Source organism: Pseudomonas sp. GM80, assembly GCF_000282515.1.
GTDB lineage: Bacteria > Pseudomonadota > Gammaproteobacteria > Pseudomonadales > Pseudomonadaceae > Aquipseudomonas.
On record NZ_AKJD01000042.1, the window covers coordinates 1 to 113,574 of the forward strand.

The following is a 113,574-nucleotide window of genomic DNA, read 5'->3' on the forward strand; positions in this document are numbered from 1 at the left end:
TGTAGGAGCTGCCGAAGGCTGCGATCTTTTGATTTTGTTTTTTAAGATCAAAAGATCGCAACCTTCGGCAGCTCCTACAGAATGATGCCTTATCAGACGCCGAATTGGGCGCGGTACGCTTCCACGGCCGGCAAGTGCTGCTTGAGTTGCGGATCATCCGCGAGGAACTCCAGCACCTGATTCAGCGACACAATGCTGATCACCGGAATGCCGAAATCACGCTCGACTTCCTGAATCGCCGACAACTCACCGTTGCCACGCTCCTGACGGTTCAGGGCGATCAGCACGCCGGCAGCCTTGGCGCCGTCCTGCGAAGCAATGATTTGCATCACTTCACGGATCGCGGTGCCTGCGGTGATCACGTCGTCGATGATCAGCACGTCGCCGGTCAGCGGCGCGCCAACCAGGCTGCCGCCTTCGCCGTGGGCCTTGGCTTCCTTGCGGTTGAAGCACCATGGCAGATCACGGTCGTGATGCTCGGCCAGTGCCACGGCGGTGGTTGCCGCCAGCGGGATGCCTTTGTAGGCCGGGCCGAACAGAACGTCGAAGGGAATGCCGCTTTCGGCGATGGCTGCAGCGTAGAAACGCCCCAGTTGCGCCAGGGCCGAGCCCGAGTTGAACAGGCCGGCGTTGAAGAAGTAAGGACTGGTGCGCCCGGACTTCAGGGTGAACTCACCGAAGCGCAAAACGCCGCGATCGATGGCAAAACGAATGAAATCGCGCTGATACGCTTGCATGAAAAAAACCCCAAATACCACGGATTTAGCTAATTAGCTTGACGCCGTGTATCATACACGCACGCGATTTTTGGGGCCATTTATGCGGATCATCAGTGTGAACGTCAATGGTATTCAGGCGGCAGTCGAGCGCGGTTTGCTCAGTTGGCTGCAAGCACAGAATGCCGACGTCATCTGCCTGCAGGACACCCGTGCCTCCGCCTTTGAACTGGATGACCCAGCCTTCCAACTGGATGGCTACTTCCTTTATGCCTGCGATGCTGAAGTCCCTGCCCAAGGCGGCGTGGCTTTGTATTCGCGGTTGCAACCGAAGGCTGTCATCAGCGGTCTCGGTTTCGAGACGGCCGACCGCTACGGGCGCTACCTGCAAGCAGATTTCGACAAAGTCAGTATTGCCACCTTGCTGCTCCCTTCGGGGATGAACGGCGATGAGGACTTGAACCAGAAGTTCAAGCTCATGGACGACTTCGGCAAGTACCTGGACAAACAGCGACGCAAACGTCGCGAGTACATTTATTGTGGCTCGCTATACGTGGCGCAGCAGAAGCTCGACATCAAAAACTGGCGCGACAGCCAGCAATCCCCGGGCTTCCTGGCGCCAGAACGCGCCTGGATGGACGAGATTGTCGGCAACATGGGTTATGTCGATGCCCTGCGCGAAGTCAGCCGTGAAGGCGACCAGTACAGCTGGTGGCCGGACAACGAGCAGGCCGAGATGCTCAATCTGGGCTGGCGCTTCGACTACCAGATCCTGACCCCGGGCCTGCGCCGCTTTGTACGCAGCGCACGCCTGCCACGTCAGCCACGGTTTTCGCAGCACGCGCCGCTGATCGTCGACTACGACTGGACGCTGACCATCTAAGCGTCTTTTCGCCGTACAAAAAATGTCCGTATCGAGAGATGCGGGCATTTTTTTTCGATCAAAGGATTGTTTGGCTGGCAATGTCTCTCGGCGCGCGGGTCAGGATGTCTGGCTTGTCGCCAATCACCACCGTGTCGTCGATACGGAAGCCCCCCAAGCCCCACTGAAAAATCCCCGGTTCCGCCGAATACACTTCGCCGGCCATCAATGCACGCGTGTTGAACGCCATGTCGTGGGGAAATTCGTGGCCGATCAAGCCAAGACCATGCCCCGTACGATGAATGATCAGATCGGCAACCCCGTGCCGCTCGAAAACCCCTTGCGCCGCCGCATCAATGGCGCAGACCGGATTGCCCGTTACCGCCGCTTCACACGCGGCTTCATTGGCTTCCCGTGCCGCTTCGTACAACTGGGCCTGGCGTGGCGAAGGCTTGCCACAAAACCATGTCCGCTCGTTCTCGATGATCAGACCGTTGATGCGCGGAATAATGATGTTCACCAGACCATGACCCTTTTCGATCCGTGCACCGCACTGTCGGCCATCGCCGTGAGGCGCACAGCTCGCCGGGCCGGACAGGGTGAAAAACTCTATGCACTGCACATCCTCTCCGGGGAAACGATTGGCCGCTTCCTCGACAAACAGCGCCGCCATGCTCATGTCCAGCTCCTGAACCAGCCGTCCGGGGCGGATATTTTCCCGGTAGCGATCCTGCAACCAGTCGGTCAGCGCGCAGGCTTCGCGCATTAGTCGGATTTCCTCCGCATGTTTGACCATTCGCAATGTGCGGCACTCTTCGGTCGCGTTTTGCAGCACCAACGATGGCAGCAAAGTGCCGACGCGAGCCAACGGCGCCGTGATCGCGTCGACGCCAATGCGCGACCGATGCAGCCCGGCATCTCGCAAAGATTGTGCGACCAGCTCACTCCACTGACTGACCAAGGGCAGGCGATTTTGCACACGCGGATGCTCGGCATAGAAACGCGCATCCTCGATCCATAGACGCCCGGCCTCCTGGGTAAAACGCCAATGATGCGTCGATAGCTCATGAGCGATCACAAACGGCGCGCCGTTCCTCGGTACTACGCACAGAATCGGCCGTTCCCACGTCTCGACGTCGGTATTGAAGTTGGTCGCAAACTGGAAGAAGTCGCCCTGAGTGAACACCAGCGCATCAAAACCTTCGCGGTCCATCTGCGAGTACATGAGTTGCAGACGGTAGTCGCGCACAGCGTGTCCGAGGTGTGCCATTGGCTGGCTCCGTGTCGTAGAAGTGCGGACAGTGTTCAACGAGGGCAGAGTTGACGTCGCGCCGATCCTTGCTCAATTGCCGGTACTTTCTTGCTCAAGAGTTTTGCCGGGACTGACGAAAATCCGTCGGACTGATGCCATAGGCTTTACGAAAGACTCGGGCGAAATGGCTGGAATCGGCAAATCCACTTTCCAGGGCAACTTCCAAAACAGTCTTGCCGGAGATTTCCAAAGCGTTGCGTGCCCGTTGCAGGCGCACGGCAAGTACGTGAGCGTGAGGCGAAGTACCAAAGGCGCGTTTGAATTCGCGGGCGAAGTGGAATTCGCTCATCGCTGCGATCGCCGCCAACCGGGCGATGCAGAGTTTTTCGCAGGGGTGACGCTCAATGTAGCGCAGGGCATCCATCAGGCCTTGGCTGGCAACTCTTGGCTGGGTGCTCGAAAGCTCATAACTGTTCAACAAATGAGCAATCAACACCTGAACACTTAGATCCGCCTGCTCACGGGCGCCCCGACTGTTGTCACCGATGGACAGCGCCAACTGCCGGGCAAGCAAATGAGCCACTCTGTCGTTTTGATACAGCGGCTGATGCGTCCCGCGAAACCCGGCAAAGTTAATCCCTTGATCCTGCGCCGCAGCGGTCAACGCCGGCATTGGTAAATGCACATGGAGGATGTCGAAAGCGCTACGAGTATCCCAGCTCGCGGATTGGCTGGGCTGCAGCAATCGCACCTGACCGCGGTGAATCGGGCCGTCCCACACCTGCTGGCCGCCAACAGCGGCACGCGACTGCATAGGCGCAAGCATCACGCTGAGCAAAACATGCTCGCGCGGTTCCGTGCGTTCAAAACGATAACTGCCTGTGGAAAATCGCTGCCAACGGAACACCGCAGCACCGGTCGATTGCAGACCTGTGAGGGCAGCGGCGGGTTTCATCCGCCATTCCTCGGTTTGCTGCTCGATAGAAGACGCGACAGGCTGAGACATTGCGCACTCCGCCCGTCAGGCCCGCGAGCCTACTTGATCAACCGCCAGGTAAACGGATACCGGTATGGATACCCTTCGTTGGCCTTGACCCCGGCAATGATCGTCAACACCAGTGCGCCAATCGCCAAAATGCCAATCAGGAAGAAGCCGACGATCAGCACCATCAGCAGGAAGCAGATCAACGAGGCAATCGCCACGGTGATCTGAAAATTCAGCGCCTCTTTGCCCTGGGCATCGATAAACGGATCCTTTTCACGCTTCATCTGCCAGAGGATCAATGGCCCGATCAGGTTGCCGAACGGAATCCAGATCCCCAGCAAGGCGGACAAGTGACAAAACATCGCCCACTGACGAACCTCCTGGCTCGGCTTGGGCAGTAGCTCTTGCTGGTCACTCATCGCTTTCTCCTTGCGGTTATGAGCCTGTCAGTCGGCCAGTGCGGCGTTCTGCAGTTCGAAGATCTCGTTCATGCCTTTCTTGGCCAGTTCCAGCATGGCGTTGAGGTCTTCCGGCTGGAACGGCGCGCCTTCAGCGGTGCCCTGCACTTCGATGAAACCACCGGTGCTGGTCATCACGACGTTGAGGTCGGTCTCGGCAGCGGAGTCTTCCAGGTAATCCAGATCCAGTACCGCTTCGCCCTGATACATGCCGACCGATACCGCGCCGATCATTTGCTTGAGCGGGTCGCCGCCCTTCAGGCCGCCGCGCTTCTTGATCACTTTCAGTGCGTCAACCAGAGCGACCATGGCGCCGGTGATGGACGCAGTGCGGGTGCCACCGTCAGCCTGGATCACGTCGCAGTCGACGTACAGGGTGACGTCGCCCAGCTTGGACATGTCCAGCGCAGCGCGCAGGGAGCGGCCGATCAGACGCTGGATTTCCAGGGTGCGACCGCCTTGCTTGCCACGGCTCGCTTCACGCTGGTTACGCTCGCCAGTGGCGCGCGGCAGCATGCCGTACTCGGCGGTCAACCAGCCCTGGCCCTGACCCTTGAGGAAACGCGGCACACCGTTTTCGACGCTGACGGTGCAGATGACTTTGGTATCACCGAATTCGACCAGCACCGATCCTTCGGCGTGTTTGGTGTAGTTGCGGGTAATGCGGATCGAGCGGAGCTGATCGGCAGCGCGACCACTTGGACGTTTCATAGGAGATACCTGTACTGAGGACGGAAAACTGCCGAGCATTATAGAGCGCTGCACTGCGACTGGGCACTTGTTAAAAATTCGGGCCGACGATCGAAGGCCCTGAAACACGCATTACCGACGGGCTGCAGCCCTTTGTCACACCGTGTGTTTGGGCGCATTCGCCGCACTGCGCTACAATCCTGCGCCTTTGCTGCCAGTCGGCATAAATTCATTGATATCGCGCTTGCGGAACCCAGGTTTCGCGCCGATCTGCATTGCGAGGTTACCGCCATGGTGCACAGCATGACCGCCTTCGCCCGCGTCGAGAAAGCCGGCGTCCAGGGCACCCTGAGCTGGGAACTGCGCTCGGTCAACAGCCGCTATCTGGAACCGCACCTGCGCTTGCCGGAAACCTTTCGCGACCTCGAAGGCGCGGTGCGTGAAGCGCTGCGTCAGGGCCTGTCGCGGGGCAAACTGGAATGCACCCTGCGTTTCACCGAAGAAAGCACCGGCAAAGCGCTGCAAGTCGACCGCGAGCGCGCCGCGCAACTGGTCGCCGCCGCCGAAACCATCGCCGGCCTGATCAAAAACCCGGCGGCACTGAACCCGCTGGAGGTGCTGGCCTGGCCCGGCGTGCTGGTCGGCGATGCAACCGACCCACAGGCGCTGAACGCCGAGGCGCTGGCCCTGTTCAATCAAGGCCTCAAAGAGTTGAAGGCCGGCCGCGAGCGCGAAGGCGCGGAGCTGGCCCGGTTGATCAATGAGCGCCTGACCTCGATCGAAGAAGACGTCGTGACCCTGCGTGAACTGGTGCCGCAAATGCTCGCGACCCAACGCCAGAAAGTCCTCGACCGCTTCGCCGACATGAAGGCCGAGCTCGATCCGCAGCGTCTGGAACAGGAAATGGTCATCCTCGCGCAAAAAAGCGACGTGGCCGAAGAGCTGGATCGCCTGAGCACCCACATCATCGAAGTGCGCCGGGTGCTCAAGTCCGGCGGTGCAGCCGGGCGTCGCCTCGACTTCCTGATGCAGGAGCTCAACCGCGAAGCCAACACACTGGGCTCCAAGGCCTTTGATCCGCGCAGCACCCAGGCCGCCGTCAACCTCAAGGTGTTGATCGAGCAGATGCGCGAACAAGTGCAGAACATTGAGTAAGGCAACCCCGACATGACCCACAGCACCGGCACCCTGTACATCATTTCCGCCCCTTCGGGCGCGGGCAAAAGCAGCCTGGTCAAGGCGTTGACCGACGCCATACCGGAAATTCGCGTTTCGGTTTCGCACACCACGCGCGCCATGCGTCCGGGTGAAGTGGACGGCGTGAACTATCACTTCGTGACCCGCGAAGAGTTCGTGAAAATGGGCGAGCACGGCGACTTCCTCGAACGCGCCGAAGTCTTCGGCAACTTCTACGGCACCTCGCAAAGCCGCCTGCAGCAGACGCTGGATGAAGGTCACGACCTGATTCTGGAAATCGACTGGCAAGGCGCCGAGCAAGTACGCAAACTGATGCCGCAAGCTCGCTCGATCTTTATCCTGCCGCCGTCGCTTCAGGCCCTGCACCAGCGCTTGACCAACCGTGGCCAGGACAGCGACGAGATCATTGACGGCCGGATGCGCGAAGCGGTCAGCGAGATGAGTCACTATGTCGAGTACGACTACCTGATCATCAACGACGATTTTGCTCACGCACTTGACGATCTGAAGGCTATTTTCCGCGCCAATCAACTCCAACAGAAACGTCAGCAGGTACGTTTCGGCAAATTGCTGGCCGAATTGCTCGGTTAATCAGCACTTCCCAAAATGCCTGCAAGCGCTTTACATTGGTGCTTGCAGCGCGTTGAAGGGCTTGGTTAAAAAATCAGCGCTTCCCTAATCGCTGGTGATTTTTTAAACTGTTGAGTCCGCTCGCCCAACCGGGCAGCGCGCATATTGCATTCGCTCCGAGGAATACCATGGCCCGCGTAACCGTTGAAGACTGCCTGAACCACGTGGAAAACCGTTTTGAGCTGGTCATGCTCTCTACCAAACGTGCCCGTCAACTGGCCACCGGCGGCAAAGAGCCACTGGTTCAGTGGGAAAACGACAAGCCTACTGTTGTTGCCCTGCGTGAAATCGCTGAAGGCCTGATGAGCTACGAGTTCATCGCCAACGCTGAAATCGTCGAAGACGAACCGCTGTTCGCAGCGTTCGAGGACGAGTCCAACGAGGCCGTCTAAGCCTATGCCTGGTCGACGTAGCACGGCGCGGGGTCACAACCTACGGCAGGAATTATCATGCCGAGCATAGACGCCCTCGCCGATCGCTTATCGACCTACCTCGGCAACGACCAGGTCAACCTGGTCCGCCGAGCGTATTTCTACGCCGAACAAGCCCATGACGGTCAACGCCGGCGCAGCGGCGAGGCGTACGTCACGCATCCTCTTGCGGTGGCCAATATTCTTGCCGACATGCACATGGACCATCAGAGCCTGATGGCCGCGATGCTGCATGATGTGATCGAAGACACCGGTATCGCCAAAGAAGCGCTGCAAGCGCAGTTTGGTGAAACCGTGGCCGAACTGGTCGACGGGGTCAGCAAACTGACCCAGATGAATTTCGAGACCAAGGCCGAAGCCCAAGCCGAAAACTTCCAGAAAATGGCCATGGCCATGGCGCGCGACATTCGCGTGATCCTGGTCAAACTTGCCGACCGCCTGCACAACATGCGCACGCTGGAAGTGCTGTCCGGGGAAAAACGCCGGCGCATCGCCAAGGAAACCCTCGAAATCTACGCGCCTATCGCCAACCGGCTGGGCATGCATGCGATCCGCATCGAATTCGAAGACCTCGGCTTCAAGGCCATGCACCCGATGCGTTCTGCGCGGATCTACCAGGCGGTCAAGCGCGCCCGGGGCAATCGCAAGGAAATCGTCAACAAGATCGAAGAATCCCTCGGCCATTGCCTCGCAATCGACGGCATCCAGGGTGAAGTCAGCGGTCGCCAGAAACACCTCTACGGCATCTACAAGAAAATGCGCGGCAAGCGTCGGGCCTTCAACGAGATCATGGACGTCTATGCGTTCCGGATCATCGTCGACAAGGTCGATACCTGCTACCGCGTGCTGGGTGCTGTACATAATTTGTACAAACCGTTGCCGGGGCGCTTCAAGGATTACATCGCGATCCCCAAGGCCAACGGCTATCAGTCGCTGCACACCACGCTGTTCGGCATGCACGGTGTACCGATCGAGATTCAAATCCGCACCCGCGAAATGGAAGAGATGGCCAACAACGGCATCGCTGCCCATTGGCTGTACAAATCCAGCGGTGACGAACAGCCGAAAGGCACTCACGCCCGCGCCCGCCAGTGGGTCAAAGGCGTGCTGGAAATGCAGCAACGTGCCGGCAACTCGCTGGAATTCATCGAGAGCGTGAAGATCGACCTGTTCCCGGACGAGGTCTACGTGTTCACGCCGAAAGGCCGGATCATGGAGCTGCCGAAAGGCTCCACGGCGGTCGACTTTGCTTACGCGGTACACACCGACGTCGGCAACAGCTGCATCGCCTGCCGGATCAACCGTCGACTCGCACCGCTGTCCGAACCGCTGCAAAGTGGCTCCACGGTCGAGATCGTCAGCGCACCCGGCGCCCGGCCAAATCCGGCGTGGCTCAACTTTGTGGTCACCGGCAAGGCGCGTACGCACATCCGCCATGCGCTGAAACTGCAACGCCGCTCCGAATCCATCAGCCTCGGCGAACGCCTGCTGAACAAAGTCCTCAACGGTTTCGACAGTTCGCTGGAGAAGATCCCAGCCGAACGCGTCAAGGCGATGCTCACCGAGTACCGCCTCGAACTGATCGAAGATTTGCTTGAAGACATTGGCCTCGGCAATCGCATGGCCTACGTGGTCGCCCGCCGCCTGCTCGGCGAAGGCGAACAGTTGCCAAGCCCTGAAGGCCCGCTGGCAATTCGCGGTACCGAAGGTCTGGTGCTGAGCTACGCCAAGTGCTGCACACCGATCCCGGGCGACCCGATTGTCGGGCATCTGTCGGCGGGCAAAGGCATGGTCGTGCACCTGGACAACTGCCGCAACATCAGCGAAATCCGGCACAACCCGGAAAAATGCATCCAGCTCTCGTGGGCCAAGGATGTCACCGGCGAATTCAACGTCGAACTGCGCGTCGAGCTGGAACACCAGCGCGGCTTGATCGCCCTGCTGGCCAGCAGCGTCAACGCAGCCGACGGCAATATCGAGAAAATCAGCATGGACGAACGCGATGGTCGCATCAGCGTGGTCCAGTTGGTGGTCAGCGTCCACGACCGTGTGCACCTGGCCCGCGTGATCAAGAAGCTGCGCGCCTTGACCGGGGTGATCCGCATCACCCGGATGCGTGCATAACTCAACCATTACAAGGAGTCATACATGACCAAGACCGTTATCACCAGCGACAAGGCCCCGGCCGCCATCGGCACTTACTCCCAGGCGGTCAAGGCAGGCAACACCGTTTACATGTCGGGTCAGATTCCACTGGACCCAAAAACCATGGAGCTGGTTGAAGGCTTCGAAGCCCAGACCGTCCAGGTGTTCGAGAACCTCAAAGCCGTGGCCGAAGCTGCCGGCGGTTCGTTCAAGGACATCGTCAAACTGAACATCTTCCTCACCGACCTGAGCCACTTCGCCAAGGTCAACGAGATCATGGGCAAATACTTCGACCAGCCGTACCCGGCTCGCGCCGCCATCGGCGTGGCTGCCCTGCCAAAGGGTTCGCAGGTTGAAATGGATGCCATTCTGGTCATCGAGTGATGCGCACGGCGCGGCCTTCAACGCCGCGCCGACTGCTCTGCAAGAAAAGGTTTTGAAAGGATTCCACCATGCGCAAAGCGCTAGCTCTCCCGCTGCTCGCCATTTTCCTCGGCGGCTGCGCCAGCAACCCTGCCGATCGTGACATCAGCGGCACCTGGATCAATCAGGTAGCGATCGATGCCGCAGCCAAGGGCGGCCCCCTGCGCGAAGCGCTTCAGGCTTACGGCCCGAACCTGGAGTGGGACGTCAACACCAAGGCCAGTCAGGCCCGCTACACCAACGGTTTTGAGAACGTCGAAGGACGGCTGCTGGGCGAACAGTCCGGCGCCTGGAAAGTCGACTTCTATGGCAGCTCCGCCAGTGAGCTGAAACGTGATGGCAGCCAGCTGCAACAGGCGGCCAGCGACAACGAACCTGAACAGCTCTTCGACCGCGCACAGATTCCCGTACCGGAAGGCGCGCCGATCGGCGCCAGCTTCGAACGTGCGCTGTATTCCGCCTACATGGGCGGCAGCTGGAAAATCGCCAGCGGTCAGGGCGAAGGCGAAACCGTGCAGTTTCAGGCCGATGGCCAGGTGTCCGGTTTGCCGGGTGCCGACCGTTATGCCTTATGCCTGGCGGGCGATTGCGCGTCGATGAGCAACGGCAACGACAGCATGTGGCTGCAGCAGAACGGTCAAGGCAATAACTGGATCTTTGTGCGCAAGGGCAAAGAGCTGGAAATCCTCCAGGCGGTTAACTCGGCGCTGGCGGATGAACAGCCGCAGTTCACCCCGGGTGATCGCAAGTGGTTGCTGGAAAAACAGTAACCATCTTCTGGAATTACTGAATATCCAAGGTGGGAACCTCTGTGGCGAGGGGATTTATCCCCGATCGGCTGCGAAGCAGTCGCAAAACCTTTGTGCGCGGTTTATCTGATCAACCGCGATTGCAGGATTTGGGGCCGCTGCGCGCCCCATCGGGGATAAATCCCCTCGCCACAGGGGATCAATTCCCACAGTGGTTTGTGGTGTTAAGCAGTCAGCATTTACCCTCGAGGATAGCGGCGTAGCCTTCGCGGTAGCTTGGGTATGTTGGCGTCCAGCCCAGCGCTTTTGCCCGGGCATTGCTGCAGCGCTTGCTGCCGGTGCGCCGCACACTCGCCTCCGCCGCCCACTCGGTCACGCCCAGATACTCGCGCAACCAGTCGACCACTTCGGCCAACGGCGCCGGTGCATCGTCGACGCCGATATAGATGCTCTCCAGCGCAGTCCCCTGCCGATCCGCCTCCAGCAAAAACTTCAGCAAACCTGCTGCGTCATCGGCATGGATGCGATTGCCATACAACGGCGGCTCGACGGCCACGCGATAACCCTCGCGAACTTGCGTCAGCAGACGCTCGCGACCCGGGCCGTAGATGCCTGTCAGGCGCAGGATGCTTGCCGGGATGCCGCTCTTGAGCGCGACTTGTTCGGCCTCAAGCATCAATTGCCCGGAGAAGCCGCTGGCAACCGTCGCTGAAGTCTCGTCTACCCATTCACCCTCCATCTGCCCATAAACACTGCTGCTCGACACGAACAACAGTCGCTCCGGCACCTGCCCGTAGTCATCCAGCCAGCTCAGCACATTCTGCAAACCCTGCACGTAAGCCGCGCGATAGCCGGCCTCATCGTGATGGGTGGCCGCCGCGCAATACACCAGGTAATCCACTGCCCCTACCGGCCAGGTGTCCGGGCAGTCTTCGCTGAACAGGTCGCCGGCAACACCAATGACCCCGGCGGGCAGGCGCGACACATCCCGGCGCAAGCCATGGACTTCCCAGCCAGCGGCCAGCAATTGCGTGGCCAGACGACTACCAATATCGCCACAACCGGCAATCAGAACAGAAGGCGCAGACATCGGAAAACTCCCATCGGAAAGCGACAGACTAGGCTCGACGAGTGACGAGCGGCTAGCAATCAAGGAAAAAAAGATACTCTATTACTTTTGTTAACAAGAATTACTTGCAATAATGCACGCCACTTTTGTTCTCGGCCTCACGAGGCCTGGAAGAGCATTAAACGTTTTTCTATCTCAGGTCCGGCCAGCATGACACGTAATCAAATCCCCGCTTCGCCAACCAAACGACCTCGCGCCTGGAGCGCGGTGGCGGCTCTGTTGCTCAGCCTGATGCTGGCACCGACCGCCGCGTTCGCCGACGCTCAAGCACCCGCCGCACCGGCCGCGACCGAACAGCACGCACCGGCTGCCGACGCGCCTGCCGCTGCTCCCGCTGCAACTGATCCAGTGCAAGCGGTAGACGCTGCCGACGTTCCTGAAGTTCTGGAAGCCGACAACTCCTTGGGCATGGCCCACGACTTGTCGCCTTGGGGCATGTACCAGAACGCCGACATTATCGTGAAAATCGTGATGATCGGCCTGGCCATCGCTTCCATCATCACCTGGACCATCTGGATCGCCAAAGGCTTCGAGCTGATGGGCGCCAAGCGTCGTCTGCGGGGCGAAATCGCTGCCCTGAAAAAAGCCACCACCCTTAAAGAAGCCAGCGCCACCGCCGGCAAGGAAGGCACCCTCGCCAACCTGCTGGTACACGACGCGCTCGAAGAGATGCGCTTGTCGGTCAACAGCCGCGAAAAAGAAGGCATCAAGGAACGCGTCAGCTTCCGCCTTGAGCGTCTGGTTGCCGCCTGCGGTCGCAACATGAGCAGCGGCACCGGCGTGCTCGCCACCATCGGTTCCACCGCGCCGTTTGTCGGCCTGTTCGGTACCGTGTGGGGCATCATGAACTCCTTCATCGGCATCGCCAAAACCCAGACCACCAACCTTGCCGTTGTGGCGCCGGGTATTGCTGAAGCACTGCTGGCCACTGCACTGGGTCTGGTTGCTGCGATCCCGGCCGTTGTGATCTACAACGTGTTCGCCCGCTCCATCGCCGGTTACAAGGCGCAGGTTTCCGACGCCTCGGCAGAAGTGTTGTTGCTGGTCAGCCGCGACCTCGACCACCAGCCTGAGCGCAGCTCGCAGCCGCACATGGTCAAAGTGGGGTAATCGGCCATGGGCCTGCATTTGAAAGAAGGCGCAGACGACGATCTGGCCGAGAACCACGAAATCAACGTCACGCCGTTCATCGACGTGATGCTGGTACTGTTGATCATCTTCATGGTGGCCGCTCCGTTGGCCACCGTGGACATCAAAGTCGACCTGCCTGCCTCGACCGCCAAACCGGCACCGCGGCCAGAGAAACCGGTGTTCCTCAGCGTCAAGGCTGATCAACGCCTGTACATCGGCGAAGACGAAGTGTCGCCGGAAACCCTCGGTGCCTTCCTCGACGCCAAGACTCACGGCAAAAAAGACACCACCATCTTCTTCCAGGCCGATAAAGGCGTGGATTACGGCGACCTGATGAGCGTGATGGACAAGCTGCGCGGCGCCGGTTACCTGAAGGTCGGCCTGGTCGGACTTGAGACGGCAGCCAAAAAATGATCACGACGCGCCATAAGCTGACGCGTTACAGCGGTAGCCTGGCCGTGGTGCTGGGCGTTCATGCGCTGGCCATCGCGCTGGCGCTGAACTGGACCGCCCGCCCGCCCATCGAATTGCCGCCGCAGGCAATGATGGTCGAGCTGGCCCCGGTTCCAGCCCCGCCACCGCCTGCTCCGCCGAAAGTCGTCACACCGCCGCAGCCACCGGCTCCGGTCGAAGAGTTGCCGATCCCGAAACTGGCCGAAGCACCGAAAGCTGAAATCGCGGTGCCCAAACCTAAACCGAAGCCCAAGCCTAAACCGCCGAAGCCAGTCGAGAAGAAGCTGCCCGATCCGCCGAAGGAAAAACCTTCCGAGGAGAAACCGGCCGACACCCAACCGACTCAGGCACCGACGGAGAAATCCGCCCAGCCTGCACCAGGTCCGTCGCCGGCCCAGATGGCGGCCAAAGCCAGCTGGCAAGGCACGCTGCTCGCGCATTTGGCCAAGTACAAAAAGTACCCGGCCAGTGCTCAGGCACGCGGTAAGGAAGGCTTGAACCGTCTGCGCTTCGTGGTGGATGCCGAAGGTAACGTGCTGTCGTTCGAACTGGTGGGCCGCTCCGGCAACGCCGATCTGGACCGGGCTACCCTGGAAATGATCCGCCGCGCACAACCGCTGCCCAAGCCACCGGCTGACATGCTCAACAACGGCTCGATCGAAATTGTTGCGCCGTTTGTTTATTCCCTCGAACGCCGCCGTTAAGTAGCAAGATCAAAAGATCGCAGCCTTCGGCAGCTCCTACATTGGAATGCATTTCCCTGTAGGAGCTGCCGAAGGCTGCGATCTTTTGCTTTTTGCAGTAGTCGCATGCCGCCCTCAGTCTGATAACGTGCGTCTATCGATTGCAGCCGGTATGCTTGGCCCGCATCTTCATGGACGCTTGCTATGACCCTCACAGAATTACGCTACATCGTAACCCTCGCCCAAGAGCAGCATTTCGGCCACGCTGCCGAACGTTGCCACGTCAGCCAGCCGACCCTGTCGGTGGGCGTGAAAAAGCTTGAAGACGAACTCGGTGTGCTGATTTTCGAGCGCAGCAAAAGCGCCGTGCGCCTGACCCCGGTCGGCGAAGGCATCGTCGCCCAGGCGCAAAAAGTCCTTGAGCAAGCCCAAGGCATCCGCGAACTGGCCCAGGCCGGCAAAAACCAGCTGACCGCGCCACTGAAAGTCGGCGCGATCTACACCGTCGGCCCGTACCTGTTCCCGCACCTGATTCCGCAACTGCACCGGGTCGCCCCGCAGATGCCGTTGTACATCGAAGAAAACTTCACCCACGTGCTGCGCGACAAACTGCGCAATGGCGAGCTCGACGCGATCATCATCGCCCTGCCGTTCAACGAAGCCGACGTGCTGACCCTGCCGCTGTACGACGAGCCGTTCTACGTGCTCATGCCGGCCCAGCACCCGTGGACGCAAAAAGAAACCATCGACGCCGGCCTGCTCAACGACAAGAGCCTGCTGCTGCTCGGCGAAGGTCACTGCTTCCGCGATCAGGTTCTTGAAGCCTGCCCGACCCTGACCAAGGGCAACGACGGCGCCAAGCACACCACGGTCGAATCCAGCTCGCTGGAAACCATCCGGCACATGGTTGCGTCCGGTCTGGGCATTTCGATCCTGCCGTTGTCGGCGGTCGACAGTCACCACTACGCCCCCGGCGTGATCGAAGTGCGTCCGCTGTCGCCACCAGTGCCGTTCCGCACCGTGGCCATCGCCTGGCGCGCGAGCTTCCCACGGCCGAAAGCCATCGAGATCCTCGCCGACTCCATTCGCCTGTGCTCGGTGGCCAAGCCAGCGGCACCGGTTACGGCCGGTTAAGCGAGCGTCATGACTGAGCTGTCGCAAGTGTCGGTGACGGCACTCAAGGGTGTCGGTGAAGCCATGGCCGAGAAATTGGCCAAGGTCGGTCTGGAGAATCTCCAGGACGTGTTGTTTCACCTGCCGCTGCGTTATCAGGATCGCACCCGCGTGGTGCCGATCGGCCATTTGCGACCGGGTCAGGACGCCGTGGTCGAAGGCACCGTCAGCGGCGCCGACGTGGTCATGGGCCGCCGTCGCAGCCTCGTCGTGCGTTTGCAGGACGGCACCGGCGGGCTAAGTCTGCGCTTCTACCATTTCAGCAACGCGCAGAAAGAAGGCCTCAAGCGCGGCACGCGGATTCGCTGCTACGGCGAAGCCCGGCCCGGCGCCTCAGGGCTGGAAATCTACCACCCGGAATACCGCGCCATCACCGGCGACGAACCACCGCCAGTGGATGAAACACTGACCCCGGTTTACCCGCTCACCGAAGGTCTGACCCAGGCGCGTCTGCGTCAGTTGTGCATGCAGACGCTGACCATGCTCAAGCCAGACACCCTGCCCGACTGGCTGCCGACCGAGCTGGCGCGCGACTATCAACTGGCGCCACTGGCCGACGCGATCCGCTATCTGCACAACCCGCCCGCCGATGCCGACGTCGACGAACTCGCCCTCGGTCATCACTGGGCCCAGCATCGCCTCGCCTTTGAAGAACTGCTAACGCATCAACTGTCGCAACAACGTCTGCGCGAAAGCATGCGTTCTTTGCGCGCGCCGGCGATGCCGAAAGCGAAAAAGCTGCCGCCGAAGTACCTGGCCAACCTCGGCTTCAACCCGACTGGCGCCCAGCAGCGCGTTGGCAACGAAATCGCCTACGACCTCAGCCAGCACGAACCGATGCTGCGGCTGATTCAGGGTGACGTCGGCGCGGGCAAAACCGTGGTCGCCGCCCTCGCCGCCCTGCAAGCGCTGGAGGCTGGCTATCAGGTCGCGCTGATGGCGCCAACCGAGATCCTCGCCGAACAACACTTCATCACCTTCAAGCGCTGGCTCGAACCGCTGGGCATCGAAGTGGCGTGGCTGGCCGGCAAGCTCAAGGGCAAGAACCGCGTCGCCGCGCTGGAACAGATCGCCAGTGGTACGCCGATGGTGGTCGGCACCCACGCGCTGTTCCAGGACGAAGTGCAGTTCAAGAATCTGGCGCTGGTGATCATCGACGAACAGCATCGTTTCGGCGTGCAGCAACGTCTGGCGCTGCGGCAGAAAGGCGTCGGCGGGCGCATGTGCCCGCATCAACTGATCATGACCGCCACGCCGATTCCGCGCACCCTGGCGATGAGCGCCTACGCCGACCTCGACACCTCGATCCTCGACGAGCTGCCGCCCGGCCGAACCCCGGTCAATACCGTGCTGGTCACCGACACCCGCCGCGTCGAAGTCATCGAACGCGTGCGCGGTGCCTGCGCCGAGGGCCGTCAGGCCTATTGGGTGTGCACGCTGATTGAAGAGTCGGAAGAGCTGACCTGTCAGGCCGCCGAAACCACGTTCGAAGACCTCACCCTCGCCCTCGGCGAACTGAAAGTCGGGCTGATTCACGGGCGCATGAAGCCTGTCGAGAAGGCCGCCGTGATGGCCGAATTCAAGGCCGGCAATTTGCAATTGCTGGTGGCGACCACGGTGATCGAAGTCGGCGTCGACGTGCCCAACGCCAGCCTGATGATCATCGAAAACCCCGAGCGCCTTGGCCTCGCGCAACTGCACCAATTGCGTGGCCGTGTCGGTCGGGGCAGCGCCGCCAGCCATTGCGTGCTGCTCTACCATCCGCCGCTGTCGCAGATCGGTCGTCAGCGCCTGGGCATCATGCGCGAGACCAACGACGGTTTCGTCATCGCCGAAAAAGACCTCGAACTGCGCGGCCCCGGCGAAATGCTCGGCACCCGCCAGACGGGTCTGCTGCAATTCAAGGTCGCCGACCTGATGCGCGATGCCGACTTGTTGCCCGCCGTGCGCGATGCCGCGCAAGCACTGCTGGAACGCTGGCCGACCCACGTCAGCCCGTTGCTCGACCGCTGGCTGCGTCACGGGCAGCAATACGGCCAAGTGTGAGCACGGTCGCAGTTTCTGCCAGCTCGCTGCGACCAAGCTGGTTATACTCCTGCCATTGTTTCAAAAACGGATACACACCATGACTGACGCAGCTCTCGCCCCCGAACCTCCGCACGCACCGTCTGTGATTCGGCTGCTGCTCGGCAAGCTGGGGATCGCTTACGAAGAAGTGCTCGACCACCACGGCCTCAATGCCTCGCGCAAAGTCCAAGCCGTGCTGCTCGACGACGCCGTGGGCGCGCTGATGGTGCTGTTTCCGCAGAGCCAATTGCTTGACCTCAATCGCCTCGCCGAATTAACGGGCCGGCGCCTCACCGCCGTGTCCACCGAGCGCCTGGAAAAGATGCTCGGCAAACACAGCCTGAGCCTGCTGCCGGGCCTGCCGGCGCTGACCAGTTCGCCGTGCCTCTACGAAGAAAGTCTGCTGCGCGAACCGAAGCTGCTGATCAACTCCGGTGAGCCGGGCCTGCTGCTGGAAATCGCCAGCGAAGACTTCAAGACCATGCTGACCAAGGCCAGCGCCGCCAACTTCGGCGAAGCCCTGAGCAGCATCCGCCCGAACCTCGACCGCCCGGACGATGACCGCGAGGAAATCACCCAGGCCGTGCAAGCGTTCACCGCGCGGCGTATCCAGCAACGTCTGGAAGCGACCATCGAGATTCCGCCGCTGGCCGAAACCGCACAAAAAATCATCAAGCTGCGCGTCGACCCCAATGCCACCATCGACGACATCACCGGCGTCGTTGAAACCGACCCGGCGCTGGCCGCGCAGGTAGTGAGCTGGGCGGCATCGCCGTATTACGCCTCGCCGGGCAAGATTCGTTCGGTAGAGGACGCGATCGTTCGCGTGCTCGGTTTCGATCTGGTGATCAACCTCGCGCTGGGCCTGGCCCTCGGCAAGACCCTGAGCCTGCCCAAGGATCACCCGCAACACACCACGCCGTACTGGCAGCAGTCGATCTACACCGCCGCCGTCATCGAAGGCCTGACCCGCGCCATGCCGCGCGCCCAGCGCCCGGAAGCCGGCCTGACGTATCTGGCCGGTCTCCTGCACAACTTCGGTTATCTGCTGCTGGCCCATGTGTTCCCGCCGCACTTCTCGCTGATCTGCCGCCATCTGGAGGTCAACCCGCACCTGTGCCACAGCTACATCGAGCAACACCTGCTGGGTATCAGCCGCGAACAGATCGGCTCGTGGCTGATGCGCTACTGGGACATGCCGGACGAACTGGCCACCGCACTGCGCTTCCAGCACGACCCAAGCTACGACGGCGCCTACGCCGAATACCCGAACCTCGTCTGCCTGGCCGTGCGCCTGCTGCGCGGTCGCGGCATCGGTTCCGGCCCGGATGAAGACATCCCCGACGCCCTTCTCGAACGCGTCGGCCTGACCCGCGAAAAAGCCAACGACGTCGTCAGCAAAGTCCTCGAAGCCGAAGTCCTGCTGCGCGAACTGGCTTCGCAGTTCAGCCAGGCCTAAACGCATCGCGGGCAAGCCTTGCGCCTACGGGATCATTTCAATCCTGTAGGAGCAAGGCTTGCCCGCGAAGCCGTCAACGCGATCTGTGAAGTACTCGCCTCAAGCGGAATAACACAGCAGAACACCACCATTGATGTGAGGCCAAGGCTCGGCGTCCTTCCACAAATTACCGCAAACGAAGAAGCGATCCGTCCCTTGCATCGACATGTCGGTCATGCCCTCCATGGATAGCGCCTCATCGAACACGACATAACCTTGACCGTTAAACGCCGTTTCCAGAGAACCGTCGGATCGATAACACGCGGTCACAATACTCAACTCTTTTTTGACAAAACCGTCTCCGGTGCTCCCCGAGACGATGACCGAGCCATTGGTTTGTGTCACACAACGCCGCCAACTGAGCCCCTCCGCTACAAAATCGGCAAATAACGGCTTGCCTTTGTTGAAAGGCAGATTGTAGGAACCCGTGGAATTCAGAGCGACGATCAACCCCTTCCGAGGCTCGCTCCGCGTCATGAATGCATTGCCTACCGCAATAATCCGGCCGTCACTTTTTCGCACCGTCATAGCAACAAGGTTAATCAGGGAAGGACTGAAAACGGTGACTGCAAGCCCCCCGTTGAAACCGCGGTCGACCTCGCCTGCGGCGGTAAGACGCGTCACATAGGCAGTCTGGCCTTCATCCGCGTTGAAATGCCCGCACACCAGTATGTGGCCGTCCTCTTGTAACGCAATGCCTTCGCTACTGCTCCAGTCAAACGTAAAACCTTCAAGCTCGATGATTGCCGCACCTCGGCCCTTGAACGTCGTGTCAGGCGAACCGTCCTTGTTACGCCGCAAGACGATGCCTTTCATTTTGCCGAACTCATCCCCGACATTGCCGACCAGCAGGAGCTTGCCATCGGGCTGTACGATCACTGAAGGTGAACCGGCAGCAGAAGCCTGCTTGCCCCCCTCCGCCGAATTGTCCCCGCGTCGCGCCGCACTCACCATTACCCCGGTGTGCCCGGAGCTGCCGTAATCTTCGTAGGGAATATGGAGAATGCCGGTTCCGTTCAGGGACTCATCCAACCGGCCATCCTCGTGGTGACGGACGATCATCAGCCCATGAGAACCGGGTAACGATGCTTGCGCGAAAATCACCCAACCGCCGTTTTCTGCCGGGCTGACGCCAAAAATGTGACTGAACTCAAAGTTTTCCAGCGGTACCACGACCACGCCGTCCTGGTTGGCACCAAACGAATTATCCAGTGAGCTATCAGCATCCAGCCGCGTCACCGCACAACCTGCGTTTCGGCCGGAAAGAGACACAACCGCCAATACCTTGCCCCCTGGCAGGGCCAGCACGGCATCCGGCGCAGCTCCGGAGATGGCGGGGATTGGAAATTTAAGAATGCCTGTTTCATTGAAAGTCTTGTCGAGCGTTCCCGAACTTGCAATTCCTTGTTGTCCCATGATCTAGCTCCATCAAGTGATGAGAGTCCGGTGCGGACCCTCATCACCATTGAGCGCCCGAATGCGCTTGAAAACACCTGTCAGAGTTGACAGGCCAGCAGCCTTCTCAAGCCAATTCCCGGGCACCATTGCATGACAAGGCCCCCGCACCTCAAGCGGAATAACACAACAGGAAACCGCCCTCCACCTGCGGCCAAGGCTCCGCGTCCACCGACAGAGCCCCACAAACAAACACTCGTCGACCATGCAACACCATATCGGTCGTGTCTTCGATCAGCAGCGGTTCATCGTAACGGTTGAAACCTGTGCCATTGAATTTCGGGTCCAGAACCCCGTCAGGGCGAAAACGCGCTGTCACGCTAGACAATGTTTCAGTGACAAAACCGATGCCGGTATTACCGGCGACGATGATTGATCCGTCTTCCTCTATCGCACAGCGCAGCCAATACAGCCCCTCAGACACAAAGTCGGAATACAGCGGACGGCCGCTATTGAAGACGAGGTTAAAGGAGCCGCTGGCGTTCAGAACGACGGTCAACGCTTTTGGCGGCACTCCCCGTGCAGGGCGCGCCCTGCCAACCGCAACGATCCGGCCATCGTCTGGACTGACGGTGATGGCGTCCAGTCTGATTTCGCTGCTGTTGGAAAGGATGACGGCGCGGCCGTTGTTGAAATCAGCATCGACCTTACCGGCAGCATTGAATCGCACGACAAAGACGCCCTGATCCTCCAAACCGTTAAAAAGGCTCCCGCCGACCAAAATACGGCCATCCGCCTGAACCGCAACGCTGCTGGCGCTGTTCCATTGATGGGGAACGCCTTCAAGCTCGAGGATTGCAAACCCTTGACCATTGAAGGAGGTATCACGAGAACCATCCGAATTTCGCCGCAGGACGATACCTTTCAGCTTATCGAAACCCTGAGAAATATTACTGACCAGGACGATTTTGCCGTCAGCCTGCTCGGCGACCGAAATCGAGGCAGACGTCTGTTGAGCACCATCGGTGGCCACTCGACTGCCGGGGGATACTGCAAACGCGTTATGTCCTGACTTGCCAAAATCACCGTAAGGAATGAACAGAATGCCGGTTCCATTCAAGGACTTGTCCAACTGGCCATCCGGCAAATGGCGAATAATCAACAAGTAACCGGTTGGCCCGGTCATGCCCTGACCCACAATCAGCCACCCACCCTTCGCCGTCGCGCTGATACCGAAAATGTGCAATGCCTTAACGGTATCCAGCGGCACAAACACGAAACCGTGTTTATCAACGCCAAACTGCTCATCCAGCGCACCGTCCGCCTTGAGCCGCGCCACTGCATAGCCTGCGCTGTTTCCCGCCAGCGGCAGGGCAACCAGCAGCTTTTCTTCAGGCTGAGGCAGCACAGCACTCGGTACGAAACCGGAGATGGCGGGAATTGGAAATTTGAGGATGCCTGTTTTATTGAAAGTCGGGTCGAGAGCACCCGCACGAACGATTCCTTGTTGTTGCCCCATGATCCTGCTCCATCCAGTGATGAGGGTCCGTTGCGGACTCTGCATCCCGATTGAGCACCCATCTGCGCGGCAAAACACCTGTCAGACCTGACAGGTCTACCTCGCCGCAAACACTGCATGTAGGAGCTGCGGCACGCTGCGATCTTTTGATCTTGATTCTGGATTTCAAAATCAAAAGATCAAAAGATCAAAAGATCAAAAGATCAAAAGATCAAAAGATCGCAGCGTGCCGCAGCTCCTACAGGAATTGGTTGGGCGATTTGCTCCGGCTCGGCGTGACTGCCTTGAATCAAGCCTTGGGCTTTGGCTTGCGTGGTTTCAGGTACTTCATCAGTCCTTGAAACCACATCACCAGCGCCGGGTTGCCCTTGAGCTGAATCGACTTGTCCTGAATGCCCTGCATGAACGCCAACTGCTTGTTCTTCGCCTGCAGCGTGGCAAAACCATACGCCGCATCTTTGAAGGCAATCGCAAACGCTGGCTCCGCGACCACGCCGGCCTTGCTGGTGATTCGTTGGTTCTTCACCACGAAATGCCGCGCCACCTTGCCGTCCAGGGTCTGTAGCTGAAACACCAGATCCTTGTCGCCCAACTGCTGCTGGAACGCAGGATTTTTTCGACTGGCCTTACCCATCAACAGACCCAGCATCCACAGGAGAAAACGAAATTTCATGCGCACAGCCTCAAAAGGAAAATGAACGGCCGGGGCAGTGTAAGGGATTCGCACAATAACGCCACTATCTGCCACCGTTGCAAGAGGATGTAGACCATTTCCCGCACGATGACCACCAAGTCACGATCCAAAGCCCCGCCACTGATCGCTCCCACGCTCCGCGCAGAAATGCATCCCGAGCCACCCCGCCCCCCTTTCCTACACCTGTTGCAACACACCCCTGTAGGAGCTGCCGAAGGCTGCGATCTTTTGATCTTCCCCCCTGCAACTCCTTAGGAAATTTCCCGCAAAGCGCGGCGGCGTGCATGAACTAGGCGGCTTGAAGGTTCATCGATAGGCTGAGTACGTCACCACAAATCGGTGATACGGACGTGCAAGTCCGGTGGGAGTCCACATTGGTTATGGCAATTCGCCGAGCATTTTCCTATGCTCGCGGATCGTTATGGCTGCTGTGTATGGGAGACCTTCGGGTCTGCCGGGTGACTCCACCGGTCTTGCACACCTATGCACAGCTGCCACCACTTTCGAAGTGCGAGCGAAACGGTGTCGGCTCCTGAAACTGGAGTAAGACCGAATGATCAAACCAACACCCAATCCCCCCGAAACCCCGGACATATCGCCCTACGAATCGCTGGAATCAAAGAAATTCCACGAAGCCGCCGAGCGCGCCCTCGACCACCATTTCAAACCGCCCCTCGAACCGCAACCCAAACGCGAAACCGGCCTCTTCAGCCTCTCCCCCGGCACCGACGCCGAAGCCCTCATGGCCAACGCCTCCGAAGACCTCCTGTCCATCAGCGTCATCGCCTCCGACCTCGCCGACGACCTCCACGGCTCACGCCGCTCGGTAGCGCTGGCCCTGAGCAGAATGGCGGACGGGGTGAGATTGATGGTGGAAGGCACGCTCGACCACATCGAAGTACGGCGCGCGGCGGTCAAACCGTAGCGAGAGGTGTGCATGAAAAAAGGGGACGCCAAGTCCCCTTTCTGCGACCGCTTGTAAAAATCCAGACACAAAAAAGCTGCCAACAAGGGCAGCTTTTTAAGAAGCCGAAGCCTTCAACCGGCCAGTCGACCTACAGGCTCAAAATCACTGCCCTTGGACAACGCAACATCCAGAAAACGACTGCGCTTATCGGAGCGCTTGATCAAAACTTCACGAGCTTCAGCCTGGAACCGGGCAGCCATCATAGGCTTTGGTTCATGTTTGGACTTTTTCATGGAAACCTCTCGGGTCTCGAAATTTGACTGGATAGTATTACCGCTCAACCCCAATAACAAGCCGGCCCGTCGGATCAAAGCCAAACCCTAAACTCTCATACAACGGTATAGCAGCGGCTGCTGGTTCTTGAACTTCAATTTCCGTACAGCCGATCAGGATCGCGTAGTTTTCAATCGCGGTTAATGTCAAAGCGGCCACGGTGCCTCGCAACGGATGAGATCGGTCTGGCTTGCCCTCCAGAATCACAATCTTGATGCACAGCTTGCTCTTGCGAGGTGAGGCATAACACAACCCACATAATTCTTGGTCGAACCAAAGCGAGACATCAAAGCCACGGGTGTCAACCTGCTTCCATTGGTGAACGTCGTGCCACGGGTACAGCGTTGCCTCATCTCCCCAAAGATCGGCGGCGTCGATGGCAGCGGATGTAATCGGTTCATATCGAATTTGAGATATATCAATACCTCTGGTTATGAGGTTCTGGTTCCCGCGCGCCAGGTCTTCCGCTGCCTTGCGCGCTTCAGATCGCCAGATCTGGTAGCGATACCCGTTTCCTCGACTCTGGGACATGGACAACCACTGGCAATTTTCAAGGTCGAGAGAGTAGCGGCGTTTGAAAGCTTTTGAACATCAACAGAAATACCCAGACACTCATTATCGGATCTAAGCAAACTGGACATTAAGCCCCCTCTCCTCCTCAACAAAAGCGACTAGCGAAAGTCCTCCGCGCTTTTTGGGCGTGCTTCCAACCCGAAATCCGTCAATCGGTGGACGTAAGCGTTGCCACCGGCATTGCAAGATTGGCGGAACACAACTTTGTCCTCTTTGAGCACCTTCAGATAACTCACGAATGCCTGACTAACGAAGTAGGTGTAGGCACCGCTTTTGAACTTGATGATGTTCAGGTTCACGCTGCCTTCTGAAGCATCAACAACGAAGATTTTGCCCTTGGGCGGCAAAGCCGTCTTCGGATAGACCATCTCTATTTTTCCCGGAACACCATAACGGTACTGAACAGAACCGGCCGTGGGTTTGCTGTTTCCGCGCGCGCAAATGGAAACCGTCTTGCCACCCTGTAACGGGCAGCTGAAATAAATGTCTTCGCCCTCCGAGCACAACGTTCCATCCTGCCCGCCCTGCAATGGCGCTTTCTCTTGCGAAACGCGTTCTGGTGTTTGAGCGACATCGGCACAATTGGACAAACACACCAACTTGGAAAGATCCGGAACATCGCTTTCAGTAAACAGGTACGTCGCTGAGCCCTCACGATTGCGGGCGTGGTAAACGGGAACACTGACGGCGAGCCCCTTGGCAGACACCGGTACTTCGGCATCCCGGCCCGAGACAACCCGGCCTTCGGCCTCCCCGCACAACTCCTCCAAGGCGACTTCATTGAACGAATCTTTCGTTGGCACGGTGAACGGCTTGGCATCACCTCGGCAATCGTAGCCGTGCCAGTAAGGCCCGGTGTTCATATCAATGTCTATCGAGAAGATATAGGCGCCGTCGAGTACTACCTTGCCGCTGTCGTAGGTAAAAACCAGCCAACGACGCGATTTCGCCTGGGAGTAGTTTTCATTCGCCAGGATGTATCGCTCGCCATCTCGATACAGCCAGAAATCACTCATTGCTCCGGCCGACTCAGCCTCTTCGGATAGACGTTGCCCGGACTTGGCGTCCACCAAGAAATCGTCTTTCAGCGCCAGCGCACAGTCGCTGCCGACGTCCCTGCACGACTTGAGCGACGGAAACATCGGCCCCGCTGCCACAGAGAAAGAACACAGCAATAGCGCGACCAAACCTAATCTTTTCAACTTGCCTTCCTGTCATGATTTACGGGTCTGATTGAACAGAAGGCATTTCGCCTTTGAACCCTGTGTCCTGCGTTTTAAAGCGAGTAATCCATCACTTCTTTCAACTGCCAACACTGCCCACGCTCAAACCGATACTCGAAGACATAGTCGGTATCCGGTTTCTGCAGAATCGCGGTCGCTTTGTTGCCCCGCTCTTCCTTGACGGTCAACGTCAGGCCCTGGGCCTCTCGCTTTGCCAGATCAGGAATGATTGGAAACTTGAGTTCATCACCGCTGAGGCTGCGTTTTTGCATCTCAGGCTCAGGATCGCCGGCCACGGTAGTGACCATTCTCAGCGGTTGCAGGACGAAAGCCTTTTGCACGTCAGCGCGCTCGGAAAACGCAGCGAGGAACACTGAAAACTCGGGTGAGGGACAAGCTACACGGGGCACGTCGCCGGTGGTTTCGAGCGACTTCTGGCGCAGTTCCTGTTGAAGCTTTGAGTCAGCAATGATCTTTGCATCGAGGTCTGCCAGGCGTTTTTTGATACTCGCCGCATCCTTGTAGGCACACACAACATCGACGCCGTTTTCAAGGTCTCGGCCGTCTTGGCAATCCTGCAACTCGGGGTCTGGCGGATCACCGCGAAAAAACCGCAACGACAACTGTTCGCCCTGCTTGATGAGTGGCAATTCCAGCGTCCAATAGGTGTAGCCTTCGAAACCACCGTTTGACTCTTTTCGCCTCATGAGCACGTAAAGGGACTTCCCCGCTTGCTCAGGGAATTTACGTTCGAAAAAAAACACTGATGTGACTTCATCACCCACGAGCGGCGCCACAAACGAGAGTTCTGGCCTCGTGGCACTCATTGTCGTGTAGAAAACCTCCCCACCGGGAACGTAGGCACCTGTCGTCTGACCTTTGAGCGTGTTCTTCAAGAACAACACGGTGATCTTCTGCTCGCCCACCGATGCCACCACCGGCGGATGCATTTGCTTGATGGTTTGCAGGTCATCAGCCGTTGCCGTTTGCGCGGTAAGACTGATGATGGATATGAGCATGCACACACAACTGAAAAACCTGGTCACTTCCATTACTTCCTTGTTGATCGACGAATTGATCAATATTCAATAACTGGCGCGAGGGCATCACGATGACTCAGGTTCGCCGCATTTCAGCACTTTGATTTGCTCGTTCTTGATCGGAATCACACAGGCGCGACGCTTCTCACCGGGCGCGTAAAGCTCTGTAGTGCTTAACGTCAGGTGCAGGCCGTCATCTGCAAATACAGGTTCCTCAAATCTGGCATCGGTATAACCGGACCGGAATGACTTGCCATCAAAACTGCAGAACTGCGCAGATGAGAACACTCGCCATCCACCGTCAGGCGCGAGAATCTGAACCGTCAGGCACGGGTTGTCGAACGAGTAGAGATAGCGCGCGACTACGTCTTGATAACGCTTCGCGCCGGATCTGGAGACCTTGTTCATATCAACCACATCACCCGGACTGTCCGCCACGATCCTGTCCAGATACACCGCACGTTCCAGGCTCATTCTGGCGACGCAGCTATTTATTGATGTGGAATGCATCACCGCATCGGGGTCAATATCCGTGGCTTCGAGCGGGCATGTGGTATCGCGCAACTTGATCCATGCTCGCTGTGACTCTCTGGCGATGGCCATGAATGCCTTGCCCTGTTCGGGATCGCGTTTTTGCTGAGACTCAAACCTTGCCATCAGTTTTTTGTAGCTGGCATTGAGCTTTGCATCGGCTTTTTCGCGGTCGGCTTTCACGCAAACGTCTACTTGCCAGCTCACACTAATGACTTTGCAATCGTCCTCAGCGTGCGCAATTGACCCGCACAGCATCCCGAGGGGCAACGCAATAAAGCGGACAATCCTGTTCAATTTTTCATTCCCTGATGTGCAGTTCGTTCAGCGACGCGTTGCGGAATCTTCTGTGCCTTGCCGGCGGCAGCCATTGCCTCGCCGTATTCGCGGTAATAGCGCTGCGCTTCGTCTTGTTTGTTCAGTCGCCACAGCGAATCGGCCATGTTCAGCATCAACACCGTGCGTTTGCCGACCGCCTCAACACCGCGATAGAACTTCAGTGCCAGCTCATCTCTGCCGCCCTCGGCCAGGTAAAAACCCAGGCCGTTGTAGGCCTGAACGTTTTGCGCCGGGGGATGGCAGGCCATGTAGGATTCGGGACTTAAAAAGTTCAGGCTCGATTCGATGGACTCTGCGCGGGACTGCGCCGGTTCCATACTTGAAACATATTTCAGCAAGTCCTTTGGGGACACCGTTTCCAGGGTAGGAGTGAGCACATCACCGTCTGCGGAAACCCACTGATTGCCCTTCCACTCGCCGACACAAAAAGTGGCCCAACGATCAGCCAACACGCAACCGGTCTCCATGGAGATCACATCGCAATGCTGTTGCGACACCAGTTTTTCTTCTTGATTCTCATCCGACAACATGCCGAAGACGACCGGGTCGAGCAACAAGGTTTTCTTGTCAGGACTGAGCATATAAGAGTGTCCATCAGCGCCAATGTCAGCGCCGAAGAGCGGAAAGGTTTTGCCGTTTGCGGTGAACCATGCAGTCGCCGACTCAACGCCGGGCATGGTCCACTTTGTCGCTCGAAACGTAACCGTGTGCCCGCCGATACCAACAATTGGCGGATCTTCGTCTTCGGCAAAAGCGCAGGCGGCGGTTGCAAACAGACTGCCGATCAACACCCACTTAAGGCTGGCCATATTCAATCCTTTTCTCCGCCGGGCTTGGCGATTGCAGCTGCCTTTGGGTAACGCCATACGCCTCGATCAGCTGCTCCCATGACCCCTTCGAGCCAAACGAACGCCGGCGACGAGAGCAGCCATGCCAGGCTGCCGGCGAAAAAATACTGATTCATCGTGAATTCCCTGTCGCCGTTAACCGGGCTGTTTTTCCGTAAGGCATTTTGCGTAGCCATCGGCGAACCTGGCGTCAAAGGACAACGCCACCGGCTCGTCCAATTCGGCCGAGGTATTGAGCAATACGCGGGTAGCCGGGGTGTATTTGATCCAGCCGATGGTGCCGGTGCCGTCCGTGTCGAAAAACAATTGGGCGCGCACCACTTCGCCGTCGTCTTCGTCGATCAGCAGATTGACCTTGTCCTTGCCGACATACTGAAACGGGAAGTCGCTGCTCCTGACCAGTTCAGTGAGGTAGCCGTAGCAACTGCCTTCACTGGCACTCGCCGGCAGGGCAAAAGGCAAAAGCAGCAGCGCGCTCAGCATGCTCCGAATGAAAACCCGGTCCATCCCATCATCCTTATTCAAGCGGCGGTGATTCCGCGTCGGTCATCGTCAGCAGGCGGAATTCGTTGTTCACAAATTCGTAGTAACGGTCGCGGTTGACGCTTTCCAGCGAATTGCCCTGAGCGTCTACTTCACCATCGAGGGCAATCCCGGTAATGAGGATCAAGCGGCTGTCGGGTTGGTTGAGCATGGCGAACGTGCTGCCGTCGTAGGCATTCGGTAGCCCGCCGACAACTTCTCCGGTTTGTGCATCGAGCACTTCGGCGCAGATGGCTCCGCCGCCACAACCCAGTGGGTTGATGATGTAGTGGCCGGCGAAGTTGACCTTGCCTTTCAAGGCCTTCGCGCGCGCACTGTCCATTACCGGGTTGCTGTTTTCCTGCGGCACCAGCGCAGGGTGAGTCCCGGTGAAGACCGGGCTGACGGTGTAATCCTTGAAATCCGGGTCGGCGGCGAAGGCCATGGATGAGGCCACCCATATCAAGCTGCCGAGTAGAACCAAAAATCCTTTCACGCTGTAACTCCATCTGTGCGACGTATCGTCGGGATGTTCATTCGAAGGCAATGCTGCGCACCGCTGTCTTGATCTGTTCGAAGCCTGCGGCGCTGATCGCCAACGGGATGGCCGAACCTGATTCGGCGGCGCCGATCAGCACCTGCTCACCTTGCATCAGGCAGAAGGCAATACGGCTGAATTGAGGTTGATGCGGTGGGTGGTAGCCGATGATGAACCCCGACGACTTCGCGCCCTGCAGTGACTCAAAGGTATAGGTCTGCGAATCACCCGCCAGCGCTGTTGGCCGCCAGCCGTTTTCGGTCAAGGTCGCCGGGCACTTGCGGTCATTGGCCTCGCGCAGCAGTTGCAGTTCGATCGTGTCATCCGCTGGCGGCTGCGTCGTCAGGGAAGAAAAACTGCCGAGGTTTTCACACATCATCCCGAACCATGGCTGATTCCGATTGGCCGACGTTGCAAAATTCCATTCATAACCGCTGGATGTCGGCGCCTGCCACAAGTGCGGTGCGCTGGAGGGATCGGGCCGTTGTCGGGAGGCGATGAAGATCAGATCGGGGGCGTTGAATTGCAGCCATTGGTCTTGCAGGAGCGGCATGGAAAACCGGCACGCCCCCATGTCGACGCCAACATCCGCCGGCCCCTGAGCGACCCGCGACTGGCCTGTCGTATTGCCGACCATCACGGTCTCAGCGGCATGGCCCATTTGAGCAAGTATGAACAAACACGCCAGTAATCCATGCAAATATCGAGGCTTCACTGCGCATCCTTCGCATTGATCAATTGCAGCTCACCATCCCGATACAACACTTCACACCCCACCCACGCCGGATCAACCTGCGGCATCACCGCCGACGGCTTGCGCAATTCCCGCAACAACGTCGAGCCATGCGACAGCCGCCCACCCATTCGCGCAATCACCGCCCGCGCCGTCTGGTAATGCGCGTGCCGCCCCGGATCGAGGGTGTCTTCGAGCAAAATATCCTCGCCCAGAATGCCCTGCACCTGCCCCGGATAAATCATGAACCCGGTGGCCTGCTCAGCGCCTTCACGGCCGTCCTGCCAGAAGCTGCCATCGCGCGTGCGCACGTCCGGGTGCGGCGCGAACCAGTGTTCGCGGTCGGCCAGCGGCATGGCGTGGTGCAGCCGGAAGAAGATGCGCATCAGGTTGTCGCGGTACCACTCGCGCACTTGCAAGTAGTAGCCACGCAGGCCCGGCAGGCCGGTCGAATGCGCGATGCGGATCAGGCTCGGCCACTGTGGAAAGGCCTGCAACGGCAGCTCGCTCGACCCCGGTCGCGGGGTCGCCGGATCGGTTTCCCAGGGCAGTCGATGCGGGCTGTTTTCAAGGTTGTCGTAAGCGGTCGGCGGGCGCCCTAGCCAATCGCCGCCGCTGCTGGCCAGCGCCGTGGCGATGCACAGATTGCCTTGCACGACGAACACGTAAAACCGGGTGAACCAGTCCGCCAGTTGCTGACCATCGGCACCTTGGGCGACGAGTTCGGCCAGCTCTTGATCAAAGCGCTGCAAGCCGTGTTCAAGGCTGAGCAAATGGCCGCGAGCGATGCGTTGCATGCGCAGGAACAGCGGCAGCGAACGCAGCAGCTTCAGCGGTTGCCACGGCAAGTGCGGGGTCGCGCCGCCGACTTCACCGGCGTAATTGCTGGCGCTGATGCCCCAGTCGGCGAGCCGGGCGAGAAACAGGTCATTGTTGATGTAGGACGCGCCGCCGAACACCGCAGTGAACGGCTCGTTGTCCTGCAACACTCGCGCATCCCAGCGCGCCATGATCGCCGGGATACTCGCTGCCGCGCGGCGCTGGGCGTACTCCACCAGCACGCTCGGTTGCGGCGGCAGAATCTCGGCGATGTTGGCGGCAGTCAGGTGGCGACGCCAGCCGTAGTCGCTGATCGGCCGGTATTGCAGCAGCCACAGTTGCGCACCGTCCCAGGCCCATTCGACGTCGCCGGGCACGTAGTGAAAAACGCGCAGCACGTCTTGCAGAAACTGCCACAGCAGCGCTTCGGTCAGACCGTGCGTGGCGGTAAATGCACCGCTGCGCCAGGCCTCGCCGACCCGCGACAGAGTGGCGCGCGAAGGGCTGACGTGACCATCGGCCAACGACTCCAGATGACCTTCCACCCACTCCAGTTCAACCGACAGATGCCGGACAAACGCGATGCCGGAAACCTGCGGCGTGATAAAGCGCTGCACCACCACTTCCTCGACGCCTTCAGCGGTCAGTTCGGCGATGCGCGTCGGCACATTGGCGCGCGGCTCGCGCAGGTAAGTGGTGCTCAAACCGGCGTTTGCCGAATCAGCCTGATCCTCGCCATAGCTGGAGGAGCGCACGGCCCAGGTCACGTCAGGTTGCGCGGCGAGAAAGGCTGACAGGCGCGGATCATCGCAATCGTTGAGGTTCAGCGCTGCCGGCACCGGTTGCCGGGCCAACTCCGCCAGACGCAAACGGCCGCCCTTGGTGTGTGCGACAAAACCACGCTCGCCGGACTCCAGCCACGCGGCAAATTCAGCCGGCGCGTCGATCCAAGGGTAATGGCCCCAACCGGGTTTGAGGCTGATGGTCAGATCGGCGCGGGCGAGAATCGCCGACCATGCCGCCGCTTGCTCGATGCCCAGCACGGCGTCCTGATCACCCCAGACCAACTCGACCGGATCGGTAATCCACTCCAGCAGCGGCAAAGCCGTATCGGCGCGGATCAGGTCCCAATGCGGCACAAACGCCCGGCAACGCGCATAACCGGCGCCCATGCGCTGGTACTGCGCGGGCGTCCAGGTCTGATTGGAAAACTTGTGCGCGAACAGCCTCGGTTTGTTCGACAGCAGCCAGTGAATGGTCTTGCGAATCGGCAGCGGCGACATCAATGCCGGCAGCCGCCGTTGCCAGAGAAATGCCCCCACCGGCGCCAGCAGCACGCTGCGCGAAAAGTGCCCAGGTCGGCGTTGCAGCGCATGCAGCACCAGCAACGCATTGACCCCGACCGCCATGATCGCGCTGCCCTGCTGCGTCATCGCCAGCAAAGTCTGCGCGTAATCCGCCAGATCCTCGCAGGGTGGCTGCGGGTTAGCGCCGAAACCGGGCAATTCCAGCGGCACCACGTCGTAGCGCTGAAAGTGCGGCAGCGCGTCATCCCACCAGTCGGCGGCGCTGCCGTTGCCGGCCAGCAGGTACATCAAAGGCTTGCTCATCAACGATCCTCAGGCCAGATCGCGCAGCGCCGCGTCGAGCGTCGGATAGCGGAACGTATAGCCCGCCTCGCTCAGACGCTGAGGCACCACACGCTGCCCGTCGAAGAACAACTGCGCCATCTCCCCCGCCAGCGCGCGCACGGGCGCCGCGGGAACGTGGAACCACACCGGGCGCTTGAGGACCTTGCCGACGTTCTCGGCAAACGCCGCCTGACTGACCGTCTCCGGCGCCACCAGGTTGTACGTGCCGTGCAGAGTTTCATCGTGGAAGGATCGGGCGATCACCTGAATCACATCGTCGCGGTGCACCCAGCTCATGATCTGCTGACCATCGCCCATGCGCCCGCCGAACCCGAGGCGAAAAGGAATCAGCAACGGCAACAACGCGCCGCCCGGACCGAACACCACACCGAGGCGCAGCACCACCTGACGCACGCCAAATTCAGTTGCCGGTTGCGCGGCGGCTTCCCAGCGCGCGCAGAGTTCGGCCATGAAACCGTCGCCCTTGCTCGCCTGTTCATCAAGGCTTTCGCTGGCATCGCGCACGCCGTAAAAACCGATCGCCGAGGCCTGCACCCACAGCGCCGGTTTGTGCCGCGCATTCTTCAGCCAGGTCATCAGGCTGTCGGTGGTGTTGACGCGGCTGGCGATCAGTTGCGCCTGACGCTTGGGACTCCAGCGCGGCCCGGCCACTGGTGCGCCCGCCAGATTGATCACCACGTCGAAGGTTTCGTCATAACCCAGTTTGCTCAGCGACCGCACGCAGCGCGCGCGGCCGTCGAACAGGTACGCCGCCTTCAGCGGATCGCGCGCCAGCACGCTGACCGTGTGGCCGGCGTCGAGCAATTGATTGACCAGCGTTTCACCGATAAACCCGGTGCCGCCCGTGACCAGCACACGCTTGTAGGCGCCGCCCGCAAACGGGTTGGACGGCTTGCCTTCACGGTGCATGCGCAATGCCGCCAGACCGTCACGAATCCCCGACGCGGTTACGCCCACGGCAAACAGCGTCAGCACCCAACCCTTCCAGCCGAGATCGATAGCGCTCAGGCCGGTCGGCAAACTCGCCCACTGCGCCAGTTGCACCCCGTACAACGCAAAAAACGCCCCGCCATTCACCGCCAACACGGTGTGCATGATGCGTTCGACCGCCGGCAGTTTGCGGCTGCGATCCTCAACCACGAAGTCCCACAGCGTCAGGCCGATTTCCAGTGCGAACAACAGCGCAATCACAATCGCCCAGGCACCACCGAACTGCAGGTGCGCCATGCCGAGAAACAGAATCCCGTAGAAACACGAACGCATTGCGTGGATCGACAACTCCAGCCGCGCACTGTGCCGATACGGCAGCGCCACGGTCAGCTCGTGGTGATAAAGGGTATCCAGCGCGCCGAGGCACGCTTGCGCAATCAGCAACGTCAGCGCCCAATCCAGCAGCGAAAAATCAGGCATGGTTCGACTCACTCATGGCGTTATCAGAAAGGGAATTTCGCCGGTCGTGGCAATACAGCCAGGCCAGCGGCGGCAACAGCACAAGCAGCGCAAAGGCGTCGAACCAGAGGTGCGACCAGACCTGCTTTTGCAGCGAAACAAAAACGTCCTGCGGCGCCCACAGCACAATGCCGGCGAACAACCAGGCCCAGGCCATCGGCGCTTTCAAGCGATTGCCCAAATACACCAGCCCAAGCATGAACAACGAATAGCTTTGCAACGTCGCGCCGAACAGCGCGAGCCACCAGACCTGCTGCTCACGGGCAGCGGCCGGCACCGCGTCGGCGCCCCAGAAAATTTGTTCGAGTGTGTGCAGATAACCGTCGAGCAGCCCGGAGTGGCCGGCCCAGGTCAAAGTCAGACCGGCGAGCAAGTGCACCAGCGCGGCGGCGTATAACCACAGCACCAACGCGCGGCGAAGGGAGAAAGAGGGGACTGGCATTCCGTGTCCTGGGGGTATTCCTTTGAGGGTGGGGAGTTTAAAGGAAAATGGTGGGGGGCAGTCGCACGAAGGCGAAACCTTTACCCCACTGCTTCGCTGTTTTTATCCTCATGACTCGCCGTTGTTCGCATCAATCCACTCAAAGGCTGCCTTCAGGTCAGAAACCTTAGGATCCGTCTTGACTGAAGAACGAGGTAAACAGGCAGAAAGTTTTACCGTCCTCCCTCTGACACTCGTCAGCCCGTAAAAACAATCCATCCACAAGCCCGTTTTATTAATCGAATATCTGTCATTAGCTGCGGCGATATTCTCATCAGAACCCCAAAGCGAAAAAGGAGAGATCAGAACCCGAATCGATGCAGAGCCAAACGCCGATAATTTGGCAAAGTCCACCCTTCCCACCTCTGAATCCTGCAACAACATGTCTTCAACCGCGTAGCTATACGTATAGGTGCCCTGTTCATTGAAACGCCCGGATTCCGTCACGCTTTTGTGGAAGCCAACAGGTTCTATCCTGAAGGAATTTTCTTCCGTCAGCACACCCGGATTCAGATCCAAATTCGAAATCAAATCGCCATAGCAAATACCGTTTTCGGCTTTGACACTCAAGTTAAAACCAGGAACCTCAGGGAGATTGATCCCGCACGCTTCCAAAGGATCGCCACTTTGAGAAAAACATATTGGCGTGATTGATAGCGCGACAAAAGCAAAAAGCAGATCAGGCAAAACCTTCATGTTTACATTCACCGGCATCGGCTTGGAGTATCAGTAGCAATAACTGGCTTTGATTGGTGTGGCGGCGTTCTTTTTCAGCTCCCCCAAACTATATACGGATCCTTTGTGGCCTTTCGCTACACCCAGTTCATAACACGCCACCGCTCGAGACAGGTCCTTTGTCACCAGCTTACCGCGTTCGAAAGCGGAGCCTAATGCGCCCAGTGCCTGAACGCTGCCCATGGTCGCAGCTCGGATCAATGCCTTTTCAGCCAACTCTGGATGTTGGCATGTATCTGCGCCAGCGATTGTGTTGCCGTGACAGTAGTACAAGGAAAGCGTCAGAGCGCCGTCGGCCGAGATCTCCGCTGCTGCTTTGACCAGCGCCTCCACTTGGTCTGTGGGCAACTGCGGTGCCATGCCGGAAAGACTCAAGCTTACGGCACTCAAACTGGCTTCCGGATCTCCGGAGCGCGCTGCGCACAGATTGTTTTCCAATGCCGCCTCGAAAAGCTCTCCGGTGAGACGGTATTGCTCCAGACCACCCAGCCCGCTAAAAGCTCGGGCGCGCTGGCGACAAAAACTCTCCTCGACACTCAACCTGGGCTTACTTGCCACTAGCAGATCTTTGTCACTGATCGACCAATCCTCAACGCCTTCAAGCACCCAACATGCCTGACGAGAAAAGTTGAAAATCTTGATATTGCTGTTGCCCGCTCGCTTATCCACGACGTTGACGTGACTGGTGTCGATCTCTTCTATCTCAACTCCAGGCGTCTTACCGGGCACGATGGCCGCCATCAGCGGAAAGGTGAAAGAGGCACCACTGACACCCGAGGTCGAAGGCTCAAATGTATCGGGATCGTTTCCTGCTACCGGTTTTAGCACCAGCGATTTGACCGTCAGCGCTGTAAGACGGCGTTGCGATTCACTGTTGGCAGAAAATGCTGCCAAGAAAGGCGCGAACTCCTCCGAGGGACACGCATCGCCGGTCAGCGCCGTCGACACGCTTTTATCGGACGCAAGAGCAGGAACAATCTTGTCCAGATACGCCGAACGCTCGCGACTCATTCTGGTGATGCACAAGTTACTGACCGCCACGAAAGCAGGCTTACCCACCTCGATCTCGAACGCCTCCAACGGACAGTTCGCGTCGCGCAATTTCAGCCACGCACGTTGCGACTCTTTAACCTTCGCCGCGTACTCCGCACCTAAGGCTGGATCTGTTCGATAGTCAGACTCAAGCCGCGTCATCAGTTGCTTGTAGCTGACGTTCAACTGCGCATCGGCAGCCTTCTTCGCCTTCTCAGAGCAGGGCACCATTTCCAGACTTGAGGTGACGTTGCTGCAATCATCCTGCGCATACGCCGCCGAGACGGGCAGCAACAACGAGGCCAGCAGGGTAAAAACAAAACGGTTCACTGTGTTCATCCTTGAGTCATTCAGGTTTTGCGTTGGGTGAATCTGGTGATGCATTGCTTCGGCCTGTTCATTTCCCAGTAAGTGCTGAGCAACACTTTGCGTTTTTTGTCGACGCGCAGATTGACGAAGCCATCGCCGCAATCCGGCTGCAACTCTTTGAAGGTGCCGGTTTTGGCTTGGTAAACGAACACCCTGAAGTAGTCGTAAGTGCCCATGCCGTCGTCCAGCTGCCAAATCGCGAAATCTTTGGCACCGTCGAAATTGAAGTCCTCGATCTGTACCTTGAGTTCGTTTATGGCTTCAAAATCTAGGGTCCGGGGCTCGCTACGCGTTTCGCCCTTAACCGAGACATTCAGTGTGGAGCCCTCAATAACCAGCGTCGCTTCAACGCCTGTGACCGGGCTGAACTTAGTGGTTTCGGCCAGTGCCGGGATCGCCCACAGCAGGCCAAGCAGTGATACCGCTAGAGTTTTGAATTGCATGTGCTTGCCCTATTCCCACTTGCATCCGGACTCGAGGGAGGAGTCGATGTTGGGGTTATTCAAGAAGTGGTAAACCTTTCCGTTGGACTTTTTCGTGTACTTCATCGAGACGATCTGCGTCCCTTGAGTCACGAAATCGTAGGTCCCCGCGACCTTGCCATTGACGACTTCAGACCACGTTGTGGCGCTCTGCCAAGGGGTGTCAGAACCGAGCATCTCTTCCTCGGTATTCGTCAACACAATGGAGATGGGCTCACTGGACTTGGCGTACTTGACGAAGCCACCTGACCATTTGCTGGACGCGTCGTAAAAGGTACGGAACTCAAACTTTACCGGACTGGATTCGGAGAGTTCGAAGCAAAACGATTCGCTGGTGACTGCGCCGTGAGCCACTAGCGGGAAGAGGCTGGATAGTAGAAGAAGTACTTTTTTCATGTTCATTTCCTTATGAGAGATCGGGCGCACGTGCCTATTCCGATCCCGCTACACACTGCCCATCCTGAAGATCAGGAGCCAGCGCCCGATTTCCCGACAGATACCAACTCGCAAGCGACTGACTCTCGCAATAAGCGTTCTTCTCTGCATCGTAATAAAACGCCACTTTGTGATTGGCCATCCCGCCCCGGTTGGGGACGAACAACTCGACGGCGAACACGACATCGGGCATAGCAGTTTTTCTATCCGATATCAGCGAGGGTGGCCCCAGAAACCTACAGGGCACGCCGTCAAAAGGCAGATCCAACTGGCCTTCTTGATACCTGTAAATCGCGCAAATGCCATTCGGATCTTCGATCACCACGGCAGCCATCGTTCCACCGCTCCAGTTCACGGCGCCATCTGCAATGGAGTGGAAACTATCGGCAGGCATTTCGCTTTCCTTGACGATGGCAGCGATCATGTTGGTGGCATTGTACGGCTTGTACTTAAACCGACTGGCGCTGCGTTCGCGGACAATATCCATGTCAACGTCATAAACAATAGGTAAACAACCTTCATTGCCTCTCCTGTCCTGCAATCTTTCTCGCATACTCAACAAGATCTTTTGGATAAATCATCTGATTTATCTGGCTATCATCGATCCCATACAAAAATGCGATGGCACCCGCCTCAAACGCCCAATACCCGAAGTAACTACCGTCATCACCATTCATACTCAAGTGAGCATCATGCCAACTGGCTTGTAGTTCCCCGAAGGAAACGTACCATTGAGCGCAATATTCATTCAAAAGCGCAGACGCAGCTGACCGATCTGGCGCATATATCGCCCTGATCAATTGCGAATACACCGGATGAAACCATTCATCAATATCTGCCCTTCCCGGCAGATTTTTCCGCAGTAAATCTTCGTAGAGCGTATCTTCGCCTTTGAAGCCAGCCCTATCAGTCAGGAACACAAACCTGGCCAAAAGATCATTCCGATGCATGAGTATGCACAGGCTCGCAACCTGTACAAACTCCTCAAAGTCGCCGGGATAGTCTTCGATATTTAACGGCGATATATCGTATACGCCTTGATAATCAGCCAAGGCTTGTTGGTACAACTCAAAATTTCTCACTAGCCTTTCCAGTGGCTCCTGCAAGTTTGCAATAGGCTCACCTGCCGTATACCTGATGATCAAGGCATGAAGTGAATCCTGTTTAACCTCAAAGGCTTTTAAAGAAGCAGCCTGCCCCGGAAAGTCCTCTTCCAGATTATGAAAGCGCCAGTATGATTCCGAAGAGTCATAAAACTCGACAAGGCGCTTGTAATACGCCTCAGTCATAAAGGGCTGACGGCTATTCATGATTCGTCAATTCTCCAACCGTCATAGCGACCATTACAAGGATGTCCTTATCCATCGAACCTTCCATTAACTCGAACGCTTTAGTTCACTGTTTGTTCTTGTCCGGAGCCATGGCCAATTGACGCGCTCGCTCTATCGTCGCGCGGATCAAGCAGGAATTCGACCATTCCCCGAAAACCGATTTATACGATTTCGCCTCAGGCAGACACTCCGCATCGCGAAACTTCATCCAGGCTCTTTGGGTTTCTCTCAGGCCTTTCTGTGCATTTTCGTCCAACCGCTCCATGCGCTCTCGGTAAACCAGGTTTAGCAGTGCATCCGTATCCGTCACGACCAGATCAAACGTCCCACTCGGCACAGTTGGCCACACAACGTCCGCCAAAGCCTGCTTGGTTTCGTTGTTCCAATTGTAGAAACCGTTCTCTTCAATTTTCAGCCAGGCAGAACGCCCATAATGATTGGTCGGATCGCTCGCACTGACTTCAGACTGGTAAACAATTTCCAGATAGATCGGGTCGCTTGAGCGCTGAGGATCATTCAGCAGCGTTTGGCGAACGATGGCCCGTTGTTTTTTGCTCTCGGTGATTTCAATCGAAAAGCATGGGTCCGGTCCGGGACGGTCAGACGATTTCACCCGTGCCAGACACTCCTTACGAAGCGCCATAGAGGGCGAATCCGGCCCCGCTGCAATGTCTACCACCCTGACGAGTAGTCGTATTTCCGGATCTTTGGAAAAGTCCGCCTGAAGCACGGTCGCAATAAACGTGCCTTCCGCTTGGGCGAGGGACGATAGTAAGGACAGTATTAAAACGACGCCGAATCTGAAAATCTTCATTCCCTGGTTTCCTTGGAAAAACAATAAAAGCCTGCAATTCATCCGATCTGAATTTGACCCACTCAACCTTCAGAATCAGACGTAGATGCCCTGCTGTAAGACCCATCCACGTTCTGGCGTAGGCACCTAAACAGAACTCACGATCCTCTGCTAACCGGATGTCATGTTCGTCGGACATTTCCCGCAAGACGCCGAGCCATCCATGAACTATCCACCCCTTGCATTCACCGCTAACCTTGATTTGTCACCGCAAAAAACGATGACACGGACGTGCAAGTCCGGGTAAAAGACGACGCGCAACGTCATTGGTCGCTGATCGGGCATTTCCCTGCTCGCGCAACCGACTGTATGGCGGCTGTGCGCGGGAGATCCTTCTTTCGAGAATGATCTGCCGGGTCCGTCTGCCCGGTCTTGCACACCTGCGCACAGCTGCCACCTTATTTGCGTGCAAGCGAACGGTAGTGGCTCCTTACATACAGACGGAGATACACCCATGTTCAAAGTGACGCCCAACCCGCCAGACAACACCTGCACCCCAACCGAAGAACCCCTCGACACCGAAATGCTCGACAGAGAAGCCGCCGACCGCGCCTTCGCCCACTACTTTCCGCCTACCGTCGATAAACTGTTCAAACGCCGCAAAAGCGGACTCTTCACTATCTCAACAGGTATTGACCCGGAAGCCCTACTGGCCAACGCCTCCGAAGACATGCTGTCCATCAGCTCCATCGCCGCCAAATTAGCGGACGACGTAGAAGGCTCGAATCGCTCCGTAGCACTGGCCCTTAGCCGAATTGCCGATGGCGCGCAGCTCATGGTGGAGCGTGCGCTGGATCATCTGGAAGAGTTGATCGCGGCAAGGCAGGAAGCTAAAACGTAAGAGGCGCTCGTGGGACGGACTAAAAAATAAATCCGTCCCCTTGTCCTTCATAAATAAATCCGTCGTTTTTGTTCGTTTTTATCACCGTCCCCTTGACGCAATCTCACTTAAAATCTTCGGCACTTTTCGGGAGCGACTCAACACCCTTTAACGCCTTCCGATTTATGAATGAGTAGCCACCTCTGTCACAAGATTTTCTAGTGACAAGCTCGCCATCTTTTAGAACGGTTAGAAAACTTCTATACGCCTGAGAAACAAGATAAGTATATTTCCCATTATAAAATTTTATTATATTCAAACTCACACCACCCTCAGAGGCATTAACCACATAAAATCGCCCCTTTGGAGGAACTTTACTTTGCGGATATAGAAGCTCTGTTTTTTCAGGTACACCATACCTATACTGAACATAACCAGAGTTCGGACTATTATTACCCAATGCACATACCGAAACAATTTTCCCTCCCGGAAGCGGGCAGCTGAAATAAATATCCTCTTGCACACTACAGAGAGTGATGTCCTCCGCCTCCTCCTCAGAAAATGCTGCAGGCACAAAAATAACAAATATAAAAACCGTAAACAAGACCCTGAGAAACCTTGTTTCTAACATATAAAAAACAAAATGCTGAATCATTTAAAAAATACCTCTCCAATATTTTTTGAAGTTCGCCTTTCTTTCCAGACGACTATTGGTTTCAATATTAAAAATATGGAGACAGACCACGTATTTCGGGTCATTACTAAAATTTGGTCTGCCCCCATTTCACCGCTCCGAATTTGATTCACAATTTAATTAACATAACCACAAATACCATCACTCAACTTAGGGCGAACATTGATTTTTCCGTTAAATTTCCATGTAGACAACAATCTACTTTCACAAAAACTTTTCTTTGAGAAATCATAATAAAACGCAACCAAATCATTAACAGAAGCACCTAAACCTGGAGAAAAAACGTTAACTTTATAGTAAATATCCGGACCTTCCGGTCCGCCGGAAAAGTCTATTTCAGCCGCCCCTATAAATTCACACGGGGCTCCGCCATAAGCTCCATAGAGACCGCCATTAGAAAATATAAATATAGAGCAGTTTTTTATGCTTTCGTCAAAAATTATTGCACTTACATATGCGCCATTAAAACCAACCGTACCACTAGGCAAAAAAAGCATATCTTTGAGTTTTACTTCATTCTCCGTTGAAATTTTCAACTGCAAGGCCTCTGGAGGAACTACTACCTCAGGACCGGTATCGCCATAAGCGAAAATGCTGACCAAACCAAATAGAATAAATAGAGCAATATCTTTTTTCATGATGGGCAACTCATTGCAAACGGCACAACCACATGCTGTCTTGGAATATTAAAAAAATCATAGGCCTCGCGTAACAAATAAATTTTGCCCCCTTTTCGCAGTCCCCTCCGATTACTCATAAACGAGGGCACAACACGTTTTAAAGCATTCATAAGCGTGTGCTGCTCACATTTGACTCGACGCATTTGGTGATCATTACCATCTATTATTTAAAAAATTCTACTCATATCCGAGCACTCCTGCACATTAGCAAGAACTTTGCGACTACCGTAGTTAAAAACACATACTGGATTTTTAAAGCTGCCTCGCATTCTCTTACAAACACCGCCACTCTTTTCCTTATAGACACACTCTTCACCTGAAATAATCAACTCCTTGCCCGGTGTCAATGTTAATATCTCTCGCCCCTCTATACGATATACACTTTCGTATATTGAACCACCAGATTGCTGAATATCTTTGTAACTTCCGTCTTGCAGTTCGGATGCACCAGCAGGAACGGAGCCAATATACTTAGCTGAACCGTCTTTAATTGAAGCAACGAAGATCAGGATTTGAGAGTTAAGCCCCATGCCTTCGCTGGTGGGGTAAGAAAATATAAGGGGTGTGCTAGACTGATTCAATGATACTCTATAGATGTAATCAGACTTACACCCTCGGTCCGGATTTTCAATAGCGAAAGCCCCGCCTTCGAAAGAAAGAGTTAGTCCACCCTTAGAATCCACGCTCTGGTCAAAAACCTTGCACAGTAGTTGGTATTCAGTCGGACCAGCTACAACCAAACCAATATAAGGCACCAACAAAACTATAATCAGCCAAGTCATACCAACCTTTAAACATCGAGCGCGACAAATAAATCTACCCCCCTTTCCACCATCATTAAAAACGCATACTGCCCATCTACTCATTGAAAATCACGTTCAATAAATCAATAGCAAAAATTGATTTGGGCAGAAACCACGTGCCCGAACGCGCCTTACTTTGAATCGCCTTCGTATTTTTGCGATTCAGGATTGAATCGCCAGATGTGCTGCGTAGTTAACGATACCCCATTCTTCTGCTGAATACTGCCGTCTGAGTTTCGCTTATAAGAAAACGCCTTAATATCTCTAAAACCTTTATTTCGATCTTCGTCCTGCCCCATAACTTTAACATCGGCAAAATATGAAGCACCCAATGACTTAAGATAACCATGACACTGGAGTAAAAAACTAAAAACTTTATCGCCACTTGACCCGACACCTGTTGAAGCTTCAAAGATGAAATCGTCATTACCGTCCTGATTTAGATCAACGGTGTAGGCAATACGCCCGTGATCCACTAAAAAATCCTTACCTTCCTGCGTTGACAATACTTTCGTCTTACCGTACCCAAGATTCCAATCAGTAATAAAACTCTTCGAGTCTTGCTCTGGATTACATATCTCGCCCACAGAAGACCATGCGATAGCAGGACAAAAGACAATCAACAGAAAAAAATATTTCATAGATCATACATCCATAATGAAGGAGTTTCTGCGGTTTCTGCCAGCTCTAACCTCGCACTGTGGAGATTTGGACCATACTGGATCGCGATAGTAATGGAGTAGTTCAGAGTGGAAAGTGGGGACAGACCACGGTTTTGGATCATTAATAAAACGTGGTCTGCCCCCATTTTCACCACAAATAAATCTGCCACCTTTTCTCACTATCAACTTTTCTCATTGTGACCTTTTTTCATTTTTTTGCTATTTTGCGAAGATCTAAAAAATAGTAGGGTGACGGATTTAGCCAAGTCCATCTCCATCTCCTCGAAGTGATAACCGGAGTCACTGATCGACAAGATCTATTAAATTAAGCGCTTTTCCATCGAACTCATAGAAACGCAATCTGTTACCTTCTTCGAGGTCGTTACCATTTACATCTACCTCTGGGTCGGCTGCGACCCCCATAATCATGAGCAATTTGCTGTCCGATTGGTAGACGGCCGCATAGGGTGCTGTTCCGTCATTTCCAACTATGTAATATGCATTAGGAAATGATGTCACAACCTCTCCGGTTTTTACGTCAAGAACCTCCCCACATATCGCGCCGCCACCACAGCCGTTTGCGTAAACTACGTAATGACCAGCAAAATTTACGGGGCGCTTAATGGCACTCTTTCGCCCCTCATCCCAGATTTTATTTTCATCACTCACCACAACATCATGATGTTCGCCCTGAAATATTTCGTCGACTTTATAGTTTTCAAACCGCGGTGTATCAGCCTTAGCGAAACACGAAAACAGAAAAAGTGTGCCCAACCAAAATAAACGAAACCCCAAAAATTTAATTGCCATTATTTTTTGACTCCTCCAGAACACGAATCATGTCAACTGGTAATATGTGAGCGGCATTTGTACCAACGCCATCATAATACGACTGTCCTTCAAAGCTTGCGACCCTGGCTAACATTACCGGTTTTCCGTCTTTCATTTCCGTGACTCCGTTCTCGTCTTTTTTCGACACGGGGCTTATAGTTTTACCTTTTCTAACACCTGCCGAGGCGAATTCTAAAGCCCAGGCGTAAGCAGCTTTTTCGATATCGCCATCCCCTTCCAGATATTGGATGAACGCCTTGCGTTTAATTCTTATTAAGTATTCTTCGAAAATTTTGTCCTGCATCTTTTCATCAAACTTAAGACTGGTATCAAGCTCAAGTTTTTTCACAGCACCATTGATCGTGTCAGCAATCATCTGATAGCGACCCGCCGCAAGAACATCACGATCCATTTGTTTTTTCTGAAGTTCAGCGATTGTCCACGTCGTCAAATCAGTTTTATAAAAGGATTGGTGTCCACCCTTCGTTTTATTGTAAGCAGTGTAATCGTTATTCGACTCTACACTTGCAAGCAAATTAGCAAATGCGCTGTGCGCCCAGCCTTTTCCAGGCACGGCAAACTTCATGAAATTATTGACAAACGCGATAGGGTGAAAATGATAGACCTGTTTTGGTAGTGTCATCTGCAGCACACCCGCCAGTTCATCCCAAAAAACCAGTTTATCGATGCGTTCTTTTTCATGCTTCAATAACTTCGGAGAGTCTTCGAGTAATTTATCAAGACGACTCCACTTCGGTTCAGAGGATTTCGCCTGCCATTCGGTCGGATGGTAAGCAATCAACTTTGTCCACTTATCCCGAAATTCCACATTTTTTAATGCCGAGTTCAAGTCTGCGGAAGTTACTTCACCATCTGTGTTACCAAGAGCGTCGAGTTTCGCATGCAACTCTTTAAAAAAAGGCGGCATGGTGTCAGGATCAAGAAAACCATCCGAGTTTTCATCGCCCTCTTTGACAACTGTAAATCCTAATTTTGCCCAATCATGCTGGGATATCAGCTGAGCTCCTGATGATGTAAATGTCACATCCACCTTTTTTATCAAGCCCGTCAGTTTCTTATTTTTCTCTGTCACAGTCGGCTCATACCACTCGACTCCCTGTGAGTCTTTAAATGTGGTAACCGAGCCCATAGGAACTGTATGTTCGGACTCAAGGGTCGAAGACTGCCCGGCGGCTGCTTTACTGGCGAGTACCGTGCCGGCAGGCAGCTTCATGTAACTCATGCCAACTTTCAGGGCTGCTTCATTCTGCAAGAACTTATCGAGTCCCGTATCACTGGTGAATATCTCAATATGGGCATGATATTTACTGGTGGTCGAACCCTCAACTTTCCCAGGGTTCTCCTGCAAGCCTAAAAACCCAACCGGATGACCCGCTTTGATAGGTGCCTGGCACGCGATTACCTTATCGAATTCGGTTGGTGTGGTTTCGGCCCAAGCGACCATTCGACCTTTACCGATATCTTCCACGCAGGCCCAGAAAATCGGTGGGACAGCTCCTGCACCTCTCAAACCGCCGGACAGACAAATGCACTCAGCCATCCGAACAAGAGAACTGCCAACTTTCAAGTTGAATACTTTAGTACCGTCGAACTTAATTTCACTGTTCAAACAAAGGGCCATTTCCCCCATCGGTTCACCGGCACTCTCACCATTGGCAAGTGTACTCGGCACAGCGTACAACGGTAATCCGTTCGGGGCGGTGACACGTGCCTTTACTACCCCCTTCCAATAACCAGGCCGAGTTCGTTCCGGAGGTAATATTGCGCTCCAGATAGCAGTGTCTTTTTTGTTGGTTAATACCACACCGTCTTTCTTGTATGCGAACCATGCTTCTTGCCCGACCTTCCTGTTTGGAACCTTTCCGCTTAACAACTTTCCTTTGGCATAAGTAATGCCGTTACTGGCAAGCTTTTCGTCTAGAACCTCGAAAACGGTACCAACAGAAATCATTCCGTACTTTTCACACCCCGGCCCATCCTCGACATCACTGCGGGCTGTAAAATCCCCCACCTTGAACTTTATCTTCGGCTTGCCCAGCTCTTCCTCTGTCGGCAAATAGCCTTTGTATGGCATAAGGTGCATATAGAGGCTGAAAAATACTAAGCTATTTTGTTTCTTTTTATTTGCACCCTCTTCCGGATTAGCGAGCGACTTATAGTCATGTCGAACTAGGCAAAAAGAATTAGAGTATTTGAGCTTGGCCGGCTTATCGCCAGAATAATCCGACTGAAGATAATCTTCGTTGAGGCGATAGGCGACAACTACCCCATCGGCCATGCATCGAACGGGCTCATTCTTTACACAGTAAGGGGCACTGGCATCGCTAATATGAATACCACCGTGCCAAAAACCATGATTGCCTAATAAAAAATTCCCCGATCCTTCACTTTCGAGAGCTTTAAAGATCTCCTCGGAGTCCTTGAACTGTGTCCCGTCAGATTTTCTAAACGGGTACTGAAAGTTCATTAAAGGATAAGCGGTTGGCGCTGGCGGGGTTACGGGAGCAGGTTCTGGGGTAGAGGCAGGCTGGGATCCTGTCTTAAAAATCTCTTTAACTCGTAAAAACTTGATTGGCATCGGCCAAAAATTTGAGCCTGTTCCAAATTTAGCGGTAGCGGGACCAGTAGAATTTTGGGAGCCAAAAAAATTCCCACTTTTATTTTCCACATCGATATCTTCGACAAACCCTGTATGTGTTGGCCAAAGCGCAATGTCTCCAGGCAATACATCTTTCCATTCGATTACATCATAATTCGTGACATTTATCTTCAGAGCAGTAGTATTGCTGTATGGAACTTTATAACCGGCCGTTTTTAGCATTTCCCATACTAAGGTTGAGCAATCAATCTCTTTCTTGCCGTCGCCATCAGTGTCTTTGCCTTTGCCGTCGCCATATACATAGTCGCCTTTGTTATAGAGCGATTTCTGCTCAAGTACTCCGGTAGTCATTGGTTAGCTTCCTGCTTAAAGCAAAGTGAGGACTCAGTTTTTACATTTTCGGCGATAAGTCGCGCCGCATTTTTTTTGGATAATTCAAATCCTTTGTCGGCTGCCGCCTGGAAACATGCAAGCGCACGACTTGGGCTGGTTATACCCAGAGAGCCCCTCTCGTATGAGAGCCCTAATTGATTCATTGCTTCCATAGAGCCGAGCTTCGCTCCCCCTTCAAGAGCGTTAAGAGATTTCTCGGGGTCTGCGCAGGGGCGTGCCTGGTCATAGCGCCCCCCGTCACAGTAGAAGTTCGCGAGTGCAAGATTTGCTGCTCCAGAGGTACTAGCTGCATTGAACAACAGTTCAAGAATTCTCGAGTTCTCTAGGCGTGGTGCTTGACCTGACAAACTCAACAGGACTGCTTGATACCCAGCCTCTGTAGACCCCTTATCTGCGCCGTCCAAGTAGCTATCAAGTGCGGAAATATAAAGCTGAGTCGATGCTGGAAACGCTGCTTCCATTGCCAAATCGACCAAAATTTCCCCTCTTCTCAAGCTGCGCACTCCTGGGGGAAGACTCGATATATCAATCTGGGAGTTCAGCACAGCGCCTAGTGACCAGTTCTCAACCCTGCTCAAAGACCAGCAATCGGTTTTTTGGAATGTAAGAATCTTCAGCAAATCTCCTTTCTGATTACGAACGAAAAGCTTATTCGGTAGTTGAACCATCACAGCCAAACTCGACATTTGGACTGCCTCGGGAGAGAGCATGCTCAACTCATCAGCGCCCAAAGTTTCGACTTCTCGCTCAACCACTTTAGCTTCACGGCCCTCTGCAACAACCTCCATAAAGTGAATAGGTGAAGTGGTGAACGCGTGCTGCACCTCTGGCTCAGCAGAAAACACCTTCACAAATCCTTCAAAATTTTCGGCTGGGCATTGCACGGCGAATACGTCAGAACTGAGGCCCAATGCCAGCAACATGGTCCATTTCAAGCGGAATCTGCCGGGGTTCTTTTTGCTTGTCATCACAAAACTCATCACTCAGAAAACACAAAAAAAGCCTTCGGCTTAACCTTCTCAGGCACCGAATTCCCGAACGCCTGATCCATCAAACTCCCCGCCTTATCCTTATCCGCCGCCCCCGGCAGCACCGGCGGTTTAATCCCGATCCCGGTCCCATTCCCAGGCGCCCCACCGGCATTAATCTTCACCACCGGCCCAACCACCGTCACACCACCGCCATCGAGCTTGATAAAGCTGCCACCCCCAAGAATGGTCAGCTCCGTCCCGGCTTCAATAACGATCTTGTCCCCAGCCTTGAGGTGTATCTCTTTCCCGGCGCTGGTCAGTTGCGCAGTCCCCAGTTTGATGTGCTGGTTCTGCCCAACCGTCAGGTGATCATCGATTCGCGTTTCAACCTTGCGGTCGGACACCGTGGTGCGGTGTTCTTCGGCCTTGAGCTCGGTGTAGGTGTTCTTCTCGACGGTGTCGTGGCGTTCGTTGCCGACCCGAATCTTCTGGTCGCGCTCAACGTTTTCATCCCAATCGCGCTGGGCGTGGATGTAGATCTGCTCCGCGCCTTTCTTGTCTTCGATGCGCAGTTCGTTGTAGCCGCCGCCCCCCGGTGAGCTGAGGGTTTTGAACACGCTGCGCGTCTTGTTCGCCGGCAAGGCGTAGGACACCGGGTTTTCCTTGTGGTACAGGCAGCCGGTCACCAGTGGTTGGTCTGGGTCGCCTTCGAGGAAGGTGACGAGGACTTCCATGCCGACGCGCGGGATGCTGATGGCGCCGTAGCGGTCGCCGGCCCAGGCGCTGGAGACGCGCAGCCAGCAGCTGGTTTTGTCGTCGGCCTGGCCTTCGCGGTCCCAGTGGAATTGCACCTTGATGCGGCCGTACTGGTCGCAGTGGATTTCTTCACCGGCGGGGCCGGTGACGTGGGCGGTCTGGCTGCCGAGTACGCGCGGTTTCGGGTGTTCGAGGGCCGGGCGGTAGAACACGTCCCACGGGGTGCCGAGGAAGGTGTTGCGGTAGCCCTGGTGGAAGTCGTCCTTGTTGTCGGTGGTGTCGCTGGTCACGCCTTCTTCGAGGACTTGCGGTTGTTTGCCTTCGTGGAAGATCTCGGTGAGCAGCCAAAGGTCGTTCCACTCGCTGCGCGGGTGGTCAGACATTTCCATGAAGTGGCCGCTGACCAGACGGGTCTGATCGCCGCGACCTTCGGCCTGGCGGTAGTCGGCGCGGTGGCGTTCGAGGGCGCGTTGGCTGAGGAACTTGCCGCGCGCGCGGTCGATGAAGCGACCGGGGTAGTCGTAGTCTTCCAGATCCGGTTCGGCGCTTTGGCTATCGGGAGCGGCGTCCGGTTTGTACGCCGCTTCCATTTGCAGACGCGGTTTTTCAAAGTCGTAGTCGCGGCGGGTGACGCGGCTGGTGCGGGTTTCCAGGCGCAGGCGGAAGCCTTTGATCACCGGCTCGTCAGCCACCATACCGCTGCCCTGAATGTAGGCGGTTGGCTGGCCGAGTTTGGGGAACACGGTCTGGTCGTCGCCGAACACCAGCAGGTGCCCTTTCGGGGTGTGCTGGAAGTGGTAGTGGATGCCTTCCTCTTCGCACAGACGCTGGACGAAGTGCAGGTCGGTTTCGTCGTACTGCACGCAGTAGTCGCGATCCGGGCACGGCTGGCTCAACTGGAAGTTGTAGGCGTTGCCTTTGATGCCGTGTTCTTCGAGGATCAGCGCGATGATTTTAGGCGCCGACATCTGCTGGTAGATGCGCTGGTTGGTGCGGTGATGCAGGTACTGCAGTTGCGGCACCAGCGACACTTTGTAGCGGGTCAGGCGCTTGCCGGCATCGCCTTGGGCGACGCGATAGATCTGCCCGTGAATGCCGGAGCCCTGCGGATCGAAGGCGAGGAAGGCCTGTTTGTGCAGGAGCTTTTCCAGGTCCAGATCAGGGTTTTCGCTGACCAGTTCGAGGTCGAAGCGAAACGGCTGGCTAATGCCTTCGGTGCCGGTGAACGACAGCACTTGCAGGTCGCCGACATAGTCTTCGACCGTCAGGCTGAAGTGGGTCTCGTTAGCTGAGTTGAACATTGTGTGTTCCCTGTTCGAATGTCATCCGTTATGCCCGAAGTCGCAGACGTTGCAGCCAGGACGAGGTGGCGCCCATGGCGTCACGCAATTGAGTGGCAGTGATGGTGCGTTCCGCCGCGTGGAAGCTCAGCGCTGTTTGCAGCGCAGGCCAGCAGTGTTTCGGCAGGTTTGCCGGAGCTTGCAGCTCGCGTTCAAGGTGCTCGTCGCGGGCCTGGGTCGAGGGCAAGCGGCGGAACGGGTGTTTGCCGCCCGCCAGTTCATAGATCACACAGGCCACGCCGTAGACGTCTGCGCTGGCCGACAACGGTTGGCCTTCAAGCAGTTCGGGGGCGGCGTAGCCTGGCGTCCAGGCGTTGAAGCGCTCGCGGCTCAGGTGCGGCAGGCCGGGCAAGGTGCCCTCTTCTGCCTGGCCGAGACCGAAGTCGAACAGGCGCAAGCCGTCTTCGCTGAGCATGACGTTGCTCGGTTTCATGTCGCCGTGCAGCACGCCGCGACGGTGGGCGTAGGCCAGCGTGTCGAGCAGCGGCAGGACGATGTCACGCAGTTCTTTCCACGGCAGGCCGAGGGGCCGCTCGCAGAGCAATTTGTCCAGGGTCAGGCCACGCATGTATTCCATGGTGATGAAGGCCCGCTGGCAATCGGTGTCGACTTCAAAGGTGTGCGCGCGCACAACGTTGTCGTGGCGCAGGCGTCGGGTCAGGGCGAACTCGCTGTAGAGCAAGGCACTGGCGTCCGGCGATTCGGCAAATTCTTCGCTGAGGATTTTCAGCGCGATGTAAGGGTCGGGATCGCCGAACTGTTCGTGCAGCAGATCCCTCGCCCGGTATACAGCGCCCATGCCGCCAGCCCCGAGCAGGCGCTCGAGGCGATAACGGCCGGCCAGCACGTCCGGCAACGCGCCGATGCTGGCCTTGGTCGGGGCCAGCGCGGGTTCCGCGTTATGGGCTTTGGCGAAGGCGAAGTAGGTCAGGTTGTTGGCCTGTTCTTCGCTCATCAGCACATCATCGATGGGTGATTCGATTTCACTCATTGGCGGATTACCACGGCAGTCAAATTGTCCCGAGCGGCACCCCGCAGGGCACCGTCGAACAAACGTTCCAGCGCCACGTGCGGCGCGCTGAGGCTGAGGGCGTTGCCGAGGGCATCGCTGCTCAGGCCTTGATACAAACCATCGCTGCAGAGCAAAAACGCATCGCCCGGATAGACCTCGAGTTCGAGGACATCCAGGGTCAGTTGTTCGGCGGCGCCGACGGCTCGGGTCAACGCCTGAGCCGACGGGTGCGCTGCCGCCTGTTCGACGCTCATCTGTTGCTCGTCGATCAGTTGCTGTTGCAGCGAATGGTCTTTGGACAGTTGATACAGACGCTGGCCGCGCCACAGGTAGCAGCGGCTGTCGCCGGCCCAGATGCAGGCCGCGCGATTGCCTTCCACCAGCAGCGCCACGACGGTGCTGCCCATGATGCTGTCGTGACGGCCGGCAGTGACGGTCAACTCCTGCCCCAGGCGCCGGTTCAGCCAGTGCAGGCACTGGCGAATGGCTTTGAGGCGTTCGTCGAACTCGTCGTGTGCCGGCAGTTCAGCCAGGCTGGCGACGATCAACTGGCTGGCGACGTCGCCACCCTGATGACCGCCCATGCCGTCCGCGACCACCCACAGCCCCTGCTGCGGATGGTCGAGGAAGGCATCTTCGTTGCGCGCCCGCACCTTGCCCGGGTCGGTACGCGCCGCGCTGCGCCAGGGACTGGCCACCAGCATCAGAGCTGCACCGGCATACGGAAGGTGCGCAGCACGCCCATGTCGAACGGGTTCGGCGTGCGCTGGCTGGTCAGCAGGTAGTTGGCGCGCAGGCCGCCTACGTCAGCTTTCAGCACCAGCACGTCGCGACCAGTCAGGTACTCGGTCTGCATCAGGTCGAACAGACGGAACAGCGACCATGGGCCGGAGTTCTTCTCGATGCCGATCGGGCGGCCGGCCATTTTGTCCATGACCAGGCTGGTGCGACCGTCTTCAGCCTCGGTCGGCCACTTGAACGACATTGGCAGGATCGGGCCGTGACGGTATTCCATGGTCTTGTCGCCGAACTTGAACTCGGAACGGCTGACGGCCGGGTCGAGGGTGTACGGCTCCAGTTTGAACTGCACGGTCGGTTCGGCCGGGTTGATCGAGAAGAAGCTCTGACGAATCGTCAGCGCCGCCGCCATCTGATCAAGGTAGACCTTGGACACCGGCAGGCTGTGACCGTCAATGCTGCGCATGCGGTAGTTGCCCGGATCGCCGCTGACGAACGGACGCATGTAGCTGTCGAAGAAGCGGTCAACGGTGCCTTGCGCCTTGAAGAACTCGCGGAAGTCGCTGATCGCCACGTCGCTGGTGCTGCTGGCGCTGAACGGATAACGCTTGCTGATGGTCTTGCCATACACGCTGTACAGTTCGTTCTGATAACGACCGTTGAGGTATTGGTAAGCATCGTTGAGCACCAGACGCCAGGAGTCTTCGGCCAGCACGTTGAACCACACGCTCAGTGGACGCGGCAGGCGACCGGAAGCGGTGCGCAGGTTGGTCAGCGCATCACGCTGGCCGCTCATGCGGGTTTTCGCCAGTTCGAACGCGGCTTGTTCCGGCGTGCTGGAACGGGCCAGACCGGACAGTTGCAGTTGCAGGTCGTTGAGCGCGTTGAAGGCTGGCGTCAGGTCGGCGCCCGGACCGTTGTTGTCATCGAGCAAACGATGCAGCGGTTCGAAGCGACGTTGCAGCGACTTCTTCGCTGTGTCCGGCAGGCTCTTGGCAACGTTCAGGGCCGAAGCCTTGTCCGCCACGGCAGACGCCAGTTTGCCGACTTTACCCAGTTTGCCCTTCTGCCCCGCCAGTGCATCGGCGGCATCACCGGCTTCATCGACCGGATCGGCAGCGGCCGGGAAGCGGGTGTTTTCACGCACTTCGGTGAGCAATGCGAGCACCGGCGAGTTGGCCGAAGTCAGGCCCGCCAGTTGCTCGGCGCCTTCACCGGCGTCGCTGATCGGCGGCAACGCCACCTGGCCAACGGCTTCGCTCCAGTAGTTGGCGTAGTCGCGGAAATACAGCTGCTCCAGTTCGACCATCAGGCGACGCAGGTCCATGTCGCTGATGCCCGCACCTTCGCCCAGCACCCAGTTGTCACGCAGGATGTCGGTGACCAGCGCCGAACCCTGCACCGAGAAGTACTGTTGATAACCGGTCTGCGTGTAGAAGCCCGGGATCACGTATTCAGTGCCGATAAACAGCGAGCCTTGTGGGCCGAGGTGTTGGCTGAAACGGTATTCCGGCAAGTTGCGCGCCTGCTCGCGGAGCATGCGATAAACCACGGTGGCCAGCGATTCGCTGCGCAATACCTGACGCGCCTGCGTGACCAACTGGTCGTTGAGCGGGTAGATGAAAGGCAGCTTCAGCAGGCGTTCGAGGTGAGTGTTCAGACCGTTCTGCACCGCGGTGTTGCCGGTGTAGCGCGTCGACCAGTCAGTGGCGACCCAGTCCTTCAGCCAAGCGGCGTCGCGACGGTCTTTCATGTTCAGCATCAGGTACGCGCGCAGGCTGTTGAGCAGCTTTTCGCGGTCCTTCATGTTGGCGCGGATCTGCCCTTCAAGCATCGTCGCAACGCGTGGCAGCAGTTGCTTCTCAAGCTCGCGCTCGTAAGCTTCTTTGACCACCGGATTAACCGTTTCACCCTGATACAGACCGCCACGCTCAAGGTAGGAGACATCACCTTTTTTCGGGAAGGCCTGGGTCGCGGCATAGCTGGTGTCGAGGGTTTTCAGCGCGCCCATCGCATCATCGCGCGGCGACAAGGCCGAGCGCTGCTGCGTCCAGTTCTGCGCGAGGTTGCGCAGGTTTTCCAGACGCTCGTAGTTGGCCGAGAAACCACCGGCCCAGAGCATGCCGAACAACGCCAGTGCCGCCAGTGCGCCGACGTACAACGCACGTTGCCCCCAATGGATGCGGCTGCGCTCGCGCTTGTCGAGACCGGCCAGATCGGCTTCAGGGAAAATCACCCGGCTGAGCAGGTGATGAATGAACCGCGAACGGCCGCTGCGCAGGGTCGGCAACACGCCGGCACTGATGCCGAGGTTGGCGCCGATGCCGGCGGTGCTCGCATCCATTTCCTGGGTCAGGTGCGGTGCACTGGTCAGGTAGAAACCGCGCAGTTGCGTAGCACGCTGATAACGGTTGCCGGTGAACGCCATGTCGACGAACAGACACATGCGCTCGCCGATCTGCCCCAGCTGGTGCGGGAAGTCGAGGATGCGGCCACGGCGCTGCGTGTCACGCTCGGAGTGCATGCGCATGATCACTTGGCTGTTGAGGCGACGCAGCAGTTCTTCGAACTCGTTGCGCAGCACGGCCACGTCGGTGCCGACCTGATCCTTGCGGAAACTGGTACCGAGCACCTGATCGCTTTCTTCGCGGGTCAGTTGATCGAAGAACTCGTCGAAGCCCAGCAGCTTGTCAGCCTTGCTCAGCACCAGATACACCGGCACGTCGACGTGCAGTTTCTGATGCACGTCTTGCAGACGGGCACGCACCTGGCGCGCCAGGGTGTCGATGTCTTGTTCGCTGCCGCCGAGCAGGGTTTCCACCGGAATGGTCACCAGCACGCCGTTCAACGGACGGCCACGACGACGCTTGCGCAACAGTTCCAGCAAGGTGGTCCAGGCGCTGCCGTCGACTTCGGCGTCCGGCTGCGTCAGGTAACGGCCGGCGGTGTCGATCAGCACACCGTGATCGGCGAAGTACCAGTCGCAATGACGGGTGCCGAGGGTGTCGCGGGTCAGCTTGCGGTCGATCTTGTTGATCGGGAATTCCAGACCGGAAAAGTCCAGCAGGCTGGTCTTGCCCGAGGCCTGTGGGCCGATCAACAGGTACCACGGCAAGTCGCTGCGCCAGCGTTCGCTGCGGCCGCGATACAGGCTCGAAGTCTTCAGGGTTTTCAGCGCGTCTTTGAAGCGCGCCTTCAACTCTTTCTGTTCTTCGTCGATCTGCTCTTCGCGGCGGATGCGATCCTGACCGTCTTCGGATTCTTCATCGGCTTTCTTGCGGATGCCCGCGCGCCAGCTGACGAAGACCATGGTCAGGCCCCAGATCAGGAACAGCACGCTGATGGTCAACAGACGGGAGGTCGAACCTTCCCAGAACTTGTAGTCATCAACCGCCAACAACGGGCCGACGAACCACACCAGCAGCGCCACGAACAGCACCAGCAGCAGGGTCCAGACCCAGGTCTGGCGCAGGAAGGCGCCGACTTTCTTGAAAAACTTTTTCATCACACGTCCCTGTTTACGGCTGCGACTGCGGCTGAACCGCGGCCGGATCAAGCGGCTGATATGGTTGCAGAACGGTGTCGCGCTGCTCGCCCAAGACCCAGGCGAAGCCCGAATACATCACCACCAGGCAGACGAAGGTGAACAACACCACCATCCACGCCGGCACGATGCGCACCAGGTTGCGGCGCTGATCGTTCAAGCCTTCCCAATGCGGCGACAACTCGCGCGGCACGTCGCCACGCAACTGACGGATCTGCCGGTACAAGGCGTCGCGGATGCCTTCGAGTTCGAGCATGCCGCGTGCCTGCACGCGGTACTTGCCCTCGAAGCCGAGGGACAGGCACAGGTACATCAGCTCGAGCATCGGCAGGTGCTTGACCGGGTTCTTCGACAGCCGATCGAGCAACTGGAAGAACTTCTCGCCACCGAAGGTTTCATTGTGGAAGCTGCTCAAAAGGCTCATCTGCGACCATTCACTTTCGTTGCCCCACGGCGTGGTCACGACGGCTTCGTCGACCACGGTGCAGAGCACGTAACGCGCGGCCATCACCTGGCTGCTTTCGGCGCCGTTGTGCAGGGCGCGCACTTCAAACAGCTTGAGCCCGGCGGTCAGGCGCTCGTTGAGCGCGTACAAATCTTCGCGGGTTTCGCTGTGCTTGAGGCGCACCACTTCCGAGAGCAGTTCGGAGGACGCCGCCACCAGCGAATTGAGGCTGATGTTGAACGCTTCGGCCGGGCGCAGGCGCGCGGCGTAGATCATCCGTTCTTCCAGTTGCTCGAAACGCGGCGGCGCGGCGAAATCGGTCAGCGGACTCGACGCCGGGCCGTGGCCCTGACGGTCGAGCAGGACGGTTTTGTCGTCCTGGTTGTGTTCCATGTCCTTGATCATGTCGGTCAGTTCCTGATGGCCCAGAATTTCAGTTCAAGCTCGGCGAATTCGCCGGACACGTGGAACGCGAAGCCGCCGGAGCGCTCGAGTTGCGCCAGGTCTTCGGAACTGAGTTCGAGGATGAAATAGGTTTTGTTCGAGTGGAACGCGATCTGCCGTGGGGCCACGGGCAACGGTTTGACCTTGATCCCCGGCAGGTGCAGGTTGACCAGTTGGCGGATACGCTCCACCGGGCCGACCTTGAGGTGCGCCGGCAAGCGGTGGCGCAGTTCTTCGGAGTCGCAGTTGGCACTGGCCGCCAGCACGAACGAGGCCGAGCCGAGCAGTTTGTGGTCGTGCAACGGCGACACGATGATGCCGTACTGACGCGCTTGCAGGATCAGCTCGATGGCGTGTTGTTCCAGCACCATCGACAGCACCTGACGAATCGCGTCCATCAGTTTGCGGAAGCTCGCGCCCTGGTCGGCGTGCGAGTAGCGGCTGTCCAGACGCGGACGTTTGCTGTCGCCGGAGAAGGTCGCCAGGTCGCCGAGCATGGTCAGCAGCGTGCGGTACAACTCTTCCGGGTGAACCTGCTCCAGCCCCAGATAGTGGCGCAGCAGCAACTCGGTACGGTTGATCAGTTGCAGCATCATGAAGTCGCCGACTTCGGCACCGCCGACCTTGCCGTTGGAACGAATCCGCTCGGCAATCGTGTCACCACGGTGGTTGAGCATGCTGATGACTTCTTTCAGGCACGACAGCAGGTAGCTGGAGGCGTGGGCCTGAATGTAGGTCGGGACGAAATCCGGATCGAGGCTGATCACGCCGTCGGGCGTGGTGTCGAGCACGTCGCAGATCTTCAGTTTCACGTAGGCCTGATCGCTCTGCTGCTCGCCGAGCAACAGTTTGAAGTCCGGGCGACCACAGCTGACCTGGCTGGCGGAATCGTCGCCGGCGTTGGAGTCGGCCACTTCGGCGTCGTACGCGGTGTAGCGCGCGAGCACGTCGGACTGCTCCGGACGGCGCGACTCGATGTGGTTACCGGTGACCAGCGGCAGCGCCAGGTAGATCGGCGTGTTGCCGGTGTTCGGCGGCACGTCCAGCGCCAGCGGTTCGGTGTTGCCACCGAGTTCGAACAGGCTGCCGTCCGGCAGAATCCCCGAGGCGGCACTGATCACCAGTTTGCCCATGTTGAGGAACTGCAGGTCGATCTCCAGATTGAGGAAACCCCAGGTGTAACCGCCCAACAACTGAGTGCGGGTTTTCATCTGGTGATCGTAATAGCGATCGTTGTGCTGGAAGTGCTGCGGACGCAGCAGCATGCCTTCCTGCCAAATGACTTTATGGGTATTCATGGTCAGTCATCCGCCTTGGCGAGCACTTGATTAGTGTTACGGATGCCGGTCTGGTCCAGGGTCAGATCGACTTCGGTGACTTCCAGTGGCGTGATCTGCACCGTGTGGCGCCATTGGGTTTCCGGCAAATCGCGGTAAGCGGCGAGAACGCCGACATAACTGCTGCCCTCTTCCACCTTGAGTTTCAGTTCCACGGTTTCGCCCGGGCGCAGTTCGAGTTCTTCGCTGGCCACCAGATCCGGGTTGAGGGATTCCTTGGCGCGCTCGTAGAGGCTGAAGAAGTCAGCATTCTCGAAGGTCACCGGGTGCTTGAGTTCGAACAGGCGCACGACGATCGGCGACGGCCGCCCGTTGAGGTCCGGGTTCAACTGATCGCTGCCGGTCAGTTTCAGGTTGATCTTGGTCACTTTCGAGTACGGCGACAGCGACGAGCAACCGGCGAGCAACACCAGCACGGTGAGCGCAGTCAGCGTCTTGAAAAAAGCGGTCGAGCGGCGAGACATGCGCATCATCCTTGGTGGTCGGTGTGGAGGGTGGAGATCAGGCGGATCTGTTCTTCGTAGGCCTGGGCGAAGTCGCGGGCCAACAGGCGTTCGCTCCAGTCATCGTCCTGGCGCAGCGCCTGGTGGTAACGGCCGAACGCTCTCCAGCGCCCGCCCGACGTGGCAATCAACGGCTTGTTGTCGCGCTCGAAACGCAGGGTCAACTGCTCCGGCGAGAAGTGCTCAAGCGTGCCGCGCACGGCGGCGCGGCTGGCGGTCAGCAAGGCCACCTGGTGCGCCTGCAAATCGCGGAACGCGCGGGAGATGGCTTGCTCGGCCGGCAGATGGCCAGGCTTGCTTGGCTGCAACAGAATCTGCAGGGCTTCGCTCGGATCAACGGCGAATTTCAGCGGATTCTTGTTGGTGCCTTGCACGGTGGTCTGGGCCAGACGCAGTTCGTTTTTAAGCTCCGAACGGGTGCGCAGACTCTGCTGCAAACCGCCGACGCTCTGACGCAACAAGCGCGCAGCGTTCAGCGCCAGGGCTTCGCGCTCGTCGTGGCTGAGGCCTTTGACGTCGACCCCCAGTGCGGCACCGAAGTGCTCCCAGAAACCTTCGCTCTGGCGCTCAACGGCTTTCGGCGCGGGCGCAGGCTCAGGCTCGACGGGGGCGCTGATCAGCTCCGGCACCATCAGGCTTTCCATGTCGATGCGCGCATAGTCGGCGCGCTGACGGCTGTCCTCGGGCGCGGTGTTCGGCGCCAGCAATTCGTCGATTTCCGAGTAGACGCGTTCTTGCTGTTCGAGCGCATTGAGCGGGTCGAGGTCGAGGAAGGCGTCATCCGGGATGATGCTGCCGGCTGCGCGCGGACGCCCGGCTTCACCGTCGAACGCCGCCGGGTCACGCACCAGCCGTGCACGGATCTCGAAGTCGCCCAGCACGTAGGTGCTGCCGTGTTCGATGCGCACTGGCTCGCCCTTGCTCAGACGTGCGCCGCTCTCACCGTCCTGAACACCGTTGCTGCTGGTGTCCGTGAGGAAAAACACGCCTTCGCGAAAGCTGACAATCGCGTGGTGGTTGGACAGGTGACGCTTGCGGTCAGGAATGATCCAGTCGCAGTCCTCGCCCCGCCCGATCACGCCACCGGCCTGTTTGAAGGTCCGCTGGCACAGCTCGGTGGGCACGAACTGCTTGGTATTCAGCATTTCGAAAACCAATTCCATGTTTGATGCTCCTTGCGGTCACTTGCCGCGATTGACCGCTTGCGGATCACCCAACGGGCGATAGTCGGTGTCGTTGAATTTGTAATTGCCGCTACAGCCTGCAAGGCCGCATAGAACGACAAGGGTCAGCAGGACAGCGTGCCAGTGACGAACAGACATCAGAGGGTCTCCAGGGGTAGACAAAGCACAAAGCGCCGACCCTTGCGGGCGGCGCCGTTATTAGCGAATTTGTTGGTTTGGGAGGCTCTAAACCGAAGCTCAGAGCCAATCCAAGGAGGTGCCACGATCTCCTGTGGCGAGGGGACTTGGCGAAACGTCGCACCGCCCCGCTGGGGTGCGCAGCGCCCCCAAAACCTGTGACCCGGTTTCTGCAGGGAAACCGCGTTTGCCGGACTGCGACTGCTGCGCAGCCGATCGGGGATAAATCCCCTCGCCACAGGGGGTTCACTGATCACAGGGGTTTCACTGCCCACAGGGATATTGTTGGATGCAGCGATCACTTTCTGCTCAACCATCAAAGTCACCCAAATTGATATTCAGGCGACCGAGGCGATACAGCAGCGTGCGGCGTGGCAGGCCCAGTTCGCGGGCGGCGAGGGTCTGGTTGCCGTCGTTCTTGCGCAGGCAATCGAGCAGCAGGCTGCGTTCGACTTTCTCCAGGCGTTCACGCAGGTTCAGGCCACTGTTGTCGTCGGCCATCGCCTCCATGCGCAGGGAAAAATGCTCGTCCAGCAACTCGCCGCCCTCGCACAACAACACCGCGCGTTCGACCAGGCCTTTGAGTTCGCGGACGTTGCCGGGGAAGTTGTAGCCAGACAGATGCTCCAGCGCCGCATCCGACCAGCGCACCGGGTCGCGCTGCAAAAACGAACAGGCCTTTTCGGCGAAATGCCGCGCCAGTTCGAGAATGTCGCTTTCACGGTGACGCAGCGCCGGCAACTCGATCGGGAATTGCGCGAGGCGGTAGTACAAGTCCTCGCGGAATTTGCCCTCGCTGACCAGCACCGACAAATCACGGTGCGTGGCGGCGATGATGCGTACATCGATCTTGTGGGTGTCGTTGGAACCCAGCGGACGAATCTCGCCTTCTTGCAATACGCGCAGCAATTTCGCCTGCAACGACAACGGCATGTCGCCGATCTCATCGAGCAACAACGTGCCGCCATTGGCCGCGTCGAACAGCCCGGCACGGTCGCGATCGGCGCCGGTGAAGGCGCCTTTGCGGTAGCCGAACAGTTCGCTTTCCAGCAGGTTTTCCGGGAACGCCGCGCAGTTCTGCACGATGAACGCCTGGGATCGACGCGGGCCGCAATCGTGAATCGCCCGCGCCACAACTTCCTTGCCGGTGCCGGTTTCACCGCGCAGCAGCACGGTATACGGGCTGTGCAAGACCTTGCTGATCAGCGAGTAGGTCTGACGCATCGCCGCACTTTTACCGATCAGGCCATAACCGCTGACATTGGCCACACTGCGCGACGTCGGCGCGACCACATCCATTGGCTGACGCAGGCGTTGCAGCAAGTGCAACTGCCCCAGCACGAACGAGCCAAGTTGCCCGAGCGAATCGGCGAAACCCTGCAAATCGACGCGGCGATGGCTGGCGCATAGCAGCAGACCTTCGACAGCCTTGTGCTGATTGACCAGCGGCACGCACAGTAACGATTGCCAGGCGCGCGTGGCGGCCGGCAGGAAACTGGTTTCGTGCAGGCTGCCGCCGAGGTCGTCGAGGCACACCACGCGGTTCTGGCACAGGGCGAATTGCAGCAATTGCTCACCGTTGTAATCGGCAGGCAGGCTCGCCGCTTCGCGCGGTTGCAGGGCGCCATCGAGGTACTCGGCGTTCATCCCCAGGCAGGTGTGGGTAGCGTCGAGAAGATACAGCTGCGTCAATTCGCAGCCGCTCAACTCGGCCAGCCCACGCACGAAGTCACCCAAGAGCGCAGCGCCGTCTGCCGCACGCGACAGACTGGCGAACTGCGCCAGCAACGCTTCGGCATAGACCAGCGGCTGCGGCACTTGAGTGAACATCACACCCACCTCAGGCGAACTCGCACGTCACGCTGGCGTCGCCGTCGAGCGTGGCATGCACACGCTTGAGGCTCTCACCGGTGGCCATCGCGTCGAGCAGACGATCCGCTACCAGCGGCAGCACGTGCTGATCGAGCAAGTGATCGATCAGGCGCGCACCGCTTTCGCTTTGCGTGCAACGCTCGGACAAATGATCGACGAGGTTCTGGCACCAAGTGAAATCCAGCTGGCGACGGTTGAGGCGCTCGCCGAGACGGCCGAGTTTGATCTCGATCAGCTCGCGCAGCACCGGGCCGCCGACCGGGTAGTACGGCACCACTTTCATCCGCGCCAGCAGCGCCGGTTTGAAGTGTTTGCTGAGCACCGGGCGAATGGTTTCTTCGAGCACTTCGGCGGTTGGCCGCGCGCCGTTTTCGCAGAGCTCGCTGATGCGGTCGCTGCCGAGGTTCGAGGTCATCAGGATCAACGTGTTGCGGAAGTCGATCTCGCGACCTTCGCCGTCGTTGGCCACGCCTTTGTCGAAGATTTGGTAGAACAGGTTGAGCACGTCAGGGTCAGCCTTCTCGACTTCATCAAGCAGCACGACCGAGTACGGTTTCTGGCGCACGGCTTCGGTGAGCATGCCGCCCTCGCCGTACCCGACGTAGCCTGGCGGTGCACCGATCAGGCGGGAAACGGTGTGCTTCTCCTGGAACTCGGACATGTTGATGGTGGTGATGAAACGATCGCCGCCGTACAGCAGGTCTGCGAGGGCCAGCGCGGTTTCGGTTTTACCGACGCCGCTCGGGCCGACCAGCAGGAACACACCGACTGGCGCATCAGGTTTGTTCAGGCCGGCAGCAGTGGCGCGCATCGAGCGATCCAATGCGTGCACGGCTTGTTCCTGACCACGAATGCGCGTGCGCAGGTCGGTGGCGAAACTGGCGACTTTGGCGTTGTGTTCGCGGGCCAGTTGCGCCAGCGGCACACCGGTCCAGGCGCTGATCACTTCGGCAACCAGACGCGGGCACACTTCAAAGCTGACCAGACGCTCTTTGACCTGCGCGGCGGTCAGTGCGCTGTGGGTTTCGTTGAGCAGGGCTTCCAGCGCTTCGACGCTCTGGCCTTCTTCAACCTCAGCGGCAACGGTTTCGATCACGGTGCCTTCGGCGTCTTCTTCGACGGTGACCACCGGCTCCACGGCGGCCGCTTCGCGGGCCTTGGCCAGTTGCTGACGCAGTTCCAGCAGGCGCTCGGCCAAGGCTTTCTGTTCAGTCCACTGGGTTTCCAGTGCGACCATTTCGTCTTCGGCTTCATCGAGACGCGCTTCCAGCGCATCGAGTGCTTCGTGGTCGATCAGCAAGCCAGCTTCGGCATCGCGGCGCAGGGCCTGACGCTGACGGCCGCCTTCAGCCAGTTCGCCACGCAGGCGCTCAAGACTTTCCGGAGCAGCGGCGAGGCTGATGCGCACGCGGGCACAAGCGGTGTCGAGCACATCAACGGCTTTGTCCGGCAGCTGCCGACCGGCCAGATAACGCGCGGACAATTCGGCAGCGGAAACCACCGCGTCATCACGCAGGTAGATGCCGTGGCTCTTCTCGTACACCTGGGCCAGACCACGGAGGATGGTCACCGCTTCGCTGACGGTCGGTTCGTGCAGTTGCACCGGTTGGAAACGACGGGCCAGGGCCGGGTCTTTCTCGAAGTATTTCTTGTACTCGGCCCACGTGGTGGCGGCGATGGTGCGCAGCTCGCCCCGCGCCAGTGCCGGTTTCAGCAGGTTGGCCGCGTCGGAACCGCCGGCATTGCCGCCCGCGCCGATCAGGGTGTGGGCTTCGTCGATGAACAGAATGATCGGTTTCGGCGAGGCTTTGACTTCGTCGATCACGCCTTTGAGGCGACGCTCGAACTCACCTTTGACGCTCGCGCCGGCCTGCAACAGGCCCATGTCCAGCGACAGCAGCTCGACGCCTTTGAGCACTTGCGGCACTTCACCGGCAGCGATGCGCGACGCCAGGCCTTCAACGATCGCGGTCTTACCGACACCGGCTTCACCGACGACGATCGGGTTGTTCTTGCGGCGACGGGCGAGGATGTCGACCATCTGGCGGATCGCGCCGTCACGGCACAGCACCGGGTCGAGTTTGCCGTCGCGGGCCTGTTGGGTCAGGTTGTGGGTGAAGCGCTGCAATAGCGATTCGCCCTGCGCGGCCGGTTTGCCATTGGCCGCCGGTTGCTCTTTTTGCGACAGGGCAAATTCTTTCAGGCGATCGATGTTCAGCTTGGCGAGCAGCGGCTGATAACGGCTGCCGGCGTAGCGCATCGGGTTGCGCAGCAGCGCGAGGATCAGCGCGGCGTCTTCGACCTGGGTCTGGCCCAGTTCGAGGTTGGCCACCAGCAGCGCGTCTTGCAGCCACTGCACCAGTTCCGGGGCGAACACCGGGTTGCGCGAAGCGCTGTGCTCGACCCGCGATTGCAGCGCGGCGCTGAGTTCACCGGCGTCGACGTCGGCATCTTGCAACGCGCGCGTGAGCAAACCGTTCGGGCGCTCGAGCAGGCCGAGCATCAGGTCTTCGACGAGGATCTTGCTGCCGCCACGGGCGACGCAACGCTCGGCCGAACGTTCCAGATCACGACGGGTTTCGGCGTCCAGCGCCTGGATGAGTTGTTGCAGGTCTACGTTGATCATGGCTCACGTCCTTAATGAATTTTGCTGCCCAGGGTCACCACGCCGTCCGCCTTCTCGCGGCCCAGCCAACTGGTCCAGCCGAGGCGACAGGCGTTCTGCTCACCGATGCGCAGTTCGCGGATTTCTTCCTGGCGCAAGACCAGGCGGATGTCGTAATCAAGCGGGTCACGCAGGGTGAACCGCACCAGCGCGCAGAGCGGCTGGTAACCGAAACCGATCGGCAGGAATTCATGGAATCGCTGCCAGTCGAGCTGGGTGATGTGGATGCGGAATTTGCCGCTGCGGTCGCGCACGTGCTCACCGAGCACGAGGTCTTCTCCGAGCATGCTGTTGGCGCGGCCCAAACGATTGCGCTGCTCGTGGAGAATCTCCACGCGGCGCTCGATGCATTGCTCGATGACCAGGTCTTCGTGCTTGAAGTAGTAACGCAGCACGGCTTCGATCAGCGCCGCCGAGTGCGCCCGCAAGCTGAGCAGACCGAGGTACGGCAGCAGGCGTTTCCAGTTGAGTTCCTTGGCCTTGCGAATCTCGTCGCCGCCCAGGCCGATCAGCGCAAACAGTTGCGACGAGAACGGGTCGAGCGCGCCACTCTGGAAGCTCGCGCGATAGCGGTACTTGCGCCAGATCGGCAGCATCAGCCGTTGCAGGCGATGGTGGAACAGGTCGAGGAAGTTGCGCGTCGGGTTGCCGTCTTCGCTGTCGCCCAGGGCTTGTTCGCCGTAGAACGCCGGCAACGGCGAACCCGAGCCCACCAGGCCGATCAGGTTGAAACGCATGCGCGCGCGCATCTGCCCGTGCTCTTCGAAAAACTCCACGCGATCGACATCGCTGCGCGGAAAGCCCAGGCTCGGGTTGGCCTGGAACTCGACCTGATCGTACAGATCGTCTTCGCTCAGGTGCGGGTGTGCTTCGCGCAGCCGGTCGATCACCAGCAGCACGGCCTGAAACAGCGAGTACTCGCGTATTACCTTGGTCAGCCCGCTTAAAGCAGGGGCTGAAGGCCCATACGTGGTGTCCATTGGTACACCTCTCCCTGTGTGCTTTTTACGCGCAGTTCATGGAATGAATTGAGACTGGCGTAAAGCGCGAAAAACTCGTTAAGAACCGAAGCGAAGACGAACAGGTCGCCCTCGCCGATGTACCCTTCCGGGTCGATGGTCAGTTCGGTGCGCAAACCGCGTACCGGCAGGCCACGGTGCAACCGATCGACGTGGTGATGCTTGATGTGCTTGAGGCCACCGAGCAGGCGTTTGCTGACCTTCTCTGCGTGCTGGTCGTAGTAGCGCGGCAAGTCGTAGGTTTCGAGAATCACCTTCAACGCATTGACGTCGGCCAGCGACAGATAGTTAAGCGACATGTTGCTGATCAGCTTCCACAGGAAGTCACGGTTCAGCGGTGGCGCGAAACTGGACGTCGCCGGGGTGATGTTGCGGAAGCTCAAGAACTCCGGCGTCTCTTCGCAAGCCATGCAGATGTCGCCAAGCTTGAGCTTGCGCGGCAGGTTCTGGTTGGTGCACATCAGCTCGATCGACAGGGTTTCGTGGGCTTCGGTGTGGCGGATGCCGAAGCTCAGGTAAGTGTCGAGGCCGTCGTGCAACAGCGACGAACGCTGGCGAATGCTGTAGTGCGGACGGCTGTTGGGCACGTCGAAACTCGGGTCATGCTCGAACGATTCGAACGGCACGTATTCCTGATAACCGAGGCCGCCGGGCTTCCAGCCGGTCACGGTTTCCACGGAGAACACGCCGCAGTTTTCCAGATCGAATTCCGCCGGCAGCAGCAGGTATTCGTCCTGCTTGCCATCGAGGCGGATCGGCAGTGCGTCGTGCGCAAACAGGTTGGCAATTGGCGTGCAAAACAGCTTCACGTTATCCAGGGTCGGACGCATGCGCATGATGCCGCTCTTGCGAATGTCGAAGCGCAATTCGAGGCCGCGCATCTGCTTGAGCGTGTCTTCGGGCAGTGCCTTGAGGATGTCCAGGCCGTTGACGTCGACGAACAGGAACTTGTCCTGAAAGGCGAAGTATTCCTGCAGGTAGCGATAGCCACGGAAGGTGTTCAGCGGATACGGGATCAACGCTTCTTCTTCGGCAAAGCCCACCGGTTTGACCCGGTCACCGGGAATCTTGAACGCCATCGGCTTGCCGCTGACGCCATCGATCGGCTTGCCGGCGCCGTCGAGCGGGATCAATTCGATGCCTTCGAGGTTGCGCAGCAGGCTCAGGTAGAGCATCTGACTGATGTAACGCTCACCGGCAAAGTGCAGGCGCAATTTGCTCAGTTCCAGCTCACCGAGGTGGCCGTCGGCGCTCATTTCCAGGCGCAGGCTGAGCAGCGAGCCGTCGCCCTTCACCGAGTAGTTCAGCGCGGCCAGATCCAGCGGCAACACTTCGGTCGGGTAGCAGGTGCGGAAGCGGCAGCGCACGTCTTCGATCGGCACGCTTTCAATCGGCGTATCGCGCTCGACCCTCAACGCCGGCCCCGAACGCTTCAACGGATCGAACTGCAGAATGCTGAACGCCGGCAGCGGCCGCATGTAGTTCGGCCACAGCAGTTGCATCAGCGAATGGCTGAGCTCAGGCAGTTCGTCATCGAGCTTCTGGCGCAGCCGCCCGGTGAGGAAGGCAAAGCCTTCGAGCAAGCGCTCGACGTCCGGATCGCGCCCGGCCTGCCCCAGATACGGCGCCAACGCAGGACTACGCTCGGCGAAACGGCGACCGAGTTGGCGCAGAGCGGTGAGTTCGCTTTGGTAGTAATGGTTAAACGACACGGGTTACCTGCCTGGTAATGGAACTCATCAAAAAAATATCCTGTAGAGCGCGACCGTTACGCCGGCGCAGAAATAACCGGCGATTAGCACGTACGGTATGAGCATGATCCAGGCGAAGGACATGTAAGCATCCGAAAACGGCCCGGCGATCAGACTGCACAGGCCATAAATCACCCATGGCACGCCGTAAAAAAGCACGAATTTCAAAGGTGCCATCCAAACCATCCGCACTGCTTGTTGCTCGGTTCGACGCTTGGCGCCACGCGACATCCACAGCGAAAACCCCAACAGCCCGGGAATGCCCCACCACAACGGGTACTGCCAATAGGTCTGGGCTGAGTCGTGCGTCGAATAAGCGCCAGTCCACAGGTCATAGGAAGAAATCGCCAGCACTGCCAACGTTGGCCACCACAAGGCCCCCATGAAAAAACCCAGTTGCGCGCGACTGAGCACGTTCTGTGGCGCCGTCATGCTGGAGGCAACGAGGCGTAGTAACCGCCGCTAATTTCGATGGCAACCAGCGAAATCAGGACCATGAACATCAACGCCCGATGCAGCCATGACTGACGCAGGCGCTTGCTGATCGCCGTGACAATCAGCAGAAAACTCAAGATCGCGATGCCGCCGAACAGATCGCTGTCGGCGATGAAGGCCAGGTACATGCGCATCTCGTCAGACACGGCAATCATGGGCAAAACACTCCGTCCTTGAGAGTCCATCTGCGCTGCAAGCCATCGCTCTCACGTTTGACGGAGTGCAAGGCCTGGCGCATTTCATCGGCAGTGACCAGACGCGTGCGTTCAGGCCCTTTGATGCTGAGCGAATAGCGGCAGCTGACTTGCCCATCGACGTCTTCACCGTACGACCGGTAGCTGGCCACGCTGACGCGCTCGCCCGGTGCAACCATTTGCGGCTCGATCGGCGGCAGCCAGTTAGTCGAATTCTGTGATTGCACTTGCAGCGGTACGCCGCAGCTGTTGACCAGATAAATGTCGTTCATATAAACCAGCTGCGTCGTGCAGCCCGTCAACAACAGGCCGGCCAGGGCCGCCAGCGACATCATGCAAGCGAGAAACTTCATTGGACGAGCCCTCCTTTGCTCGGGGTAATCGGCACGTACGAATCGATGAAGAGGTATTCGCTGTCCGCACCGCCGACACGATTCATCGTCAACGGCTTGCCGTCAGGGGTAGCGAAGCGCGTCCAGCCTTCGGTGACCAGACTGCCGCCCTCTGCACGCACCTGGACGAAATAGTCCGGCGGTGTCGAGCGGGTGATCTCGATGAAGTAGCCACCGTCCTCCGCACCGCGCCATACCGCATCGGGGTAAGCGGGCAACACCGGCTTCGCATTATCACGACTCGACCCGACCCAGAACATCACGGCGGCGATGACGGCCAACGCACCGATCAGGCTCAGCAGATGATTGAGCCATTTCCATACCCGCAACCACGCGATCATGGTGTGCACCATGTGCGCACGTCGCGCTTGTCGAAGCCCGCACACTGATTGTTTTTGGCGATCAGGCGGTAAGCGGTTTCAGGGGTGTAGGTGAAGGAGTAGTAATTTACCCGATCCTCACCGTAGAGCCAGTAAGACGAGGAACCTTGATTGATTTCGTAAGGTTCAAAGGTCCAGATCGACGACTGCGCCGGGATGAAGTTGCTCCGCTCCATCAGCAACATCACGGCGTTGGAAACCAACGGAGTGGCAAACATCGCCAGCGCCAATAGCAGCGCCGTCAGCCCGAGAAAAAGCCGGCGCCTGGCGAAGGCGAGCAACGTGTTCAAACGGGTCATCAGGCGCATTGCTGTACCCCGCCGTCGTCGTGACCTTGAGTGTCGCGATACGACACGGCCGAATCATTGGCCTTTGTGGCATCCGCGTAAATCCCCAGCGCCAGCAAAACGGTGCATACGCACACGCCGATCAACGCCGTGATCAGCAGCAGAAGCGGCGTTGCCCGACGGCTGTGGATCGCTGGCGATTTCACCTGCGCCTGCCCGCGCAAGCGCGCGTAGGCCTTGTCGATGGCACCGGTCAGCAAAATGGCGGCAATCGTCAGGCCACCGGTGAGTGCGCAATACGCCAGGCCGCGGACCGGATACTGCGGCAGCAGGTAAAACAAAATCGCCAGCATCATGAAAATCACCAGGCCAAACTGGAGGGCCTGGCGCCGGATGAAGACCAGAATCAAATTCACGGCAACGAAAAAGTAGAAAATCAGGTACATCGCCATGCCGATGGCGACGCCACGCGAAGTCAACCCGCCGACCAGCTGTTTGTAGGCAGCCACGGCATAGCCGTTCATGAGGATATAAATCACGCAGGCCAACGCATGCACGGCCAGACCGATGACTCGACGGCTATTCATGCGCAACCCCGGCCATGGCTTTATCGGCACGCAGAATCTGCGTTTGCTGAAGGTGTGCGAGGCGACCGGATCGGGTCATGCCACCCCCTCCTGCACAGGACCGGCAGGCAACGTGCGCCGCGTCAGCAAGCGTTTTTGCCAACGCAGTTCAATGACCTGCGTGAGCAGAATCGCCAGCAACGTGACGCCACCTTGGGCCACGGTGTAGAACAGCGCACGCAACGGGTTGTGGGGCACCATCATGAACAAAATCCAGGCAACCATCAGCGCGAGCAAACCGAGCTTGGCCCACAGGCCGGGGAGAACGGCGGCCAATACATTCACCCCGAAAAAAATATAAATGAACGTGTAATGCGCGATACCGATGCCCACGCCACGGGTGGTGAAGCCGCCATTGAAGGCTTTATAGGCATCGACCACAGCGTCGTTCAGGAACGTGTATGCAACACATCCTGCGACGTGGAAAACCAGGCACATGGCAACGCGGACGTAGGTGTTCATTCCGAGTTCATGTTCCCAGAGAAAATCAGAGACAAAAGCACCATTAGTTAGGTATCACTTCATAGGCTGTGTTACTGACGAAAAAATTCGCCCAACTTTCTTTCCAGTTTGGAAGGGACAATACGAAAACTCGGCGAGACTTATCGAAGTCAACCCAGGTAATCCCCACGACTTTTTCATCCTCATAAGGCCGCATGTCCAATGAGGTTTTTGACATCAGGGGTGTACGGTATATATGCCCGGGCTGCTTAAGATCGATAAATCGGAGATAGATCAGATTGGACGACACCAGTATCGGACCCGCTCTGACCACGTCGACTTTATAGCTACCAGACTTGCTGACATTCGATACATATGCTTCACGATCAAACACATCGGCGACCAGAACAAAAAAGCCGATAGCCACGCTTACTACGAGCGCAAGAAAAACCCGCGACAGCTTCGCCGCCGAACGACCCGCCACCGACGCCAAGGTCACACCCCTGAACTCATCATGTAATACACCCCGACGGCAAACATCAGCGGGATAGCCATCACACACAGAAAATTCAGCACTTGATGAATTCTATTGTTGCGAAACTTCGGAAACAGTCCCAGTGGGTGCCGTGGCCGGGGAGCGGGCAAGCAGTGGGGTCGGATACGCGTGCGGCGGGTTTTCCTGACATTGAGCTCTCCTTAATGGGCCTTGGCGTGATGACTGTTCATTGATTAACCACACGCTGGAATATTCCAGCCCTCGTAACCTGACACCGTCGGATAGATCGCGTGAGACCCTGCCCACTGCGAGCGTTCATCGGTGGTGAATTCGTTCTGCCACAGCAGCCATTCCGACGACTTCAACAAGGTGCCGTCTTTGGCATACACCCGGAAAAACGCTTCGCTGGTGAACATCTTCGCAATGCTTCCCGCGACGCCAAGCGCCGAATACTGCGGAATGTAGGACTGGATGTAGCAAGTACCGGCGTCGTTCCAGTCCGTGGAGTACACGTGTGCAAGCCGAGACGCCGCCGTTTTCACGTAACAGGCAGCTGCAACCAAGGCAACGAAAGCCAGGGCAAGCAGCAGCAACGCGCTACGCCCCCACTTCACCCACGAGGAGGAACTCACGGCGCTTCCTGCCAACGTCGCGAAATCTGCTGTTCGACCATCCAGCGAACGCTCAAGGCCAACAGACTCATGACACTGGTCAGGGCGCTGTAAGCCATGGCTCTTACCGGGTTGTCCGGCAGGAAATAAAGCAGGATCACGCTCACCATCAACGCGATCGACACAAGTTTTGCCGAAAGCCCGGGAATAAAAAAAACAGCCGCATTGACCACAATAAAAAAATAAAACGTCAGCTCAGCCGTGACGCCAATCCCGACACCTCGATCCGTAAAACCACCCATGTGCGCTTTATAAAAAACAACAGCAAAATCATGGACGACCACGTACAGCGCACCGACCAGCAGGTAGACCGACAGACCTGCAATGACTTTTCTCAACGGCATTCTGGAATGATCCAGCTTTCCCAGCCCTCAGAGCCCGGATATAGAATCATCTCGCCGTGAAACTCCGGGGCAACACCTGGATTGCCTTCCCTCATCCACAGATACCACTCAGACGTTTTCAACAGTTGTCCATCTGTTGCGTAAACACGGTAGAAAGACCGACTGCTGAACAGCTCGAAAATACTGCCCACCACACCCAGGAATGCGTAATCAGCTGCGTATCGGGAGATATGGCATTTAGCCGATTCACTGTCATAGATTTTCAGTGGCTTGGCCGTCAGCGAACTGAACACTTTCAACACGATGAACGTCAGCAGACACAACGGCACTGCCATCAGGAGAACGCGCGCGGATGTTCTGGTGGAGCGTGCAGCAGGCTTGCCAGACATCGGGGTTCTCCTTAGTTGACTTTCACTTGACCGCTGCCATCCAGGCGCGCGGAAAAACTGACCTGACGCTTGAATCCTTCAACTTCCAGCAGGCCTTCAATGCTGAAGGCCAGGCGCAGTTGGTCGTGATCACGCGGCAGGGAAATGACACGCACGTTGCTCAGGCGCGGCTCGTAGGCTTCGATGAAGCTTTCGATGGCCAGGCGGGCCTGACTCAAGGAGTCGTGCAGGCTCAGGCGCATGTCATTGAGATCGGGCAACCCGTAGTCGGCCAGCGTTTGCACGCTGCCGGCCCGGGTGCTGAGCATTTTGGCCAGATGGGCAGCCACTGACGCCATGGCACAAGCCTCAAGGCTGTTGCCCTTGCGTAGTTGCGCGTCGCCGTTGAGGCGTTCGAACAGGCTGCCGTATCCGTCCATGAGTCGCTCTTACTCTTTGTCCAGCTTGCCAACCAGCGACAGGGTGAAATCGGCACCCATGTACTTGAAGTGCGGACGCACGTTCAAGCTCACGCGGTACCAGCCTGGCTCGCCTTCAACGTCGCTGACGATGATTTGCGCAGCGCGCAGCGGACGACGGCCACGTACTTCGGCGCTTGGGTTTTCCTGGTCGGCGACGTACTGACGGATCCACTTGTTGAGTTCCAGCTCGAGGTCGGTACGTTCTTTCCACGAACCGAGTTGCTCGCGCTGCAGCACTTTCAAGTAGTGAGCCAGGCGGTTGACGATCATCATGTACGGCAGTTGGGTGCCGAGCTTGTAGTTCAGCTCTGCCGCCTTGCCTTCTGCGCTGATGCCGAAGAACTTCGGCTTCTGCACCGAGCTGGCGGAGAAGAACGCCGCGTTGTCGGAGCCTTTACGCATGGTCAGGGAGATGAAGCCTTCCTCGGCCAGTTCGTATTCACGACGGTCGGAAACCAGAACCTCAGTAGGGATCTTGGTTTCGATTTCGCCCATGCTTTCGAAATGGTGCAACGGCAGGTCTTCAACCGCGCCACCGCTCTGCGGGCCGATGATGTTCGGGCACCAGCGGAATTTGGCGAAGCTGTCGGTCAGCTTGGTGCCGAACGCGTAAGCGGTGTTGCCCCACAGGTAGTGCTCGTGGCTGTTGGCAACGGTTTCCTTGTACACGAACGATTTGACCGGGTTTTCTTCCGGATCGTACGGGTTACGCAGCAGGAAACGCGGCACGGTCAGGCCAACATAACGGGAGTCTTCCGAGGTACGGAAGCTCTGCCATTTGGCGAATTGCGGGCCTTCGAAGTGGTCTTTCAGATCTTTCAGATCCGGCAGGCCGGTGAAGCTTTCCAGACCGAAGAATTTCGGGCCGGCAGCCGCGATGAACGGTGCGTGGGACATGCACGAAACGCTGGCCACGTACTGCATCAACTTGACGTCTGGCGAGCTCGGCGACATGTAGTAGTTGGCGATGATCGCGCCTACCGGCTGACCACCGAACTGGCCGTATTCAGCGGTGTAGATGTGCTTGTACAGGCCCGACTGCATGACTTCCGGCGAATCTTCGAAATCGTCCAGCAGATCTTCTTTCGAGACGTTGAGGATTTCGATTTTGATGTTTTCGCGGAAGTTGGTGCGGTCGACCAGCAACTGCAGACCACGCCACGAGGATTCCAGGGCCTGGAAATCCGGGTGGTGCAGGATCTCGTCCATCTGACGGCTGAGCTTGGCATCGATCTCGGCGATCATGCGGTCAACCATGGCTTTCTTGACCGGCTCACCGTTGTTCTGCGGCTTGAGCAGTTCTTCGATGAACGCCGACACACCGCGCTTGGCGATGTCGTAGGCTTCGTCGTCCGGAGTCAGACGGGTTTCGGCGATGATGCTGTCGAGAATGCTGTACTCGCCGCTGGCGGCGCTCTTCTCTTGTGCTGCGCTAGTGCTCATTGTGTTGGCTTCCTTGGCTGGAGTCTCAGGCGTCCGGGGCTGCGGCGTTCAGGCCCAGCTCACCGAGTACGCGACCGCGGGATTCGTCGTCGGCGAGCACGCCTTCGATCGCTTTACGGAACGCAGGTGCGTTACCCAGCGGGCCTTTGAGGGCCACCAGCGCATCGCGCAGTTCCATCAGTTTTTTCAGCTCAGGCACTTGCTCGACCAGGCTGGCCGGGTTGAAGTCCTTCATCGAATTGACGCGCAGTTGCACAGCCAGCTCGTCGGCCTCGCCATCTTCCTGCAGACGGTTCGGCACGCTCAGCGTCAGACCCAGTTCTTGCTTGGCCAACACTTCGTCGAAGGTCATCTTGTCGATGCTGATCGGCTTGCGATCTTCGATTTTGCGATCGTCCTTGCGGTGGGTGTAGTCACCGATTGCCAGCAGCTTCAGCGGCAGTTCAATCTCTTCCTGAGCACCGCCGGTGGCGGGTTTGAAGGTGACGTTGATGCGTTCCTTGGGGGCTACCGAGCCTTCTTTGGCCATGGCTTTTCTCCTTGCGGTTGTGGCCCTGGGGCCTATTCGAGTACCACTTCGAGATCGAGGTGGCACAGCCTGCGATAAATCTCTTCCTTGCGTTCACGTACGGCATGGTTCTGCGGCAACAACTCGCAGCAACTGTGCAGCAGGTGCAGCACTTCCAATGCAAGATCGGGCTCCCAGGCATGCAGGCCTGAGTCCAGTAATGTCTGATCGAGGGTTTCCAGTTGGTTCTTGGCCAGTTCGTATTTCTTGGCCATGAAGCACAGGCGCGCGAGGGCGAACTGCCAGAAGAAGCGTTCGCGGCCGCCATGGGCCGACTGCAAGCCTTGCTTGAGCGTCTGCACGGCAGGCTTCAGGCCTTCCTTGCGAAGCAGCGGCAGAACTTCTTCGAGGGCCTTTTCCCAGGCCGGCTGGGTTTCGACGTTTTCGCTTTCGACCTTGCGCGGCGCGCTGGCGCTTTGCAGGTGCGGCATGACGTTGGCGGCGATCCACGCCCGGGTGGACGGATCGGCAAACGGCGCGCCGTCATGGAAGCGCAACTCGACAATGCCGGGCAGGCGCTGAATCAAAAGCGCGAAGTGGATTTCCACTTCGCGCATGGCCAGCTCGGCGTTGAGGTTCTGGAGACATTCCCAGACCATCCTCTGGCCATCGAACCAGAACGGCGCCTTCGCCAGGCTCGCCTCCAGTTCCACCAGCAGGTCGGCGTATTTGCCCTGATCGAAACGGTCCTGGTAGAGCTTGAGCTTTTCCAGCGGCAGGCCGCGCAACACGGTGATTTGCTCGGCGTTGCGCTCAGGCACGGCGTCGATGGTCATCCACAGCAGCGTGCGGTTCAGGCGCAGGGCGCGCAGGTCGGTGGCTTTCTGTTTGAGCCACCAGGCGCACAGCGGACGGGCGCTGTCCTGCTGGGCGCGCAGGGCTTTGTGCGCCTCGCGCTCGTTGTCGATCGGTGCGCCGGGCGCGAGCAACTGGCTGGCGGCCTGCTTGACCTGCGCCACCGCAGCGCCCACGACGCCGGGGGCCGGCTGGTTGTCGGCCGCGCGCTGGATCATGGTTTTCAGGCGACGGGAGATCGGCAGCAGCAGCGGCGAATCATCGCCCAAGTGCTCGGCACACGCGGCTTCGAGGCCGGACAGGTGCTCGGAGAGCTGCCGGAACATCGGCAACTGCTCTTTGATCGCGATGTTTTCAGTGATGACCTGCTCGAGACGCGGCACCAGCCAGCCAATGGCGGCGGCACGGGTGCGGGCTTTGAGCGGATGAACGTCGGCCCAGTTGTTTTCCGACAGATGGTGCAGCAGACCGAGACCGGCCAGCAGCCCGGGGAAGGATTCGCGCTGGTACAGCGACCACGTCAGCCAGGCGCCGACACGCAGATCCTTGGATTGGGTACGCAGCAGGTTTTCGCTGTTTTCGCGGATTTTCAGCCAGTCGATCTGCCCGCTTTCGTGCATCGACGAGGCTTTGGCCAGCTCACTTTCCAGGGCCTCGAATTCGCTCGAAAAGCGTACGTCTTCGCCCGCAAAATTCTCTTTGGAAACAGAGACTTTGGCGAGTTCGAGGTAATGGGCGGAAAGTTTGCTTGAGTAGGACATCCATGGCCTTTAATTGGATTACAGTCGTGCGCCTATTGGAGTTTCAGCGGCGCGGGACAGTATCGAAGAGCAGTGACGCGACTCATCCAATTGAGTGTGTGCTCTATCAAGTGCGCGCATCGTAATCACTATGATGGCCACTAGCAAGCATCTGGTTAAACAACAAGACGAAGTGTTCATTGCTGCTTGTAGGAGATCGCCCTATATGTGACAGGGGAATCCCTGATATCGATTTATATTTGCCCTGATCGCTACGCTCGGCCGTAACCATTGAGCTAGAGCGGCCCAATGAGGGAGGTCGGGGCACTTCGAACATCCGTACCAAAACATGTGTGAAAGCATGCCTGCACTTGCGGGAAATAGAAGTAGGAATTTTCCTAGAAATGCTGGTCATCTATCAACCCGTTGCCGGTGACAACAGGCAAAAGCAAAAGTGCCATCAATTTGATAGCATTTTTGTATTTCGCTAAACTTTTGTTTCCACCCGGTAATAAACGGCGAACTGTTGCGATTATCCGTAAAACTTCTTTGAAAGTTTTCTCTGACAGCTGTCGGGGAATGTTCTTACTTCAATTTGTTTCCACGCCAATAGCGTCGCCGTCAGGGAAAGTCATTATATTGTCACCCGCCATCATCAACTGATGGCACTCATCATTGATATGGACATTGCACATGGACGACAACAGAAGGCCCATCAAGACGCGGTCGGCGGGCTGGGCGAAGTACATCACTCAACGATTGGTCAACAGCGACATCTCCCCCAACCAGATCTCCGTGGTCAGCATCGTTTTTGCCTTGTTCGGCGCCATAGCGCTCAACATCGACAATGGCGCGGCGGGTGCGATCTGTTGCGCGGTGGCGATTCAATTGCGCCTGTTGTGCAATCTGTTCGACGGCATGGTGGCCATTGAAGGTGGCAAGCAATCCGCCATCGGCAGTCTCTACAACGAGTTCCCGGATCGGCTCGCGGACAGCCTGCTGATCGTCGGGCTCGGTTACGCCATCGGCCAGTCCGATCTCGGCTGGTTTGCCGCGCTGGCCGCTGCGCTGACCGCTTATGTCCGGGTGTTCGGCGGTTCGCTGGGGCTGGCGCAGAGTTTCATCGGGCCGATGGCCAAACAGCATCGAATGGCAGTGATGACCCTGAGTTTGCTGTTGAACGCCGTCGAAGCCAGCCTTTATGCCACGCATTACATCCTGCTGATCGCGCTGATCATTATCGCCATCGGTTCCGTCGCCACGTGCGTTACGCGCACGCTGGCCATCGCCAGGCAATTGAAGGGGAATCACCATGTGGATCAGTAATGCGCTGATTTCGCTGCTGCGCTTCTTGATCGGCGTGACCGCGCGCTGGGAGAGTCCACCGGATCTGTCGCGCCAGCGCATCTACTTCGCCAACCACACCAGCCATATGGACACGCTGGCGATCATTGCCGCATTGCCACCGGAGGCGCGAATCGACGTAAAACCGGTGGCCGCCGCCGATTACTGGGGCAAGAACCGCTTTCTCCGGTACATCTCGCAAAAAGGCCTGAATGCCGTGTTGATCGAGCGTAACCCGGCCCCGGGCGTCAACGTGCTGGAACCGATTTTCGACGTGGTCCGCGCGGGCCATTCGATCATTATTTTCCCCGAGGGCACCCGCTCTACCCAAGCGCTGCCCGCTGAATTCAAATCCGGCCTGTTTCGTTTGGCCGAGTCATTCCCTGACGTCGATCTGGTGCCGATCTACCTGGAAAACCTGCACCGCTCGATGCCTAAAGGCAAACACGTACCGCTGCCGATCATTTGTACGATCCGCATCGGCGACCCGCTGCCAAGAATTGCCGGAGAAGAAAAACAAGTGTTTCTGGAACGGGCGCGTGACGCCATCGTGAGGTTGTCTAAATGAGTCTGGAAACCAAATTCCTCTGGTTCTTCGCCGCCATCGCCGGGTTGCTGGCGATCGCTTCGTCGATCGGTTACGTGCTGGCCCGACGGGCAAAAAGCGAGAGTTCGATAGCGACCATCGAGAACCTCAACCAACGGGTGAATGCCTGGTGGGGGATGGTCATCATCTTCTTCGTCTCGTGGCTGCTGGGACCTAACGCAACGGTAGTGCTGTTTGCGTTTATCTCGCTGTTCGCGCTGCGTGAGTTCATTACCCTGGCGCCCACCGCACGCGGTGACCACAACGCGCTGTTTTCGGCGTTCTTCATCCTGATCCCGCTGCAATACCTGCTGATCGGTATGCACTGGTACTCGATGTTCACCCTGCTGGTGCCGGTGTATGCCTTCCTGTTGCTGCCGGCGATTGCCGTGCTGAGCCAGGACACCGAGAGTTTCCTTGAGCGTACGGCGAAGATTCAGTGGGGCGTGATGATCTGCCTCTACTGCATCAGCCACGCCCCGGCGCTGTTGCTGCTGGACCTGCGAGGGTTCCAGGGCCAGAACGCCTTGCTGCTGTTCTATCTGGTGTTTGTGGTGCAGATGAGCGACGTGCTGCAGTACGTGTTCGGCAAGCTGTTCGGCAAACACAAAGTTGCGCCGCTGGTGAGCCCGTCGAAAACCGTCGAGGGTCTGGTCGGCGGTGGCTTGAGCGCTACGCTGATCGGCGGCTGCATGTTCTGGATGACGCCGTTCAACTTCTGGCAGTCATTGCTGATGTCGCTGGTGATCGTGGTGATGGGCTTCCTCGGCGGCCTGGTGATGTCGGCCATCAAGCGCAGCCTGAGCGCGAAAGACTGGGGCACGATGATCAAGGGCCACGGCGGCATGCTGGATCGGATGGACTCGATCTGCTTCGCCGCACCGATCTTCTTCCACCTGACCCGGTACTTCTTCTCGGCCTGACCCGAGCAAGATCATCAGGCATAAAAAATGGGCATCCGACCGCAATCGGTATGCCCATTTTTTTATGCCGCGCGCCCCGCTACTCGGGGGCGATCGCCGCCCTTATGGATTGACGCTGTCTTTCAACGATTTGCCTGGCTTGAACGCAACGGTGTTGCTGGCCTTGATTTTCACCGGCTCGCCGGTTTGCGGGTTTTTGCCGGTACGGGCGCCGCGGTGGCGTTGCAGGAAGGTGCCGAAGCCTACCAGCGTCACGCTGTCCTTGCGGTGCAGAGCGCCGGTGATTTCTTCGAGAACGGCGTTGAGCACGCGGTTGGCCTGCTCTTTGGTCAGATCTGCTTTTTCAGCGATTGCAGCGGCGAGTTCTGGTTTACGCATTAGTGAAGCCCCTTTGACGGTTTTTTGTTGTTATGTCCGTGCTGTTCTCGTTGGAACAGCGCCCAAGGCGCCGCAGGCTCTACTCTGCGGCAGACGGGAGTGAGAATGGCACGCGGACAAGGCCTGCGCCAGTCTCACTACGACCTTTGTGGGGGCAAAAGCGGGGTGATTCCGACAGAACGACCGGTATTTACGCCAGCAAGGCCGGAAGCTGTTTGTTCAGGGCAAGTTTTTCCATCACCGCCGCCCCGGTCAGCGCGTAACCGAGCAACTGGCCGTCGGCGCCGTGGCACAGCGCCTTGATGTCGGCGCCCTGCCCTTCAACGCTCCAGACGCCTTCGCTACCGCGTGGCGGCGGCGAAACCACCAGTGGGCACACCGGGGTTTTCACGGTGATCGGCATCGGGCCGTAGTTCACCGCAGTCGGGTTGCCTGCCAGGGTTTGTGCCAGCGCTCGCGCACAGCTCATGAGGGGCATCACGTACAGAAGATTCAGCCCATCGACCTCGGCGCAATCGCCCAGGGCGTAGATATTGGCGTGGGAAGTCTTCAAATGACGATCAACCACGACGCCGCGATTGACCTGTACACCGGCCGCGGCCGCCAGATCGATGCGCGGACGCAGGCCGATCGCCGAGACCACCACATCGCAGGCAATGACCTGGCCATCGGAGAGGTGTGCTTCGAGACCATCGGCGACTTTCTGCAGACGGGTCAGCACCGGACCGAGGTGGAATTTCGCCCCGAGGCTTTCCAGCCCGGCCTGTACCGCTGCCGCCGCAGCCGGGTGCAGCAAGGTCGGCATGACCTGCTCGCAGGGTGCGACCAATTGCACTTCGTAGCCGCCGAGGATCAGGTCGTTGGCAAACTCGCAGCCAATCAAACCGGCACCGAGCAGCAACACCCGGCGCTTGCCGGCCGCGGCGGTGCGGAAGCGTGCGTAGTCTTCGAGATCGTTGATCGGGAACACCAGATCGCTGGCGTCGCCCTCGATCGGTACGCGCACGGTTTCCGCGCCCCAGGCAAGAATCAGGTCGCGATAGGGCACGGCTTCTTCGCCAATCCACAGGCGCTTGTGGCCGGCGTCGATGCCGCTGATGCGCGTGTGGGTACGCACTTCGGCCTTCAACTGCTCGGCCATGGCGCCGGGTTCAGCCATGCTCAGGCCGTCGGCATCCTTGTTCTTGCCGAAGCCGGTGGAGAGCATCGGCTTGGAGTAAGAGCGACCGTCATCGGCAGTGATCAACAGCAGCGGGGTTTCGCTGTCGAGTTTGCGAAACTCGCGGGCCAGGTTATAGCCCGCCAGGCCGGTGCCGATGATGACGACAGGTGCGCTCATGCCTTACTCCTTTGGATTTACTTAGTTGATTTCGATCATTTCGAAGTCCATCTTGCCGACGCCGCAGTCCGGGCACAGCCAGTCTTCCGGCACGTCCTGCCACAGGGTGCCCGGCGCAATGCCGTCATCCGGCCAGCCGTCGGCTTCGTTGTAGATCAGGCCGCAGACCACACATTGCCACTTTTTCATTCAGGTACTTCCTCAGGGTTCAGGCTTATTGCCGGCGCGGACGGTCGATGGGTAGTGCGCTGCCATCCGGCTCAGGGCGTTTTGTACTGATGGAGCCGGGCAGATGCAAGCCTGTTCGGCGCAACGGCGCCCCGGATCGCTCAATATCGCAGCCTGCCATGGTAAGCTCGCCGCCTCATTTGCGGCCAATAATGACTCATTGTGCAACAGACTAATCCCGCCCCGGCCCCGCTCTGGCTGACTCAAAGCCGACTGACGCCCCTCCCCGATTCGTTGACCCTCGACTGGCTGTTCGACGAAGGCTCGCTGACCCGCCGACTCACACGTTTGTCCAACGATGGCTTCAGCGTGACGCCATTGTTCGAAGGCTGGGACACCCTGCGCGCCGATGAATGTACGGCGCTGGATCTGGCCGAAGGCAGCGAAGGCTGGGTGCGCGAGGTGTATTTGCGTGGCCACGGCGAGGCTTGGGTGTTTGCCCGCAGCGTCGCCTCGCGCGCCGCGTTGCAGGGCGACGGTTTGCACATGGACGAACTGGGCAGTCGCTCGCTGGGCGAATTGCTGTTCAGTGATCAGGCCTTCCAGCGCCGCGCCCTCGAAGTCTGCCACTACCCTGAAGCATGGCTGCCGCCCGCCGCCAAGGCGCCCGCACTGTGGGGCCGTCGTTCGCGTTTCGACCGTGGCGCGCTGAGCGTGCTGGTCGCGGAAATCTTCCTGCCGAGCCTGTGGCGCACCGCCCGCGCCCATCCGGAGAATTGCTGATGTATCAGAGCCTGCTCAAGTCCCTGAACCGTTTGAACCCGCGCGCCTGGGATTTCATTCAGCTGACCCGGATGGACAAGCCGATCGGTATTTACCTGCTGCTGTGGCCAACGCTGTGGGCGCTATGGATTGCCGGTAAAGGTTCGCCGTCGCTGGCCAACGTGGTGATTTTCGTCCTCGGCGTGGTGCTGACCCGCGCCGGCGGCTGCGTGATCAACGACTGGGCCGATCGCAAGGTCGACGGCCACGTCAAACGCACCGCGCAACGGCCATTGGCTGCGGGCAGAATCAGTTCGAAAGAAGCGCTGGTGTTCTTTGCGCTGTTGATGGGCGTGAGTTTTCTGCTGGTGCTGTGTACCAATGCGCCGACCATTTGGTTGTCGCTGGGTGGTCTGGCGCTGGCCTTCACCTATCCGTTCATGAAGCGCTACACCTATTACCCACAGGTGGTGCTGGGCGCGGCGTTCTCGTGGGGCATGCCGATGGCGTTCACCGCCGAAACCGGCGAACTGCCGGCGGCGGCGTGGTTGCTGTGGATCGCCAACCTGCTGTGGACGGTGGGTTATGACACCTATTACGCGATGACCGACCGCGATGACGATTTGAAGATCGGCGTGAAGTCGACGGCGATTCTGTTTGGTGAAGCGGATCGGGTGATCATCCTCAGTTTGCAGGCGCTGTCGCTGGGCTGCCTGTTGCTGGCCGGATCGAAGTTCGAGCTGGGCGTCTGGTTCCATCTCGGCTTGCTGGTGGCTGCCGGGTGTTATGCGTGGGAGTTCTGGTACACCCGGGATCGCGACCGGATGCGCTGCTTCAAAGCGTTTTTGCACAACCACTGGGCCGGGTTGGCGATTTTCGTCGGGATCGTGCTGGATTACGCACTGCGCTGACTGAAAAGATCGCAGCCTGCGGCAGCTCCTACAGGGCGTACACATTCCAATGTAGGAGCTGCCGAAGGCTGCGATCTTTTGCGTTACTTGGCTTTGGCGACTTTCCAGGCGCCGTCCATTTTGCCGTCACCGGTCATGTCACCGGCCTTCTTGTCCATCACGAAGGTGTACAGCGGCATGCCTTGGTAGGCCCATTGCATCTTGCCGTCGTCGCGTTTGATGACAGTCCAGTCACCCATCGACTTGTCACCCGCCGTCGCCATCAACGGCGGCCAGTTGGTTGCGCACTTGTCGTTGCACATCGACTTGCCGCCCGAGTCCTTGGCGAAGGTGTACAGGGTCATGCCTTTGTGGTCGGTGTACATGCCGTCCTTCTCCATCGCAGGATCTGCAGCCATGGCAAATCCAGGCAGCGTCAGAGCGGCAGCCATCAGCAGGGCTTTGAAAGAAACAGTCATTTGAGTCATGGAAACCTTCTTTTGTGGTTGTCAGGATTCGGACTTAGAGCTTAGTTCAGGATCACGCGAAACGCCGGGCGACGAAAATACTGTCACACGACTGCAATAATTCCGTTATCTAATGCGGCGCAAGACAGTTAAATGACAAGAGGATTAAGGCATGGTTGGCAGGAGCATTCTGATCGTCGACGACGAAGCGCCCATTCGCGAAATGATCGCCGTTGCGTTGGAAATGGCCGGCTATGACTGCCTCGAGGCAGAGAACTCGCAGCAGGCGCACGCCATCATCGTTGACCGCAAGCCGGACCTGATCCTGCTCGACTGGATGCTGCCCGGCACCTCCGGTATCGAACTGGCCCGCCGCCTCAAGCGTGATGAGCTGACCGGGGACATCCCGATCATCATGCTCACCGCCAAGGGCGAAGAGGACAACAAGATCCAGGGCCTGGAAGTCGGCGCCGACGACTACATCACCAAACCGTTTTCCCCGCGCGAACTGGTTGCACGCCTGAAAGCCGTGCTGCGTCGCGCCGGCCCGACCGATGGCGAGGCGCCGATCGAAGTTGGTGGCCTGCTGCTCGACCCGATCAGCCACCGCGTGACCATCGACGGCAAACCAGCCGAGATGGGCCCGACCGAATACCGTCTGCTGCAATTCTTCATGACCCACCAGGAACGCGCCTACACCCGTGGCCAGTTGCTGGATCAGGTCTGGGGCGGCAACGTCTACGTTGAAGAACGCACCGTCGACGTGCACATCCGCCGCCTGCGCAAGGCCCTCGGCGACGCCTACGAAAATCTGGTACAAACCGTGCGCGGCACCGGCTACCGGTTTTCCACAAAAGCATAAAAAAGCAGCTGCAAGCTTCTAGCTACAAGCGGCAAGTTGAAGCCGATCCGCTTTAGCTTGAAGCTTGTGGCTTGAAACTTGAAGCTGCGGCTAAGGACGCCCCCGTGAATCAAAACTGGCATGGCACCCTGATTCGCCACATGCTGTTGCTGGTCACCGCCTGCCTGGTGATCGGCCTGATCACCGGCTATTACGGCTGGAGCCTCGCGGCAGGTCTGGGCATTTATCTGGGCTGGACGCTCAAGCAATTGCTGCGGCTGCACGAGTGGCTGCGCCAGCATCAACCGGACGAAGCGCCGCCCGATGGCTATGGTCTGTGGGGCGAAGTGTTCGACAGCATCTATCACCTGCAACGCCGCGACCAACGCGTGCGCGGGCGTCTGCAAGCGGTGATCGACCGGGTGCAGGAGTCCACCGCCGCGCTGAAAGACGCGGTGATCATGCTCGACAGCGACGGCAACCTGGAATGGTGGAACCGCGCCGCCGAAACCCTGCTCGGTCTGAAGACCCCGCAGGACAGTGGCCAGCCGGTGACCAACCTGGTGCGGCATCCGCGCTTCAAGGAATACTTCGAGCAGGACAGCTACGCCGAGCCGCTGGAAATCCCTTCGCCGACCAACGATCGCGTACGCATTCAGCTGTACCTGACCCGCTACGGCAACAACGAACACCTGATGCTGGTGCGCGACGTCACGCGCATCCATCAGCTGGAACAGATGCGCAAAGACTTCATCGCCAACGTCTCCCACGAATTGCGCACGCCGCTGACGGTGATCTGCGGCTATCTGGAAACCCTGCTCGACAACGTCGAGGAAGTGAACCCGCGCTGGAGCCGCGCCCTGCAGCAGATGCAGCAACAGGGCGGACGCATGCAGACGCTGCTCAACGATTTGTTGCTGCTGGCGAAACTGGAAGCCACTGATTACCCGTCGGACAACCAGCCGGTGCAGGTCGACGCCCTGCTGCAATCGATCAAGGGTGATGCGCAGCAGTTGTCCGGTTCAAAGAATCAGCGCATCAGCCTCGAAGCCGACGCCGGCCTGCTGCTCAAGGGCAGCGAAGCGGAGTTGCGCAGTGCGTTCTCCAATCTGGTGTTCAACGCCGTGAAGTACACCCCGGCCGAGGGCAACATCCGCATTCGCTGGTGGGGCGACGATCAGGGCGCACACCTCAGCGTGCAGGATTCCGGGATCGGCATCGACAGCAAACACCTGCCGCGCCTGACCGAACGTTTCTACCGCGTCGACTCCAGCCGCAACTCCAACACCGGCGGCACCGGGCTGGGTCTGGCCATCGTCAAACACGTATTGCTGCGCCACCGCGCACGCATGGAGATCAGCAGCGTGCCCGGTCATGGCAGCACCTTCACCTGCCATTTCGCCCCGGCGCAAGTGGCCAGCGCACGGGCGATCAGCGCCGCTGAGTAATGTCGCACTAGGCAATCGCCAGGTCAGCCGCTACATTGGCTGACTTGTGCCTGCCTTTCAGGCGCGACTTTTACCTCTCTTGAATCACACGGAACCCGCAAAACTCCATCATGGACCCTTCCCCTGGCTTGTCCCTCGCAACAATATTCGCCGATTTCGGCATGATCCTTTTTGCTCTGATCCTGGTTTTGCTCAACGGTTTTTTCGTTGCGGCGGAATTCGCCATGGTCAAACTGCGCTCGACCCGGGTCGAGGCCATCGCCGACAAAAACGGCTGGCGCGGGCACATCCTGCGCACCGTACACAGTCAGCTCGATGCGTACCTCTCGGCGTGTCAGCTCGGTATTACCCTCGCCTCCCTTGGCCTGGGCTGGGTCGGTGAGCCGGCCTTTGCGCACATTCTCGAGCCGCTGCTGAGCGCGGTCGGTGTGCAGTCGCCGGAAATCGTCAAAGGCGTGTCGTTCTTCACCGCGTTCTTCATCATTTCGTACCTGCACATCGTGGTCGGCGAGCTGGCCCCGAAATCGTGGGCGATCCGCAAACCCGAGCTGCTGTCGCTGTGGACGGCGGTGCCGCTGTACCTGTTCTACTGGGCGATGTACCCGGCGATCTACCTGCTCAACGCCAGCGCCAACGCGATTCTGCGCATCGCCGGTCAAGGTGAGCCAGGCCCGCACCATGAACACCATTACAGCCGCGAAGAACTGAAATTGATCCTGCACTCCAGCCGTGGCCAGGACCCGAGCGATCAAGGCATGCGTGTTCTGGCGTCGGCGGTGGAAATGGGCGAGCTGGAAGTGGTCGACTGGGCCAACTCCCGCGAAGACCTGATCACGCTGGAATTCAACGCGCCGCTGAAAGAAATCCTCGCGATGTTCCGTCGCCACAAGTTCAGCCGTTATCCGGTGTACGACAGTGAGCGCCAAGAGTTCGTCGGCCTGCTGCACATCAAGGATCTGCTGCTGGAACTGGCGGCGCTGGACCATATTCCCGAGTCGTTCAACCTGGCCGAACTGACCCGTCCGCTGGAACGCGTGTCGCGGCATATGCCGCTGTCGCAGTTGCTGGAGCAGTTCCGCAAGGGCGGCTCGCACTTCGCCGTGGTCGAGGAAGCTGATGGCAACATCATCGGCTACCTGACCATGGAAGACGTGCTGGAAGTACTGGTCGGCGACATTCAGGACGAACACCGCAAGGCTGAGCGCGGGATCCTCGCGTATCAGCCGGGCAAGTTGCTGGTGCGTGGCGACACGCCGCTGTTCAAGGTGGAACGCCTGCTGGGCATCGACCTCGACCACATCGAAGCGGAAACCCTCGCCGGGCTGGTCTACGAAACCCTGAAACGGGTGCCGGAAGAGGAAGAAGTGCTGGAAGTCGAAGGCCTGCGGATCATCATCAAGAAGATGAAAGGGCCGAAGATTGTGCTGGCCAAGGTGTTGATGCTGGATTGAGTGAAATGCGGGTGACCGCATTGCCTGTTAAAAGATCGCAGCCTTCGGCAGCTCCTACAGGGATCGCATTTCCATGTAGGAGCTGCCGAAGGCTGCGATCTTTTGCTTTTTACTGTTTGCCCAACGCAAAGTTGGGCAACGCCCCCAGCGGCTGATTGAACTGGTAGGGAATCGACACCAGCCCCGCCCCGCTGTTGCGCTGCACCACAAAGTGCAGGTGTGGGCCGCTGCTGTTGCCGGTGTTGCCCGACAGCGCCAACGGACTGCCCACCGTCACCCTCTGCCCTTCGCGCACGCTCACCGAACCTTGCTTGAGGTGCAGGTACACGCCCATCGTGCCGTCGTCGTGCAGCACCCGCACAAAATTGCCGGACGCATCATTGCCGCGCCCGCTCTGCGAATTTTCGGTTTTCACCACCACCCCTGCCCGTGCGGCAATGATCGGCGTGCCGACCGGCATGGCGATGTCCATCGCGTATTTGTTCTTCGGCCCATAGTGGCTGTATTGGCCGTTGGCGCCCTGGCTCAGGCGGAACGGCCCACCGCGCCATGGCAGCGGATAGCGATAGCCCTGCGCGGTGCCGGCAGGGTCACCGAGGGAATAGTGGAATTGCGGCGTGTACACCAGCGGCTGTTTGCCGGACACCGCCGTCAGCAACGCCAACCGCGTGTTGCTGCGCGCCGGCAGCACCCGGCGGATGGTTTGCGCCGGTGCACCACGCACGTTGCTCATCCCGGTAAACGCCAGCGCCACCTCGACCGGCGCGTACAGATCGTTGCGCACGAAGACTACGTCGGCGCCCTTCTGCTTTTTGATGTCGAGGTATACCTGACGTTCCAGGCGCTCGACCATCCGGTCCTGAAAGACGAACACCTGCGCGCCTTTGCTCGGCCGGTCACTGTAGGAGACCACGCCGTTGGCATCGGTGGATTTGTAAATGGTCATGGCCACAGCCGAGGTGGAGGCCATGAAGAGACCACAGAGAAACAGCAGGCGCGCGAGCATGGGCAAGAGTCTGTCGAAGTATGGCCTGGGAGTGAGCCTAGCAGTTGTGACAGACCAGGCTAGTCGACAGATGTTTCAATTTGCCCAGCGCACAAAGCAAAAGATCGCAGCCTGCGGCAGCACCTACAGGGAAATGCATTCCCATGTAGGAGCTGCCGCAGGCTGCGATCTTTTCACAGACGCCGATTACGCGCCGGGAACGAAGTGCTTCTGCGCCGTGCCGCGAGCGATCAGGCGGGAGATGTAGTCGAGCTTCTGCGCATCCTGGTCGACAAAACGGAAGGTCAGTTGCAGCCAGTCGCTGTCGGCTTTCTGCTCATGCGCGACGATGGCGTGCAGGTAACCGTTGAGGCGGGCGATTTCAGCGTTGTCGCCCTGCTCCAGGTCGAGCACGGCGCTGTCGAGGATCTGCGGCAGGGTGTCGGTGCGTTTGATCACCAGCAGCGCTTCCTTGATGCTCAACGCCTTGATGACGCATTGCTGGGTGCCGCTCGGCAGACGCAATTGACCCTGACCACGACCACCGGCCGGCGCTTTCGACGCTGCGGGGGCCTGCACCGGTGGGCTGTTGAGCAAACCACGCGACGGCGCTGCAGCTGCTGGCGCAGCGGCAGCCGGTTTGGCGAACGGGTTGACCGCCGCTGCCGGTGCGCCGCCGACCACAGCAGGCTTGCCACCGGTCAACGCGCTCAGCGAATCGTTGCCGAACGCCGAGTTCATCTTGGTCGGCGCGCTGTTCATCAGGGTGTCGAGCTTGCCGACCTTGTTCAGCGCCTGTTTGACCTTGGTCAGCAGTTGCTCGTTGGTGAACGGCTTGCTGACGTAGCCGGAAACGCCGGCCTGAATCGCCTGCACGACGTTTTCCTTGTCGCCACGGCTGGTGACCATGACGAACGGCATAGTCTTGAGATTGTCTTGCTCGCGGCACCAGGTCAGCAGTTCAAGACCGGACATTTCCGGCATTTCCCAGTCGCACAGGACCAGGTCGAACGCCTCTTTGGCCAGCATGGCCTGAGCCTTTTTACCGTTGACGGCGTCCTCGGTGCGGATCCCCGGGAAGTAATTACGCAGGCACTTTTTCACCAGGTCACGAATGAACGAAGCATCGTCCACGACCAACACACTGATCTTGCTCATCCAACACCCCTATTAAAATCCCGGCAAGCATAACGCTGGCTGATGGCACATTGCCAAAACTCTTCAGTCACGCCGGGACTTTTCGTTCGCGGGTGCTGCTTTTTAATTCGATCTGCCTTGTGAAAAGCAGAAACAAAAACGCCCGGCCAAAGGGCCGGGCGCTTTTCTCAGGCAATCTTACTTATCGTCAGCATCGCCCGGAACATTAGCGGTTTCGCCGCTTGTGCCCTCAACTTCTTCCTTCATGCGCTTGAGGCCCATGTGGCGCACGTCAGTGCCGCGCACCAGGTAGATGACCAATTCGGAGATGTTGCGTGCGTGGTCGCCGATGCGTTCCAGCGAACGCAGCACCCAGATGATGCTCAAGACCCGCGAGATAGAGCGCGGATCTTCCATCATGTAGGTGGCCAGCTCACGCAGGGCGGTTTTGTATTCGCGGTCGATGATCTTGTCGTACTGCGCCACCGACAACGCCAGATCGGCGTCGAAACGGGCAAACGCGTCCAGCGCATCACGGACCATATTGCGCACCTGGTCGCCAATGTGACGAACCTCGACGTAACCGCGCGGCGCTTCGCCTTCTTCGCACAACTGAATGGCGCGACGGGCGATCTTGGTCGCTTCGTCACCGATGCGCTCCAGGTCGATCACCGACTTGGAGATGCTGATGATCAGACGCAAGTCGGACGCCGCCGGCTGACGACGGGCGAGAATGCGCAGGCATTCTTCGTCGATGTTGCGTTCCATCTGGTTGATCTGGTCATCGATCTCGCGCACCTGCTGAGCCAGACCGGAGTCGGCCTCGATCAGCGCGGTCACCGCGTCGTTGACCTGCTTCTCGACCAGCCCGCCCATGGCCAGGAGGTGGCTGCGCACTTCCTCAAGCTCAGCGTTGAACTGCGCGGAGATGTGATGGGTAAGGCCTTCTTTACTAATCATGTTGGCGTCCTTGGAGCGTCCGGTAAGGTGCGGTGGGCCGCAGCGTCAATTCTGTGAATAACCCGCAACTGTCAGCCATAACGACCGGTGATGTAGTCTTCGGTCTGCTTCTTCGCCGGATTGGTGAACAGGGTGTCGGTGTCGCCGAATTCCACCAGTTTGCCCATGTACATGAACGCCGTGTAGTCCGAAACCCGCGCAGCCTGTTGCATGTTGTGCGTAACGATGACGATGGTGAACTTGGATTTCAGCTCGTAGATCAGCTCTTCGACTTTCAGCGTCGAGATTGGGTCGAGGGCCGAGCACGGTTCGTCGAGCAACAGCACTTCCGGCTCAACCGCGATGGTACGGGCGATCACCAGACGTTGTTGCTGACCACCGGACAGGCCGAGTGCCGATTCGTGCAGACGGTCTTTGACTTCGTCCCACAGTGCCGCGCCTTTCAATGCCCACTCGACCGCTTCGTCGAGGATGCGCTTCTTGTTGATGCCCTGAATGCGCAGGCCGTACACGACGTTTTCGTAGATGGTTTTCGGGAACGGGTTGGGCTTCTGGAACACCATGCCGACGCGGCGACGCAGTTCGGCAACGTCTTCGCCCTTGCGATAGATGTTGTTGCCGTACAGGTTGATCGCGCCTTCTACGCGGCAGCCGTCAACCAGATCATTCATGCGGTTGAAAGTGCGCAGCAGCGTCGATTTACCGCAGCCGGACGGGCCGATGAACGCGGTCACGCGCTGTTTCGGAATGTTCATGCTGACGTCGAACAGCGCTTGTTTGTCGCCGTAGTACAGGCTCAGGCCGGGTACTTCGATGGCCACGGTTTCCTGTTCGAGGTTCAGGCTCTGCTTGTCGCGACCCAGGGCGGACATGTTGATGCCGTGGGTATGTGCTTCGTGCTGCATGGGAGGCTCCCTGTGCTAACAAATTCGGTTCGTTGAACCACTGGCCTTGCCAATGGGTTACAGAAAATCTGTGGCTTGCGCCAATCCTTGTGGGAGCTGGCTTGCCAGCGATGGCATCACCGCGGTGTTACTGGCTGACCGAGTCGCCTGCATCGCTGGCAAGCCAGCTCCCACAGGATTTGTGTTAACTGTCCAAAGCTTTGTATTTTTCGCGCAGGTGGTTGCGGATATACACCGCCGACAGGTTCAACGTGGCGATCACCAGTACCAGCAACAGCGCCGTGGCGTACACCAGCGGGCGGGCCGCTTCGACGTTCGGGCTCTGGAAGCCGACGTCATAAATGTGGAAGCCCAGGTGCATAATCTTCTGATCGAGGTGCAGGTACGGGTAGTTGCCGTCCACCGGCAGCGACGGCGCCAGTTTCACCACACCCACCAGCATCAGCGGCGCCACTTCACCGGCGGCGCGAGCCACGGCGAGGATCATGCCGGTCATCATCGCCGGGCTGGCCATCGGGATGACGATCTTCCACAAGGTCTCAGCCTTGGTCGCGCCGAGGGCCAACGAGCCTTCACGCACGGTACGCGGAATACGCGCCAGACCTTCTTCCGTCGCCACGATCACCACCGGCACCGCCAGCAGCGCCAGGGTCAACGAGGCCCAGAGCAAACCCGGTGTACCGAAGGTCGGTGCCGGCAGTGCTTCCGGGAAGAACAAACGGTCGACCGAACCACCGAGCACGTAAACGAAGAAGCCCAGACCGAACACGCCGTAAACGATCGCCGGAACGCCGGCGAGGTTGTTCACCGCGATACGGATGATCCGCGTCAGGGTGTTCTGTTTGGCGTATTCACGCAGGTACACCGCTGCCAGCACGCCGAACGGGGTGACGATCATCGCCATGATCAACGTCATCATCACGGTGCCGAAGATCGCCGGGAAAATCCCGCCTTCGGTGTTCGCTTCACGCGGGTCATCCGAAAGGAATTCCCAGATCTTGCTGAAGTAGAAACCAACCTTGGTGAAGGTGCTCATAGCGTTCGGCTGGTAGGCGTGAACCACTTTGCCCAGACCGATTTCGATCTCTTTGCCGTTGGCATCGCGAGCGGTCAGGGCATCGCGGTTGAACTGCGCATGCAGATCGGCCAGACGTGCTTCGATGTCCTGATAACGCGCGTTCAGCTCGGCGCGCTCGGATTCCATGTCCGCTTGCGCGGTGGCGTCGAGCTTGCCTTCCAGTTCCAGTTTGCGACTGTGCAGACGGATGCGTTCCAGCCCTGCGTTGATCGCACCGATGTCGGTTTTTTCCAACGACTTCAGCTGTGCCGCCAGACCGTTCACACGGTTGATCCGCGCTTGCAGCTCAGGCCAGGCAGCTTCGCCCTCGGCGATGACCTTGCCGTCCTGTTTGACGTTGACCAGGTAGCCGTAGAAATTGCCCCACTCGCGACGTTCGATCGCCATCAACTCCGGCGGCGTGGTCTGGTTGGTCAGCCACTCGCCGACGATCCAGGTGAAGTCGTTGCCGTTCAAATCACGGTTGCCGACCTTGATCAGCTCGCGGGTCATGAATTCCGGGCCGACGTCAGGCACCGGCAAACCGGCGCTCTTCAGACGTGCGCGGGGCACTTCTTCTTTCTGTACCACTTCACCGACGACCAGGTGATTGGCCTGGCCCGGGACGTCGTAGTTGGCGTGGATCAAATCCGCCGGCCAGAAGTGACCCAGACCGCGTACTGCGATCACTGCCAGCAGGCCAATGGTCATGATGACCGCGATGGACACCGCGCCACCGCTGATCCAGACGCCCGGGGCGCCGCTCTTGAACCATCCTTTCAGGGAGTTCTGTTTCACAGACTTCTACCTTTGCTTAAAGCGACGAGTATTTCTTGCGCAGACGCTGACGAATCAGTTCTGCCAGGGTGTTCATGACGAAGGTGAACAACAGCAGCACCAGCGCCGAGAGGAACAGCACGCGGTAGTGGCTGCCGCCGACTTCCGACTCGGGCATTTCCACCGCAACGTTGGCGGCCAGGGTGCGCAGGCCTTCGAACAGGTTCATTTCCATGACCGGGGTGTTGCCGGTGGCCATCAACACGATCATGGTTTCGCCGACCGCGCGACCCATGCCGATCATCAGCGCCGAGAAGATGCCCGGGCTGGCAGTCAGGATCACCACGCGGGTCATGGTCTGCCACGGCGTGGCACCGAGGGCCAGCGAGCCGAGGGTCAGGCCGCGCGGCACGCTGAACACGGCGTCTTCAGCAATCGAGTAGATGTTCGGGATCACCGCGAAACCCATGGCCAGACCGACCACCAGAGCGTTGCGCTGGTCGTAGGTGATGCCGAGGTCGTGGGAGATCCACATGCGCATGTCACCGCCGAAGAACCAGTTCTCCATGAACGGGCTCATGTACAGCGACAGCCAACCCACAAACAGAATCACTGGAATCAGCAGCGCACTTTCCCAGCCATCCGGGACTTTCAGGCGGATCGATTCAGGCAAGCGGCTGAAGGTGAAACCGGCGACCAGAATGCCGATCGGCAACAGCATCAGCAGGCTGAAGATGCCGGGGAGGTGCCCTTCGACGTACGGCGCGAGGAACAGGCCGGCGAAGAAACCGAGGATCACCGTCGGCATCGCTTCCATCAGCTCGATCACCGGTTTGACCTTGCGGCGCATGCCCGGGGCCATGAAGTACGCGGTGTAGATTGCAGCGGCAACCGCCAGCGGCGCGGCCAGCAGCATCGCGTAGAACGCGGCTTTCAGCGTGCCGAAGGTCAGTGGCGACAGGCTCAGTTTCGGTTCGAAATCGGTGTTGGCCGCGGTCGATTGCCAGACGTATTTAGGCTCGTCGTAGTTCTCGTACCAGACCTTGCTCCACAACGCGCTCCACGACACTTCCGGGTGCGGGTTGTCGAGCAGCAACGGTTGCAGCTTGCCGCCGGCTTCGACGATCACGCGGTTGGCGCGCGGCGACAGACCGAATACACCTTGGCCATCGACCACTTGATCAACCAGCAGCGTGCGGTGCGCGGTGCTGTGGAACACGCCGAGCTTGCCGCTGGCATCCAGCGCGAGGAAGCCTTTGCGACGTTCTTCAGCGGTGATTTCAACGATCGGCGTGGTGCCCATCTGGAAGGTGCGGATCTGCTTCAGGCGCAGCTCGCCGTCGGTGTCGCGGGCCATGAACCACTGGGCCAGACCGCCCTTGGAATCACCGACGATCAGCGAGATGCCACCGACCAGTTGCGTGGTTGCGGTGACTTCGGCGTCAGCGTTTTCCAGCAGTTTGTAGCGACCGTTGAGGCTCTTGTCGCGCAGGCTGAAGACATCGGCCTGGGCACGACCGTTGACCACGTACAGCCATTGCTGGCGCGGGTCGACGAAGATGTTTTTCACCGGCTCGGTCATCTGCGGCAGATCGATACGCTTCTGCTCGTTGGTGACTTCGCCGGTCATCATGTTTTCTTCGCTGGACAGCGACAGGACGTTGAGTTGCGAACCGGTCGAGCCGACCAATATCAGGGTGGTGTCGGTGGCATTCAGGCTGACATGCTCAAGCGCACCGCCGGCTTCGTTCAGCGCTATCGGCGTCTCGCCGTACGGGTATTCAATCGCCGGGGTGATGGTTTTCTTGCCATCGGGGTAGCTGACTTTGTAGGTGTGACGGAACACCAGTGCCTGACCGTTGGACAGGCCCACGGCCACCAGCGGTTGCCCCGGCTGGTCTTCACCAATGGAGGTCACGGTGGCACCGGCCGGCACCGGCAGATCGACGCGCTTCAGTTCAGCGCCACTGTCGATATCGAAGAACAGCGCCTGGCCTTTGTCCGACACGCGCATGGCCACCTGATTCTGCTCTTCGAGCGAAATCATCAGCGGCTTGCCAGCGTCCTGCATCCAGGCTGGGGTGATCGAGTCTTTCGCGGTCAGGTCGGCACCCTGGAACAGCGGCGCAACCACGTAGGCGAGAAAGAAGAAGATCAGGGTGATGGCTGCCAGCACCGCCAGGCCGCCAACGAGGACGTACCAGCGGGTGAAGCGATCCTTGAGCGCGCGAATGCGGCGCTTGCGTTGCAGCTCAGGCGTATTGAAATCAATGCGCTTGGGAGGGGAAGTCGTAGTCATTGGGGAATTGGCCAGATCATTCATGCGCACACCCTAGCGATCCTGTATGACAGAAAGATGACAATGCAGTGACGCACCAAATCCACCGCCAGCGGGTACTGGAGGAGGATCAAAGAATTCGAAGGTTCGCGGTGTCCGTGGAACCTGTACGGAACCGTTTGAAACCTGTGTAGGCGCTGACGAGGGAACCGAGGCTGCGATCTTTTGATCTTGCAGTCAGAGGCCAGATCAAAAGATCGCAGCCTCGTTTCCCTCGACAGCTCCTACAGGGGTTCCGGCAGATCCGGGGGTTAGCCCGGATCTACGGGGTTACTTCTTTGCGACTTCAGCGCCGCCTTCTTGCAGACCGAGGTCAGCCAGTGCTTTCGCAGCAACCTTGGCTGGCAGCGGGATGTAGCCGTCTTTCACCACAACTTCCTGGCCCTGTTTCGACAGCACCAGTTTCACGAACTCGGCTTCCAGCGGTGCCAGAGGCTTGTTCGGGGCTTTGTTGACGTACACGTAGAGGAAACGCGACAGCGGGTATTTGCCGTTCAGGGCGTTTTCTTCGGTGTCTTCGATGAAGTCAGTACCGCCCTTCTTGGCCAGAGCCACGGTTTTCACGCTAGCGGTCTTGTAACCGATGCCCGAGTAACCGATGCCGTTCAGCGAGGAGCTGATCGACTGCACTACCGACGCCGAACCTGGTTGTTCGTTGACGTTTGGTTTGTAGTCGCCTTTGCATAGGGCTTCTTCTTTGAAGTAGCCGTAAGTGCCCGATACCGAGTTACGACCGAACAGTTGCACTGGCTTGTTGGCCAGGTCGCCGGTCACACCCAGGTCGCCCCAGGTTTTCACGTCGGCTTTGGCGCCGCACAGACGGGTCGACGAGAAGATTGCGTCAACCTGTTCCATGGTCAGGTGCTGGATCGGGTTGTCCTTGTGTACGAAGACAGCCAGGGCATCCACAGCCACCGGGATAGCGGTTGGCTTGTAACCGTACTTCTGCTCGAAGGCAGCCAGTTCGGTGTCCTTCATCTTGCGGCTCATCGGGCCCAGGTTGGAGGTGCCTTCAGTCAGCGCAGGTGGCGCAGTGGCGGAGCCAGCGGCCTGAATCTGGATGTTTACGTTCGGGTATTCTTTTTTGTAGTTCTCAGCCCAGAGGGTCATGAGGTTGGCCAGGGTATCGGAGCCGACGCTGGACAGGTTGCCCGACACACCAGTGGTCTTGGTGTAGCTCGGGATAGCAGGGTCAACAGCGGCGAACGCGTTGGCAGTCGCAACGCCAGCAGCGACAAAAGTCATTGCCGCCATCAAACGCTTCAGTTTCATGCCTTACTCCTAGCAGATAGGGTGTGTTAAGTCGGGGCCAAGTATCAGCAGGCCGTGTGAACACTCTATGGCTGAAATATGACAATTGGATGAAAGGCCAGCATGTCGCGACAGATCGTTCCCACGCTCTGCGTGGTAACGCCGCCATGGACGCTCTGCGTCCGCATTTGAGAGGTGACGCGGAGCGTCACGGGATGCATTCCCACGCGGAGCGTGGGAACGATCAGTGCAAAGTCTGGATCAGCGGCCCTTCTTCCAGAGCCACGCCCCCACCAGCATCCCCATCGCGCACAGCACCGCCACATAATAAGCAGGCCCCATCGCGCTTTCTTTCAGCAGCAGACTCACCACCATCGGCGTCAACCCACCAAAGATCGCGTAAGCCACGTTGTACGAGAACGACAACCCGCTGAAGCGCACCACCGGTGGAAACGCTTTGACCATCACATACGGCACCGCCCCAATGGTGCCGACCAGAAACCCGGTCAGCGCATACAGCGGGAACAGCCAGTTCGGGTGCGCGGCGAGGCTGTGATAGAAGGTCCACGAGCTGATCAGCAAGCCCAGGCAACCGAACACAAACACCCGACCGGCACCAAAGCGGTCCGCCAGCGCACCGGAAATGATGCAGCCGATGCTCAGGAACACGATCGCCAGACTGTTCGATTGCAACGATTGCGTCGGCGTGAAGTGATAGACCGTTTGCAGCACGGTCGGGGTCATCAGGATCACCACAACAATCCCGGCCGACAGCAACCAGGTCAGCAGCATCGAGATCGCAATCGCGCCGCGATGATCACGCAGCACCGCCCGCAGCGGCACTTCCTCAGCCAAGGCTTTACGTTGTTGCAGTTCGGCGAACACTGGCGTCTCATGCAGCCAGCGGCGCAGGTAGACCGAGAACAGGCCGAACACACCGCCGAGCAGGAAAGGGATCCGCCACGCGTAATCGGACACTTCTGCAGGCGTATAGATGCTGTTGATCGCGGTGGCGACCAGTGAGCCGAGCAAGATGCCGGCGGTCAGGCCGCTGGTGAGTGTGCCGCAGGCGTAACCCATGTGCTTTTGCGGAACGTGTTCGGAAACGAAGACCCACGCGCCCGGCACTTCACCGCCAATCGCCGCGCCCTGAATCACGCGCATCACCAGCAGCAGGATCGGCGCCCACATGCCGATCTGTGCGTAAGTCGGCAGCAGCCCCATGATCAGGGTCGGCACGGCCATCATGAAAATGCTCAGGGTGAACATCTTCTTGCGCCCCAGCAGGTCGCCGAAGTGCGCCATGACGATGCCGCCCAGCGGCCGCGCGAGGTAGCCGGCGGCGAAGATGCCGAAGGTCTGCATCAGGCGCAGCCACTCGGGCATGTCGGCGGGGAAGAACAGCTTGCCGACCACGGTGGCGAAAAAAACGAAGATGATGAAATCGTAGAATTCCAGCGCACCGCCGAGGGCGGACAGCGACAGAGTCTTGTAGTCATTGCGGGTCAACGGTCGTGCGGGTTGCTCGGGCTGCGCGAGGCTCGAAGGCGCTGTGGTCATGGCAAGGGCTTCTCTTATAGTCGGATCTGCCGCCACAACAACGCTGGCGGTGGCTTGGGCAGGTTCGGCACCATAGCAAATTGTTCGAAAAAGCACATAGAGGCGCGTATTTGACGGTCAAAATCAGAACCGGATGGTCGTCGTGGAGTCTACCGACCGATATACTCGCAACCTGCTCCGGTTTGTAGGGGGTTGCTGTGCGAAAACGTCGTTGGCCCGGCCTTTGCTCGGGATTAGCCGGTTTCGCAGAGTTTCTCCTTCAGGCGGCTTATGGAAAACGTGACGAACGTAGTATGTTCGGTGCTGAATCGTTTTTCCTGAAGACGGCTACCACCCGCAATACCAACAAGAGTCACGGGTCAGAGGCACCCCCGGCATGATAGAGCTCGAACAAGAAGATCCGATCCCGCAAGGCGACCTGGCCCTGCAAATCACCGCACTCCCGCGCGAAACCAACGGCTTTGGCGATATTTTCGGCGGCTGGCTGGTGGCGCAGATGGATTTGGCCGGCACCGCAATGGCCAGCCGTGTCGCTGGCGGTCGCGTCGCCACGGTTGCCATCGATCGCATGGCGTTCCTCGTGCCGGTCGCTGTCGGCGCGCAATTGTCCTTTTATACCCAGACCCTGGAAATCGGCCGCAGCTCGATCCAGATGATGGTCGAAGTGTGGAGCGACGATCCGCTGTCCAGCGAGTGGCGTAAAGTGACCGAAGCGGTCTTCGTCTTCGTCGCCATCGACGGCAGCGGTCGCACACGCTCGGTTCCACCGCGCGCGCGTTAAACCTCGCGGCCGTTTGACGGTCGATTGTTGTCCTTGTTACTGATCGAGAGCTGTCCCATGAACACGCCCAACGTTGAAGCCGTGAAACTGGATGAACTGAACTGCTGGCGCATCCGCCACGGTCAGGCCGAAGTGCTGGTGGCCCAGCAAGGCGCGCACATCCTCAGTTATCAGATCGATGGCCAGCCGCCGATCATCTGGCTCAACGACAAGGCCGACTTCAAGACAGGCAAAAGCATCCGCGCCGGTGTTCCGGTGTGCTGGCCGTGGTTTGGCAAGTTCGAGCGCAACCCGCAGAGCGTGCAGGCCATGTACACCGGTGAGCAACCGGCGTCCGCGCACGGTCTGGTGCGGGCGATGGATTGGGAGTTGGGTGGCATCGAATCAGAGGCTGACGGCGTCAAGGTCGAGTTCAAACTGGCCTACCCCGAAGGCGGCCTGCCGGGCTGGCCGCATCAGGTCGATCTGACCCTGACCCTGCATTTGTCCGAGCAACTGAGTTTCAGCCTGACCAGCCATAACCGTGGCAGTGACACCGTCAGCCTGAGCCAGGCGCTGCACACCTATTTCGCGGTCAGCGATGTGCGCAACGTGCACGTCGATGGCGTCGATGGCTTGAATTACATCGAGACGCTGGATGACTGGAAAACCAACCGTCAGCAAGGTGACCTGCAGTTTGCCGGTGAGACCGACCGCATCTATCTCGACGCTCCGCCGCAGCTGAGCATCGTCGACGCGGCCTGGGAACGACGCATTGTGCTGACCTGCACCGGCTCGCGCACGGCGGTGATCTGGAATCCGTGGATTGACCGCGCGGCCGCGCTGGCGGATATGGATAACGATGGCTGGCAGCGCATGTTGTGCATCGAGACGGCGAATGTAATGGATGACATCGTCACGCTGGCACCGAGTGCGAGCCATACCATGGGTGTCAGTGTCGCCAGCACACCGCTCTAACCAACACCGCCAAACCCAATGTGGATGTGAGCCTTTGTGGCGAGGGGATTTATCCCCGATGGACTGCGCAGCAGGCCCTGCTCTTTTAAAAGCGGGGTCGCTTCGCAACCCATCGGGGATAAATCCCCTCGCCACATGGGCTAATCCCTACATGTGTTATGTGCAGGTTTTAAAGATCAGATTCCTGCACCACCCGCACCTTGTCCGCGTCCAGCGCATACGCCGCGTCAGCCAGGTCATTGCTGACCTTCTCGACTTTCAGCGTGCCGGTCACCCACAGCGGCGTATAGATATCGTCCAGCTTCAAACCCTTCGGATAACGCACCAGCACCAGTTGATTCGGCGGCGGTGGCGGCACGTGAATGCAAGCGCCCGGATAAGGCACGAGGAAGAACAGCGTGCTGCGGCCCTTGGCGTCAGACTCCAGCGGCACCGGATAACCACCGATGCGGATGTGTTTGTCGTTCATCGACGCCACGGTTTTGGTCGAATACATCACCGCCGGCAGACCTTTGGCCTGCTTCATCCCGCCCTTCTCGGTGAAGGTGCCGGTGGCTTCCGGGGAGTTGTGGTCGATTTCAGGCATGGCCTCGAGGGCCTTTTGGTCCGACTTGGGCATCAGTTCGAGCCAGTCGGTTTCCGGCAGTTCGCCGGCGTGGGCCAAACCGCTGCCCAGGAACAGGAGAGTCAACAGAAGACGGCGCATGAAGGTGCTCGGTATAGAAAGGAATGAACGCTGAATCGCCGAGCATTCTAGCCCTCCCGGCCACTTTGGCAGAGAGGGCTTTGTCGCTTTGGATCAGTTCTTTTTGATCAGGCCGTAGATCACCAGCAACACGATTGCGCCAACCAGTGCGCCGATGAAACCTGCGCCCTCGCCCGCGTGATAGATGCCCAGAGCCTGGCCGCCGTAAGTGGCCGCCAGCGAACCGCCGATACCGAGCAGGATGGTCATGATCCAGCCCATGCTGTCATCGCCCGGTTTCAGGAACCGAGCCAGCAGGCCGACGATCAAGCCGATAAAGATGGTTCCGATAATTCCCATGGCAATTCCCTCTCAGTAGTAGATATGCGAAGCCTAGTCAGACTTTGGCATCCTGCCATGAGAGAACGGCGGCCCCTGAATGGTTCCGCCGCTGCCACATGAAACTGTTTTACTCGGCGATCAGCGCTTCGACCTTGATGATCTGCGCCTGCAGCGTGGCCATGTCCGCGCAGCGCAGGTTGGCGTGACCGACCTTGCGCCCGGCCTTGAACGCTTTGCCGTAGTGATGCAGGTGGCAATCGTCGATGGCGATGACCTTCTCAACCGGCGGTACCACGCCGATGAAGTTGAGCATCGCGCTCTCGCCAACCTTGGCCGTCGAACCCAGCGGCAGGCCGGCAACGGCGCGCAGATGGTTTTCGAACTGGCTGCACTCGGCGCCTTCGGTGGTCCAGTGCCCGGAGTTGTGCACGCGCGGGGCGATTTCGTTGGCCTTGAGGCCACCGTCAACTTCAAAGAACTCGAACGCCATCACGCCGACGTAGTTCAACTGCTTGAGCACACGGCTCGAGTAGTCTTCGGCCAATGCCTGCAACGGGTGATCAGTGCTGGCAACGGACAGCTTGAGAATGCCGCTGTCGTGGGTGTTGTGTACCAGCGGATAGAACTTGGTTTCGCCATCGCGGGCGCGCACCGCGATCAGCGAGACTTCACCGGTGAACGGCACGAAGCCTTCCAGCAGGCAGGCAACGCTGCCCAGTTCGGCGAAGGTGCCGACCACATCTTCCGGCTTGCGCAGGACTTTCTGGCCCTTGCCGTCGTAACCCAGGGTGCGGGTTTTCAGCACGGCCGGCAGACCGATCGCAGCGACCGCAGCGTCCAGATCGGCCTGCGACTGAATGTCGGCGAAGGCCGGGGTCGGGATGCCCAGATCCTTGAACATGCTCTTTTCAAACCAGCGATCGCGAGCGATGCGCAGGGCTTCGGCGCTCGGGTAGACCGGGACGAATTGCGAAAGAAATGCCACGGTTTCGGCCGGGACGCTTTCGAACTCGAAGGTCACCAGATCGACTTCATCGGCCAATTGGCGCAGATGATCCTGATCGCCGTAATCGGCCCGCAGGTGTTCGCCCAGCGCAGCGGCGCAAGCGTCCGGCGCAGGGTCGAGGAAAGCGAAGTTCATGCCCAGCGGAGTGCCCGCCAGGGCCAACATGCGACCCAACTGGCCGCCACCGATTACACCGATCTTCATCTCAACAACCTCAGGCAATACGTGGGTCTGGATTGTCCAGGACGCTGTCTGTCTGCTCGGCACGGAAGGTTTTCAGTACCGCGTGGAACTGCGGATGCTTGGCGCCGAGGATGCTCGCCGAGAGCAGCGCGGCGTTGATCGCGCCGGCCTTGCCGATGGCCAGGGTGGCGACCGGAATGCCGGCTGGCATCTGCACGATCGACAGCAGCGAGTCGACGCCCGAGAGCATGGCCGACTGCACTGGCACGCCCAGCACCGGCAGATGGGTCTTGGCCGCACACATGCCTGGCAAGTGGGCTGCGCCACCGGCACCGGCGATAATCACCTCGATGCCGCGGCCTTCGGCCTCTTCGGCGTACTGGAACAGCAGATCCGGGGTACGGTGGGCAGAGACCACTTTGACCTCGTACGGGATGCCGAGCTTTTCCAGCATATCGGCGGTGTGGCTAAGGGTGGACCAATCGGACTTGGAGCCCATGATCACGCCAACCAGTGCACTCATCGTCGCGCCTCTTCTCTCTGGAGCGCCCGCAGGCGCGTCATAAAACAACAAGCCACGCAGGTTGCGTGGCTTGATTGTACGAAAAATGGCCGGACGTGCCGGCCGAAGGCCGCGCAGTATACCGCAAAGAAAGCAATAAACAGCCCCTGAAACGACCATCTGTCAAATGAGCGAAAGCCCCGGTTTTATTGACCTGAAGGTCAGCGAAAAGACATCCCCCGATCCCTGTGGGAGCTGGCTTGCCAGCGATGGCGTCGCATCAGTAAAAAGCGCGGGTGACTGACCCACCGCAATCGCTGGCAAGCCAGCTCCCACAGGGTTTTTCATCAACCTCAGGCTCCGGTTGTACCTTGTGCAGCACCGCCTTCGAGCTTGCGCCACAGCAATCGCACGTTGGCTTTGCGCACCAAGGCGCAGCGATACAGACGAATCTCCAGCGGCACGTGCCATTGCGGGCCGCCGCAGACCACCAGCTCGCCGCGAGCCAGTTCCGCGCGAACGCTCAACTGCGGCACCCACGCAATGCCGAGACCTTCCAGCGCCATGCTTTTAAGGCTGTCAGCCATTGCGGTTTCATAGATGGTGGTGAAGCGCAGCTGACGCTGACGCAGCAAGCCATTCACCGAGCGCCCGAGAAACGCCCCGGCGCTGTACGCCAGCAACGGCACGCTCGCCTCTCCCTCCAGATCGAACAACGGCTTGCCGTCAGCATCCGCCGCGCACACCGGCAGCATCTCGGTCTGGCCCAAATGCAGCGACGGGAAAATTTCCGGGTCCATCTGCATCGCCGCGTCCGGGTCGTAGAACGCCAGCATCAGATCGCAGCCCCCTTCACGCAAGGCATGCACCGCATCGCCGACGTTGGTCGCGACCAGCCGCGTGGCGATGTTCAGCCCTTCATTGCGCAACTGCGCGATCCAGCGCGGGAAGAAACCCAGCGCCAAGGAGTGAGCGGCAGCGACTTGCATCACTTCGCCCTGCCCGCCTTCCAGATGATGCAAATGGCGCAGCACTTCGCCGAGCTGTTCAACCACGGTGCGCGCGGTCACCAGAAACAATTGCCCCGCCGCCGTCAGCTCGATCGGCGTGCGCGAGCGGTTGACCAACGTCAGCCCCAGCGCCGCTTCGAGACTGCGGATCCGCCGGCTGAAGGCCGGCTGGGTCACGAAGCGTCGTTCAGCGGCCTGCGAGAAGCTGCGGGTGGCGGCCAGGGCACTGAAGTCCTCGAGCCATTTGCTTTCCAGATTCATCACGTCCTCCCGGACACGCACCAAAACAGGTCACACGTCTGCCGCGCACGCGGCGTCACACGGGCATTATGCCGAATGTGCATAGGCCAGTGCTTAACAGCATTGGCCCAAAAATTCGCACAAGCCTAGCATTCGCAGCGTTCCGGCACAGACCGGGTCCATATCGAGATGATTTCTATCATGTCCTCCGCTGCATCTTTCCGCACAGAAAACGACCTGCTTGGCGCCCTCGAAGTACCGGCTCAAGCGTATTACGGCATCCAGACCCTGCGAGCGGTGAACAACTTCCGTCTCTCCGGCGTTCCGATTTCGCATTACCCAAAACTCGTTGTCGGTCTGGCAATGGTCAAACAGGCCGCTGCTGACGCCAACCGCGAGTTGGGTCACCTGAGCGAAGCCAAGCACGCTGCCATCAGCGAAGCCTGTGCCCGATTGATCCGCGGTGATTACCACGAAGAGTTCGTGGTCGACATGATTCAAGGTGGCGCCGGTACTTCCACCAACATGAACGCCAACGAAGTGATCGCCAACATTGCCCTCGAAGCAATGGGTCACGAGAAAGGCGAGTACCAGTACCTGCACCCGAACGACGACGTCAACATGGCGCAGTCGACCAACGACGCTTACCCGACGGCGATCCGCCTGGGTCTGCTGCTCGGTCACGACACCCTGCTGGCCAGCCTCGACAGCCTGATTCAAGCGTTTGCGGCCAAGGGTAAAGAATTCGATCACGTCCTGAAAATGGGCCGTACCCAGCTGCAAGACGCCGTGCCGATGACCCTCGGCCAGGAATTCCGTGCTTTCGCCACCACCATGGGCGAAGACCTGGCCCGTCTGAAGACGCTGGCCCCGGAACTGCTGACTGAAGTGAACCTGGGCGGCACCGCGATCGGTACCGGCATCAACGCCGACCCGCGTTATCAAGCGCTGGCTGTTCAGCGTCTGGCCCTGATCAGCGGTCAACCGCTGGTTCCAGCCGCCGACCTGATCGAAGCGACTTCCGACATGGGCGCCTTCGTGCTGTTCTCCGGCATGCTCAAGCGCACCGCGGTCAAGCTGTCGAAGATCTGCAACGACCTGCGCCTGCTGTCCAGCGGCCCACGCACCGGCATCAACGAAATCAACCTGCCAGCGCGTCAGCCAGGCAGCTCGATCATGCCTGGCAAGGTCAACCCGGTCATCCCGGAAGCTGTGAACCAGGTTGCGTTCCAGGTCATCGGTAACGACCTGGCGCTGACCATGGCAGCCGAAGGCGGCCAACTGCAGCTGAACGTGATGGAGCCACTGATCGCTTTCAAGATCTTCGACTCGATCCGCCTGCTGCAACGCGCCATGGACATGCTGCGCGAGCACTGCATCGTCGGCATCACCGCCAACGAAGCGCGCTGCCGTGAACTGGTCGAGCACTCGATCGGTCTGGTCACCGCACTGAACCCGTACATCGGCTACAAAAACGCCACCCGCATCGCCGGTCTCGCCCTTGAAAGCGGCCGCGGCGTGCTGGAACTGGTGCGCGAAGAAGGTCTGCTCGACGAAGCCATGCTCGCCGACATCCTGCGCCCGGAAAACATGATTGCTCCGCGTCTGGTTCCGCTGAAAGGCTGAACCGATGCGTAATTTGTAGCACCGCTCACCAGGTCGAGGGACTAGACACCTCTCACCTTTTGAGGGCTTGGGGATTTAGTCCCCAGGCCCTTTTTTTTAACTATTTGATCCTGAGACCCGTATGTCAGGGGACTGCTTTATGTCGAGGTAAGCCCTTGTGGCGAGGGGATTTATCCCCGTTGGGTCGCGAAGCGGCCCCAAAACCTGCAATCGCGATGTATCAGGTACACCGCGTGCGATGGTTTTGCGACTGCTTCGCAGCCGAACGGGGATAAATCCCCTCGCCACAGGGTTTGCTTCAGCAGAGGAGCAGTTCCTGTACAAGCCCGGCGCCGGTAACGCCGGGTGTTTCAAAGCCTCGTTTCGTCGCTTGCACCACTACCGTGCAGACGGGCGCGTCACTGATCGGTATAGTGCCGCCCCTCTTCGCGTGAGCGGTCGTCGGTAACGAGGCCACAACCCATGCGAAACCCGAACTAATAACAAACCCGCGAAATGGATCCGGGACGAAACCTTCGCCTCACCTGTCGTGCCGTGCGCACACCGGTGTAACACGATATTTCTTCCATCCAGCATTTGCTTACACAATAAACAGCGAGGAAAAATCCATGCTCGAAGTCATTAACGACTTCCTCTCAGGGAAAGTACTGATCGTGCTCATTGTCGGGCTCGGTAGCTACTTCACGATTCGCTCGCGTTTCGTTCAATTGCGTCACTTCTTCCACATGTTCGCGGTGTTCCGCGACAGCCTCAAGGGCAGCGCCGGGCAACTCAGCTCGTTTCAGGCCCTGATGCTCAGCCTTGCCGGCCGAGTGGGTGCAGGCAACATCGCCGGTGTCGGCATCGCCGTGACCCTCGGTGGTCCAGGTGCAGTGTTCTGGATGTGGGTCACCGCGCTGGTCGGCATGTCCAGCAGCTTCTTCGAATGTACTTTGGCCCAAGTCTACAAACGCGCCGATGGCGATGGCTTGTACCGTGGCGGCCCGGCCTACTACATTCAGCACGGCCTGAAGCTCAAAGGCATGGCAGTGGTGTTCTCCGTTCTGCTGCTGGTCACCTACGGCTTCGCCTTCATCGGCCTGCAGTCCTACACCGTGACCCACTCGCTGCAGAACGCCTTTGCCTTCGACCCGCGCCACACCGGTATCGTCCTGGCGGTGCTGCTGGCCATTACCTTCCTCGGTGGCATCAAGCGCATCGCTTCGGTGTCCGACCTGCTGGTTCCGATCAAGACCCTGGCCTACATCGGCGTGACCCTGTACGTGATCGGCACCCAGATCGAGCACGTGCCAGCCATGCTGGAAACCATCTTCAAGAGCGCTTTCGGCCTTGACCCGGCCTTTGGCGGCCTGCTCGGCAGCGCTATCGTCATGGGCGTGAAGCGTGGCGTGTTCGCCAACGAAGCGGGCCTGGGCAGTGCGCCGAACGTCGCCGCCGTGGCCGCTGTGAAGCACCCGGGTGCGCAAGGCGTGGTTCAGGCTTTCAGCGTGTTCCTCGACACCTTCGTGATCTGCACCTGCACCGCGCTGCTGATCCTGCTGTCGGGCTTCTACACCCCGGGCTTCGAAGGTGACGGCATTGTCCTGACCCAGAACTCGCTGGCCGCCGTGGTCGGTGACTGGGGTCGCATGTTCGTCAGCGTCGCGCTGTCGCTGTTCGTCTTCACCTGCATCCTCTACAACTACTACCTGGGCGAAAACAGCCTGCAGTTCCTCACCCGCAACCGCGCCGCGCTGATGGTTTTCCGCGGCCTGGTGCTGGCGCTGGTGGTCTGGGGTTCGATGCAGGATCTGACGACCGTGTTCGCCTTCGCCGACATCACCATGACTTGCCTGGCCTTCGTCAACCTGGTGGCCCTGGCCATGCTGTTCAAGGTCGGCATGCGTGTGATGCGCGACTACGACGGCCAGCGCCGTGCCGGGGTCAAACAGCCCGTGTTCGATTCGAGCAAATTTGCCGATCTGGACCTCGACCTGAACGCCTGGCCAGCCAACCCGTCTGCTGCTGTCGGCAAGACTGAAGCCGAGCCGCAAGGCGTGCCTGCAGCGCAACGCTGACAGGTGAATGACGGGCGCATCCCCTGCGCCCGTCAGTTATTGTGATGCAATAACTTGTAGGAGCGAGCCTGCTCGCGATAGCTGTCTTTCAGCCAACATCAATGTTGAATGATGAAACGCCATCGCGAGCAGGCTCGCTCCTACAGGGACCTCATCGTTTCGGAGAATCCTATGAACCCTTCGACTTATCCCGCCGCTCAAAACGTCATGGTGCTCTACACCGGTGGCACCATCGGCATGCAGGCCAGTGCCAACGGCCTGGCCCCGGCGTCCGGTTTTGAGGCGCGGATGCGCGACTACCTGCACAGCCAGCCTGAACTCGTCGTGCCGCAGTGGCGCTTTCGCGAGATGTCGCCGCTGATCGACAGCGCCAACATGACCCCGACCTATTGGCAGCAACTGCGTGAAGCGGTAGTCGATGCGGTGGATGTGCAAGGTTGCGACAGCGTGTTGATCCTGCACGGCACTGACACCCTGGCCTACAGCGCCGCGGCGATGAGCTTCCAGTTGCTCGGCCTGCACGCACGAGTGTGCTTCACCGGCTCGATGCTGCCGGCGGGCGTGACCGACAGCGATGCCTGGGAAAACCTCGGTGGCGCGCTGGTTGCCCTCGGCCAAGGCCTGGCGCCGGGCGTGCATTTGTACTTCCACGGCGAACTCCTGGCGCCGACCCGTTGCGCGAAAGTGCGCAGCTTTGGCCGTCATCCGTTCAAGCGTCTGGAGCGTCAGGGTGGCGGTGTGAAAGCCTCTTCGATTCCAGCGTCATTGAACTACAACCAGCCAAAACAACTGGCCAAGATTGCGGTATTGCCACTGTTCCCAGGCATTAGCGCCGAAGTCCTCAATGGTTTGCTCGACAGCGGCATTCAGGGTCTGGTGCTGGAATGCTACGGCAGCGGCACCGGGCCGAGCGATAACCCGGAGTTTCTGGCGAGCCTCGGCCGTGCGCGAGATAACGGCGTGGTAGTCGTTGCCGTGACGCAATGCCATGAAGGTGGGGTTGAGCTGGATGTGTATGAGGCGGGCAGCCGCTTGCGTGGGGTTGGCGTGTTGTCCGGTGGCGGCATGACCCGTGAGGCGGCGTTTGGCAAGTTGCACGGGTTGCTCGGTGCTGGGCTTGAAACTGAAGAAGTGCGCCGCCTGATCGAACTCGACCTCTGCGGCGAACTCCTCTGACACCACCCCGCCCTTGTAGGAGCAAGGCTTGCCCGCGAAGGGCCCACCTCGATGACACAGATACACCGTGTCATCGTTCTTCGCGGGCAGCCTTGCTCCTACAAGGACCGCGTACGGCATATAAATTGCTGCATTCCAGCCATCCCACGGCTGGAAGATCCCATGCTGCACTCCCACCTCACCACCCTTAACGCTGTCTCGCTAATCCTCAACACCTTCAAAGCCGAAGGCCTGTCGAGCGAGGCGCTGCTCGCCGGTAGCGGCATCAGTGCCGCGGATTTGCACCGGGCCGACACCCGCATCACCACCAACCAGGAGATGCAGGTCTGCGCCAACGCGGTCGCGCTCAAGCGCGATATCGGTCTGGAACTGGGCCGGCGCATGCACGTTTCCTGCTACGGCATCCTCGGTTACGCGCTGCTGACCTGTGCCACCTTCGGTGACGCTTTGCGTTTGGCGATCCGTTATCCGGCGCTGTTGGGAACACTTTTCGAACTGAGCCTGGAAGACGATGGCGAGCGCGTCTGGTTCGTTGCGGCGGACTATCGCGAAAGTCCGGCGATGGCGGTGTTCAATGCCGAGTTCTGCCTGGTCTCGCTGAAGGTGATTTGCGATGACCTGCTCGGGCATCCTCTGCCCTTGCTTGCCACGCGGTTCGAACACCCAGCGCCGGATTACCGCGACCGTTACGCCGAGCACTTCGAATCGCCATTGCACTTCGCCACCAAGGACAACGCGTTCGCCTTCGACCGCCACTGGCTCGATCAACCGTTGCCTTTGGCGGATGCCATTACCCACCAAGCCATGGCCGAACGTTGCCGCAAGCAGAATCTTGAGTTCACCGGGCGTCAGGCGTGGCTGGGGCGGATACGGCAGTTGCTCAGTGCGCAGTTGAATGCCGCACCGGGGCTGGAAGGATTGGCGCAGCAGATGAAGTGCTCACCACGCACGTTGCGCCGGCACCTGAAGGACATGGGCAGCAGCTATCAGGAACTGCTCGATGAGCTGCGCTTCGAGCGGGCCAAGCAGATGTTGTGTGAGGACCAACTGCCGATCTATCGCATTGCCGAAACGCTGGGTTTCAGCGAGACGGCCAGCTTCCGCCACGCCTTCGTGCGCTGGAGCGGCGTCGCCCCGAGCCAGTTCCGCACTTAAGATAAATCAGGCACCGTGCCATCATCTGCACTACATTACGCAGCCAACCACGTTGCCGGTGTTTTTGCTTGATGCCTCTTTTCCGCCGCTGCTCACGCCTTGCCTTGCTCGCCGTTTTGCTCAATTTGCCTGTAGGCGCCCACGCCATTCAACTGGACTGGTGGGGCCGCCCGCCACACCCGACTGTCGATGCACCCGAAGACGGAAAAACCATCATCCCGCTCCCCGCCGCTGCCCAGACCCTCGATGCGGCAAAACCGCTGACGGGCTTGATCAGCGGTTTTCGTGGCCTTTTCTATCTGAACGTCTACAGCGATGAGAACTACCGCGAACGTTTGCACAAGCTAGGGCCGATCCCGCTGCTGACCGCTGATGAGTTTCACAGCTGCGTGACCGAATACCAGTACATGAACCTGTCATCGTCGGCCATGCGCACCGACATCGCACCGGGCATCGTGGTCGATACGATGAGTTTCGACTGCCTCAAAACCAATGGCTGGGAAACCAAACGCTATCTGCTGATCGACTGGCGTACACCCGGTGAACCGCTGCTGGCACTGGGACGAGTTCGCGGCGAGCACATGCTTGCGTTCCAGCCATTGCAAGAGACGCCGGCGCCGGTACTCGACACTTGGCTCAAAGGCATCGAAGGCGCCCGCGACGCCATGCGCCATGACGTTCCCGAAGCGCCGCTGAGCATCGTGGTTGACCCGCAACCTTACCTGGCGGGTGACGGCGCCCTGCAACTGTGGGAACTGCATCAGCAACTGAGCAAGGCCAGCGACAAAGGCCCGGGCCTGAAAAAGGTCGATGAGCTGTTTCTGAATCAAGACTATCGCCGCATCGGCGCCGACCAAAAGGATTTCGTCGGCCAGCTCAACGATATTGCCTACTGGAAAAGCGAACTGGCGCCGGACGAAGGCTCCCGACAGTGGCTGCTGGAGGTCGTGCGCCGCGCGCCGCAACGCATCCCGGTGTACCTCAACCTCGCCGATCAGGCCTGGAAGGGCTATGAAAAAGCGCCGGCCTACACCACGCAATACGCGTTGGCGCAGGAGTATTACCGGATTTATTGCAGTTTGCGCCTGCAACGCAATCTGAGCGTTCCCGAGCGCGTGATTCAACGGCTTGGCCTCACTCAGGCTGATCCTCAGGCCTGCCAGGCACAATGGCCATTGATCGAGGCTGTCGACCAGCAAAACGAGGCCCTGGTAAAACAGCTCCTCGACAGTGGCCTGCAGGCGAAAACCCAAGGCGAGGATGGCCGCAGTGCCCTGGCCCACGCATTGGATGCACCGAACTTCGCCATTGCCCGTCTGTTGCTCGAGCGTGGCGCCGCCACCAGCGGGATCAACGGCAACGAGCCGCTGGTGATGCAGGCCTTCAACAAGGACCTCAAGGCTGACAAGGATCCACAAAAGGGCCAACGCACGCAGTTTCTGCTCAGTGCCGGTGCCGCCATCGACGAACCCGATGCACGGGGCGAAACGTTGCTGATGCAGCGCGTGTCGCAAAACGACGATGCGCTGTTCAACTGGTTGTTCGAGCACCCGCAAAACCTTGATCGGCGGCAGAGCAAAGAACAACGAACCGCACTGTACGAAGCGATCTACCGCAACAACTATTCGGCCGCCAAACGTCTGGTCGAAGCCGGCGCGCAGCTGAATCTGCTCTACCCCGCCGGACGCTGCTACGGACGTGATCGCATGGATTCGGCGCTGTATCTGCTGGCCAGCGAGACACCCAGGAGCGACATGGACAAAGAGCTCGCTCGTCAGCAAGTTCTGCAGCTGTTCACCCTGATGCTGGAGAAAGGCGCCGACCCGATGCTGGGCGACGCCTGCACTGGCGATGCCTACGGCAAGCTGCGCGAAGTGCTGAAACAACGTGATCGCCAGGACTGGCTGGAGGTACTCGACCAGCATCAGGCAGCCGCCGGCAAGACGCCGACGTAGCGCTAACCTTGCGGGCGCCCCGTCGGGGCGCCTGACACCATCGAGGGGCGAATTGCGGTCAGAGGTTTTGGCCAGATCAGTCCCCTTTTGGCCTCTCCTGCCGTTTTCTGATTCGCCGCGCGCCGCAACACTGGGGGCAACCGAACCAGCCTTGCGGAGAACAACAAATGCTGACGATCTACTCAGACGATCACCACCTGCACCATGGCCGCTGCGAACTGATCGATGGCCAGCTCAAGCCGTGCTTCGAAATGCCCTCGCGCGCCGACCACGTGCTGCAACGCGTACAAAACCAGAACCTCGGCCCGGTCGAAGCACCCAAGGATTTCGGCCTCGAACCGATCGCCCGCATCCACAGCCGCGACTACCTCGACTTCTTCAAAGGCGCGTGGGCTCGCTGGACTGAGTTCAACACCGACGGCGACTTGCTGCCCTACACCTGGCCGGCGCGCACCCTGCGCGCGATCAAACCGACCAGCCTGCATGGCCAGCTCGGTTATTACAGCTTCGACGGCGGCGCACCGATCACCGCCGGCACCTGGCAAGCGGCGTACAGCGCGGCGCAAGTAGCCCTCACCGCGCAAGCGGCAATCCAGCGCGGCGCTCGTGCGGCCTTCGCCCTGTGCCGCCCACCGGGACACCACGCCGCCAGCGATTTGATGGGCGGTTATTGCTACCTCAACAACGCCGCCATTGCCGCACAAGCCTTCCTCGACCAGGGCCACAAGAAGGTTGCGATCCTCGACGTCGACTATCACCACGGCAACGGCACGCAGTCGATCTTCTACGAGCGCAGCGATGTGCTGTTCACCTCGATCCACGGCCACCCGGAAGCGGAATTCCCGTTCTTCCTCGGCTACGACGATGAGCGCGGTGAAGGCGCCGGTGAAGGCTGCAACTTCAACTATCCGCTGCCCGCCGGTTCCGGCTACGACGTCTGGAGCGCAGCGCTGGAACAGGCCTGCGACGAAATCGACCGCTACGGCGCCGACGTCATCGTCGTGTCGCTCGGCGTCGATACGTTCAAGGACGATCCGATCTCGCAGTTCAAACTCGACAGCCCGGATTATCTGGCAATGGGCCAACGCATTGCCGCTCTCGGCAAGCCGACCCTGTTCGTCATGGAAGGCGGTTACGCAGTCGAAGAAATCGGCATCAACGCGGTGAATGTGCTGGAAGGTTTCGAGCAATAAACCCGACAGACTGGCGCATAAACTGACCCGCCACTGCGCGGGTCTTTTTTTGCCTGCGATAAATAGTTACCACCAAACGCCAAAGACCCCCCGCTACCTTCGCGAATCCGATGCTGCGTTTTGCAGCCTCATCGTCAGAAGGATCTGAACATGCTCAACAACGAGCCCGATTCTCAACCCAAGTCCGCCCCACCCAGCGACCTGCTGACACAGCTGGTCACTGGCCCGGCCCTGCGTGAAGTCGCCGCAACGGTGCTGCGCTCGGCACTGGCCGAGCTGTACCCGGCCCTTGAACTTGACCCGGATCTGGTCATGGTCGGCACGCCCTCCTGGATCAGCGACGGTGAGCAGATCATCGCCGGTGATACCCGTTTCGAGTCCCTGACCGACGCCCTGCTGTGGCACGTGATCGCCAGCAAACCGGTGATGTACATCGACGGTGAACAGTTCCTGACCCGACAACCGAGCGCCAACCCGTCCATCCAGCTGCCCGTCAATATCGATGTCATCGGCCGGCAGCTCAACACACTGGCCGCGGTGCTGTTTACCGCTTATCAGGAACAGCAGCTGGATTACTGGAACCAGCACACCACTTCCGACACACCTCGCTGGGTGGAGCTGTCGCTGGCCTTGCGCGCCCGCTGGAACCTCAAGCGGGTCAAAGGCTGGGACGCCGATCAACTGGCCCTCGCGCGCCTGGTGTTCAACTATCCCGACCGCGCCCTGCGCCAGCCCCATGACCCTTACCAGACGCGGGCCTGCCTGATTGATCTGGATCGCGGTGACGCAGCCGCGCAGCACCTCAACATCATGGACATCGCGGTGGTCATCGGCATGCAGGCTGAGCGCACGCTGATCCTCACCCACTCGGTGGTCCTCGGCTTTCGCACCCATCCTTCACTGGACGCACTGAGCGACTACCTGAGCCGGTTTGCTGGCGATCTGCCACCGCAGAGCCCGCTTGAGTGGCGGCTAGTCGAACCCGAAGGCAATTTTTTCGACACCCAGGCTTGCACCTTGATCGCCCTCCAGGCTCAGGCGCTGGGCGAGCTCGATTTCAGCGACAACGCGGCAAGCACTGCCCACGACACCAACGCCCACCACGCGCACAACAACGACGCGCGCTTCAATCGCATCGACCCGTTATTACCAGAGTGGCTGAGCCGAGCGAATTCCAACGACCTCAGTGCGTTCAGCCGCCACCTCATGGAGCTGGCCGCCATACGGCAGAACAGTGCCACTTCATTTGAAGATGACATCCCGCCGATTCAGCGTTTTGCTCTGAACAACATCAGCTTGCTGATGCAAAAAAAACACCCCGAAGCCAAAGACCTGAAACTTGAAGATCTGCGTATCCGCATCACCAGCCCGGTGGTCTGGGGCACTCAGGCCACCGGCACCAGCGAGACGCTGATCCTGAGCCTGGCCGAACTGGCTCTGGAAAACCTGATCGCGGAACCGTTGGGCGATAAAGAACTGTATTTCCTCGGCGCGCAAAGCGTTCCCCACTGGCTGACGACCGCCTATGTCGAAGAGCTGGTCACCACGCTCAATGTCGGTAAAACCTATCCGGCGCGGATCAAGGATCGACTGATCGATGACCCGGTCAAGTCGGCCTATCTGGAGGATCTGTACAGCCGTCACTTGCGAG

The 113,574-nt window shown here is 58.7% G+C and carries 113 protein-coding genes and 1 pseudogene (1 of these 114 only partly in view); 32 read left to right on the forward strand and 82 right to left on the reverse strand.

From position 1 onward, the window contains the following. Window positions 1–92 precede the first annotated feature (92 nt). On the reverse strand, window positions 93–737 hold the full coding sequence (pyrE, locus tag PMI37_RS04640) for an orotate phosphoribosyltransferase (protein WP_008078597.1): 645 nt from the start codon (window positions 735–737) through the stop codon (window positions 93–95). A gap of 82 nt (window positions 738–819) precedes the next feature. Here pyrE and PMI37_RS04645 point away from each other — a divergent pair, with 82 nt between their 5' ends. After that, window positions 820–1,599 carry an exodeoxyribonuclease III gene (locus tag PMI37_RS04645; protein ID WP_007920349.1) on the forward strand — a complete coding sequence of 260 codons (780 nt, stop codon included), beginning with the start codon at window positions 820–822 and terminating at the stop codon, window positions 1,597–1,599. Window positions 1,600–1,657: 58 nt separating this feature from the next. On the opposite strand, the gene PMI37_RS04650 is transcribed toward PMI37_RS04645, so the two are convergent. From PMI37_RS04650 to rph, 4 genes are all read right to left on the reverse strand, one after another. Then, a complete protein-coding gene (locus tag PMI37_RS04650; protein ID WP_008078600.1) occupies window positions 1,658–2,848 on the reverse strand; it encodes a M24 family metallopeptidase in 1,191 nt (396 codons plus the stop codon). 94 nt (window positions 2,849–2,942) lie between these two features. After that, window positions 2,943–3,836, reverse strand: a complete 894-nt coding sequence (locus tag PMI37_RS30890) for a helix-turn-helix domain-containing protein (protein WP_081500490.1) — start codon at window positions 3,834–3,836, stop codon at window positions 2,943–2,945. A 29-nt stretch (window positions 3,837–3,865) separates the two neighbouring features. Continuing rightward, the gene (locus tag PMI37_RS04660) at window positions 3,866–4,234 is read right to left on the reverse strand and encodes a DUF4870 domain-containing protein (RefSeq protein ID WP_008078602.1); all 369 of its coding nucleotides are present in this window, start codon (window positions 4,232–4,234) and stop codon (window positions 3,866–3,868) included. A 27-nt stretch (window positions 4,235–4,261) separates the two neighbouring features. Continuing rightward, window positions 4,262–4,984 (reverse strand): ribonuclease PH, encoded by a 723-nt coding sequence (gene rph, locus PMI37_RS04665; protein WP_008078603.1) that lies wholly within the window; start codon window positions 4,982–4,984, stop codon window positions 4,262–4,264. A gap of 270 nt (window positions 4,985–5,254) precedes the next feature. Here rph and PMI37_RS04670 point away from each other — a divergent pair, with 270 nt between their 5' ends. From PMI37_RS04670 to PMI37_RS04695, 6 genes are all read left to right on the forward strand, one after another. Further along, window positions 5,255–6,118 carry a YicC/YloC family endoribonuclease gene (locus PMI37_RS04670; protein WP_008078608.1) on the forward strand — a complete coding sequence of 288 codons (864 nt, stop codon included), beginning with the start codon at window positions 5,255–5,257 and terminating at the stop codon, window positions 6,116–6,118. Window positions 6,119–6,130: 12 nt separating this feature from the next. Further along, window positions 6,131–6,751: a guanylate kinase gene (gmk, locus tag PMI37_RS04675; protein WP_008078609.1), complete on the forward strand. Its 621-nt coding sequence runs from the start codon at window positions 6,131–6,133 to the stop codon at window positions 6,749–6,751. Between the two features lie 167 nt (window positions 6,752–6,918). Further along, window positions 6,919–7,182, forward strand: coding sequence for a DNA-directed RNA polymerase subunit omega (gene rpoZ / locus PMI37_RS04680; protein ID WP_007894670.1), 264 nt, complete (start codon window positions 6,919–6,921; stop codon window positions 7,180–7,182). A gap of 57 nt (window positions 7,183–7,239) precedes the next feature. Beyond that, complete coding sequence (gene spoT, locus PMI37_RS04685; protein WP_007920338.1) at window positions 7,240–9,345, forward strand: bifunctional GTP diphosphokinase/guanosine-3',5'-bis pyrophosphate 3'-pyrophosphohydrolase; 2,106 nt, start codon at window positions 7,240–7,242, stop codon at window positions 9,343–9,345. Window positions 9,346–9,369: 24 nt separating this feature from the next. Beyond that, window positions 9,370–9,750 (forward strand): RidA family protein, encoded by a 381-nt coding sequence (locus PMI37_RS04690; protein ID WP_008078614.1) that lies wholly within the window; start codon window positions 9,370–9,372, stop codon window positions 9,748–9,750. 68 nt (window positions 9,751–9,818) lie between these two features. Further along, entirely contained in the window at window positions 9,819–10,559 is a 741-nt protein-coding gene (locus PMI37_RS04695) for a hypothetical protein (RefSeq protein WP_008078615.1), read from the forward strand. Between the two features lie 211 nt (window positions 10,560–10,770). Here the strand turns inward: PMI37_RS04695 and PMI37_RS04700 are convergent, their stop codons facing one another. Continuing rightward, on the reverse strand, window positions 10,771–11,628 hold the full coding sequence (locus PMI37_RS04700) for an SDR family oxidoreductase (protein ID WP_008078617.1): 858 nt from the start codon (window positions 11,626–11,628) through the stop codon (window positions 10,771–10,773). Between the two features lie 189 nt (window positions 11,629–11,817). Here PMI37_RS04700 and exbB point away from each other — a divergent pair, with 189 nt between their 5' ends. From exbB to PMI37_RS04730, 6 genes are all read left to right on the forward strand, one after another. Beyond that, window positions 11,818–12,777: a tonB-system energizer ExbB gene (gene exbB, locus PMI37_RS04705; protein ID WP_008078620.1), complete on the forward strand. Its 960-nt coding sequence runs from the start codon at window positions 11,818–11,820 to the stop codon at window positions 12,775–12,777. Between the two features lie 6 nt (window positions 12,778–12,783). After that, window positions 12,784–13,212 (forward strand): TonB system transport protein ExbD, encoded by a 429-nt coding sequence (gene exbD / locus PMI37_RS04710; protein ID WP_008078622.1) that lies wholly within the window; start codon window positions 12,784–12,786, stop codon window positions 13,210–13,212. Then, window positions 13,209–13,955 (forward strand): TonB family protein, encoded by a 747-nt coding sequence (locus PMI37_RS04715; protein ID WP_008078624.1) that lies wholly within the window; start codon window positions 13,209–13,211, stop codon window positions 13,953–13,955. The genes exbD and PMI37_RS04715 overlap by 4 nt, the downstream gene beginning before the upstream one ends. Window positions 13,956–14,138: 183 nt before the next feature. After that, entirely contained in the window at window positions 14,139–15,068 is a 930-nt protein-coding gene (locus PMI37_RS04720) for a hydrogen peroxide-inducible genes activator (protein ID WP_007920331.1), read from the forward strand. A gap of 9 nt (window positions 15,069–15,077) precedes the next feature. Then, the gene (gene recG, locus PMI37_RS04725; protein WP_008078625.1) at window positions 15,078–17,153 is read left to right on the forward strand and encodes an ATP-dependent DNA helicase RecG; all 2,076 of its coding nucleotides are present in this window, start codon (window positions 15,078–15,080) and stop codon (window positions 17,151–17,153) included. A gap of 79 nt (window positions 17,154–17,232) precedes the next feature. Continuing rightward, window positions 17,233–18,633 (forward strand): aminoacyl-tRNA deacylase and HDOD domain-containing protein, encoded by a 1,401-nt coding sequence (locus tag PMI37_RS04730; RefSeq protein ID WP_008078626.1) that lies wholly within the window; start codon window positions 17,233–17,235, stop codon window positions 18,631–18,633. A 99-nt stretch (window positions 18,634–18,732) separates the two neighbouring features. On the opposite strand, the gene PMI37_RS04735 is transcribed toward PMI37_RS04730, so the two are convergent. The 3 genes from PMI37_RS04735 to PMI37_RS04745 all read right to left on the reverse strand — a co-directional run bounded on the left by PMI37_RS04735 (window position 18,733) and on the right by PMI37_RS04745 (window position 22,259). After that, window positions 18,733–20,088, reverse strand: a complete 1,356-nt coding sequence (locus tag PMI37_RS04735; RefSeq protein ID WP_008078627.1) for a delta-60 repeat domain-containing protein — start codon at window positions 20,086–20,088, stop codon at window positions 18,733–18,735. A gap of 151 nt (window positions 20,089–20,239) precedes the next feature. Beyond that, a complete protein-coding gene (locus tag PMI37_RS04740) occupies window positions 20,240–21,586 on the reverse strand; it encodes a delta-60 repeat domain-containing protein (RefSeq protein WP_008078628.1) in 1,347 nt (448 codons plus the stop codon). Between the two features lie 289 nt (window positions 21,587–21,875). Beyond that, window positions 21,876–22,259 (reverse strand): SCP2 sterol-binding domain-containing protein, encoded by a 384-nt coding sequence (locus tag PMI37_RS04745; RefSeq protein ID WP_008078629.1) that lies wholly within the window; start codon window positions 22,257–22,259, stop codon window positions 21,876–21,878. Window positions 22,260–22,833: 574 nt separating this feature from the next. On the opposite strand from PMI37_RS04745, the gene PMI37_RS04750 reads away from it, so the two are divergent. Continuing rightward, entirely contained in the window at window positions 22,834–23,205 is a 372-nt protein-coding gene (locus PMI37_RS04750) for a DUF6124 family protein (RefSeq protein ID WP_008078630.1), read from the forward strand. Window positions 23,206–23,318: 113 nt separating this feature from the next. Here PMI37_RS04750 and PMI37_RS32010 read toward each other — a convergent pair whose 3' ends face one another. The 20 genes from PMI37_RS32010 to PMI37_RS04840 form a co-directional block, all read right to left on the reverse strand. Beyond that, window positions 23,319–23,480, reverse strand: coding sequence for a hypothetical protein (locus PMI37_RS32010; protein WP_008078631.1), 162 nt, complete (start codon window positions 23,478–23,480; stop codon window positions 23,319–23,321). 37 nt (window positions 23,481–23,517) lie between these two features. Beyond that, on the reverse strand, window positions 23,518–24,051 hold the full coding sequence (locus tag PMI37_RS04755) for an N-acetyltransferase (RefSeq protein ID WP_008078633.1): 534 nt from the start codon (window positions 24,049–24,051) through the stop codon (window positions 23,518–23,520). A gap of 140 nt (window positions 24,052–24,191) precedes the next feature. Then, the gene (locus PMI37_RS04760; protein WP_008078641.1) at window positions 24,192–25,295 is read right to left on the reverse strand and encodes a hypothetical protein; all 1,104 of its coding nucleotides are present in this window, start codon (window positions 25,293–25,295) and stop codon (window positions 24,192–24,194) included. Window positions 25,296–25,369: 74 nt separating this feature from the next. After that, window positions 25,370–26,368, reverse strand: a complete 999-nt coding sequence (locus PMI37_RS04765; protein ID WP_008078647.1) for a hypothetical protein — start codon at window positions 26,366–26,368, stop codon at window positions 25,370–25,372. 54 nt (window positions 26,369–26,422) lie between these two features. After that, the gene (locus PMI37_RS04770; protein ID WP_008078649.1) at window positions 26,423–27,184 is read right to left on the reverse strand and encodes a lysozyme inhibitor LprI family protein; all 762 of its coding nucleotides are present in this window, start codon (window positions 27,182–27,184) and stop codon (window positions 26,423–26,425) included. Continuing rightward, window positions 27,181–28,035: a tetratricopeptide repeat protein gene (locus PMI37_RS04775; protein WP_008078651.1), complete on the reverse strand. Its 855-nt coding sequence runs from the start codon at window positions 28,033–28,035 to the stop codon at window positions 27,181–27,183. Before PMI37_RS04775 ends, PMI37_RS04770 begins: the two co-directional genes overlap by 4 nt. A 2-nt stretch (window positions 28,036–28,037) precedes the next feature. Next, the gene (locus PMI37_RS31775; RefSeq protein ID WP_157173061.1) at window positions 28,038–28,190 is read right to left on the reverse strand and encodes a hypothetical protein; all 153 of its coding nucleotides are present in this window, start codon (window positions 28,188–28,190) and stop codon (window positions 28,038–28,040) included. A gap of 19 nt (window positions 28,191–28,209) precedes the next feature. Then, a complete protein-coding gene (locus PMI37_RS04780; RefSeq protein ID WP_008078655.1) occupies window positions 28,210–28,581 on the reverse strand; it encodes a hypothetical protein in 372 nt (123 codons plus the stop codon). A 10-nt stretch (window positions 28,582–28,591) separates the two neighbouring features. Then, entirely contained in the window at window positions 28,592–29,041 is a 450-nt protein-coding gene (locus PMI37_RS04785) for a hypothetical protein (protein WP_045122979.1), read from the reverse strand. A gap of 88 nt (window positions 29,042–29,129) precedes the next feature. Then, entirely contained in the window at window positions 29,130–29,849 is a 720-nt protein-coding gene (locus PMI37_RS04790; RefSeq protein WP_008078659.1) for a hypothetical protein, read from the reverse strand. Continuing rightward, the gene (locus PMI37_RS04795) at window positions 29,846–32,296 is read right to left on the reverse strand and encodes an alpha/beta fold hydrolase (RefSeq protein WP_008078660.1); all 2,451 of its coding nucleotides are present in this window, start codon (window positions 32,294–32,296) and stop codon (window positions 29,846–29,848) included. The genes PMI37_RS04790 and PMI37_RS04795 overlap by 4 nt, the downstream gene beginning before the upstream one ends. Before the next feature lie 9 nt (window positions 32,297–32,305). Beyond that, window positions 32,306–33,748, reverse strand: coding sequence for a TIGR01777 family oxidoreductase (locus PMI37_RS04800; RefSeq protein WP_008078661.1), 1,443 nt, complete (start codon window positions 33,746–33,748; stop codon window positions 32,306–32,308). Next, the gene (locus tag PMI37_RS04805) at window positions 33,741–34,229 is read right to left on the reverse strand and encodes a hypothetical protein (RefSeq protein WP_008078663.1); all 489 of its coding nucleotides are present in this window, start codon (window positions 34,227–34,229) and stop codon (window positions 33,741–33,743) included. The genes PMI37_RS04800 and PMI37_RS04805 overlap by 8 nt, the downstream gene beginning before the upstream one ends. A gap of 108 nt (window positions 34,230–34,337) precedes the next feature. Then, window positions 34,338–34,964 carry a hypothetical protein gene (locus PMI37_RS04810; RefSeq protein WP_157173062.1) on the reverse strand — a complete coding sequence of 209 codons (627 nt, stop codon included), beginning with the start codon at window positions 34,962–34,964 and terminating at the stop codon, window positions 34,338–34,340. 30 nt (window positions 34,965–34,994) lie between these two features. After that, window positions 34,995–36,365 carry a lysozyme inhibitor LprI family protein gene (locus tag PMI37_RS04815; protein ID WP_008078667.1) on the reverse strand — a complete coding sequence of 457 codons (1,371 nt, stop codon included), beginning with the start codon at window positions 36,363–36,365 and terminating at the stop codon, window positions 34,995–34,997. Between the two features lie 20 nt (window positions 36,366–36,385). Beyond that, window positions 36,386–36,847 carry an XAC2610-related protein gene (locus PMI37_RS04820; protein WP_008078668.1) on the reverse strand — a complete coding sequence of 154 codons (462 nt, stop codon included), beginning with the start codon at window positions 36,845–36,847 and terminating at the stop codon, window positions 36,386–36,388. Between the two features lie 9 nt (window positions 36,848–36,856). Further along, a complete protein-coding gene (locus PMI37_RS04825; RefSeq protein ID WP_008078670.1) occupies window positions 36,857–37,282 on the reverse strand; it encodes a hypothetical protein in 426 nt (141 codons plus the stop codon). A gap of 34 nt (window positions 37,283–37,316) precedes the next feature. Next, window positions 37,317–37,808 carry a hypothetical protein gene (locus tag PMI37_RS04830; protein WP_008078671.1) on the reverse strand — a complete coding sequence of 164 codons (492 nt, stop codon included), beginning with the start codon at window positions 37,806–37,808 and terminating at the stop codon, window positions 37,317–37,319. A 31-nt stretch (window positions 37,809–37,839) separates the two neighbouring features. Then, on the reverse strand, window positions 37,840–38,631 hold the full coding sequence (locus PMI37_RS04835) for a PoNe immunity protein domain-containing protein (RefSeq protein ID WP_008078672.1): 792 nt from the start codon (window positions 38,629–38,631) through the stop codon (window positions 37,840–37,842). An 85-nt stretch (window positions 38,632–38,716) separates the two neighbouring features. Beyond that, entirely contained in the window at window positions 38,717–39,466 is a 750-nt protein-coding gene (locus tag PMI37_RS04840) for a lysozyme inhibitor LprI family protein (RefSeq protein WP_008078673.1), read from the reverse strand. Window positions 39,467–39,959: 493 nt separating this feature from the next. Between PMI37_RS04840 and PMI37_RS04845 the strand changes: the two genes are divergently transcribed. After that, window positions 39,960–40,346 carry a DUF6124 family protein gene (locus PMI37_RS04845; protein WP_008078674.1) on the forward strand — a complete coding sequence of 129 codons (387 nt, stop codon included), beginning with the start codon at window positions 39,960–39,962 and terminating at the stop codon, window positions 40,344–40,346. 103 nt (window positions 40,347–40,449) lie between these two features. On the opposite strand, the gene PMI37_RS31135 is transcribed toward PMI37_RS04845, so the two are convergent. The 36 genes and pseudogenes from PMI37_RS31135 to tssA form a co-directional block, all read right to left on the reverse strand. Further along, window positions 40,450–40,980, reverse strand: coding sequence for a hypothetical protein (locus tag PMI37_RS31135; RefSeq protein WP_008078680.1), 531 nt, complete (start codon window positions 40,978–40,980; stop codon window positions 40,450–40,452). A 155-nt stretch (window positions 40,981–41,135) separates the two neighbouring features. Then, a complete protein-coding gene (locus PMI37_RS31780) occupies window positions 41,136–41,657 on the reverse strand; it encodes a hypothetical protein (protein ID WP_008078681.1) in 522 nt (173 codons plus the stop codon). Window positions 41,658–41,866: 209 nt separating this feature from the next. Next, the gene (locus tag PMI37_RS31140) at window positions 41,867–42,481 is read right to left on the reverse strand and encodes a hypothetical protein (protein ID WP_008078682.1); all 615 of its coding nucleotides are present in this window, start codon (window positions 42,479–42,481) and stop codon (window positions 41,867–41,869) included. 152 nt (window positions 42,482–42,633) lie between these two features. Continuing rightward, window positions 42,634–43,143, reverse strand: coding sequence for a hypothetical protein (locus PMI37_RS04855; protein ID WP_008078683.1), 510 nt, complete (start codon window positions 43,141–43,143; stop codon window positions 42,634–42,636). 321 nt (window positions 43,144–43,464) lie between these two features. Further along, window positions 43,465–43,974 (reverse strand): hypothetical protein, encoded by a 510-nt coding sequence (locus PMI37_RS04860; protein WP_008078698.1) that lies wholly within the window; start codon window positions 43,972–43,974, stop codon window positions 43,465–43,467. Then, window positions 43,964–46,966: a hypothetical protein gene (locus PMI37_RS04865; RefSeq protein WP_008078700.1), complete on the reverse strand. Its 3,003-nt coding sequence runs from the start codon at window positions 46,964–46,966 to the stop codon at window positions 43,964–43,966. Before PMI37_RS04865 ends, PMI37_RS04860 begins: the two co-directional genes overlap by 11 nt. Further along, a complete protein-coding gene (locus PMI37_RS04870) occupies window positions 46,963–47,976 on the reverse strand; it encodes an SEL1-like repeat protein (RefSeq protein WP_008078702.1) in 1,014 nt (337 codons plus the stop codon). The genes PMI37_RS04865 and PMI37_RS04870 overlap by 4 nt, the downstream gene beginning before the upstream one ends. Before the next feature lie 11 nt (window positions 47,977–47,987). Continuing rightward, window positions 47,988–50,036, reverse strand: a complete 2,049-nt coding sequence (locus tag PMI37_RS04875) for a type VI secretion system Vgr family protein (RefSeq protein WP_008078703.1) — start codon at window positions 50,034–50,036, stop codon at window positions 47,988–47,990. A 28-nt stretch (window positions 50,037–50,064) separates the two neighbouring features. Further along, window positions 50,065–51,066 carry a serine/threonine-protein kinase gene (locus PMI37_RS04880; RefSeq protein WP_008078705.1) on the reverse strand — a complete coding sequence of 334 codons (1,002 nt, stop codon included), beginning with the start codon at window positions 51,064–51,066 and terminating at the stop codon, window positions 50,065–50,067. After that, a complete protein-coding gene (locus PMI37_RS04885; RefSeq protein ID WP_008078706.1) occupies window positions 51,063–51,791 on the reverse strand; it encodes a PP2C family protein-serine/threonine phosphatase in 729 nt (242 codons plus the stop codon). Before PMI37_RS04885 ends, PMI37_RS04880 begins: the two co-directional genes overlap by 4 nt. Then, window positions 51,791–55,330 (reverse strand): type VI secretion system membrane subunit TssM, encoded by a 3,540-nt coding sequence (gene tssM, locus PMI37_RS04890; RefSeq protein ID WP_008078707.1) that lies wholly within the window; start codon window positions 55,328–55,330, stop codon window positions 51,791–51,793. The genes PMI37_RS04885 and tssM overlap by 1 nt, the downstream gene beginning before the upstream one ends. 13 nt (window positions 55,331–55,343) lie before the next feature. Then, the gene (icmH, locus tag PMI37_RS04895; RefSeq protein WP_008078709.1) at window positions 55,344–56,219 is read right to left on the reverse strand and encodes a type IVB secretion system protein IcmH/DotU; all 876 of its coding nucleotides are present in this window, start codon (window positions 56,217–56,219) and stop codon (window positions 55,344–55,346) included. 5 nt (window positions 56,220–56,224) lie between these two features. Next, window positions 56,225–57,556, reverse strand: coding sequence for a type VI secretion system baseplate subunit TssK (gene tssK / locus PMI37_RS04900; protein WP_008078710.1), 1,332 nt, complete (start codon window positions 57,554–57,556; stop codon window positions 56,225–56,227). 2 nt (window positions 57,557–57,558) lie between these two features. Then, window positions 57,559–58,059: a type VI secretion system lipoprotein TssJ gene (tssJ, locus tag PMI37_RS04905; protein ID WP_008078712.1), complete on the reverse strand. Its 501-nt coding sequence runs from the start codon at window positions 58,057–58,059 to the stop codon at window positions 57,559–57,561. Between the two features lie 5 nt (window positions 58,060–58,064). Beyond that, window positions 58,065–59,261, reverse strand: coding sequence for a type VI secretion system-associated FHA domain protein TagH (gene tagH, locus PMI37_RS04910; RefSeq protein ID WP_008078713.1), 1,197 nt, complete (start codon window positions 59,259–59,261; stop codon window positions 58,065–58,067). 18 nt (window positions 59,262–59,279) lie between these two features. Then, complete coding sequence (locus PMI37_RS04915) at window positions 59,280–59,420, reverse strand: hypothetical protein (RefSeq protein WP_008078714.1); 141 nt, start codon at window positions 59,418–59,420, stop codon at window positions 59,280–59,282. 348 nt (window positions 59,421–59,768) lie between these two features. Next, entirely contained in the window at window positions 59,769–61,289 is a 1,521-nt protein-coding gene (locus tag PMI37_RS04920; protein WP_008078716.1) for a sigma-54 interaction domain-containing protein, read from the reverse strand. A gap of 10 nt (window positions 61,290–61,299) precedes the next feature. Beyond that, window positions 61,300–63,957, reverse strand: a complete 2,658-nt coding sequence (gene tssH, locus PMI37_RS04925; protein ID WP_008078723.1) for a type VI secretion system ATPase TssH — start codon at window positions 63,955–63,957, stop codon at window positions 61,300–61,302. 11 nt (window positions 63,958–63,968) lie between these two features. Beyond that, window positions 63,969–64,976, reverse strand: coding sequence for a type VI secretion system baseplate subunit TssG (gene tssG, locus PMI37_RS04930; RefSeq protein ID WP_008078724.1), 1,008 nt, complete (start codon window positions 64,974–64,976; stop codon window positions 63,969–63,971). Next, window positions 64,940–66,727 carry a type VI secretion system baseplate subunit TssF gene (gene tssF / locus PMI37_RS04935; RefSeq protein WP_008078726.1) on the reverse strand — a complete coding sequence of 596 codons (1,788 nt, stop codon included), beginning with the start codon at window positions 66,725–66,727 and terminating at the stop codon, window positions 64,940–64,942. The genes tssG and tssF overlap by 37 nt, the downstream gene beginning before the upstream one ends. 27 nt (window positions 66,728–66,754) lie before the next feature. Further along, a complete protein-coding gene (locus PMI37_RS04940) occupies window positions 66,755–67,198 on the reverse strand; it encodes a hypothetical protein (protein ID WP_008078728.1) in 444 nt (147 codons plus the stop codon). Continuing rightward, window positions 67,195–67,416 carry a hypothetical protein gene (locus PMI37_RS04945; RefSeq protein WP_008078730.1) on the reverse strand — a complete coding sequence of 74 codons (222 nt, stop codon included), beginning with the start codon at window positions 67,414–67,416 and terminating at the stop codon, window positions 67,195–67,197. The genes PMI37_RS04940 and PMI37_RS04945 overlap by 4 nt, the downstream gene beginning before the upstream one ends. Beyond that, complete coding sequence (locus PMI37_RS04950) at window positions 67,413–67,808, reverse strand: hypothetical protein (RefSeq protein WP_008078733.1); 396 nt, start codon at window positions 67,806–67,808, stop codon at window positions 67,413–67,415. Before PMI37_RS04950 ends, PMI37_RS04945 begins: the two co-directional genes overlap by 4 nt. Next, entirely contained in the window at window positions 67,805–68,188 is a 384-nt protein-coding gene (locus tag PMI37_RS04955; protein WP_008078734.1) for a hypothetical protein, read from the reverse strand. The genes PMI37_RS04950 and PMI37_RS04955 overlap by 4 nt, the downstream gene beginning before the upstream one ends. Then, window positions 68,185–68,535, reverse strand: a complete 351-nt coding sequence (locus PMI37_RS04960) for a hypothetical protein (RefSeq protein WP_008078736.1) — start codon at window positions 68,533–68,535, stop codon at window positions 68,185–68,187. The genes PMI37_RS04955 and PMI37_RS04960 overlap by 4 nt, the downstream gene beginning before the upstream one ends. Continuing rightward, on the reverse strand, window positions 68,526–69,101 hold the full coding sequence (locus PMI37_RS32175) for a hypothetical protein (protein WP_008078738.1): 576 nt from the start codon (window positions 69,099–69,101) through the stop codon (window positions 68,526–68,528). The genes PMI37_RS04960 and PMI37_RS32175 overlap by 10 nt, the downstream gene beginning before the upstream one ends. Window positions 69,102–69,176: 75 nt before the next feature. Further along, on the reverse strand, window positions 69,177–69,602 hold the full coding sequence (locus PMI37_RS04970) for a hypothetical protein (RefSeq protein WP_008078739.1): 426 nt from the start codon (window positions 69,600–69,602) through the stop codon (window positions 69,177–69,179). 43 nt (window positions 69,603–69,645) lie between these two features. Beyond that, on the reverse strand, window positions 69,646–70,080 hold the full coding sequence (locus PMI37_RS04975; protein ID WP_008078740.1) for a hypothetical protein: 435 nt from the start codon (window positions 70,078–70,080) through the stop codon (window positions 69,646–69,648). Between the two features lie 118 nt (window positions 70,081–70,198). Next, window positions 70,199–70,267: pseudogene (locus PMI37_RS32430) on the reverse strand (PAAR domain-containing protein); the annotation flags it as partial. Window positions 70,268–70,310: 43 nt separating this feature from the next. Next, a complete protein-coding gene (locus tag PMI37_RS04980) occupies window positions 70,311–70,709 on the reverse strand; it encodes a hypothetical protein (protein ID WP_008078741.1) in 399 nt (132 codons plus the stop codon). Next, window positions 70,706–71,092: a hypothetical protein gene (locus PMI37_RS04985; RefSeq protein WP_008078742.1), complete on the reverse strand. Its 387-nt coding sequence runs from the start codon at window positions 71,090–71,092 to the stop codon at window positions 70,706–70,708. The genes PMI37_RS04980 and PMI37_RS04985 overlap by 4 nt, the downstream gene beginning before the upstream one ends. Next, a complete protein-coding gene (locus PMI37_RS30895) occupies window positions 71,083–71,481 on the reverse strand; it encodes a hypothetical protein (RefSeq protein ID WP_008078743.1) in 399 nt (132 codons plus the stop codon). Before PMI37_RS30895 ends, PMI37_RS04985 begins: the two co-directional genes overlap by 10 nt. 11 nt (window positions 71,482–71,492) lie before the next feature. Continuing rightward, on the reverse strand, window positions 71,493–71,900 hold the full coding sequence (gene tssE / locus PMI37_RS04995; protein ID WP_008078744.1) for a type VI secretion system baseplate subunit TssE: 408 nt from the start codon (window positions 71,898–71,900) through the stop codon (window positions 71,493–71,495). A 9-nt stretch (window positions 71,901–71,909) separates the two neighbouring features. Beyond that, the gene (gene tssC, locus PMI37_RS05000; protein WP_008078745.1) at window positions 71,910–73,385 is read right to left on the reverse strand and encodes a type VI secretion system contractile sheath large subunit; all 1,476 of its coding nucleotides are present in this window, start codon (window positions 73,383–73,385) and stop codon (window positions 71,910–71,912) included. Window positions 73,386–73,410: 25 nt separating this feature from the next. Continuing rightward, window positions 73,411–73,914, reverse strand: a complete 504-nt coding sequence (gene tssB, locus PMI37_RS05005; RefSeq protein ID WP_003229587.1) for a type VI secretion system contractile sheath small subunit — start codon at window positions 73,912–73,914, stop codon at window positions 73,411–73,413. 32 nt (window positions 73,915–73,946) lie between these two features. Next, complete coding sequence (gene tssA / locus PMI37_RS05010; protein ID WP_008078749.1) at window positions 73,947–75,509, reverse strand: type VI secretion system protein TssA; 1,563 nt, start codon at window positions 75,507–75,509, stop codon at window positions 73,947–73,949. 672 nt (window positions 75,510–76,181) lie between these two features. On the opposite strand from tssA, the gene PMI37_RS05015 reads away from it, so the two are divergent. From PMI37_RS05015 to PMI37_RS05025, 3 genes are read left to right on the forward strand one after another with little or no spacing between them, the layout of a single operon-like run. Next, complete coding sequence (locus PMI37_RS05015) at window positions 76,182–76,814, forward strand: CDP-alcohol phosphatidyltransferase family protein (protein ID WP_008078751.1); 633 nt, start codon at window positions 76,182–76,184, stop codon at window positions 76,812–76,814. Continuing rightward, window positions 76,801–77,400 (forward strand): lysophospholipid acyltransferase family protein, encoded by a 600-nt coding sequence (locus tag PMI37_RS05020; RefSeq protein WP_008078756.1) that lies wholly within the window; start codon window positions 76,801–76,803, stop codon window positions 77,398–77,400. The genes PMI37_RS05015 and PMI37_RS05020 overlap by 14 nt, the downstream gene beginning before the upstream one ends. Continuing rightward, window positions 77,397–78,341 carry a phosphatidate cytidylyltransferase gene (locus tag PMI37_RS05025; RefSeq protein ID WP_008078757.1) on the forward strand — a complete coding sequence of 315 codons (945 nt, stop codon included), beginning with the start codon at window positions 77,397–77,399 and terminating at the stop codon, window positions 78,339–78,341. Before PMI37_RS05020 ends, PMI37_RS05025 begins: the two co-directional genes overlap by 4 nt. Before the next feature lie 102 nt (window positions 78,342–78,443). On the opposite strand, the gene PMI37_RS05030 is transcribed toward PMI37_RS05025, so the two are convergent. From PMI37_RS05030 to PMI37_RS05040, 3 genes are all read right to left on the reverse strand, one after another. Continuing rightward, on the reverse strand, window positions 78,444–78,719 hold the full coding sequence (locus PMI37_RS05030) for an HU family DNA-binding protein (protein ID WP_003213368.1): 276 nt from the start codon (window positions 78,717–78,719) through the stop codon (window positions 78,444–78,446). Between the two features lie 190 nt (window positions 78,720–78,909). Further along, entirely contained in the window at window positions 78,910–80,058 is a 1,149-nt protein-coding gene (locus tag PMI37_RS05035) for an NAD(P)/FAD-dependent oxidoreductase (RefSeq protein WP_008078758.1), read from the reverse strand. A 21-nt stretch (window positions 80,059–80,079) separates the two neighbouring features. Further along, window positions 80,080–80,247 (reverse strand): rubredoxin, encoded by a 168-nt coding sequence (locus PMI37_RS05040; RefSeq protein WP_007954349.1) that lies wholly within the window; start codon window positions 80,245–80,247, stop codon window positions 80,080–80,082. 201 nt (window positions 80,248–80,448) lie between these two features. Between PMI37_RS05040 and PMI37_RS05045 the strand changes: the two genes are divergently transcribed. Both PMI37_RS05045 and ubiA read left to right on the forward strand, forming a co-directional pair. After that, on the forward strand, window positions 80,449–81,009 hold the full coding sequence (locus tag PMI37_RS05045) for a chorismate--pyruvate lyase family protein (RefSeq protein ID WP_008078759.1): 561 nt from the start codon (window positions 80,449–80,451) through the stop codon (window positions 81,007–81,009). Further along, a complete protein-coding gene (gene ubiA, locus PMI37_RS05050; RefSeq protein WP_008078760.1) occupies window positions 81,009–81,899 on the forward strand; it encodes a 4-hydroxybenzoate octaprenyltransferase in 891 nt (296 codons plus the stop codon). Before PMI37_RS05045 ends, ubiA begins: the two co-directional genes overlap by 1 nt. A gap of 83 nt (window positions 81,900–81,982) precedes the next feature. Here ubiA and PMI37_RS05055 read toward each other — a convergent pair whose 3' ends face one another. Further along, window positions 81,983–82,366 (reverse strand): COG4315 family predicted lipoprotein, encoded by a 384-nt coding sequence (locus PMI37_RS05055; RefSeq protein ID WP_008078761.1) that lies wholly within the window; start codon window positions 82,364–82,366, stop codon window positions 81,983–81,985. 151 nt (window positions 82,367–82,517) lie between these two features. Here PMI37_RS05055 and phoB point away from each other — a divergent pair, with 151 nt between their 5' ends. From phoB to PMI37_RS05070, 3 genes are all read left to right on the forward strand, one after another. Continuing rightward, window positions 82,518–83,207, forward strand: a complete 690-nt coding sequence (gene phoB, locus PMI37_RS05060; RefSeq protein ID WP_007896474.1) for a phosphate regulon transcriptional regulator PhoB — start codon at window positions 82,518–82,520, stop codon at window positions 83,205–83,207. A 140-nt stretch (window positions 83,208–83,347) separates the two neighbouring features. Next, the gene (phoR, locus tag PMI37_RS05065) at window positions 83,348–84,634 is read left to right on the forward strand and encodes a phosphate regulon sensor histidine kinase PhoR (protein ID WP_238552685.1); all 1,287 of its coding nucleotides are present in this window, start codon (window positions 83,348–83,350) and stop codon (window positions 84,632–84,634) included. Window positions 84,635–84,744: 110 nt separating this feature from the next. Then, entirely contained in the window at window positions 84,745–86,085 is a 1,341-nt protein-coding gene (locus tag PMI37_RS05070; RefSeq protein ID WP_008078763.1) for a hemolysin family protein, read from the forward strand. A gap of 109 nt (window positions 86,086–86,194) precedes the next feature. Here the strand turns inward: PMI37_RS05070 and PMI37_RS05075 are convergent, their stop codons facing one another. From PMI37_RS05075 to PMI37_RS05110, 8 genes are all read right to left on the reverse strand, one after another. Then, a complete protein-coding gene (locus PMI37_RS05075) occupies window positions 86,195–87,091 on the reverse strand; it encodes a peptidoglycan DD-metalloendopeptidase family protein (RefSeq protein ID WP_008078764.1) in 897 nt (298 codons plus the stop codon). A gap of 186 nt (window positions 87,092–87,277) precedes the next feature. Then, window positions 87,278–88,228, reverse strand: a complete 951-nt coding sequence (locus PMI37_RS05080; RefSeq protein ID WP_008078765.1) for a response regulator — start codon at window positions 88,226–88,228, stop codon at window positions 87,278–87,280. 177 nt (window positions 88,229–88,405) lie between these two features. Beyond that, window positions 88,406–89,167: a phosphate signaling complex protein PhoU gene (gene phoU / locus PMI37_RS05085; protein WP_007954334.1), complete on the reverse strand. Its 762-nt coding sequence runs from the start codon at window positions 89,165–89,167 to the stop codon at window positions 88,406–88,408. 71 nt (window positions 89,168–89,238) lie between these two features. Continuing rightward, entirely contained in the window at window positions 89,239–90,072 is an 834-nt protein-coding gene (pstB, locus tag PMI37_RS05090) for a phosphate ABC transporter ATP-binding protein PstB (RefSeq protein ID WP_008078766.1), read from the reverse strand. Between the two features lie 184 nt (window positions 90,073–90,256). Then, on the reverse strand, window positions 90,257–91,927 hold the full coding sequence (gene pstA, locus PMI37_RS05095) for a phosphate ABC transporter permease PstA (RefSeq protein ID WP_008078768.1): 1,671 nt from the start codon (window positions 91,925–91,927) through the stop codon (window positions 90,257–90,259). 16 nt (window positions 91,928–91,943) lie between these two features. Then, window positions 91,944–93,977, reverse strand: a complete 2,034-nt coding sequence (locus PMI37_RS05100; RefSeq protein ID WP_177323298.1) for an ABC transporter permease subunit — start codon at window positions 93,975–93,977, stop codon at window positions 91,944–91,946. A gap of 537 nt (window positions 93,978–94,514) precedes the next feature. After that, entirely contained in the window at window positions 94,515–95,516 is a 1,002-nt protein-coding gene (locus tag PMI37_RS05105; RefSeq protein WP_008078772.1) for a phosphate ABC transporter substrate-binding protein PstS, read from the reverse strand. Between the two features lie 240 nt (window positions 95,517–95,756). Beyond that, window positions 95,757–97,055 (reverse strand): MFS transporter, encoded by a 1,299-nt coding sequence (locus tag PMI37_RS05110; protein ID WP_008078773.1) that lies wholly within the window; start codon window positions 97,053–97,055, stop codon window positions 95,757–95,759. Window positions 97,056–97,431: 376 nt separating this feature from the next. Between PMI37_RS05110 and PMI37_RS05115 the strand changes: the two genes are divergently transcribed. Continuing rightward, window positions 97,432–97,836: an acyl-CoA thioesterase gene (locus PMI37_RS05115; protein ID WP_003229628.1), complete on the forward strand. Its 405-nt coding sequence runs from the start codon at window positions 97,432–97,434 to the stop codon at window positions 97,834–97,836. 57 nt (window positions 97,837–97,893) lie between these two features. Next, the gene (locus PMI37_RS05120; protein WP_008078774.1) at window positions 97,894–98,793 is read left to right on the forward strand and encodes a D-hexose-6-phosphate mutarotase; all 900 of its coding nucleotides are present in this window, start codon (window positions 97,894–97,896) and stop codon (window positions 98,791–98,793) included. A 169-nt stretch (window positions 98,794–98,962) separates the two neighbouring features. Here PMI37_RS05120 and PMI37_RS05125 read toward each other — a convergent pair whose 3' ends face one another. From PMI37_RS05125 to PMI37_RS05145, 5 genes are all read right to left on the reverse strand, one after another. Then, window positions 98,963–99,499, reverse strand: a complete 537-nt coding sequence (locus tag PMI37_RS05125) for a DUF3299 domain-containing protein (protein ID WP_008078784.1) — start codon at window positions 99,497–99,499, stop codon at window positions 98,963–98,965. A gap of 93 nt (window positions 99,500–99,592) precedes the next feature. Beyond that, complete coding sequence (locus tag PMI37_RS05130; RefSeq protein ID WP_007920223.1) at window positions 99,593–99,838, reverse strand: GlsB/YeaQ/YmgE family stress response membrane protein; 246 nt, start codon at window positions 99,836–99,838, stop codon at window positions 99,593–99,595. 109 nt (window positions 99,839–99,947) lie between these two features. Beyond that, window positions 99,948–101,030: a 5-(carboxyamino)imidazole ribonucleotide synthase gene (locus tag PMI37_RS05135; RefSeq protein WP_008078786.1), complete on the reverse strand. Its 1,083-nt coding sequence runs from the start codon at window positions 101,028–101,030 to the stop codon at window positions 99,948–99,950. Window positions 101,031–101,040: 10 nt separating this feature from the next. Continuing rightward, complete coding sequence (gene purE / locus PMI37_RS05140; RefSeq protein WP_007954291.1) at window positions 101,041–101,532, reverse strand: 5-(carboxyamino)imidazole ribonucleotide mutase; 492 nt, start codon at window positions 101,530–101,532, stop codon at window positions 101,041–101,043. 332 nt (window positions 101,533–101,864) lie between these two features. Continuing rightward, window positions 101,865–102,782, reverse strand: coding sequence for a LysR substrate-binding domain-containing protein (locus tag PMI37_RS05145; RefSeq protein ID WP_008078788.1), 918 nt, complete (start codon window positions 102,780–102,782; stop codon window positions 101,865–101,867). A gap of 180 nt (window positions 102,783–102,962) precedes the next feature. Here PMI37_RS05145 and PMI37_RS05150 point away from each other — a divergent pair, with 180 nt between their 5' ends. From PMI37_RS05150 to PMI37_RS05180, 7 genes are all read left to right on the forward strand, one after another. Beyond that, on the forward strand, window positions 102,963–104,387 hold the full coding sequence (locus PMI37_RS05150) for an aspartate ammonia-lyase (protein WP_008078790.1): 1,425 nt from the start codon (window positions 102,963–102,965) through the stop codon (window positions 104,385–104,387). 608 nt (window positions 104,388–104,995) lie between these two features. Further along, entirely contained in the window at window positions 104,996–106,444 is a 1,449-nt protein-coding gene (locus PMI37_RS05155; RefSeq protein WP_008078792.1) for an alanine/glycine:cation symporter family protein, read from the forward strand. Between the two features lie 171 nt (window positions 106,445–106,615). Further along, window positions 106,616–107,620, forward strand: a complete 1,005-nt coding sequence (locus tag PMI37_RS05160) for an asparaginase (RefSeq protein ID WP_008078793.1) — start codon at window positions 106,616–106,618, stop codon at window positions 107,618–107,620. A 162-nt stretch (window positions 107,621–107,782) separates the two neighbouring features. Continuing rightward, window positions 107,783–108,775 (forward strand): AraC family transcriptional regulator, encoded by a 993-nt coding sequence (locus PMI37_RS05165; protein ID WP_008078794.1) that lies wholly within the window; start codon window positions 107,783–107,785, stop codon window positions 108,773–108,775. Between the two features lie 71 nt (window positions 108,776–108,846). Further along, on the forward strand, window positions 108,847–110,730 hold the full coding sequence (locus PMI37_RS05170) for an ankyrin repeat domain-containing protein (protein WP_008078795.1): 1,884 nt from the start codon (window positions 108,847–108,849) through the stop codon (window positions 110,728–110,730). Window positions 110,731–110,897: 167 nt separating this feature from the next. Further along, window positions 110,898–111,923: a histone deacetylase family protein gene (locus PMI37_RS05175; RefSeq protein WP_008078798.1), complete on the forward strand. Its 1,026-nt coding sequence runs from the start codon at window positions 110,898–110,900 to the stop codon at window positions 111,921–111,923. Window positions 111,924–112,073: 150 nt separating this feature from the next. Then, window positions 112,074–113,574: the 5' portion of a hypothetical protein gene (locus PMI37_RS05180; RefSeq protein WP_008078801.1), read on the forward strand. It continues 3,092 nt past the right edge of the window; the window shows 1,501 of its 4,593 coding nt (coding positions 1–1,501); its start codon is at window positions 112,074–112,076; the stop codon falls past the right edge of the window.

Bases quoted from the DNA above. Each gene is read 5' to 3' on its own strand.
- pyrE (WP_008078597.1), bottom strand. From the start codon at position 737: ATGCAAGCGTATCAGCGCGATTTCATTCGTTTTGCCATCGATCGCGGC.
- PMI37_RS04645 (WP_007920349.1), top strand. From the start codon at position 820: ATGCGGATCATCAGTGTGAACGTCAATGGTATTCAGGCGGCAGTCGAG.
- PMI37_RS04650 (WP_008078600.1), bottom strand. From the start codon at position 2,848: ATGGCACACCTCGGACACGCTGTGCGCGACTACCGTCTGCAACTCATG.
- PMI37_RS30890 (WP_081500490.1), bottom strand. From the start codon at position 3,836: ATGTCTCAGCCTGTCGCGTCTTCTATCGAGCAGCAAACCGAGGAATGG.
- PMI37_RS04660 (WP_008078602.1), bottom strand. From the start codon at position 4,234: ATGAGTGACCAGCAAGAGCTACTGCCCAAGCCGAGCCAGGAGGTTCGT.
- rph (WP_008078603.1), bottom strand. From the start codon at position 4,984: ATGAAACGTCCAAGTGGTCGCGCTGCCGATCAGCTCCGCTCGATCCGC.
- PMI37_RS04670 (WP_008078608.1), top strand. From the start codon at position 5,255: ATGGTGCACAGCATGACCGCCTTCGCCCGCGTCGAGAAAGCCGGCGTC.
- gmk (WP_008078609.1), top strand. From the start codon at position 6,131: ATGACCCACAGCACCGGCACCCTGTACATCATTTCCGCCCCTTCGGGC.
- rpoZ (WP_007894670.1), top strand. From the start codon at position 6,919: ATGGCCCGCGTAACCGTTGAAGACTGCCTGAACCACGTGGAAAACCGT.
- spoT (WP_007920338.1), top strand. From the start codon at position 7,240: ATGCCGAGCATAGACGCCCTCGCCGATCGCTTATCGACCTACCTCGGC.
- PMI37_RS04690 (WP_008078614.1), top strand. From the start codon at position 9,370: ATGACCAAGACCGTTATCACCAGCGACAAGGCCCCGGCCGCCATCGGC.
- PMI37_RS04695 (WP_008078615.1), top strand. From the start codon at position 9,819: ATGCGCAAAGCGCTAGCTCTCCCGCTGCTCGCCATTTTCCTCGGCGGC.
- PMI37_RS04700 (WP_008078617.1), bottom strand. From the start codon at position 11,628: ATGTCTGCGCCTTCTGTTCTGATTGCCGGTTGTGGCGATATTGGTAGT.
- exbB (WP_008078620.1), top strand. From the start codon at position 11,818: ATGACACGTAATCAAATCCCCGCTTCGCCAACCAAACGACCTCGCGCC.
- exbD (WP_008078622.1), top strand. From the start codon at position 12,784: ATGGGCCTGCATTTGAAAGAAGGCGCAGACGACGATCTGGCCGAGAAC.
- PMI37_RS04715 (WP_008078624.1), top strand. From the start codon at position 13,209: ATGATCACGACGCGCCATAAGCTGACGCGTTACAGCGGTAGCCTGGCC.
- PMI37_RS04720 (WP_007920331.1), top strand. From the start codon at position 14,139: ATGACCCTCACAGAATTACGCTACATCGTAACCCTCGCCCAAGAGCAG.
- recG (WP_008078625.1), top strand. From the start codon at position 15,078: ATGACTGAGCTGTCGCAAGTGTCGGTGACGGCACTCAAGGGTGTCGGT.
- PMI37_RS04730 (WP_008078626.1), top strand. From the start codon at position 17,233: ATGACTGACGCAGCTCTCGCCCCCGAACCTCCGCACGCACCGTCTGTG.
- PMI37_RS04735 (WP_008078627.1), bottom strand. From the start codon at position 20,088: ATGGGACAACAAGGAATTGCAAGTTCGGGAACGCTCGACAAGACTTTC.
- PMI37_RS04740 (WP_008078628.1), bottom strand. From the start codon at position 21,586: ATGGGGCAACAACAAGGAATCGTTCGTGCGGGTGCTCTCGACCCGACT.
- PMI37_RS04745 (WP_008078629.1), bottom strand. From the start codon at position 22,259: ATGAAATTTCGTTTTCTCCTGTGGATGCTGGGTCTGTTGATGGGTAAG.
- PMI37_RS04750 (WP_008078630.1), top strand. From the start codon at position 22,834: ATGATCAAACCAACACCCAATCCCCCCGAAACCCCGGACATATCGCCC.
- PMI37_RS32010 (WP_008078631.1), bottom strand. From the start codon at position 23,480: ATGAAAAAGTCCAAACATGAACCAAAGCCTATGATGGCTGCCCGGTTC.
- PMI37_RS04755 (WP_008078633.1), bottom strand. From the start codon at position 24,051: ATGTCCCAGAGTCGAGGAAACGGGTATCGCTACCAGATCTGGCGATCT.
- PMI37_RS04765 (WP_008078647.1), bottom strand. From the start codon at position 26,368: ATGGAAGTGACCAGGTTTTTCAGTTGTGTGTGCATGCTCATATCCATC.
- PMI37_RS04775 (WP_008078651.1), bottom strand. From the start codon at position 28,035: ATGGCCAGCCTTAAGTGGGTGTTGATCGGCAGTCTGTTTGCAACCGCC.
- PMI37_RS31775 (WP_157173061.1), bottom strand. From the start codon at position 28,190: ATGAATCAGTATTTTTTCGCCGGCAGCCTGGCATGGCTGCTCTCGTCG.
- PMI37_RS04780 (WP_008078655.1), bottom strand. From the start codon at position 28,581: ATGGACCGGGTTTTCATTCGGAGCATGCTGAGCGCGCTGCTGCTTTTG.
- PMI37_RS04785 (WP_045122979.1), bottom strand. From the start codon at position 29,041: ATGGCCTTCGCCGCCGACCCGGATTTCAAGGATTACACCGTCAGCCCG.
- PMI37_RS04795 (WP_008078660.1), bottom strand. From the start codon at position 32,296: ATGAGCAAGCCTTTGATGTACCTGCTGGCCGGCAACGGCAGCGCCGCC.
- PMI37_RS04800 (WP_008078661.1), bottom strand. From the start codon at position 33,748: ATGCCTGATTTTTCGCTGCTGGATTGGGCGCTGACGTTGCTGATTGCG.
- PMI37_RS04805 (WP_008078663.1), bottom strand. From the start codon at position 34,229: ATGCCAGTCCCCTCTTTCTCCCTTCGCCGCGCGTTGGTGCTGTGGTTA.
- PMI37_RS04810 (WP_157173062.1), bottom strand. From the start codon at position 34,964: ATGAAGGTTTTGCCTGATCTGCTTTTTGCTTTTGTCGCGCTATCAATC.
- PMI37_RS04820 (WP_008078668.1), bottom strand. From the start codon at position 36,847: ATGCAATTCAAAACTCTAGCGGTATCACTGCTTGGCCTGCTGTGGGCG.
- PMI37_RS04825 (WP_008078670.1), bottom strand. From the start codon at position 37,282: ATGAAAAAAGTACTTCTTCTACTATCCAGCCTCTTCCCGCTAGTGGCT.
- PMI37_RS04830 (WP_008078671.1), bottom strand. From the start codon at position 37,808: ATGGATATTGTCCGCGAACGCAGCGCCAGTCGGTTTAAGTACAAGCCG.
- PMI37_RS04835 (WP_008078672.1), bottom strand. From the start codon at position 38,631: ATGAATAGCCGTCAGCCCTTTATGACTGAGGCGTATTACAAGCGCCTT.
- PMI37_RS04840 (WP_008078673.1), bottom strand. From the start codon at position 39,466: ATGAAGATTTTCAGATTCGGCGTCGTTTTAATACTGTCCTTACTATCG.
- PMI37_RS04845 (WP_008078674.1), top strand. From the start codon at position 39,960: ATGTTCAAAGTGACGCCCAACCCGCCAGACAACACCTGCACCCCAACC.
- PMI37_RS31135 (WP_008078680.1), bottom strand. From the start codon at position 40,980: ATGATTCAGCATTTTGTTTTTTATATGTTAGAAACAAGGTTTCTCAGG.
- PMI37_RS31780 (WP_008078681.1), bottom strand. From the start codon at position 41,657: ATGAAAAAAGATATTGCTCTATTTATTCTATTTGGTTTGGTCAGCATT.
- PMI37_RS31140 (WP_008078682.1), bottom strand. From the start codon at position 42,481: ATGACTTGGCTGATTATAGTTTTGTTGGTGCCTTATATTGGTTTGGTT.
- PMI37_RS04855 (WP_008078683.1), bottom strand. From the start codon at position 43,143: ATGAAATATTTTTTTCTGTTGATTGTCTTTTGTCCTGCTATCGCATGG.
- PMI37_RS04860 (WP_008078698.1), bottom strand. From the start codon at position 43,974: ATGGCAATTAAATTTTTGGGGTTTCGTTTATTTTGGTTGGGCACACTT.
- PMI37_RS04865 (WP_008078700.1), bottom strand. From the start codon at position 46,966: ATGACTACCGGAGTACTTGAGCAGAAATCGCTCTATAACAAAGGCGAC.
- PMI37_RS04870 (WP_008078702.1), bottom strand. From the start codon at position 47,976: ATGACAAGCAAAAAGAACCCCGGCAGATTCCGCTTGAAATGGACCATG.
- PMI37_RS04875 (WP_008078703.1), bottom strand. From the start codon at position 50,036: ATGTTCAACTCAGCTAACGAGACCCACTTCAGCCTGACGGTCGAAGAC.
- PMI37_RS04880 (WP_008078705.1), bottom strand. From the start codon at position 51,066: ATGAGTGAAATCGAATCACCCATCGATGATGTGCTGATGAGCGAAGAA.
- PMI37_RS04885 (WP_008078706.1), bottom strand. From the start codon at position 51,791: ATGCTGGTGGCCAGTCCCTGGCGCAGCGCGGCGCGTACCGACCCGGGC.
- tssM (WP_008078707.1), bottom strand. From the start codon at position 55,330: ATGAAAAAGTTTTTCAAGAAAGTCGGCGCCTTCCTGCGCCAGACCTGG.
- icmH (WP_008078709.1), bottom strand. From the start codon at position 56,219: ATGATCAAGGACATGGAACACAACCAGGACGACAAAACCGTCCTGCTC.
- tssK (WP_008078710.1), bottom strand. From the start codon at position 57,556: ATGAATACCCATAAAGTCATTTGGCAGGAAGGCATGCTGCTGCGTCCG.
- tssJ (WP_008078712.1), bottom strand. From the start codon at position 58,059: ATGTCTCGCCGCTCGACCGCTTTTTTCAAGACGCTGACTGCGCTCACC.
- tagH (WP_008078713.1), bottom strand. From the start codon at position 59,261: ATGGAATTGGTTTTCGAAATGCTGAATACCAAGCAGTTCGTGCCCACC.
- PMI37_RS04915 (WP_008078714.1), bottom strand. From the start codon at position 59,420: ATGTCTGTTCGTCACTGGCACGCTGTCCTGCTGACCCTTGTCGTTCTA.
- PMI37_RS04920 (WP_008078716.1), bottom strand. From the start codon at position 61,289: ATGTTCACTCAAGTGCCGCAGCCGCTGGTCTATGCCGAAGCGTTGCTG.
- tssH (WP_008078723.1), bottom strand. From the start codon at position 63,957: ATGATCAACGTAGACCTGCAACAACTCATCCAGGCGCTGGACGCCGAA.
- tssG (WP_008078724.1), bottom strand. From the start codon at position 64,976: ATGGACACCACGTATGGGCCTTCAGCCCCTGCTTTAAGCGGGCTGACC.
- PMI37_RS04940 (WP_008078728.1), bottom strand. From the start codon at position 67,198: ATGACGGCGCCACAGAACGTGCTCAGTCGCGCGCAACTGGGTTTTTTC.
- PMI37_RS04945 (WP_008078730.1), bottom strand. From the start codon at position 67,416: ATGATTGCCGTGTCTGACGAGATGCGCATGTACCTGGCCTTCATCGCC.
- PMI37_RS04950 (WP_008078733.1), bottom strand. From the start codon at position 67,808: ATGAAGTTTCTCGCTTGCATGATGTCGCTGGCGGCCCTGGCCGGCCTG.
- PMI37_RS04955 (WP_008078734.1), bottom strand. From the start codon at position 68,188: ATGATCGCGTGGTTGCGGGTATGGAAATGGCTCAATCATCTGCTGAGC.
- PMI37_RS04960 (WP_008078736.1), bottom strand. From the start codon at position 68,535: ATGCGCCTGATGACCCGTTTGAACACGTTGCTCGCCTTCGCCAGGCGC.
- PMI37_RS32175 (WP_008078738.1), bottom strand. From the start codon at position 69,101: ATGAATAGCCGTCGAGTCATCGGTCTGGCCGTGCATGCGTTGGCCTGC.
- PMI37_RS04970 (WP_008078739.1), bottom strand. From the start codon at position 69,602: ATGAACACCTACGTCCGCGTTGCCATGTGCCTGGTTTTCCACGTCGCA.
- PMI37_RS04985 (WP_008078742.1), bottom strand. From the start codon at position 71,092: ATGCCGTTGAGAAAAGTCATTGCAGGTCTGTCGGTCTACCTGCTGGTC.
- PMI37_RS30895 (WP_008078743.1), bottom strand. From the start codon at position 71,481: ATGTCTGGCAAGCCTGCTGCACGCTCCACCAGAACATCCGCGCGCGTT.
- tssE (WP_008078744.1), bottom strand. From the start codon at position 71,900: ATGGACGGATACGGCAGCCTGTTCGAACGCCTCAACGGCGACGCGCAA.
- tssC (WP_008078745.1), bottom strand. From the start codon at position 73,385: ATGAGCACTAGCGCAGCACAAGAGAAGAGCGCCGCCAGCGGCGAGTAC.
- tssB (WP_003229587.1), bottom strand. From the start codon at position 73,914: ATGGCCAAAGAAGGCTCGGTAGCCCCCAAGGAACGCATCAACGTCACC.
- tssA (WP_008078749.1), bottom strand. From the start codon at position 75,509: ATGTCCTACTCAAGCAAACTTTCCGCCCATTACCTCGAACTCGCCAAA.
- PMI37_RS05015 (WP_008078751.1), top strand. From the start codon at position 76,182: ATGGACGACAACAGAAGGCCCATCAAGACGCGGTCGGCGGGCTGGGCG.
- PMI37_RS05020 (WP_008078756.1), top strand. From the start codon at position 76,801: ATGTGGATCAGTAATGCGCTGATTTCGCTGCTGCGCTTCTTGATCGGC.
- PMI37_RS05025 (WP_008078757.1), top strand. From the start codon at position 77,397: ATGAGTCTGGAAACCAAATTCCTCTGGTTCTTCGCCGCCATCGCCGGG.
- PMI37_RS05030 (WP_003213368.1), bottom strand. From the start codon at position 78,719: ATGCGTAAACCAGAACTCGCCGCTGCAATCGCTGAAAAAGCAGATCTG.
- PMI37_RS05035 (WP_008078758.1), bottom strand. From the start codon at position 80,058: ATGAGCGCACCTGTCGTCATCATCGGCACCGGCCTGGCGGGCTATAAC.
- PMI37_RS05040 (WP_007954349.1), bottom strand. From the start codon at position 80,247: ATGAAAAAGTGGCAATGTGTGGTCTGCGGCCTGATCTACAACGAAGCC.
- ubiA (WP_008078760.1), top strand. From the start codon at position 81,009: ATGTATCAGAGCCTGCTCAAGTCCCTGAACCGTTTGAACCCGCGCGCC.
- PMI37_RS05055 (WP_008078761.1), bottom strand. From the start codon at position 82,366: ATGACTCAAATGACTGTTTCTTTCAAAGCCCTGCTGATGGCTGCCGCT.
- phoB (WP_007896474.1), top strand. From the start codon at position 82,518: ATGGTTGGCAGGAGCATTCTGATCGTCGACGACGAAGCGCCCATTCGC.
- phoR (WP_238552685.1), top strand. From the start codon at position 83,348: ATGCTGTTGCTGGTCACCGCCTGCCTGGTGATCGGCCTGATCACCGGC.
- PMI37_RS05070 (WP_008078763.1), top strand. From the start codon at position 84,745: ATGGACCCTTCCCCTGGCTTGTCCCTCGCAACAATATTCGCCGATTTC.
- PMI37_RS05075 (WP_008078764.1), bottom strand. From the start codon at position 87,091: ATGCTCGCGCGCCTGCTGTTTCTCTGTGGTCTCTTCATGGCCTCCACC.
- PMI37_RS05080 (WP_008078765.1), bottom strand. From the start codon at position 88,228: ATGAGCAAGATCAGTGTGTTGGTCGTGGACGATGCTTCGTTCATTCGT.
- phoU (WP_007954334.1), bottom strand. From the start codon at position 89,167: ATGATTAGTAAAGAAGGCCTTACCCATCACATCTCCGCGCAGTTCAAC.
- pstB (WP_008078766.1), bottom strand. From the start codon at position 90,072: ATGCAGCACGAAGCACATACCCACGGCATCAACATGTCCGCCCTGGGT.
- PMI37_RS05100 (WP_177323298.1), bottom strand. From the start codon at position 93,977: ATGCAGGACGCTGGCAAGCCGCTGATGATTTCGCTCGAAGAGCAGAAT.
- PMI37_RS05105 (WP_008078772.1), bottom strand. From the start codon at position 95,516: ATGAAACTGAAGCGTTTGATGGCGGCAATGACTTTTGTCGCTGCTGGC.
- PMI37_RS05110 (WP_008078773.1), bottom strand. From the start codon at position 97,055: ATGACCACAGCGCCTTCGAGCCTCGCGCAGCCCGAGCAACCCGCACGA.
- PMI37_RS05115 (WP_003229628.1), top strand. From the start codon at position 97,432: ATGATAGAGCTCGAACAAGAAGATCCGATCCCGCAAGGCGACCTGGCC.
- PMI37_RS05120 (WP_008078774.1), top strand. From the start codon at position 97,894: ATGAACACGCCCAACGTTGAAGCCGTGAAACTGGATGAACTGAACTGC.
- PMI37_RS05125 (WP_008078784.1), bottom strand. From the start codon at position 99,499: ATGCGCCGTCTTCTGTTGACTCTCCTGTTCCTGGGCAGCGGTTTGGCC.
- PMI37_RS05130 (WP_007920223.1), bottom strand. From the start codon at position 99,838: ATGGGAATTATCGGAACCATCTTTATCGGCTTGATCGTCGGCCTGCTG.
- PMI37_RS05135 (WP_008078786.1), bottom strand. From the start codon at position 101,030: ATGAAGATCGGTGTAATCGGTGGCGGCCAGTTGGGTCGCATGTTGGCC.
- purE (WP_007954291.1), bottom strand. From the start codon at position 101,532: ATGAGTGCACTGGTTGGCGTGATCATGGGCTCCAAGTCCGATTGGTCC.
- PMI37_RS05145 (WP_008078788.1), bottom strand. From the start codon at position 102,782: ATGAATCTGGAAAGCAAATGGCTCGAGGACTTCAGTGCCCTGGCCGCC.
- PMI37_RS05150 (WP_008078790.1), top strand. From the start codon at position 102,963: ATGTCCTCCGCTGCATCTTTCCGCACAGAAAACGACCTGCTTGGCGCC.
- PMI37_RS05155 (WP_008078792.1), top strand. From the start codon at position 104,996: ATGCTCGAAGTCATTAACGACTTCCTCTCAGGGAAAGTACTGATCGTG.
- PMI37_RS05160 (WP_008078793.1), top strand. From the start codon at position 106,616: ATGAACCCTTCGACTTATCCCGCCGCTCAAAACGTCATGGTGCTCTAC.
- PMI37_RS05165 (WP_008078794.1), top strand. From the start codon at position 107,783: ATGCTGCACTCCCACCTCACCACCCTTAACGCTGTCTCGCTAATCCTC.
- PMI37_RS05170 (WP_008078795.1), top strand. From the start codon at position 108,847: ATGCCTCTTTTCCGCCGCTGCTCACGCCTTGCCTTGCTCGCCGTTTTG.
- PMI37_RS05175 (WP_008078798.1), top strand. From the start codon at position 110,898: ATGCTGACGATCTACTCAGACGATCACCACCTGCACCATGGCCGCTGC.